The sequence below is a fragment of the Bacillus cereus group sp. MYBK220-1 genome (assembly GCF_051916445.1).
Lineage (GTDB): Bacteria > Bacillota > Bacilli > Bacillales > Bacillaceae_G > Bacillus_A > Bacillus_A cereus.
The window spans coordinates 1-113,940 of sequence record NZ_JBQAGQ010000010.1 but is presented as its reverse complement, the minus strand read 5'-3'; the positions used below and the strand labels follow the sequence as shown (position 1 = coordinate 113,940).

Sequence of the window (113,940 nt, the reverse complement as noted above, 5' to 3'; positions counted from 1 at the left end):
GATGATGATATCCACAATTCACACATACTTTTAAATTTTTTAGAAGTTCTTTCGTATACATGATTTTTTTACATTCCGGACATTTTGTCATAACGCCATCTGGTACATCTTTTCGTACTTGTTCTGAAGGTATTGCAGCGTACTTTTTCTTTTTCACGAATAAATCTCTTAGCACAATTTGACCCCCTTCGTTGAGAGCTAAGGTTAGCGTAAGAAGAAAATGGGGCTAACACCAAAGTTTGATGTTAGCCTTATCTTCTCAATCTGTCTAATAACCTCACTCTTTACGTTTAACTTTAACCGCTACGCGGTAGAATGTTTGTCATAACGTGTCATGGTCATTTCGACAAATTTTATACATTACGAGTGAAACTGTATATTCTCTACTAATTCATCGTAAATTTTTAGTGCATCATTTTCTTGTTTTTCTTCCAAAGTAGCATAAAGCTTTCTATACATATCGATAGAATCTCTTGAAACTTTACAAGAAAGAGTTGCTACGTAATCATTTACGATCATCCAAATGCGATATAGTAAATAATTATCGACTTGTTCAATAAGTGTTTTAAAGAACGTTTGATGAAGCGTTGGGACTGAGCTTTCATTTCCTTCAAGTACTTGGTGTAATCTACTTAGTACTTTAGAAAACGTTTCTTTCGGTAAATTACATACAATTCGAATCATATCTTTCTCAAGTAATCGTTTCGTTTGTAATAAATCACGAATTGTTTTCTCATCTTGCAATAAGAACGGAGCAATTAATTGTACAAGACCGTTATCATAAAAGTTTCGAATAAACGTCCCTTCACCACGTCTCGTTTCAATCAATCCTACCAGTTCTAAAGCACGCAATGCTTCTCTTACAGAGGAACGTCCTACGTTTAAGCGTGAACTTAACTCACGCTCAGACGGCAAACGATCCCCCGCCACCAAACCATCCTCTTCCATAATGGAACGGATTTTTTTTACAATTTCGAGATATACTTTTGTATTTGATGATGTCAATGGAAATTCCTCGCTTATTCTTTACCAATCAGCGCTAATTGTTTTGTTTTTTCAGCGATCTCATTTGGATCTACTTGACGGCGAGCTACTCCTGTCTCCATTGCTGCTTTTGCAACGTAAGCCGCTACTTGAGGCGCTACACGCGCGTCAAATGGTGCCGGAATGATATAGTCTGCATTTAACTCATCTTCTGCTACAAGCTCAGCAATAGCCTGTACAGCTGCCATCTTCATTTCTTCGTTAATTTGTGTCGCATGTACGTCAAGTGCACCGCGGAAAATACCAGGGAACGCCAGTACATTATTTACTTGGTTCGGGAAGTCAGAACGACCTGTTCCAACAACAGCTGCGCCCGCTGCTTTTGCCAATTCTGGCATAATTTCTGGAACTGGATTCGCCATTGCAAAAATAATCGCATCGTCATTCATTGTACGAACCATCTCTTCTGTTAATGCACCTTCTGCAGATACACCAATGAATACGTCCGCACCTTGTACAACATCAGCTAAAGAACCTTCTATACGATTCTTATTTGTATATTTTGCAACTTCATCCTTCACCGGATTCATACCTGTAGGACGACCATCATAGATTGCGCCTTTACGGTCACACATAATAATGTCGCGTACACCATAGCGATATAAAAGTTTAATAATTGCAATACCTGCTGCACCTGCGCCATTTGCGACAACTTTAATGTCAGACATTTTCTTTCCAACTAATTTCAGTGCATTTACAAGACCTGCTACTGTTACAATAGCTGTTCCGTGTTGATCATCATGGAAGATAGGAATATTTGTTTCTTTTTTCAAACGCTCTTCAATAATGAAGCAGTTTGGTGCTGCGATATCTTCTAAGTTAACGCCGCCAAAAGTTGGCTCCATTAATTTTACAGTTTCAACAATTTTATCTACATCGTTTGTATTTAAGGCAATTGGGAATGCATCTACACCAGCAAAGCTCTTGAATAATACAGCTTTACCTTCCATTACTGGAAGAGATGCTTCAGGTCCAATGTTACCAAGACCAAGTACAGCTGTTCCATCTGTCACAACTGCTACCATATTTCCCTTCATCGTATATTCATATACCTTACTTTTATCGTCATAAATTTCTTTACAAGGTTCTGCAACCCCTGGAGAATATGCAAGACTTAAATCTTTTGCATTTTCTACTTTTACTTTTGATACAGTTTCTAATTTTCCTTGATGCACTTTATGCATGTGAAGTGCTTCTTCACGAAGTGTTGACAAACTATCCACTCTCCTCAAATTATTCTTGCTGATATCAATTTCTCCAAGTGGTCTGACCACGAACACTACTACTATAATAATCGAAGTGTAGGGAAATTGTCCATTATATTTTCACAACTACATTTTCTTCCCCGACAATTTCACGAAGTGCTCCTAAACATTCTTCACTTGGATGAATCGATAAACTCCGAGATAATTGTACCATTTTATGTTCCTTTTCATAATAAATTAGTACTTTCGCAAAACCTGAATAGTCGAACAATATTTTCGTAACCTGATTTAAAAGCTTTTTCTCATACTGAGACGGCAATTTCACGTAAACAGATGCGTCTTTCTTTTCTTCATAAACATCCATTTCCTCTAGCGGATATAGTCCATTTACAATCCATTGCAGCTTATGATTTCTTAGCTCAATCGTACCGTCAACTAAAACAATTGCTCCTTCTTGCAACTTATCCGAGAAATGTATATACGTTTCCGGGAAGAGGACTGCTTCCATTTCATCATTTTGATCACAGAATGTAATAAATGCCATCTTTTGAAACTTTTTCGTACGAATCACTCTCACACTTGTTATATACACAATAGCTCTTTGTACTTTTTTCTTGTGTCGCATCGCCTGAGCGAGAGATGGAATTTCTAATTCTTTTGCTAACTTCACATATTGCGCTGTCGGATAACTTGATAAATAAAAGCCAAGCGCTTCCTTCTCTTTATTTAGTTGTTCAATAAAAGATAACTCTTCTCCTTGTACATATTTTGATTTTGGAACAGCATCTCCTAAATCACGTGCGAGATTCGCGTACTCTAACGCCCCTTTAATACTTTTCCATAAATTCGTTCTCGAAACACCAAAATCGTCAAAACATCCCGACCAGACGAAAGCTTCTAAATTACGCTCCGTTACGAACTTTGACGGCATACGAAGACAAAATTCAAATAAATCTTCGAACATTTTTTTCTCTCGTTCTTCTAATAATGCCGTCACTGTAGCCATTCCAATATTTCGGATCGAAAGTAAACTGTAACGTATCGCATTCCCTTCTATTTGGAAGTTGTAGCCACTCCTCTGAAGAGACGGTGGCAAAACGTGAAAACCTTTCCGCTTCGTTTCTCGTATATACTGTACAATCTTATCTTCATTTCCAATTGCGCTTGATAATAATGCCGTCATAAATTCCAGCGTATAATTCGCTTTCAAATAGGCAAGCTGATATCCGATCATACTGTAAGCTACAGCGTGACTTCGGTTAAAACCGTAATTCGCAAATCTTACAATTAAATCATAAATTTTCTCTGCGGATGTCTCATCATAACCATTTCGCAAACATCCTTGGACGAAATGCTTACGTTCCTGATCTAAAATATCACGATTTTTTTTACTCACCGCACGGCGCAGTAAATCTGCTTCTCCGAGCGAAAAACCAGCTAACTTCGATGCAATTTGCATAATTTGTTCTTGGTATACAATGACGCCGTATGTTCTTTCTAAAATTGGCTTTAAATCCGGATGTAAATATTCAATTTTTCTTTTTCCATGTTTCGATTCAATAAAAGTCGGTATCTGTTCCATCGGTCCTGGTCTGTATAACGAGTTAACAGCTACGATATCTTCAAACTCATTCGGTTTTAACCCGCGAAGTACATTTCGCATACCACCCGACTCAAGCTGGAATACACCTGTTGTATCCCCTCTCCCTAATAATTGGAACGTCTTTTCATCTTGAAGAGGTAAGTTTCTTATATCGATTTCTTTCCCTGTTTTGTTCGCGATAAATTTTATAATATTTTCAAGTAACGTTAAATTACGTAATCCTAAAAAGTCCATCTTAAGCAAACCAAGTTCTTCTAGCGCATCGGCTGGATATTGCGTAACATAAACATCGTTATGTCCTTCTTGAATTGCTACACTTCCTGTTAGCGGTTCTTGACTCATAATAACACCAGCCGCATGAATAGACGTATGACGTGGTAAACCTTCTACACGTTTTGCGATTTCAAATACACGCTCATGCAGAAGATTCCCTTGTATAAACTCACGAAGTGATTGTGATTCTTCATATGCATCTTTTAACGTTATACCAAGCTTTGATGGGATAAGTTTTGAAAATATATCAATATCTCGCGGCGGAAGCCCCATTACGCGGGCAATGTCTCTAATTGCCGCTTTTGCTGCAAGCGTACCAAACGTTACAATTTGCGCAACACGGAGCTGACCGTATTTATCTTTCACATAGCGAATCATCTCATCACGTCTTACGTCTGGAAAATCAATATCAATATCGGGAAGCGTCACACGTTCAGGATTTAAAAACCTTTCAAATAATAGATCGTATTCAATTGGATCAATATCTGTAATTTCTAATACGTATGAAACGAGTGAACCAGCTGCCGATCCACGACCTGGTCCTGTTAGAATATGATTTTCATGTGCATACTTCATAAAATCCCATACGATGAGGAAATAATCACTAAATCCCATACGAGAAATAACATTTAATTCATGATCCAAACGCTTTATATGCACTTCTTTCGGTTCACCATATCGTTTCCGCAAACCTTCTTCACAAACACGACGCAAATATATATCACTCGTTTCATTAGACGGAACAGGAAATTTCGGAAGTTGATTTACATGGAACGGTATTTCTACTTGGCAACGCTCTGCAATTTTTATTGTATTTTGGATTGCTTCCGGCGCGTGGGAAAATAGTGCTTCCATTTCATCCGATGACTTTAAATAATACTGATCTGTTTTCAGCCTCGGCCTATCTGGATCAGTCATTTTCGTTCCACTTTCAACAGATAGTAAACATTCGTGAACAAGCGCGTCACTTTGATTGATATAGCGCACATCGTTTGTTGCAACGACCGGAATATTAACCCTACTAATAAATTCAGGTAGTTTCTCTTGTAAAAGCAACTCATCTTGAATCGCATGATGCTGCAAACTCATATAAAAATGGCCAAACATATTTTGATACGTGCGAGCTACTTCTTCAGCCTGACTCTCATTGTCTTCTAGTAATAATTGCTCAATTTCGCCATCTTTACCTGGTGAAATTGCAATTAATCCTTTCGCATAATGCGCAAGCCACTTCTTAGGAATACCTTCTTTGGACTTTGTCATAATACTGCTAGAAATCTTTAATAAATTTTGGTAGCCTATTTCATTCTCAGCAAGTAATACAAGCGGATAAGACCTTTCTTCTTCTTCACTAAAAATAGAAGCGGTTAATCCAATAACAGGCTGTATACCATGTTTCTTACATGCTTTATAAAACGGAATAACGCCATACATAACATTTTCATCCGTAATAGCCAGCGATGAAAAACCGAGTTCTTTCGCCCTGACTACAAGCTCATCAATTTTACAAGCACTTTTTAATAAACTAAAAACGGTTTGACATTGTAAATGCACAAACTTCACTGTTGTACCCTCTCTTTACCTATTTGACTACTTTTATTATAGGTGATGAGGAAAGCGGAAATCAAAACATACTTCTTATACTTTGTCCATATATATGAAGAAGAAAGGGGAATGACGATGGATGTAAGAGAACATACTTTTTTCTCTCTGCTTATTATTAGTTATTTTATTGCCTTTGGGGTTATACTTGGCGGTTCATTAATTGGTGGATTTGGTGCGTTTCTTATCGGAAAACCAGCTCTAACTTACATTAATCAATTCGCCCAAAATTTAAGAATTTGGGCACTCGTTGCAGCAATCGGCGGAACATTCGATACCTTTTATAGCTTTGAAAGAAGTTTCTTTGGCGGAGATATGAAAGATATCGTAAAGCAAATTCTCCTTATTTTTTTCGCAACTGGTGGTATGCAAACAGGTCTCATTATTATTAAATGGCTAACGCAGGAACATGTATGAGAGTACCAAGTGCCAATACAGCAAAAAGATGGTACTTAGTATTAGCTGGGGCTGCTGTTGGAGGCGTGTTGAGCTGGTTTATTTTTTTGTACATATACGGTGTTTTTCAAGAAGAACAAGCTAGTAAAATAGCAGAACAAAGAGAAATTATAGAAAAACAAGAAGCAAAGCTCCACGTCCTTCTCGAAGATCAAGAAAAATTGAACACTGAAAATAAACGGCTCTTAACCATTCAAGAGATTAAAATAAAACTTATCAATCGAGAAAAATACGATTTAGACAATCTCACACTCGAAAATATGACTACATCTATCCATAATGACCTCCAACATCTTTTAACGAAAAACATTCAAAGTATCGCAAAAAATAAAGACCTACTTAAAAAGGTAATCGAAAATAAAACGTACAAACATTACGATCGGCTATACCGTTTTAAAGTCGATACAATATCTTTTGATACAGTGCTTGAAATTAGCATTACTATAGAGAAAGAAAAATAAAGAAGGAGGGCTTTAGCGCCGCTCCTTCTTTTCGTTCTAACATATAGTCTCTTATTTACAAATCTCACGTAAATCAGCAAAAAGACGATCCGCTTCTTCCCAAGAAGATGCCTTCGCACCAGAAGCCATCGGATGCCCCCCGCCGTTATATTGCATTGCTAATTTGTTTATAACTGGTCCTTTTGAACGAAGACGAACACGAATTACGTCGTCTTCCTCTAAAAATAGAACCCACGCCTTTAATCCATCAATATTGCCAAGCGCTCCAACAACACCAGATGCTTCAGAAGGAAGTACATCAAACTCTTCTAATACTTCTTTCGTTAATTTAATGTAAGCTGCTCCTTCTTCTACCATCGTAAAGTTTTGTAAAATATAACCGTTTAAACGAGCAATTTTTTCTTTTGTCTTATACATCTCATTGTATAAATCTGTGAATTTCACACCCATGTCAACAAGCTCACTTACGTAACGAAGTGTTTTTGCTGTCGTATTCGGGAATAAGAAACGACCTGTATCTCCAACAATTCCTGCTAAAATAAGGCGGGCTGCTTCTTTTGTTATTTTTAATCCTTTATCTTTTCCATAGTTATAAAACTCATAAATCATTTCACTTGTAGAACTCGCTGTCGTATCTACCCACGTAATATCTCCATATGGATCTTCATTTGGATGATGATCAATTTTAATTAACATCTTCCCTTTTGTATAGCGTTGATCGTCAACACGTTCTTGATTCGCAGTATCACAAACAATAACAAGCGCATTTTCGTATACACTATCTTCAATATCATCCATTACTCGTAAGTATGCTAGTGACGGTTCATTGTACCCAACCGTATAAATATTTTTCTCTGGAAACGATTCTTGTAGAATTGTACCAAGACCCCCCTGTGAACCTAACGCATCTGGATCCGGACGCACGTGGCGATGAATAATAATTGTATCAAACTCTTTAATTGCTCCTAAAATTTGCTCATGCATATGTATAATCTCCTTTTTAATCAACTTCTTCACTTTATCCTCCATTATAACGGAAAGTATTTCATACATGCGAACAATTGCTTTATAATAAAAGTTAGAAAGTTTAGATATTTCTTTTTCTTTTCTATTATTTTTCACAAAGCGATGGGGGTGTTCATTATGCCAGTATTAGTCTTCTGTATTATCGTCTCATTTATGTTGTACCTCTTTTACAAAACAAAATACTTTCGTACAAACCGCCCAATGGAGAAAGGTTGGCTCTCAGGAAAATCCGCAATGGCACTCGGTTCATTCGTTTTATTTTTCGGGATAAACCAATTCTTTTTAGAACTTTCAACCGCTCGTATTATCGTTGGTGTTTTATTCGTTCTATTTGGTAGTGCAAGTGTATTTAACGGGTTTCGCCAATACAAACATTTCTTGCCATTAGCAGTTAAAGAAGCTGAAGTCTATGAAGCAACGTAAAAAAGCATCAATATTGTGATGCTTTTTTACGTCCCTTAACTTTCAAAATCATATACGCAACAAACGCAGATGGTATATTAAATGGGTTCCCTTGTACGTGAAAATGTAATTGTTCTTCTCCAAAAGACATTTTTTCATATAGCTCTCGCTGAGATAATCCTGTCTTTTCCTTTTTTTCATGTAAACCTTGTAAATATAAATATTGAATCGGTATCATTACAAGAAAGTAAAATAGTGCGATACTACCAAAAAAGAGTACGGCTGACGACATAATGCATACCACCTCTCACGATTCCATTTTCTTACAATATAATCATAACACAATATACAACTGAATTGAATTATTATTCCGTCTTTTCTCACATTACTTTTCCACTCCATCCCATACATATTTCACTAAAACTCCCATCTAAAATCATGCCTTTCAAATTTAAAACAACAAAAAAAGATGGAACAAATCAAAACGATTTGTTCCATCTTTTTATTTATCGATTAACTGAACCATAAGTAATGCTTTTCCAACAACATTACCTTCATGATGCACCTCTACATCGACCTTACCAAATTTACGTCCAATTTCTAATACTTTCGGATGAACAGATACAACATTATCAATTTGAACCGGCTTTACGAAATAAATCGTTAAGTTTTCAACAATTAAATCGCTTTTCTTTTGCGCACGAATGACGCGATTTGTCGCTTCTGTCACAATTGTTGCAAATACACCGTACGATAACGTCCCGATTGAGTTCGTCATTTGCGGCGTCACCGAAAATTGATATAGATGCTCATTCTTCGCTTCTTTTGGTGTCATAAATTGATTCGTTACAATATCATCAATGGTTTCTCCAACTTGTGGCTGACGTTGAATCATTTGCAGTGCCTGAAGTACATCTTGACGGCTAATAATACCTTGCAGTTTGTTTCCTTCCTCAACGACAGGAAGTAATTCAATTCCTTCCCACACCATCATACGTGCCGCAGCTGCGACAGACATTTTACCGTTCACTGTAATTGGGTGTTTTGTCATTACTTTATCAATTGGTGTTTCTTTCGCTACTCCGATCATATCTTTTGAAGTTACGATTCCTAGTACTTTGTTACTTTCATCGACAATTGGATATCTTCCGTGCATTGTCTCTTCGTTATATGCATGCCATTGCTGTACTGTATCACTCGGCTTTAAATATAACGTTTCTTCAATTGGCGTTAAAATATCTTCAACGAGTACAATTTCTTTCTTAATAAGTTGGTCATAAATTGCACGATTAATTAACGTTGCGACCGTAAATGTATCGTAGCTACTTGAAATGATCGGCAGCTTTAATTCGTCTGCTAATTTCTTCACATGATCTTCCGTATCAAAGCCGCCCGTAATTAATACAGCGGCTCCAGTTTCTAGCGCTAATTCATGTGCATTGGTACGGTTACCAATAATGAGTAAATTCCCAGCTTCTGTATAGCGCATCATCGCTTCTAACTTCATAGCTCCGATTACGAATTTATTTAATGTTTTATGTAGTCCTTCTCTGCCCCCAAGTACTTGACCGTCGACAATGTTAACGACTTCTGCATATGTCAGTTTTTCGATATTCTCTTTCTTCTTTTGTTCAATTCGAATTGTTCCGACACGTTCAATTGTACTAACATATCCTTTATTTTCTGCATCTTTAATTGCACGGTAAGCGGTCCCTTCACTTACACTCAAATCTTTCGCAATTTGTCTTACAGAAATTTTATGGCCTACTGGCAGGCTATTAATATGTTCTAAAATTTGGTTATGCTTGGTAGCCAAATGGTTTCACCATACTTTCTTTTCCCTAAATTCTTCATGTGTTGTACTTTCAGTATACTATATTTTCAAAACTGTTACACTCTCTCTTTGCATACCTGTACTATTTTTTTTATAACAAAATGACTCTTACATTCCACCAGTCATTCTATTACAACAATGTAATGCTATTGTCATCTCATTCGATAGTTCGTCCACTTAATTGCCTATACAATTAAGACAAGAAATAAAACAAAGGAGCGAACACATGATGAAAAAATTTTTAGAGGTTGTAGGTGCTGTATTTTTAGCTTTCGTAGATGGGAAAAAAGTTGCAATGGAATTGAATGAAACACCTGAACAACCACGTACCAAAAGAAAAGAATCACCAAAACAAATACAAGCATTAAAAGCTGTCCTACACACGTAAAAAACCCTTCACTTTTCTTTTCAAATGAAGGGTTTCTTTTCTATAGTGTAATACTTTCTCCAGCTTCTAATACTTTCCCTGTACAATTTTGTAGCTTTTCTACAAATTGATATGGATCTTGTTCAATAACTGGGAACGTATTGTAATGCATCGGTACAACAGTTTTCGCATTAATCCATTTTGCCGCTAGTACAGCATCTTCTGGTCCCATTGTGAAATTATCACCAATTGGTAAAAATGCTAGATCAACTTTATTTAATTCCCCAATTAACTTCATATCAGAGAATAGTGCAGTATCTCCTGCGTGGTATACAGTTTTCTCTTCTGCTGTAAATAAAATACCTGCTGGCATACCTGTATATGTAATCGTCTTATTTTCTTCATCAATATAACTAGAGCCGTGGAATGCTTGTGTAAACTTCACTTTTCCGAAGTCAAATTCATGTGAACCACCAATATGCATCGGGTGTGTATTTACACCTTGCCAACTTAAAAATGTTGCTAGTTCAAATGGCGCTACAACAACTGCATTATTTTTCTTCGCAAGTTCTACTGTATCTCCAACATGATCACCGTGTCCATGCGATAAAAGAATTGCATCCACTTTTACATCTTCAGTTTTTAAATCTGTTTTCGGATTACCTGTTAAAAACGGGTCAATTAAAATAACTTTTCCATTCGCCTCAATTTTCACAACTGAATGTCCATGATAAGATACTTTCATTATTACATTCCTCCCCTGTTCACATTCTCACTTTGTATTCTACATGATTTTTCAATTCCCTGTCTTTTCTAACATCTATTTACTTGTCATAACGCTTTCTTCCGAGTTAAAGTTATATTTGTAATTAAATATCTCGGGGGTGCCAATCGATGAATGCTAGATTAGAAAATTTAATGCAATGGCTAAAAGAAAAAAACGTAGAAGCTGCGTTCTTAACTTCTACACCAAACGTCTTCTACATGACAAACTTCCACTGTGAACCACACGAAAGATTACTTGGTATGTTTGTATTCCAAGAAAAAGAACCTATTTTAATTTGCCCTAAAATGGAAGAAGGTCAAGCACGTAACGCTGGCTGGGCACATGAAATTATCGGATTTACTGATACTGACAGACCATGGGATATGATTGCAAAAGCAATTAAAGACCGCGGCATCAATGCAAATGCAGTTGCAATTGAAAAAGAACATTTAAACGTAGAGCGCTACGAAGAATTAACGAAATTATTCCCAAATGCAGCTTTCAAATCAGCTGAGGAGAAAGTTCGCGAACTTCGTTTAATTAAAGATGAAAAAGAACTTTCTATTTTACGCGAAGCAGCTAAAATGGCGGACTATGCTGTTGAAGTTGGTGTAAATGCAATTAAAGAAGATCGTAGTGAACTAGAAGTATTAGCAATTATTGAACACGAATTAAAAACAAAAGGCATACATAAAATGTCATTTGATACGATGGTATTAGCAGGTGCGAACTCAGCTCTTCCACACGGTATTCCTGGCGCAAACAAAATGAAACGCGGCGATTTCGTACTATTTGATTTAGGCGTAATCATTGATGGTTATTGCTCTGATATTACACGTACAGTAGCATTCGGTGAGATTTCTGAAGAGCAAACTCGTATTTACAACACTGTACTTGCTGGACAACTACAAGCAGTTGAAGCATGTAAACCAGGTGTTACACTTGGCGCAATCGATAATGCTGCTCGTTCTGTTATCACAGATGCAGGTTACGGAGACTTCTTCCCGCACCGACTTGGTCATGGACTTGGAATTAGCGTACACGAATATCCAGATGTAAAAGCTGGTAACGAGTCTCCATTAAAAGAAGGTATGGTCTTCACAATCGAACCTGGTATTTACGTACCAAACGTAGGTGGCGTTCGTATTGAAGATGATATTTACATCACAAAAGACGGATCAGAAATTTTAACGAAATTCCCGAAAGAGTTACAATTTGTAAAATAATAAAAAAGGCAGCGGGAGTGCTGCCTTTTTCTATTTCCCTACTATTTCAAATTTCTCTACAATCATTTTTGCTGGATAACTTTCAAGTATTTGAGAAAACCATACTTTTATTTTATCCCCTGTTTTTAACTGTTTATATGTGTCTTTGTCCTTAAAGCTCAAGACTATATGTGCTGGATGCTCTTTATTCATTTGTTGTTCTATATAATGTTGCAACTCTACTTTTGTTTCAAACGTTTTATCATCGGCAAAAAACACCGTGTCATTTCTTAATATGATATACCCTTCTTTAGGTACTTCTTTTACCGTTACTTGCTCTACTTGTTTTGTATCACACGCTGATAATACGACTAGAAATACACTTAAAAACATAACAATTTTCATATGCCTATTCATTTTTAACTCCTTACTCTAGGCTATTTCAAATTTAGCACCATCTTCTCCTCATACTTATCATCCCATTTAATCACAATCTCTATTGGTTCATCTTTAGAGATAGGCGCGCAACTTACACAAGAAGACTTCATTTCAACCTTTGCTCCTCTATGAACTTCTGACGTTTGTGTCATTGTACTAAAGGCTCCATTAATAGCAATCTCTAAGTTTTTAAATTCTGTCTTTCCATCCCCGCCCTTATATTGAAACGTAAACATCCCATCTTCACTGTCATCCTTAATATGCCCTTTATATTGTCCAGTCCAACTTTTGCTCTCGCTAGAAAAAGTAACATACGAAATGGAACAGCTTCCTAAAAAGAAAATACTAATGAAAAAGAATAATGCTCTCTTCATAATGCCCCCTCCATTCAAATGCACTTATTTATTGTCTATTTCTTCCTCTTATTATATTATAAAAATACAGAATTTTCTAAAACAGGAGGTTTATATGTTACAACAACAGTTAGAAGAAATTCGTAATAATAATTACATACTGGACAACACAATTAACATTGATTCTTTAAGTTCCAATATGCTTGAGCACATCGGTGTTACCGATAGCTATTTAAGAGACAAACTTATTTACTCTACTTTTTATCATCTCATCAAAAAAGACTACATTTCACATACACACTTACAGAAATTATTATTAGAAAGCATTAGTGAAAAATATTTATTGTATAAGATTCATTCGGATGACGAAGATGCCGTATTTACCCGAGCATTTACAACATTATTAATTGCCCTCATTATAGATGCAGATACAAATCATAATTTCTTATCACAGAATGATATTTTAACTGTAAAAGATCAATTAATTCTATATATGAACAACGAGCATGATTTCCGTGGATATGTCCAAGACCACGGCTGGGCACATAGTATCGCTCATGCTTCCGATACATTTGAGGCGCTTGTGAATAGTCCTAAACTAGAAACTTTATATTACGAAGAAATATTACAAACTTTATTAAACAAAGTTTGTGTTCATTCTATTTACTACAAATATGAAGAAGATGAACGTATCGTTTATCCGATTGTCGCAATGCTGCAAAATGACCTAAAGGAAGAAGTACTCATATTAGCCCTTCATGATTTAGTAGCTCAATTACAAGTAAAAAAATCCACGCTACATATTGAATCATACGAATTTTTATACGGAAATATAAAATCTTTCTTACGTAGCTTATTTTTCAGACTACGTACACTTTCCATATGTAAAGAAACCGAATGTGAAATTGAAAAATTGCTACCAGGGCTTCGCCAATATTACTAAAAAAGAAGGCCACTCAAAAAGTGCCTTCTTCTATTTCACTAATATTTAATTGAAATTTCACGATCCAAACCGAGAAAAGGTGGACAAGAAGCGCAAACGCCATACATGCTCCGCTTAAAAAAGTTAGTATAGGATGCGAATACACGTGCCCCAATCCATAGGATACCGCCACGAAAAACATTGTTATGTAAATATAAATTGCTCCATGTATTTGCCTCATATAAACCTCCTTTTCCCATATTATAACATAAATTTTCTGATTATTCACATTAATTACTTGTAATCAATATTTCTCAACTGTTACACCTCTTACAGCAGCCTTAATATACGGTGACCCTTGTAAACTTTGTAAATCCTCTGTTTTTCCTGTTACGAATACACCTTATATTGGTAAGTTTTTTGGTTTTGTGTTTTTTATTTCTTTATCCCGCATTAACGGGCAGTAAGACCCCACATCAAAACTCAGCGGAAGCAAAGAAGTTAGGTTGGGGTCGAACTGCCCGTAAAAGCCCGATTGGTGAGGGCTGATAATCAGTGGGGGATGCCCCCCACTGATTAAAGTTTCACTTTATAGTTTATCCTAAAATATTCTCGATATCCCTCCTTATTTTCACTTAAAGATATCCAAATATAGCTTTTATCAATTTTTTCATAATAAAAAGCACATCCATTTTGATGCGCTTTTCTCTGAAATACTATTCTATTATTTCATCGCTTCCTTCACAACATCTTGAATCATAACAACTTCTGTTTTCATATCAATAGACGGTGCTTCTTCATCGATACATTCATACCAAAACGCTAAGTGCTTTTTATCGATTTCATAATGAGAATTTTCGACAAGAGCCCCGCCTTCTCCTTGCACAGAATACCAATATAAGTACTCTTCTCCATCTCTTATTTCCCGGAAAATTGTCTCAACATACATCTTTTCGTCGTTTAATGTCAAAAGTACTTCTTTCATATTGTCATTAAGAAGTTGCATCCATTCATCTACTCGATGACTCTTACCAGGCTTAACTTTAAATCTCGTTAATTCTACATTCATTTTTCTTCCCACGTTTTCTTACGTACAAACAAACTATATTCTATTGGATGATAAAAACTTAATTTACTAGCTAATTTTCGCGAAGGAATATTGTCTACATAACAATCCCAGCTCGGTATAATATCATTTTGCATGCAATGTTCAATGAACCGTGTTGCAACAGCTTGAGCTAATCCTTTCCCTTGATACGCTTCATGTGTTGCAATATCTATTTCAGCATAACCATTCCCGCTAAATATCGAGACACATTCAGCTACAATTATCCCATCTTGTTCTATACAAAATCCAAAACCACTATTCAAAAACGTTTCTTTTGATCCCCAATATTCTTTGTAGTACTCCTCTTTAAATTCACTGCTTCGCTCTATATCTCTTCTATCAATACGCTTCACTTCATATGTATTTTTGTTAAAATCTCGTTTTCTCTCCTCAAAGGTTACCCTTTGAAATTTCATTCGCGGGATGTTCCGAAGTGTATTACTAAAACGCTCTTCTAACATCATTTCCCACTCTTCACTTGAAGTAAAGAGTGTAAATCTCTTCTCTGTTTTTTCAATAGCCGTTTTTAAATATGAAAATAACTCTTCGTTATAATTTTGATCATCAGTATCACCAAATAAATAATAGATACCGTTAGCTGTAATAATTAATCCTGCTGTTAATTGCCCGTTTACAAAAACCTCACCATCTACCACTTGATCACATACCGCATAAGCAAATGTCATCGTTCTTGTATTACCTTCTAAAACCGGAAGAACTTTTCTATACTCGGCTACAGATAATTTTTTCATAATTGCTCCACTATAATCGTATCAGCCTCTATATGTTCAAAACAAAGATTTACCGTTCTCTTTAATGCTCTCGTTCTATGAATCGTACATGCTGGAATTAAAATAGAATCATTTGGCTTTAAAACCGCCGTTTCTCCATCTTCAAAATCAATAAGTAACTCTCCCTCTAGCACAATAAATAATTCATCCGAATTAGAATGATAGTGCCAATCATATTCACCAGTAAATACAGCGATTCGTAAGCAATGACTGTTTATATTTGAAACGACGAAGTTTTTATGTTGATCTTTAATATCCTTTGTTAATTCTATTAAGTTCACAGTCTCCATCTTTCGTCCCATCCTTTCATTAGTCGTTCTTCTAAAAAACTAACTTAATCTCCACCACCTCCGCAATCTCCTCCACCATCACTTGAGCTACTACAGTCATTGCTACTGTAGTCACCGAATCCACTTGATGAGCTTGAAGCGTATGAAGATTTTTTGCTTCTTTTTCTATCTTTTTTACTTTCATGACTAGGCCATACTTTATCAAATAATATAAAGAATAAGATTCCTTCTACCATAACAAGTAGAACGCCTAAGGTACTTTCAATAACATTGGGGGTTATCCCCAAACTTTTAAATATCCCACATAAATACAAGCAAAAAATCACATACAAGAACATACAAATATACCGAAATGTTTTCTCTATCGTAATGACTACTTTTTGTGAAAAAGGTATGTTCTGTTCCTGTTTTTTCTTTATATACCTTTGTCTCTTTGCCTGTTTTTTCTTCCTCTTTTTGCTCCCCATCGAATCCCCTCTTTTTATTATATAATTCTAAATTATCATAATAAAAATCGTTTTACACCAATAAATAACAATTATTCACATGTTATTTCTCCATATAAAAAAGACCCTCCTCACGAAAAGGAAGGTCTCAAATGTATTTCTATTATGATAAAGCAGGAGCTTTTTCAAGAAGCTCTTTTGCATCAGCGTATTGTAAGCCGTGAGCTTCCGCAACTGCTTCGAATGTTACATAACCATCTAATGTGTTAATACCTTTTAATAATGCAGTGTTGCCTAAGCAAGCTTCTTTGTAGCCCTTGTTAGCAATTTGTACTGCATATGGTACTGTTACGTTTGTTAATGCAAGAGTTGACGTACGTGGAACTGCACCTGGCATATTAGCAACTGCATAATGAACAACGCCATGTTTTTCGTAAGTTGGGTTGTCATGAGTTGTAATACGATCAGTTGTTTCAAAAATACCACCTTGGTCAATCGCGATATCTACAACGACAGAACCTGGTTCCATTGATTGAATCATTTCTTCAGTTACAAGTTTTGGCGCTTTTGCACCCGGAATTAATACTGCTCCAATAACAAGGTCAGATTCTTTAACAGCTTCTGCAATGTTGTATGGATTAGACATTAATGTTTTTACTTGGTTACCGAAAATATCATCTAATTGACGAAGACGTTCTGCACTTAAGTCAATGATTGTTACATCTGCACCTAAACCTACTGCAATCTTAGCTGCGTTTGTACCAGCTTGACCACCGCCGATGATTGTTACTTTGCCGCGTTTTACCCCTGGAACGCCTGCAAGTAAAATACCTTTACCGCCTTTGTTTTTCTCAAGGAATTGTGCACCGATTTGTGCAGACATACGACCAGCCACTTCACTCATAGGTGCAAGTAATGGTAAAGAACGATTGTCTAATTGTACTGTTTCGTATGCGATTGATGCAACTTTGTTATCGATTAATGCTTTCGTTAATTCTGGTTCTGGAGCTAAGTGTAAGTATGTGAATAAGATTAAGCCTTCACGGAAATAGCCGTATTCACTTGCTACTGGCTCTTTTACCTTCATAACCATATCTTGATTCCATGCTTCTTCAGCAGTTTCTACAAGTTTCGCACCAGCTTGTACGTATTCTTCATCTGTAAAGCCAGATCCTAAACCTGCTCCTTTTTGAACAAAAACTTCGTGACCATTTTGTACTAAATGTACTGCTCCCGCTGGCGTCATTGCCACACGGTTTTCATTGTTTTTAATTTCTGTTGGAATACCGATACGCATGATTAGTTCCCCCTTGAGTTATGAAATGACCCCTGAATCATTTTTTAAAGCGCTTTCTACGCTCTTATATTTTAACATAATATCTCAATATTTGACAAAAAAATAACACGAGTTTTCCGATAGATTTAATTTTATATTAAAGGACAGTATTATCCGCACCTCTCAGCACAATGGATAAACTGTCCAATTATTCGAAACTTCATCTTATTTTATTCTATCGATGTCTATGAATAACATCCACTGCACCAGTCACTTCAATAATTGTACCGGTAATCATATCGGAATCGTCCTCACATAAAAACGAAATGGTTCTTGCAATATCTTCACCTGTTCCAGATCTACCAATCGGTGTGTTATGCTCTTTCAGCTGACGTGCTTCTTGAATAGTTGCCTCTTTCATATCGCCAATAATATCACCAGGACATACCATGTTCGCAGTGATACCATACTCCGCTTCTTCATAAGCAACTGTTTTCGTTAATGAAACAAGTCCTACTTTCGCTGCGGCAAAAGCTGAACGATAAATCCATCCCGGTGCACTATCCGCCCCTTGAAATCCGTAATTAATAATACGGCCAAAGTTCTGTTTTCTCATGACCGGAACGACAAGTTTTAATAAATGAAATACCGCTGTTAAATTTCCCTGAATCATTTCATTCCATTCATCTTCTTCATAATCAACTAACTTTTTTCGTTCAAATACATATGGACCAGCATTATTAATTAAAAAGTCAATTTTGCCAAAACGGCTCATCGCTTCTTCTACTATTTTATGTAAATCTTCCTTTTTCGTGACATCCGCTTGCACGAATTGTAGACGCTCTTCCACATCTTTATATGTTTCTTTCATCGTTTCCATAGCCGTGATATCGCTATGGTACGTTACTGTTACTGAATAGCCTTTAGCCAATAACTTTTCTGTTACTTGCTTTCCTAAACCTTTCGTACCGGCTGTAATGAGCGCATGTCTCACAAAACTGCCCCCTTTTAAATTGCTATACTTCATATGTAACAAGTTCTCGCTCCAATTACAACTAAAATGAATTGAAACAGAGTTTTCAAAATTCTGTAACGTTTCTGGCAAGCACGTTACCAAAATTTGTTTTATAATTAAGTTGTAAACAGTTATAAAACAGATTGGGAGGAATTTACTATGAATAATACATATACAAATATTTTAATCGCGGTGGATGGTTCTAAAGAAGCAGAAAAAGCCTTTAAAAAAGCAATTCAAGTCGCAAAGCGCAACAATGCAACATTAACAATTGCTCATATCGTTGATGTAAAAGCATACTCAGCAGTAGAAGCTTATAGCCGTGCAATTGCGGAACGTGCAAATCTATTTGCAGAAGACCTATTAGAAGACTACAAAAAAACTGCGCTTGAAGCTGGTCTTGAAAAAATTGAAACTGTATTAGAATTCGGTAATCCTAAATCAAAAATTTCAAAAGAAATCGCTCCAAACCATAAAGTAGATTTAATTATGTGTGGTGCGACTGGTTTAAATGCTGTTGAGCGTTTCCTAATTGGTAGCGTCTCTGAACATATTATTCGCTATGCGAAATGCGATGTCCTTGTTGTTCGTGGTGATGAAGAACAAGGTGAGCTTTAATTTATAGATAAAACACCAGGTCCACATAGGCTTGGTGTTTTTCATTTTATAAACTTCACTATAAACACAAGACACGCTACGACAACAACGGTAATTGCCAACACATAAGGCGGAAGAAACTTCAAAGACCATAATGCCATCATAATCGTCGCAACCGTTAAGTAAGTTCGCCTTGCACCTTCTGTCATTTTTTTACGAAATAAGAAAACGTACAAATAACCAATTGGCGGTGTAATAAAGCAAAGAACGTATATGATTTTTGATTTTAAATACCACTTTTGTTCTTCAAGTTTCTTTATATCCCCTTCTATTCTCTTATGCTCTTGTTCTTTCGCTTCTTCTACAAGCGAATTTTCCTCTTCTCCTCGCCTTTCTTTCATATAAGGAAGAAAGTGCATAAAAAAATAGTATGCGAATACGAATGCTCCAAATCCAATATTTACTCTTTCTAATGGAATATGTTCACTAAAAAAAGCAGCAGTAAGCACTAAAGACAAACAGTATGTCATCATCCAAAAGGAACGTTTTCTCTTTTTCCGTTCCATTTCTTTTTTGCCTTGTATATCTTTTCTTTTCGAAAGCCATATAGAAATAAAGCAATCTACTACAAATAGAGCAAAAGTAAATATCGCAACGTGTACTGTTTCTAAATTCTCAAATGAAAAGATATTTGGGAATGCAACATGTAATACAATGAATGTGTACAAAATTAGTCCTATAAAATAAATACGTCTCATTTTCCATCCCTTTCTTATTTCCTAACATTACGTTAACATACATTTTTTAGAAATAGACGGACAAAATATATATATGTGTAAAAAAGGAGGATGCTATATGGATGATTCTGAACGCATTATTTTAGATGTGAACGGCAAAGAAATTGAAATGCTAGATACGATTCGCACTCATTTTAAAGAGAAGCACGGCGTTGAACTAAGTAATGGTGCATTACTTCGTGATTTGATGGATATAGAGTATATTCGAATTACGGAAGATCGACATAAGTATAATTAAAAGAAAACGACTGCAGGCGAATGCCATCAGTCGTTTTCTTTCTTTATTTAAGCTCTTGATGCTTCCCGCCCATACCACCTGGCTCATTACTATCTTGGTGTACAGTTAGTTTATTTGTTTTCGCATCTTTTAAAACTCTATATGTATATGATTCATTTGGTTCATCTTTAAACTGTACATTCATACCATACGAATCCATTTTGCTATAAAAGGCCGGTTTTATATATAAAATATCACTTTCTTTATATCCTTTATCTTGCAAATGCCACATCGTTGCGATAACCGCTTCTTCTCGCTTTTCTTTTTCACCAACATACATATATTTGTCCAAAAGAAACACTTTAGCATTTGCAATTAAGCTAATTAACAGTACAATGATCAACACTATTTTTTTCATAGACTTCCCCTAAATTGTTATTTTTTACTACATTGTAACTTAAATGCTAGTAAAAAATAAAGTACGCCAGACTTTAATAGACTAGCGTACTTCCCAACTCAACTCTTAATAACTTCTTTCGTTAACCCCTTCGCCTTCTCCAAAGCGTTTTTGATTTGTTCAAACCCAGTCCCGCCAGCACTGTTACGACGCTTTACAGCTGCATATGGTGACAGCACTTCATACAAATCTTCTTCAAATAAGGAGCTCATTTCTTTATATGTTTCAAGAGAGACATCTAATAAATAAATTCCTTTTTGTGTGCAATATAGCACTAACTTTCCAACAATTTCATGAGCTTTACGGAATGGTAGTCCTTTGTTCGCTAAATAGTCAGCAATTTCTGTTGCGTTGGAGAAATCTTGCGTCACAGCTTGCCCCATTTTTTCTTTGTTTACAGTCATCGTTTCAAGCATGCCCGCCATAATATGAAGGCATCCTTCTACTGTTTTAACTGTATCAAACATTCCTTCTTTATCTTCTTGTAAGTCTTTATTGTAAGCGAGCGGTAATCCTTTCATTACTGTGAGTAAACTGAATAAATTACCGTATACTCTGCCTGTTTTACCACGGATTAGTTCCGCCATATCCGGATTTTTCTTTTGCGGCATAATGCTGCTTCCCGTTGCATATTGATCGCTCATTTCAATAAATTGAAACTCTTGGCTACTCCATAAAATAAGTTCTTCGCAAAAGCGTGATAAGTGCATCATAAGCATAGAGGAGTTACTTAGGAACTCCAGTATGAAATCACGATCGCTTACTGCATCTAAACTATTTTCATAGATTCCATTAAATCCAAGAAGCTCCGCACTATACTCTCGGTCGATCGGGAATGTCGTTCCAGCTAACGCTCCTGCTCCTAATGGGGAGATATTAATACGCTTTAACGAATCTTCATAACGATTTACATCACGCTCTAACATCCAAAAGTAAGCGAGAATATGATGAGCAAATGAAATCGGCTGAGCACGTTGCAAATGCGTATAGCCAGGCATAATTGTCTCAATGTTATTTTCTGCTTGATGAACAAGAACAGTTTGCAATTGTTTTATAGCTTTTATAATATGTTCTACCTTTTCTTTTAAATACAAATGCATATCTGTCGCTACTTGATCATTACGACTTCGGCCAGTGTGAAGTTTTCCTCCTACTTCGCCAATTTGTTCAATTAACATTTTTTCGATGTTTAAATGAATATCTTCTGCTTCTACTGAAAATTGTAGCTTATTCTCTTTTGCTTCTTTCAATAAATATTGAAGACCTATCTTTATTTTCTCTGCTTCTTCTTGCGTCACGATGCCTTGCTTTGCTAGCATCGTTACGTGTGCCATACTCCCATTTATATCTTGATTTACTAATTGTTGATCGAAGGAGATGGATGCTCCGAACTCTTCAACCCATGCTTCCGCTTCTTCTGTAAAACGTCCGCCCCAAAGTTTGCTCACGCTTCCACCTTCTTTTGATTCACTTGGCTGTATACTTTCGTCGGTAAACCGAATAATGAAATGAATCCAACTGCTGCATCATGATTAAATTCATCTTGAGCAGTATATGTTGCTAATTTTTCATCGTATAAAGAGTATTCAGATTTACGTCCTTCTACAATCGCATGACCTTTAAATAATTTCACACGCACTGTACCTGTTACATTCTTTTGCGTTTCTTGTAAAAATGCATGAAGCGCTTGTTTTAAAGGCGAGAACCATAAACCATTATAAATAAGTTCTGTTATTTTCTGTTCAATCACTGGTTTAAAATGTGCTACTTCTTTTACGTGTGTTAAATCTTCCAACTCTTTATGCGCAGTGATTAACGTCATTGCTGCTGGGCATTCGTATACTTCACGAGATTTAATACCGACAAGACGATTTTCTACGTGATCAATACGTCCAACGCCGTGTTTTCCAGCAAGCGCATTTAACGTTTTAATTAATTCTGCAAGTGAATATGCAGTGCCATTTAAAGTAGTCGGTACGCCTGCTTCAAATCCGATTTCTACAAACTCTGGTTTATTCGGTGTATCTTCTAATGCCAATGTCATCTCATATGCATCTTCTGGCGGCGCTGCCCATGGATCTTCTAAAATTCCACATTCGTTGCTGCGTCCCCATAAGTTTTGATCGATTGAAAACGGGCTATCTAAATTAATCGGAATTGGTACATCGTTTTCTTTTGCATAGGCAATTTCTTCTTCACGTGACCACTTCCATTCACGTACAGGTGCAATCACTTCTAAGTAAGGATTTAATGCTTGAATAGAAACTTCAAAACGAACTTGATCATTTCCTTTCCCTGTACATCCGTGTGCAACTGCAGTTGCGCCTTCTTGTTCTGCGATTTCTACTAATTTCTTCGCAATAAGCGGACGAGATAATGCAGAGACAAGAGGGTATTTCCCTTCGTATAATGTGTGTGCTTGCATCGCCATCAATGCATATTCGTTTGCAAATTCTTCTTGAACATCAATCATATATGATTTAATTGCACCTACTGAAAGTGCCTTTTCTTTTACAAATGCTAAGTCTTTACCTTCCCCTAAGTCTAAACAAAGCGCGATAATATCATAATTCTTCTCTTGTAACCATTTAATTGCAACGGAAGTATCAAGACCTCCGGAATATGCTAATACAACTTTTTTCTTCTCCATTTTGCATCCCCCTAAAGAATAAATATTCATTTCCTTTTATAATAATTCACACTTTACCACCTTTCACAAAATGTATCAAGAGTCATTTTCAAATTTTTTCAAACAATTTCGTCGAACTTCTTTCTGTTTTTATGTACAATATAAGCAGGAAAACGGGGGTGAACTTATGGAAAAGTATTTCTTATACGATGAACATCTAGGAATTGAAATTCCACATTTACAAGAAGACTGGGAAGAAATCCCCGAAAAAATGCAACATGCTATTTTACTAAAATGGGAACAAGTTCGCGGGAAAATTCCTGATCGTATAAAAGAACTTGAGCACTATATTAATACAAAACAACATTATTTAAATAACGAAGAAGACTTCGAAGTTTCTTGTAAACTAAATTCAGAAATTGCCAATCTTGCTTCCATCATTAATGACCTTTGGCTTTGGTATCGACTCACTCAAAATGTATCTGAGGGGAAAGCACACCAATGAAAAAAGCATGCCCCTCAATAACTTTGGGTCATGCTTTTTTTGTCATAACATGATTTACAATATATTTCTTGTGCTGTTTTCGCCAAACATACATCGAATGGACCAACTAATATACTTCTTTCTTTCGGCAACTTTACAAAAGCAACAAGCTCTTCTTCATATTGAATTTTTTTCTGACATGAAATGCATATTAATTCTTTTCTTTTGAACATGTCTTTTAGCATACCTTCACTCTCCCCTTCATCTATCTATATTAATATACTCTCATAATAGTTAAGACTTGTAAAAAAATGACACATTCTGAATCGAATGATTCATATACTATGTACAAAAGGAGGTTTAAAAATTATGCGTGCTTTCGTTATTATCACTTTAACTTTTTTAAGTGTAATTAGTTGGGATGCGTTTTTTAAAGATAAAAGTGATGAAAAGAACACAACGGAATAAAACCCTTTTTTCTTACTTATTGGACAAACCGTTATAAACTGTCCAATCCTCCGAAATAACTTAGGCTTTTCTACAAAAATATTTAAACATAACATTTTTTGTAGATTCCCTCCGTTTATTGTCGGTTTCCATCCGCATACATTTTTTAAAAGTATGATATAATAGTATAAATCTTGAAGGAAGGGATTTTGATATCATGATCGCTCGAAGGAGCATGTGGCATCGTATTGACGAATCATACACGTAGCGTATTTTTCAGCTCAGATACTTTAGTCTAGCGAAAAAAATACGAGAGTGGGGAAATTATGATTGCCCGAAGGATAATTTGGCAAAAAAAAGACTCTTCTTACACATAGCGTTTTGTTTAGGACTTAATTGTTACTAACTAAACAAAACAAAGAAGAGCAGGATTGCTAAATGACGAATCCTACTCCACGTTTTGTTTAGTCGTTTTAAGACTTAAACTAAAACGAAGGTAGGGAGAATTGATGGACGAGAGGATTATTCGTTATTTCTTCAGCGACATATAGCGTAGTTAGTTTTTTCGTAAACTAACTGAAAGCTACATGTGAGCTCGTAGTTAGTTTACAACACAAAAAGGACTACTAACTACGGAAAGAAGGAATAACGATGAGGAACATCCAAAGTCGGCAAATTATTAAAGAAATTTTTATGGTTTTAATCGGTTCATTTATTTTAGCAGCAGCGCTATATCACATTCACTTCCAAAACCACTTAACAGAAGGTGGATTTGTAGGAATTGCACTATTCATTCAAAACTTTTATGATATTTCACCATCTATTTCAACTGTATTAATGGATATCCCAATTATTTTACTGTGCGCTTCATTTTTAGGTAGAAAAATGGTTGGTTATTCATTCCTAGGTTCAATTTCATTCGGAGTATTTTATTCCTTTATGGAAAATTATTCTCCATTTACGGTAGATTTATCAAATAACTTATTTATAGCTGCAGTAGTTGGCGGTGCGTTAGCTGGTATTGGACTCGGTTTTATATTACGATTTGGCGGTGCAACCGGTGGAGACGATATTTTAACAATTGTATTAAGTAAACGAACTCGTTTTACAATTGGGCAAATTTTCTTCGTCTTTGACGCGATTGTTCTTGCGCTTTCATTATATTATTTAAATTGGACAGAAATTGCTTTTACTATTCTTTCGATTGCCGTACAGGCAAAAACATTGGATTTAATTTATTATCCAAAAACAGAAAAAACAGCAGAAAAGCAGCCAGTATCTGTTCCAATGTCCAAAAAACATGCAACAAATTAAAAAAGCGAAAGGCTTCGGCCTCTCGCTTTTTTTATGCTCTTTTTTCTTTCTCGACTATATGGCGCACTTGATAAAATCTATTTGCAAATTCAGTAACGTTTCTTGTTAAACGATAATTCACTGTAGATCCAATTGCCATTCCAATTACCGGTATACCTTGGAATAATTTACGACGAAGAGCATAAATCGAAAATGTCTTCAAAATTTGTTTTAACACAACCTCAGTAGAAGCTGTTTGTAGCACTGCTTCGTCTCCTTCGTAAAAGAACGAATCTTCTTGCTCCAGCTCTTGCAATAAATTGTACCATGCATATTGCTGAAGTCTTCCTGGTAGTAATGACGCATGAAACACCTTTAACGCAAGCATCATTTCATACGGCTTGTTCACATCATGTCCAAATGATGTTGCAATAAGTTGGACTGCCTTCACATTTAACGCGATCATAACCGGAAAATCCGCCGTTAATAATAATAAACCTCCAGCACCTGTTGCCCCACCTTGTACAAATGAATATAGACGATGACGTGCTGTTTGCTGCTCTGCTATGTATGTTAATTGATCAATAGATAATGCTTTCAAATCTTCAAGCTGTTCAATCGATTCATCAAATAACCTTGATGTTCCTAAAATCCGATTACGTGCATCTAACTGTGCTTGTGAACTTTGAATAAATGCATGCAAATGAAAGAGCCATCCATCTGCTTTCGTGAAGAATTCTTTTCGCTTTTTCTCAGGTAATTTCGCAACTGTAGCATGTAACCATTTATCAAACACTTTTTGAAAATCGGTCGCTTCTTGCTCAACTAATTGCGCTTCCCATTCTTTTATATTGTCTAAAATGGCTTGTTCTCGCTTCGATCGCATCGTAACAACCACCTCGTTCGATTTTTTTCTATTGTAACATATTTCTGCTTATTCTTTGCAAATATGCTTGTCTATCTTTATTCACATACCATTTTTGAATGGCATAAAATATTAACAAAAAGGATGAGATAAATCACATGAATCTATCCGATATAAAAAAAGAATATAATGCGGTATTCAGCTTAGGACAAAACTGCTGGCCCGCTTGGGCATTATATCAATTAGAATTATCACCATTTTTTGGCGTTATTGATTTTATGCTAAGTCCCTCATTAGAAAAAGTGAATGTATTATTACAAAATCGATTTGACCGCTTTTTAAATTTCGAAAATTTATCCTTCATCTCATTTTGGGATGATGATGCAAAATTAAGATTAAGGGACAACCTTTATGAAATTGACTCCTGTCATGACTTTAAAACAGATGTAAATACACCAACTTCTTGGCCTTCTTATACAGAAATTAAGTTAAACTATGAACATCGTATTAATCGTTTTCTAGCTACAATTGAAACGGCAGAATCCATATTATTTATTCGAACTGGAGGAACATATGAAGAAGCATGTTCCCTAGAACAAAGTTTATCTCAAATCGTTACACATACATTCTCTGTCCTGTTACTAATTCCTGCCGATATACCAACTATCACCCAAGAAGATTGGGGATTACAACGTATTTGCGTTATGAAATGTCCTATTATGGATGTATACCAATACAATGAAGCATTTTGGAAAGACTTATTTGATGGAATTACGATTAGACCACATTCTTAAATACATGACACCTTTACTACAAAAAATATTATAATCTTCCTTATACAAAAAAATAAGGAGTGATTCTATATGTATCCACGTGCAAAAGCTTTCGGTCTTGCTGTACATCAAGATCGCCTTCTCGTACAAGAATATTATACAGAAGGCGAAATATATTATCGTCCTCTTGGCGGTTCAATTGAACTTGGTGAAAAATCAGCACATACTGTTATTCGGGAGTTTAAAGAAGAGCTTCATACGGAGATAGAAATCACCAATTATTTAGGGTGTTTAGAAAATGTCTTTCATCTCGATGGAGACATTGGTCATGAAATCATTCAACTATATTCTTTGCGTTTATTAGACACGTCACTATATGAAATGAAAATATTAAATATACAAGATGAAGAAACAGTAGCGTATGCGAAATGGATTCCTATTACGGCATTCATTCAGAAAGAAAAAATATTATATCCAGATGGAGTTTTAAAATACATCCAAAAGAAAAAAGACGAAATCCTATAGGATCTCGTCTTTCTTTTCATATATTAACCAATATCTCCAAGACGTAGTACGTCACGAGCAATCATAACTTCTTCGTCAGTTGGAATTACGATAATTTTTACTGGAGAGTGTGGGAAGCTGATGAATGCTTCTTCACCGAATACGTTATTACGTTTTGCATCGAAGTATACGCCCATGTACTCAAGGCCTTCTAATACACGCTCACGAATAATCGCACTGTTTTCACCTACACCAGCTGTGAAGATGATTGCGTCTACACCTTTCATACGAGCAGTGTAAGAACCGATGTATTTGTGGATACGGCTTACGAATACATCAAGTGCTACTTTCGCACGGTGGTCGCCTTCTTCTTCTTTCGCAATGATGTCACGTAGGTCACTAGAGTAACCAGTAAGACCTAACATACCACTCTTCTTGTTTAATACGTTAACTACTTCTTCTACTGTTTGGCCTGTTTTTTCCATGATGTATGGAATTAACGCAGGGTCAAGGTTACCAGAACGTGTACCCATTGTTACACCAGCAAGTGGTGTGAAGCCCATAGAAGTATCGATAGATTTACCGCCTTCTACTGCTGCGATACTTGCACCGTTACCTAAGTGACAAGAAAGTAAGCTTAAGCTTTCAATTGGACGACCTAATAATTCAGCCGCACGCTCAGTTACATATTTATGAGAAGTTCCGTGGAAACCGTATTTACGGATGCCGAATTTTTCATAGTACTCATATGGTAAGCTGTATAGGAATGCAGATTCCGGCATTGTTTGGTGGAATGCTGTATCGAATACTGCTACTGCTGGTACGTTTGGTAATACTTCTTGGAATGCTTTAATACCAACAACGTTTGCTGGGTTATGAAGTGGTGCTAAATCGCTTAATTCTTCGATATCAGCTAATACTTCATCAGTAATTAAAACAGAGTCAGCAAATTTTTCGCCGCCGTGAACAACACGGTGACCGATACCGCCAATCTCATCTAGAGATTTAACGATTCCGTTTTCAGTTAACTTTTTAAGAAGCATATTAACTGCTACTGCGTGATCTGGAATGTTTGTAATTTCTTTTTGTTTTTCGCCATCTACAGTAATAGTGAAGATACTATCTTCTAAACCGATACGTTCTACTAAACCTTTTGTTAATACTGTTTCACTTGGCATTTCAAATAATTGGAATTTTAAGGAAGAGCTTCCTGCGTTAATCGCGATGATTTTTGACATCTAGTCTTTCGCCCCTTTTTCTCTTGGTAGTTGTGTGGATGTTTCCACAAACCGCTCGATTTTATCTGATCAAATTCACCAAATATGAAAACGTTTCATCATTAGCAAATTTTATACTCACGATTTTAATTTAAACATCGTCCGACATATATTTCAAGTGAAAAAATTGTAACACCAAGAAAAAATATATATTACAGATTTCAAAAAAATTCAGTTAAATCTTGTATATATTTAAAAATATGACATATTATATAAAACTGTACTACATGAATCACTAATGCTGTTACATATACCCAGCTTTATTTATGTGTTGCAAACCAAGTATTTAATTGATCCATAATGTCTTCCATCGCCTTCATGTTAGAGAATTTAGGCAACTCCACTAATAATGCCTGTTTTGGCATTGTTACATTAGCGCCTTTCTTTTGGAGAACAAATATACTTTTTGCATTTTTCTCGTTTTTAAACATGGAAACAGGAAGCTGTAATAACCCTTGAATAAAGCATGTTTCTTTAATAAATGCATGTAATTTTGGTGCCTGGTCACTTTCAAAAATGAAGTTTGGTACTAAGAAGAATAAGTAACCGCCCTCTTTCGTATGTTTCACACTTTGTTCAATAAATAAGTGATGGGCATACGACATTCCTTCATCTGCTTTTAATTTATATTCACTTGCACCGATTTCGTTTGGATAATAACCAACCGGTAAGTCTGAAACGACTGCATCAACTGGATCGATATAAAGTGGTGCTAGTCCATCTTGATGGAAGAATTCGATTGCATGCTTTTGTAAATTTGCATTTACTAAAGCAAGTTTAATTAGCACTTCATCCACTTCTACACCAAATCCACTCATTGTTAGTCCTTCTTTGGCGCTATTAAACACTGTAGTCATTAAATTACCTGTTCCAATTGCAGGATCTAAAACTGTGATCTCGTTTTGACCTTGCATAAATTTATGGAATAAGTAACTCATGAACATTCCAACTGCATCAGGCGTCATTTCATGATTCGCTTGTACGCCTTCTTTCATTCCTTTTAAGATGGCTAACTGAAATGCTTTACGAATTTCTTCACCTTTATATGTTTCTTCATTAAACGTACTATATTCACGATTCAGCCTTTCAATTGCTGATTCGGATAATTCCTCTTGTAAAATCGCTCCCTCAAACAAGTTATCACCTGTTTCTACAAGCGCCTCTAAATATGTTACATCTAATTCTTTACGTAAAACTACCGCAGAAGAATCAAAAATAGAAAATAATGTTTCTACTGTCTGACTCACGTACATTCCTCCTTCTCTCTTTTACACATAACTTATATCATACCACAAAGTGATTTTTTCCAAAAAGAAAAAGCGACCTCCTGTAAAGAGCTCCCCTTTAGTTATATATGATATAACGTTTTTTCTCATATATCGATGCTGTTACAGAGCAATATATGAGAAAAAACGACCTCTTTATAAGAGGTCATTCTCTTCACATTACTTCGCAGATTTAGCTGCTTCTAATGCTGCTTCATAGTTTGGATGGCTTGTACCTTCGCTTACGTATTCTGCGTAAACTACTTTGTCATTGCTATCTACTACGAATACTGCACGAGCAAGTAAACGAAGCTCTTTCATTACTAAGCCGTAAGCTTCACCGAATGAAAGGTCGCGGTGGTCAGAAAGTGTTACAACATTTTCTAAACCGTTTGCTGCACACCAGCGTTTTTGAGCGAATGGTAAATCAGCGCTAATTGTTAATACTTTCGCGTTTTCAATACCTGCTGCATCTTGGTTAAAACGACGAGTTTGTGCATCACACACACCCGTGTCGATTGAAGGTACAACACTAATTAATTTCACTTCACCTTTGTATGTTTCTAAACTTACTGGAGATAAGTCGTTTGCTAATACTTGGAAGTTTGGCGCTTGATCGCCAACTTTGACTTCTGTTCCAACTAAAGTCATTGGATTACCTTTAAAAGTTACGTTTGCCACTTGAAAATCCTCCCTTATTTAAACAAAATATGTACAATGTAAATGATAGTTTGTCCCTATCGATAATGCAAATAAAATCGCTTTATTTACAAAAAAATTAAAGAAGCTAACCTATTGATTAGCTTCTTTATTCGTTAAATTTGAAATTCAGGATCATCTTCTTTTCGTTTATCCATCATTTCTTTCACTTTATCAACAGCTTGTGGCGCTAATTCAATTATCTTATCGATGACGTGTGTTTGTTTATCTAAGTGCAATACTTTCACACCATCTCCATTTATAACAAGAAAGGCAACAGGATTAATAGAAACTCCTCCACCACTTCCCCCGCCAAATGGATGACGGCCTGAATGTTCTACTTTACCAAATTCACTTCCACCAGCAGCAAATCCGAAACTTACTTTCGAAACTGTAAGAATTACGCTTCCATCTGCCGCTTTAATTGGGTCACCAACAATTGTATTTACATCAGTCATTTGTTTTAAATGCTGCATTGCTGTTGTCATTAAACCTTGAATTGGATGGTCCATTCTATATCCCCCCTATGCTTGAACAGATTTTTCTGTCATACCAGATCTTTGTCTTCTCATAAATACGAGTAATTTGACGCCAGTTTTTATAGCGCGGAATATACGAAAAGATGCTGTTAACTCGCATCTTGATGCAAATCCTTTCCCTTGAAAAACTGGGGTAATTTCAAATTCTGGTACGTCGACAATATGCATATATTGTCCGACAACTCCAGCAGCCATACCTTTTGTCCCCCATGCATATCCAGTGACAATTCCAGTACTAGCTGCATCGCCTGCTCCAATTTGTGTATGCCATTTCCAACCATTGATTTTCACTCGTTTGAGAAAATCTTTAACAATAGTATGAACTTCTTGAAGCTTTTTTATCAGTTCACCAATGCTGTCAAGTTGCGCCATAATTTTATTATCGAGTCCGCCGTCCTCTTCAGCTTTTTCGATTTTCTGTCCTGTCTTTTTCTGCTGTTTTTCAATTCTTTCCAACACATCAAATGTATATCGAATCATCCATATTTTCACTTGAAGCAAACATTGCTTTTCCATTTCTGAATATAAAAATGTCACCTTAAGCTTTATTTTCGACAATAGTATAAACAAAATAAAAAGAAGAAGAATTATTATTCCAATTACGAGCCACTTCATACGTATCATCCTTTCACTCCGTACCCATTATCGACAAGTTTATTCATCGTTAAACAGAGTTTTATAAGATTGAATATAAAAATTTTTCTAAAAATAAAAAGGTATTTTGACAATTTATATCGAAATATATTATTTGAACATATCATCAGGGAACGGACTCTAATGATATGTAGCACGAAAAACAGAAAATTTAACTGCAGTGGAGGGATACATAATGGCAGATCGTCGCAATTTATTTTTCTTTTATGGTGATGACAAAGCAACGCTCGTTGAAAAAATGAAACCAATCTATCGTATTTTAGAAGAGAATGGATTTACCATATTAGATCATCCAAAAAATGCAAACGCTATCGTCAGTGTTGGAGATGATGCAACCTTCTTACAAGCCGTTCGTAAAACTGGTTTTAGAGAAGATTGCTTATACGCAGGGATTTCTACGAAAGATGAAATTTCTTTCTACTGCGATTTCCATATTGATCACGTTGATACAGCCCTTCAAGAAATTACAAAAAATGAAATTGAAGTGCGAAAATATCCAACAATTCAGGTAGATGTAGATGGCAGTACATCTTTCCATTGTTTAAATGAGTTCTCATTACGTTCTAGCATTATTAAAACATTCGTTGTAGATGTTCATGTTGATGATTTATATTTCGAAACATTTAGAGGGGACGGTTTAGTAGTTTCTACCCCAACAGGAAGTACTGCTTACAATAAATCATTGCATGGTGCAGTTGTTGACCCGCTTATCCCATGTTTCCAAGTAAGCGAACTAGCATCTTTAAACAACAACACTTACCGTACGCTCGGTTCACCTTTCATTTTAAATCACGAACGTACATTAACTTTAAAACTAAGACCAGACGGTAACGATTATCCTGTTATCGGCATGGATAACGAAGCGCTTAGCATTAAACAAGTGGAAAAAGCTGTTGTACGCTTAAGCGATAAACAAATTAAAACAGTTAAATTAAAAAACAACTCTTTCTGGGAAAAAGTACAGAGAACGTTTTTATAAGATTAAAATAACCGCAGAATTATGGAATTCCATAATTCTGCGGTTATTTATTTCCCCCGATTGGCGCGAACAATAATCTCTTACTATCCGGCCGTTATTCTTGTCAGTTTTTGTCGGTAAGTCGATATATTCCGAAAACCGCTCATATATTTTTACGCATCTTTTCTATAGACAACTTGGCCATCTATTACGGTCATTTCTGCTTGTACTTCTTTTATTTCTTCTGCCTCAATTTCAAAAATATTGCGGTCTAATATTGTAAAATCTGCTTCATATCCTTTTGCAATTTGCCCTCGCTTCGCTTCTTTTCCGATTGCATAGGCACTTCCTGTTGTAAATAAAGAAACAGCCTCATAAACCGTTAATCTTTCCTCAGGCATATAGCATATACCGTCAATAAAACTTCTACGTGTAACAGCGCTATATATGCCTAAAAACGGATTCACTTGTTCAATGGGAGCATCTGAGCCACCGTTGCAGTGTAATCCTGCTTCCAGTAACGTCTTCCAAGCGTACGCATAACGAAGACGGTGCTCGCCTAGTTTTTCAATGACTGACGGAAAATCTGATGAAAGAAAGACTGGCTGTATATCGATAATGGCTTGCAAGTTTTTCATTCTTTCTATCAACTCTTCACGAGCAAGCTGACAATGAATAATACGGTCACGTAACCCTTCTGCTGGTGGATATAATTCGAGTGCATCAATGACATATTCAAGCGATAAGTCACCGATAGTATGAATCGCAACTGGCATATGTAAATCTCGTGCTTTCTTTACTAATTCCGCAAGTTCTTCACGTGAGAAAATCGCAACTCCATTTGTTTCCTTCGCATCTTCATACGGTTCACTTAATAATGCTGTTCTTCCGCCAAAAGAACCGTCAGAGAAAATTTTCATTGCTCCAAATTCAATACAATGTTCATTTTCATATTCTCTTCGTTCATGTGCTACTTCATGGTGAACGAGCAAATGGGCTTTAAATGGCATTTCTTTTATAACGTGAGAAAACGCATTATATGTTTTTCTAAAACCACCATAATAATTTAAATCTTCCGTATGCCCGCCAACAAGTCCGTATTTCCAGCAATCTTTAATCGCTGTTTGCAGAGCTCTTTGTAAATAAGCTTCATCAATTTCTGGCTGAACATGTTTAATTAATTCTTGCCCTTGTTCATATAAAAGCCCTGTTAACTTATTTGATGAATCTCTACCAATTTTCCCGCCTTTTGGATCTTCTGCCTTTTCTGTTATATTCGCTTCTTGCAGTATGTATGAATTCACCCATGTAACGTGACGACAAACTCGCTTTAATAAAATGGGATGTTCTTTCGAAATTTCATCTAAATCACGCGCATGAACATCTTTCGTATCTGTAAAGTTATTTTCATTCCATCCTTCTCCAATAATCCAAGAGCCCTTTGGAGCTTCTTCCACTCGCTTCTGAACAAGAGTAAGCACTTCGCCATAAGATGTACAATTTGATAAATCTAGACGGAGTAATCTCTCTCCATGCCCAATAAGATGCATATGACTATCAACGAGACCTGGGATCATTGTTTTGCCTTTTAAATCGTACAATGTAACCGCGGCATATTGGTTTTCTAACTCTTCTTTACTTCCAACATCAACGATCGTACCGTTTTCAACGTAAACAGCGTCCACTTTTTCATTTTCTTCTCTCACTGTGTAAATGGTGCCGCCATACCAAATTTCTCCCATATATCCCATCTCCTTTATTTTTTATTGTATAAAAAAAAGCACCATTTCAAAACATGGTGCTTTTCTAAAAATTACTTTTGTTCGGTAGTAGATGTTGTAACTTGCCATTCAATATTAAATTTATCTTTTACTTGTCCGTATGCTGGGCTCCAGAATGTTTCTTGAAGTGGCATGATAACTTCTCCACCTTCTTGTAACTTATCGAATACTTCTTTTGCTTTTTCTGCATTACTAATTTGAATTGCGATTGTTACTTGAGATCCGATTGCATGCCCTTGACCTGGGAATGTATCAGAAATCATAAGATCCGTATTACCAACTTTTAAAGTAGCGTGTAAAACGCGCTCTTTCGCTTCAGCTGGAATCGGGTATTCTGGATTTTCAGGCATGTCACCAAAAGTTTGCATAACTTCTACTTTTGCATCTAAAGCCTCTTTATAAAACTGTACAGCTTCTTGCCCACTACCATCTAAAACTAAGTACGGATTAATACCTAAAATCATACGGACACCTCTTTTTTAAATTTATAAAATAGAACTTGTGTTCGTTTTTATTTTATCATTGATTTACATTTCATTCAACTATTTACTTCACTGTTTTCAAAATTATTTTGACGGAATCTCCATCTCTTGTTTTCTAAGTTCAATACGGCGAATTTTTCCAGAAATCGTTTTTGGTAGTTCATCTACAAATTCAATTTTGCGAGGGTATTTATATGGTGCAGTGAGTTCTTTGACGTGTTGTTGGAGTGTTGGAATTAATATTTCTTCGTTCTTTTCTATATTCTCTCTTAATACGATAAATGCCTTCACGACACTTCCACGAATTTCATCAGGACTTGCGACAACTGCACATTCTCTTACGTAAGGATGTTTTACAAGTGCATCCTCTACTTCAAACGGCCCGATTGTATAACCAGAGCTAATAATGATATCATCGCCGCGCCCTTCAAACCAGAAGTAGCCGTCTTCATCTTTCTTCGCTTTATCACCTGTAATATAATAATCACCGCGAAATTGCATCGCTGTACGCTCATCGTCTTTGTAATATTGTTTAAAGAGGGCCGGCGTTTCAATGTGAACTGCAATATCACCAACTTCGCCTACTTTAACTGGAGTACCTTCCTCATTTACGATATCGACATGGTTACCTGGCGTTGGTTTCCCCATTGATCCTGGTCTAATATCCATCCCTTTCATTACACCAACAAGTAATGTGTTTTCCGTTTGCCCATAGCCGTCTCTCACTGTAATATGAAAGTGCTTTTTGAACGTTTCAATGACTTCTCTATTTAACGGCTCACCTGCCGATACAGCGCTATGTAGTGCCTCTAAATTGTACTGGCTTAAATCTTCTACCTTTGCCATTAATCTATACTCAGTCGGTGTACAACAAAGTACATTCACCTTATTATCGTCTAATAAGTTTAGGTACGTTTTAGGTTCAAACTTACCGTGATATACAAACCCTGTTGCCCCTGATCCTAAAGTTGCTAAAAACGGGCTCCAAATCCACTTTTGCCAGCCTGGACTAGCTGTTGCCCATACAATATCATTCTCTTCAATTCCGAGCCAATTTGGAGCGCTCGTACGTAAATGAGCGTATGCCCACGCATGTGTATGAACGACACCTTTTGGATTTCCTGTCGTTCCTGACGTGTAAGATAAAAAGACCATATCTTCTTTATCTGTCTTCGCCATTTCTAACATGTCACTCTCTGTTTCTAACGCTGTTTTTAAATTAATCCATCCATCTACTGACTGTTCGCTCAGGACAAATTTTCGAAGAGATTCCATCGCTTCTATATCATCAAACTGCCTAATATACGGCTCATAGCTTACTATCGCTTTTACTTCTCCATGTCCAATTCGATATTCTATATCTTTTTTACGTAACATTTCCGAGCTTGGAATTACGACAAATCCTGCTTTAATAGCAGCAATATACGTCATGTACGCTTCAATTAAACGCGGCATCATAATGAGAAGCTTGTCCCCTTTTTGCAAACCACTTTTTATAAAAGCGTTTCCAATTTTATTCGCACCTTGCATTAATTCAGCGTATGTAACTTCCCTTCGATTCCCTTTATCATCTTGCCAAATTAAAGCTAACTTCCCTTTATCACCTGTATATTTCTCTATTTCAGAAACTAAATTATAAGACGGTGGCGCCAACAATTCTTCTCGCTTCATAAAATATCCTCCCTTTTCTTTATGCCTCCTTTATATAATAAAGAATTTTCAGTTAATTTTGAACCCTCTTCTTTTGACAAATTTTTCAGTTCTGTCGAATTAGTAAACGAAATTACATCGACTTACCGACAAATAGCGACACAACACAAAAAAGAAAGAGCGGGAGAACCCGCTCTTTCTAAGCCATCATATGGGATTATTTTTGGTAACCGCCTAATTGTTGCTCAGCTAGTGAAACTAGACGTTTAGTGATTTCACCACCAACAGAACCGTTAGCGCGAGCTGTTGCATCAGCTCCAAGTTGAACACCAAACTCTTGAGCGATTTCGTATTTCATTTGGTCTAATGCTGATTCAGCACCAGGAACCGCTAATTTATTTGTGCTACGTGACATGTTATATCACCTCCTTGTGAGTATAGAGTGTGATAAATAACATGACTTCATACACGTTTTAGATATGGTAATTTATGGTTTTAGAAAAGTTCTTCAAATTTTTCTTCTTCCGCCACTACTTCTACCGTTTGTAATACCATTGTTTCTTTGTTCGCTACAGCTTCATCGATTAATGGTGTGAAATCGTATTTCGCTTCAAAACGATTTGCTTTTTCACGTTTCGGCTTCGTCGCTGGGCTTGCTGGTGTGAATACAGTACAGCAATCTTCATATGGACGAATTGAAATATCATACGTGCCGATTTCTTCAGCGATTTTAATAATCTCTAATTTATCCATCGTAATAAGCGGACGAATAACTGGGTAGTTTGTTACTTCGTTAATCGTATGCATACTATCTAACGTTTGGCTTGCTACTTGTCCAAGACTTTCACCAGTCGTAATTGCAAGTGCGTTACGCTCCTCAGCAATGCGTTCTGTAATACGCATCATCATACGGCGCATAACCGTCATTGAATAGCTAGATGGGATTTCTTTATTAATCGTTTTTTGCACTTCTGTAAACGGAACAAGGTGAAGCGTTACTCGTTTACAATACTTCGTTAACTCTTGTGCTAAATCGATTACTTTTTGTTTTGCACGCTCACTTGTGAAAGGTGGACTATGGAAGTGAACTGCTTCCACAGATACGCCGCGTTTCATCGTTAAGTAAGCTGCTACTGGGCTATCAATACCACCAGAAAGAAGTACCATTACTTTTCCGCCAACGCCAACTGGTAAACCGCCAGCTCCCATACGCTCATCGCACATGATATAGCTATAGCCACTGCGGATCTCTACGCGTACATTTACATCTGGATTATGAACATCTACTGTAATATCTTCTGTATTTTCTAGAATGTGTCCGCCAATCTCAGGTAATAATTCCATCGTTCTCATTGGGAAATGCTTATAAGAACGGTGTACAGTAATTTTAAATGTTTTCACATCACCTTTTACTTGTAAGAAAGCTGCTAATGCACCTTCTTTAATGTCTTCTAATTCTGATGGTACTTTCATCGCTAAGTTAAACTTATGAATACCAAATACATCCTTCAATCTTTCAGAGACTGCTTCATGATCTTCACCATTTAACTGGATGTACATACGATCATGTGTTGCATCGATTTTAATATTTGGGAATTTTTTCAGTTTGAACTTCACGTTATCTTTTAATGTGCTTACAAACTTAGAACGGTTCTTACCTTTTGTCGTCATTTCTCCGTAACGCACTAAAATATATTCATATTTCAACATAATTTCTTTACCTCATCACTTCATATAATTTTGGCATCGTCTCTTTTACAATACCTTCAAATTGTTTTACTTCTTCCATTGTGTTTTCTGGTGCCAAACTAATACGAATAGCGCTTGCAGCTGCTGCATGCGGCACTCCCATTGACACTAACACTCTGCTCACTTCATTTGCTTTTGAAGAACAAGCAGATTTCGTTGACACATATACACCGTGTTCTTCTAAAGCATGAACGACTACTTCTGGTTTTAAACCAACAAATGATACATTTAAAATGTGCGGTGCTGCATATGCAAGCGACGTGTTAATCGTTACATCTTCCATCTCTTTAAAGAAACGAACAAGCTCTGCTTGTAAACTTTGCAAATGAGCTACCTTTTCTTTCACTTGTTCCATTGTCATACGAAGTGCTTTCACCATCGCTACAATGCCAGGTAAATTTTCTGTACCAGAACGATACTTAAGCTCTTGTTGACCACCTGATAAAATCGGATCTAATCTTACGCCATCGCGTACATAAAGAAGACCCGTTCCTTTTACACTGTGGAATTTATGTCCAGATATTGAGCAAAGATCAATATGAGACGCATATAAATCAAGCGGTACTTTCCCTATCCCTTGTACATGATCTACATGGAATCTTATTTTCGGATGATTCGATAATAACGTTCCAATTTCAGCAACGGGCTGAATTGCTCCAGTTTCGTTGTTCACATGAATAATTGACACAAGAATCGTATCTTCACGAAGTGCTCGTTTCACATCTTCTACCGACACAACACCATGCTCGTTAACCGGTAAATATGTTACATCAAACCCGAGTTCTTCTAATTGCTTATATGCCTCAAACACAGACGCGTGTTCAATATTTGTTGTAATGATATGTTTGCCACGCGAACGATTCCTCATCGCTATCCCTTTAATCGCAAGGTTATTCCCTTCCGTTCCACCTGATGTAAAAATAATTTCAGAAGGTTTAACACGAAGAAGCTGCGCTGCAATCGTTCTTGATTGTGTTAATAGACGCTCTGCCTCTCCTCCAAGCGAATGAATAGAAGAAGGATTACCAAAATATTTCCCAGCAACCGTCACGTACGATTGAAGAGCTTCTGGATATGGCTTCGTCGTCGCACTATTATCAAAATAGATCATCGTTCTTCCCCTTTCAGCGCTATCACATCGTATAATCATATCATAAATACGTGTCATTACGCTAAGACTACGCAAAGGTTCCATTTTATCTCGATTGGTGAAGGCTAATAATTGTCGAGGATGCCCTCCTATTACAGTTTCACTTTATCCCGCATGAACGGGCAATAAGACTCTCACCTCAAAATCCAGTTAGAGCAAAGAAGTTAGGTAGGAGTCGGGCTGTCCGTAAATGCCCGATTGGTGAAGGCTAGTAATCAATGGGGATGAATCCTCCTACTGATTACAGTTTCACTTTATTTTGAAACGAATAACCTTGCTGTATTCCGCTATTCATTATAGCAACATCGTCTGCAAAATTACACAAAAAAACAAACCCTTTTATGAAAGGGTTTGTTCATTGTCTACATATTCAGCTATTTTTTGAACAACGCCAGGTTCAAGTTGCTCTAATACTGAAGCCGCTTGTTCTAAAGCTGCATCGTATTGGTATTCACGGAATAATTTCTCAGCATAATTTAAACTTTCTGCTAGGTTTTCATCATGACTACGGTAACGGTTACCGTACTGAATTAATTTTTCCACTAAATATGCTTGTCCAATTAACTCTTCTGTCATTTCAGCCACACCGTTCACAGTTGTGTATGCTTCTTCTAAACTGCTATTTACAGCGTTCATATTTAACGGCTTCACTTCTAATTGTTCATATACAGCTTGCATTGCCATTTGCCCTCTTTTTAAATCTTCCATAATACTCTCTGGAAGACCTGGCAAATTCGACTTTTGCATAAAGCGTTTCGTTTCGAAAATAGTATTTCGCATTTCTTGTAACTTCTCACGTGCTTCAAATTCTTCTTTGCGCATCGCTTGCAGCATTTCTTTATATTCTGCATGAAGTACTTTTAACGTTTCACATTGCTCATAAACCTCTTCTAGTTCCTCACGAATAATAGAGAAGGCAATATCTTGTTCTGCAACGCGTAATTGTAGCATTTCAAAACGTTTCGTTAAAATGTGCATTTGCTTTTCAATTACTTTTTGAGACTCAATGTCTTTATCTTGTAACTGATAGCTTTGTTTCACAAGTTGTGTTTCTGTTTTCGTTTCAATCGTTTCGATACGCATTTCTTCTAAGTCATCGTAAACAGAAAGTGTTTTTTGCTCCACATAATGTCTCGCATGTACTTCTTGTTCCAATTGATCGTAGAAGCCATCTAAACGTGTTTTTAAGTTTTCTACTTTTTCAGCCGCTTCTGTTATATGAAGCTCCTGTATATCCATTAAACATGTTTGTAGTTGTTTCGTCATATCGCGAACTTCTTTAGGGACTTCCAAATAATCTAATACATAACCTTGTCTTACCATATCATTATGTCCGTGTAATAAATCTTCCAGCTGAACTGGTAACGTCGCTTGACACTCTACCAATAAATCTGGAATTTGGTGAATAATGATTTCTAAATCTGCTAAACCTTCTTCCAAACTAATAACAATTTCTCTCGCTTTTAAATAGTCGCCATTGTTTGTTGCTTCTTCAAAGGTTTTAAATTTCTCAGATTCAGCGTCTAGCATCTCTTCGATTTTCTGCTCTGCTGCTCCATACATATGTCTATGAGCAAGAACACTCTTTTTCATACTACGATATGTATCACGTAACCCTTCAATTTCCGAGCTATTTTTCTCATGGCTTTCTAACAATTGCTGTAATTCATTTAAAATGTCAGTAATACGATTATCAGCGTCATCTAAACCACTTATGGATTCGTTCATCGCATGCTTTGCTTTTCGGAAGGAGAATTGCGAGGCGAATTTTCGCGCTTGCGCTAAATCTTTGTCAGCTTTCGGAAGGGTTGTTGATACAATTTCATCCCATTCTTCACGCCATTTACCAAACAGTTCTTCTGTTTGACCCGTCATGTTTAAATCTTTTACCCGTTTTAGTTCATCTGCCACAGGTTTATCTTTTATCTCTTGTTTCCACTGCTCCAGTGCTTCAATATCTTTATATGAACGATTTCTTATCACAAGCTCTATCATGAGCAGCACTAGAATAGAGCTTACTACAATGATAACGATCGTCAGGATAGAATCCATGCAAAAAAGCCTCCTAGTTATATCTCTTTTTTTGTCCGTTCCGTTTATGAAATGGAAGGCATTATGTATAAAAAGGGAATTCCCCTATATTTAACAACTAACAATGTACTAATCATACCATGTAATGGTTTGTTTTTGACCTAGTTTTTTTTAAAATTTCATGTTTCTTTCAATGTGATTGTAATCTTTCTCAATATTCCGCCTACCTCACTCCCTATCCTCAAATGATTGTAATAACAAACAATCTTTCGTATGGGATACGAAATAAATTTTCCGCATGAGTGGTGGTTCAACAGAAATTACATGTACATTTCCTTGCCTTACAGACTGCTCTACTGCCCTTTCTGGAAGTAACGTGATACCAAGGCCAGCTTTTACCATTGCAAGCATCGGTTCTGCGTAAGATGTTTCCACAGCTATAGTTGGTTTTACACCTATTTCATGAAACATGTTCATAATCATTTTCCTTACATCACATATTTCTGGATATACAATTAATTTTTCATTGTGCAGCTCTTCTATTTGAATGACTATCTTCTCTTTGTACGGATGATTATTTGAAACGGCACAAACAATTTTCTCTTGTTGCACTTCTTTTATATACGTAGCACCTTCTACTACTGAATCGATGAACATCGCGTCAATCTCCCGCGCTTTAAATAAATCTCTTAATACTTCCGTATGCCCGATTTGCCATTCCACTTCGAACTCATCACCTAATATATCTTTACATTCTGATATGTAATGCTCCGCTAAACTCGGTAGTATACCAATTGAAAACTTCCGGTTCTCTTGATACCCCCTCATTTCTGTTTTCACTTCATTTATTTGCTCCAAAATCGGTAACATTCTTTTTATAAATAACTCTCCTGCCTCCGTTAACTCTACTCCTTGCGCAGAACGTTTAAGTAAAGTAACCTCTAAATCCGCTTCTAACTTTTGAATTTGTTTACTAAGCGCTGGTTGTGATATATGTAAAATCTTACTTGCCTTTGATAAACTTCGCGTATGCTTCACTTCAATAAACGATCGTACTGCCTCCAAATCCATCGTACACACCTCTAACAAAAAGTTATAACCGTTATAAGAAATCGATATTTCCTCCTATAAACAATTACTCTTTATACTTATTTCATCAACTTACTATAACGAAATGTAAAGGGGAAAGATACTCTTGAACAAAAAACAAATGCTACTCGGATCCTTTCTATGCTTACTCGCCGTCACTGCCTGGGGATTTATGTTTCCTGTAATGGCAAGTGCTCTGCAATTTATCGATCCATTCTTCTTCACAACGCTTCGCTATGGATCAGCAGCTATTATTTTTCTTATTTTGCTATTAATTACTGAAGGAAAGACTTCACTCCGCTTAGAAAAAAGAACACTTTCTCTATTCTTTTACGGGACAGTCGGTTTCGCGGGGTATGGTTTTCTCGTTTTCTACGGACAGCAACTTGCCGGACCTTCCGGAGCAATCCATGCAGCTATGATTCAATCCCTTATGCCACTGATTGCCTTATCACTGCAATGGATAACCCAAAATCGCCGCCCACAAAACTATACATTCCTTTGTATGTTCGTTGCATTACTTGGTGTTATGCTTGTCATTTCAAAAGGAAATATTGAATTACTATTTGGAGCTGCAAGCCACTTATCAACAAATATATTGATGCTATGCGGCGTTACTTGCTGGGTCATTTATACAAACGGGGCTGCTCGTTTTCAATCTTGGTCACCACTTAGGTACACGACATTAACTTGTTTATTTGGCTCCATTTCACTCATCGTTATTGTTACTTTCTTAACGTACACAAATATAGTTACTATGCCGTCACTGCGTACAGTTGTGAGCGTTCGTTTTGAGCTCTTTTATATGTCGATTATCGCAGGCGTTATCGCTGTATTTTGCTGGAATATGGGAAATCGCTATATTTCATCTATTAACGGCATATTATTTATGAATTTAGTTCCTATCCTTGCACTCATTGGTTCTATCTTTCGAGGTTATACAGTCGATAAAATTGAAATCGCTGGAGCTGCATTAACAATTATCGCGCTATTATGTAACAATTTATGGCAAAGAAAAGTAAACATAAAAATCCCCACCTCAGTTCGTTAGGTGGGGATTCTTCACATATGAACAGCTCTTGGCCATTCATGGTACATATTCGCTTTACATAATGCTTGTTCCATCCATTGCTCAATCTCTTTCGTATACATTTCTATGAAAAATGTCTCAGACGGGAAAGAATGGAGTACTTCTGATATATATTGTGGATATAAAAACGGCATACTTATCATACCTTTTAATTGCGTCATAAACATTGTAAATGATACTTTCTGAAATTCTTGTTTCATTTGTCCTTGTCTAATCATTTGTTCTATATAATATCTTTCTTTAGAAAAATAAACGGTCATCACTTCACGAATTAATGTCGTATCAAGCGAAAGCTCTCGGTAGAAGAAACGTGTTAGTTCTCTATTTTCAAATTGATATCGTAAAATCCCGCGCACCATTTGCACCATTACATCTTTAGCCGACAAATACTCTCTCTGTTCAAACGACATTTCAATCACATGAATATATCCTTCTAAAAAATCAGTAATAAGCTGTTCTAATAAACCTTGCTTCCCAGCAAAATAATATGAAATATTCGCTACATTCACATCCGCTCGCTTTGCAATGTCTCGCACCGACGTTCCATCATAACCTTTCGTATTAAACAACGATATTGCCGCATCAATTACTTTTTGTTTCGTCTGCTTCATGCGCTCACTTCCCCTCACTGAACAGCTATAGTTTAAATTTCTTGACTTTTAAGACAAATTCCTTTAATTTTCTATCGACAAAGTCATGTGAAATACATCGTATTTTGCTAATATTTTACACATCTCGATAAAAAAGGAGCTGTTTCCATGTTTACTAAAGAAAGTTATGCAGGATCTCGTGTGCAGCAATATGAGACAGTAATTAAACAACTGGATGCGTTATTAACTGGCGAATCAAACGTAGTCGCAAACTTATCAAATGCTTCCGCATTATTAAACCAATTTTTAGATCGCGTTAATTGGGTTGGCTTTTACGTAACAGAAGGAAATCAGCTTGTCCTTGGACCGTTCCAAGGAATGCCTGCTTGCGTACGCATTCCATTTGGACGAGGCGTTTGCGGCGTAGCAGCTGAAACGAAAACAACACAGCTTGTAGCAGACGTTCACCAATTCCCAGGTCACATCGCTTGCGATAGTGCTTCTAATTCAGAAATCGTTGTACCAATTGTGAAAGAAGGAGCTGTCATTGGTGTACTTGACATTGATAGTCCCGAAAAGAATCGTTTCGATGAAGTAGATCAGCGCTATTTAGAAAAGTTTGTGGAAACACTCCTAAAACATATGTAAAAAGAAAAGAGCGAGTTATCGATTTAGTACGTCCTGTACAAAACCGATAGCTCACTCTTTTTTTATTGATTAACAGTAGATATTTTCTTTAATGCCTGCTCTAAATCAGAAACGATATCCTCCCACGATTCTAAACCGACTGATAAGCGTATTAAATTATCGAAAATGCCCATTTCTTTTCTTAGTTCAGCTGGAATCGCAGCGTGCGTCATCGTTGCTGGATGCTGAATTAACGTTTCTGTATCTCCTAAACTCACCGCAATTGTAATAAAGTGAAGATCATTAATAAACGCTTGCGTCTCTTCTTTTCCGCCTTTTACTGAAAAAGAAATAACACCGCCCCCGCGTTTCATTTGACGAGATGCTAACTCTCCTTCTGGATACCAAACATCTTCTACCGCATCATGTTTTCTTAAGAACGATACAATTTTTTCTGCATTATCACAATGACGATCCATTCTTACTGCTAACGTCTTTAACCCGCGTAATAATAACCATGCATCAAACGGTGCCATAATACCGCCGATATCCTTTCGCATCGGGCGAATCTTTTCAGCTAATGCTTTCGTTTTACAAATCGTTACACCCGCCACAACGTCGCCATGACCACCAATATATTTTGTCGCACTATGCACAACAGCATCACAGCCAAGCTCAAGCGGTCTTTGTAAATAAGGTGAACAAAATGTATTATCAACAATAACAAGTAAACCTTTTCGCTTCGCAACCCGAATCACTTGTTTTAAATCAATTAATTTCATTGTCGGATTAATTGGTGTTTCAACGAAAATAAGCTTTGTATTTGGGCGAATTTTATTTTCAATATCAACCTCTGTCTCCATATCACAAAACGAATGCGTAATCATAAATTTTTCTTCTAACACTTCTAAAAAACCGTACGTGCATCCGTATAATCCATTTGAACAAATAATATGATCTCCAGCCTTTAAAAAACCGATTAAAGTCGCTGAAATAGCTGCCATACCAGATCCGAAGGCAAGTGCCTCTTCTCCTCCTTCTAACACCGCCATACGTTCTTCAAATAATTTCACAGTTGGATTTCCAAGCCGTGAGTAAATATAAGATGGATCCACTCCCGCAAAACTCGCCTCTCCTTGCTGCGCAGTCTCAAATGTAAATGTAGAAGTTTGAAATAAAGGTGGTGTTAAACTTCCTTTATGTTCCTCAGGTGTATAACCGTGATGAATTAACGCTGTCTCCATATGCTTCTTTTTCATAAAAACATCCCCCTTATGTTTTTATTGCCGCATATTCATCCATAAAAATTTGATGAACGTTTTCCTTCATTTTATGTAAGCGTTTTATTTGTGTTTCTATCTCTTCTTCTATATTGTTTTAAATTCCTTCTTATATTAACTTCCAAAATTTATATGCATAAAACAAAAACGTACTCGCTTGACGAAACTCTGGGTAAAAGATATAATAGCGTTTGTGTAAAATAAAAAGGTAGCCTTGTAATGTGAGTTTATCGTTTGTATTTTGTTCCTCTACGGAGGTGTATCTCGTAACTCCCTGCTGCTGGAGCGAAGGTACATGAAAACAAAATGCCCGTAAATATCGATTACGTCTGTTTTTATTTTACGTAAATAAAAACATTTTTAAAGGAGGAGTCAACTATGGCTCGTTATACAGGTCCAGCTTGGAAACTGTCTCGTCGTCTTGGAATCTCTCTAAGCGGCACAGGAAAAGAATTAGAAAAACGCCCTTACGCACCAGGTCCTCACGGTCCTAACCAACGTAAGAAACTTTCAGAATACGGTTTACAATTACAAGAGAAACAAAAACTTCGTCACATGTACGGCATGACTGAGCGTCAATTCCGTCGCACATTTGACCAAGCAGGTAAAATGCCTGGTAAGCACGGCGAAAACTTCATGATCCTTCTTGAAGCTCGTCTTGACAACTTAGTTTACCGTATGGGCTTAGCTCGCACTCGTCGTGCAGCTCGCCAATTAGTAAACCACGGTCACATCATGGTTGATGGCGCTCGCGTAGATATCCCATCTTACCGTGTAAAACCTGGTCAAACTATCAGCGTTCGCGAAAAATCTAACAGCCTTGTTGTTGTTAAAGAAGCGATCGAAGTTAACAACTTCGTACCAGAATACTTAACTTTCGATGCTGACAAATTAGAAGCTACTTACACTCGTCACGCTGAGCGTTCTGAGTTACCAGCTGAAATCAACGAAGCATTAATCGTAGAGTTCTACTCTCGTTAATCTCGGTACTCTGAAAAGAGTATTATTAAAAGCCTTAGGAACCTTGTTTATCAAGGGGCCTGGGCTTTTTTTATTGAATATAGCCGATTATATGTATAAAAACAAAACAATGTAACAAAATAAAACTTAACCCTCTCTCTAGAATTTCATCCATTTTTTATCCACATTAATAAAAAACTCCCCCCTTCTTCTAACACTAAAAAAACACTACATTCTACCCCACAACTCATTTTTCTTTGCTGTACTCTCCTTTTGTTAACATGATTTTTACAACGTATTTATTTGTACATAATCTATACCTTCCCTTTTTCTATTTACATTCAACTTAAAAACCTCTTCATCACCCGAGCATCTGAATAAGATTAAAAAAACTTAATGAACAAGTATCTCTTTAACCGCCGAATTATCAGAATATTACATTTACAACCCCCTTCCTTAAATTGGTATTATTTTCTTGTAAGAGGAGGGAAAGTTCATGTCTTTAAATATGTATCTCGGTGAAGTACAAGCTCAAACAGAAAGTATGAACTCTTTCTGTACCACTACTATTCAAGGTATGGAACAAATTATTCATTCTATTGATGCTTTTGCATTGGATACTGTTCTACAAGGACAAACATATAGCAGTGCAAAAGCATATTTCTTACAAACCTTTCGTCCGTTAGCACAAGGAATCATTTACTTATGCGAAGAATTAATCCGTCAAAATGATGCTTTTCCAAGAGACTTTCAATCACAGGTCGCTTCTACAGATGTTATCGAACAGGAGATATTAGAACAAATTCGAGAAATTGACCGAATGATAGCAAGTACGGAAGCAATCAATCAAGCTATGCCTATCTCGGGCATGGATGCTATAGTAAATCTATTTGCTGACATGAGGCGTAAACTTCAAGAAAAGCTAGAGCACCTATATGAATTTAATCAAACATCTAGTGATAACTATAATACAGCGATTCAATTAGCTGCTAGCATTGCGACGGGTCTCGCCGAATCCAAAGTGGAAAAGGTTTTAGTCCTGCAAGTGGTACATTTAGTACGCAAGGGTTGAATATGGAGTGGACGGGTCCTATTCAAGCAATTACAGAAGAAAAAAAACGAAAAGCTGATCATTTAATTAAAGATGGAGAAATGTGCGGTAGGCTAGAAGAAACATCTGCGATTAAAAAAGCTTGGGGCGATAAGGTAAACAGTGTAGTTAAAATGTTCGAAACAGTAAAAAAGATATGGAATGGTACTGTAATCGGAACAGGGAAATCTGTTGAAGATGCAATCAAGTCCATGGAAACTTTAAGTAATATGAATATAAGGAATATGGATATAGAAACTTTTATTAATGTTACATATGCGATTTTACATTTGGATGAAACGGCGAAAAATATGTGGCATACATTTTCAAGTACCGTGAAACGAGATATGATAAATGGAGATGCAGAGAGCCGTACGCAATGGATTACTTATGCATTAACCCAAATAGGTATTGGTCTAATCGCCGACAAGGGATTAGGTAGAGCAGGACTTGTTATAAAAGGAGTAAAAGCATCAAGTGGAGCAAGTACATTAACAAAAGGAGTAACACTAATAAAAGAAATGAAGCACGCATCTGAGATTTTACAATCTTTTAAGAAAGATGTTTCTTATGCTTTCTCTGGTGGAACTATCATAACCAAGATACCTCAAAGCGAATTGAATCAAGCCTACTATAATTTTGCAAAGACTACGATTTCAAGTGCACAAAAAAGAAATTCTCCAGGAACAGTAACTTCAAGTTTTAATCTTGAACGAAGTTTAGGGACTCAAAAGAAACTAATGTATAATAAAGGTTCAATTGGTGTTATTCCACAAGAAATTCGAAATAAGCTAATTGGAAAAAATTTCAACTCCTTTGATGATTTTAGAAAAGAGTTTTGGAAAACAGTTGCTGATTCAGACTATGCGACAGAATTTAACCAAAGAAATATAAACCTTATGAAAGAGGGTAAAGCTCCATTCGCTCCATTATCTGAGAAGTATGGTCAGCACAATCAATATATTTTGCACCATAAACAACCAATTCACCAGGGTGGAGATGTGTACAATCTCGATAACTTAATAATTGTTTCTCCTAAAATGCATCAAAATGTTTTAGATCGTTCATATCATTTCGGTAAAAAAGGTTAATGATTATGAAAGGATGGTTAGTATGACACTCAAAATGACAAAAGAAGAACTTATTGAACTTGTAACAAAGATTTGTAATCCTAAATTACCTGAAGAAGAACTTAATGAATACGTAAACCAATTTAATAATAGCGGTGTACCTCATCCCGCTCCAAGTGATATAATCTTTTGGGATTTTAGGGATTTAACACCGGAAGAAATAGTAGAGATTGCATTAAATTACAAAGAAGAAGAAAACTAAAACATGTAAAGAATAAGCCGCCCCGAAAAAACGAGCGGCTTTCTTCATTATCTAATTCATTTTATACTGTCCTATTTGTTCTAATGTTAGTATTTCTTTCAATGCTAATACAACATTAGAATTATCATTTCTGAATTTAGCCAGCTTACCTTCTTCTAACACTTAAAAACACTACATTCTACCCCATAACTCATTTTTCTTTGCTATACTTTCTTTTTTTTTAACATGATTTTTACAACGTATTTATGTGTACATAATCTATATCTTCCCTTTTTCTATTTACATTCAACCTTAAAAACCTCTTCATCACCCGAGCATCCGAATGAGATTAAAAAACTTAATGAACAAGTTTTTGTTTTCGGAATAATTAGAACATTATATTTACAACCTCTTCCTTAAATTGGTATTTTTTTGTAAGGGGGAGGGAAAGTTCATGTCTTTAAATATGTATCTCGGTGAAGTACAAGCTCAAACAGAAAGTATGAACTCTTTCTGTACCACTACTATTCAAGGTATGGAACAAATTATTCATTCTATTGATGCTTTTGCATTGGATACTGTTCTACAAGGACAAACATATAGCAGTGCAAAAGCATATTTCTTACAAACCTTTCGTCCTTTGGCACAAGGAATCATTTACTTATGTGAGGAATTAATTCGTCAGAACGATGCCTTTCCAAGTCAATTTCAATCACAGGTAGCTTCAACAGATGTTATTGAACAAGAAATATTAGAACAAATTCGAGAAATTGACCGAATGATAGCAAGTACAGAAGCACTCCATCAAACTATGCCAAATCCGGGCATGAACGATATGGTAAATCTTTTTGCTGTCATGAAACGAAAACTGCAAGAGAAACTAGAACATCTATATGAATTTAATCAAACATCTAGCGATAACTATAGTACAGCAATTCAATTAGCCGCTAACATTGCGACAGGTTTAGCCGAAGTCCAAAGTGGAAAAGGTTTTAGTCCTGCAAGTGGTACATTTAGTACACAAGGGTTGAATATGGAATGGGTAACTTCTATTCAATCGATTACAGAAGATAAGAATCGTCAGGCTGATAATTCAATTGAAGAAGGTGCAATGTGTGGAAAAATCCCACCACAATCAGAACAATCCTTTTGGGATAGAAATAAAAAGGATTTGAGCGATGCCTGGACTGGTATTTCCACTGGTGTAGTAGATGGCGTTGTAGACGCATGGGACGGATTTGTTGCTTTGGGAGATAAAGAGACCTGGTTAAACATGAAAGATGCAATCGTAAATTATAAAGAAACCCTACCTGCGGCATGGAATGCCCTGTCCGATTCATTCATGAACGAATTATGGAATGGGGATATGGAAAGTAGGGAACATTATGCAGCTTATGTAGTCACCTCGCTACTCACAGGGTTTATTGGTAGCAAAGGTCTAGATAAAATTGGACAAGTAGGTAAAGCATCTGCTATGACAAGTCTTATTAAAGGGAAATCCCTTATAACTAATCCCCCTGCATACAGAAATGCATTGCATATATTAAACAACTATGAATTAAAACCTGGAAATTCTTTCTCATATGCAGGAGTTGGAAGTATCCAACAGTATTTGCAGAAAGCAGCTCCATATACTTATGAAGGTCCAAATGGCCCTAAGACAATAAGATTAAGAAAAGGTGAGTTGGCAGGAGACAAACACCCTGTTACAGGTATTCCGTATGATGCAGATGGGTTCCCTATTTTTAAATCTAAGGGTGAGGTAATCCTAAAAGAGGCAGACTTAAAAAAATCTAGAACAACACATTTTAGAAAATGTAGTAAAGCATTATACGAACAAATAATAAAAGACCCTGATTTAGCTTCAAGATTTACGAAAGAAGAAATTCAAATGTTTAAACAAGGTGAAACACCAAAGCATTACACATGGCATCACCATCAAGATACTGGTAGAATGCAACTTGTAGATTATCAGATACATCACGATACTGGCCATACAGGTGGCTATAGAATTTGGGGAAAAGATAGCGATAAATAAGGAGTGGCAAAAATGAACAATATTACATGGTCCTTTATGAGTAAAACACCAGTTACAGACGAAGAAATCCAAAAGGCAGAACAATATTTTAATATTAAATTACCCAACGATTTTGTTGCGTGCGTGAAGAAATATGACGGGGGATACCCTAACCCAAAAGTATTTGATGTACCAGGACAAGATGAAAATGTATTCAGTGACCTCTTAACTCTTCATATAGAAGATAAATATTCGATTGTCCAAAACTATGAAGGTATAAAAGATAGATTAGTTGATAAAGTATACCCTTTTGCTAGAGACCCGTTTGGTAACCTTCTATGCTTTGATTACCGAAATAACCCCGAAGCCCCAACCGTTGTATTTTGGGATCATGAGGAAGAAGAGATGGAAGAAGCAATTTACCCTGTTTGTTCATCTTTTACAGAATTGCTAGATAGCTTACGCGATTTTGAAGACGACGAATAAAACAAAAAAAGAAGAACGCCTTGTAGTGAGAATAAACGTTCTTCTTTTTATTGATTTATGTAATTATTCATCAAAAACGTAATATTTAAGCGCGAGGATTGATATTAATGGCAGTAGGATTTAAAGTAGATATATTTTTCTATGAAACAGGACACCCTGATTTTTTACATAGCTTTTTTTCAACCATGTCTTATCATACAGAGTCTGAAGGTTGGGGCACTAAGTACCCACTATTAATGAAGAATTTATATTTCGACAAGTTACGTTGGGAGGACACAGAAGAAGCACTTCAAAATGTAGAAGAGATAAGAAAAATTTTAAGTGAATTACCTCCTACAGAAGTTATCTGGGATATTGAGCACATGGAAAAACAGCCACCTTGGGGAAATAAAATTCCTAATAAAACAACTAGTTTAGCCAATTATCACGCTACTCCAACAGGTACAACTTTTTTAGATTTACTAAGCAACGCTTTAAACACTGCAAAAAGAAACAAAATTGATATAACAATTTCAAATCTAGGAAAATAAATCCTGCTAGATATCTTATGGTTTCATTTGAGTTTTCATCACTTTACGCTTCGAGGCTGAATAAAAACATTTAAGTCACACTCATATGATTTGTGGCTTTTATTATGTAATAATTTATAGATTTTCGTAGACATTTCACCCCCTTTATTTTTAAAAATGTTGTCTAACGATAGAAATGCCCCTACGCTACCTATCCTCCCCAAAGGACAAATTTCATTAAAAGTAATACATGAATAACAAAAAAGATATCTCCAAAGGGTCATTTTAAAGACCTTCTGGGATACCCTCTTTTTTCGTATATATAAAATAAAGTTATTTATTTTCCTCTTTTTGAACATATACATAAGCATCTTTCTGCTCTTTATGTATATCAACTTTCGAATTCTCTGCAAGTTGACCCGCGTTTAGCAAAGAAAAAATAATCAACGCTTCTAGTGACATTTCGTTTTACCACTCCTTTCTAATTGTTATACGTTTATCATACCGCTTACATGTGATTTCCGTATGAACTCGAAAAGGAGATTAAAACAAAAAAGCTTTGAGGAAATTCCTCAAAGCTTTTTATTTATTAGTAACGAATTAAGAAATATTTCTTCTTACCGCGGCGAATGATTGTGAATTTACCTTCGATGCGGTCGTTTTCTGTTACAACGTAGTCTAATGCTTGTGTACGCTCACCGTTCACGTAGATTGCGCCGTTCGTTACATCTTCACGTGCTTGACGTTTTGATGGAGAGATTTTGCTTTCTACAAGTAAGTCGATTAATACTGTATCTTCTGCAGTACGTTCTACAGATGGTACGTCTTTGAATCCTTGCTCGATTTCGCTTGCAGTCAGTTCTGCTACAGAACCGCTGAATAATGCAGCTGAAATTTTAATCGCTTGCTCTAATGCTTCTTCGCCGTGAACAAGTTTTGTCATTTCAGAACCTAATGCTTTTTGTGCTGCACGTTTTTCTGGCGCTTCAGCTACTTGCTTTTCAAGCTCAAGAATTTCTTCATGAGATAAGAATGTGAAGTATTTTAAGTATTTAACAACGTCGCGGTCATCTGTGTTAATCCAGAATTGGTAGAACTCGTAAGGAGTTGTTTTCTCTGGGTCTAACCAAATTGCGCCGCCTTCGGTTTTACCAAACTTCGTACCGTCAGATTTAGTAACTAGTGGAATTGTTAAACCGAATGCTTTCGCATCTTCTTCTGATTTACGGATTAATTCAAGACCAGCTGTAATGTTACCCCATTGGTCACTACCACCGATTTGTAGACGGCAATTATGTTGCTGATATAAGTTTAAGAAGTCGTATGATTGTAAAATCATGTAACTAAACTCAGTGAATGAAATACCAGTTTCTAAACGAGATGCTACTGTATCTTTTGCTAACATATAGTTTAAACCGAAGTTTTTACCGATATCGCGTAAGAATGAAATTACATCTAAGCTACCAAGCCAGTCGTAGTTGTTAGCCATCGTTGCTGGGTTGTCCACGTTTTCAAACTCTAAGAAGTTTGAAAGTTGGTTTTTAATGCTTTCTGTGTAGTAAGCAACTGTATCTTTCGTATTTAATGTACGTTCTGCTTTTTTACCACTCGGGTCACCGATCATACCAGTACCACCACCAACAAGTGCGATTGGTTGGTGACCAGCTAATTGGAAACGACGTAACATTAATACTGGTAACATATGACCAATGTGTAAGCTATCCGCTGTCGGGTCGAAACCACAGTATAATTTAACGCTTTCTTTTTCTAATAATTGCTCAAGGCCCTCAGCATCTGTTTGCTGATTAATTAGACCGCGAAATTCAAGATCTTGTAAAATACCCATATCCTACATACTCTCCTTTAAGTTCATTACTGGCGTGAAGGTTGAAAACATAAAAAAATCGCCCCTTCAAATAAGGGACGATTTTGATTATCGCGTTACCACCCTAGTTGCAGGCAAAAAAGCCTACCACCTTATTTACATAACGGCTTAGCACCGTCTTTTCCCTTTTGAATAAAATTCAATCGAAAAAAGATGCTCTAGGGGCGTAATTCGCGATCATCTATGTGCTGATTTTCACCGGCCATCAGCTCTCTAAAACAGGGAAATGATCACTACTTCTCCCTTTCCACGCTCAATTATTCATATACTTTTCTTTATACCATCATTTATATAGGCATGTCAAATAGAGGTCAGGTTTCCCTTCTTGTCAATCCTTTACAACGTCGCAAGAAGTAATTTATTAGACATATAAAAGCCTCCCTCATCTATTCTTTCATAAATGTATACAGACGAGGAAGGCACTTCGTTCAAATATTATTTTAGTTTTTTTATAATCTTTGCAGGATTCCCGCCAACTACTACATTATTAGGCACATCTTTCGTTACGACAGCACCAGATGCGATCACCGCATTGTCTCCAATTGTTACACCTGGATTAATAATTGCTCTTCCGCCAATCCATACGTTATCGCCAATTGTAACTGGTTTTCCGTATTCTGATCCGCTTATACGCTCAATTGGATCAAGTGGGTGCGTTGCTGTATAAATGTGAACACCTGGAGCTAACATACAGTTCACTCCGATTGTTACCGGGCATACGTCTAGAATCGTACAGTCAAAGTTCGCGTAAAAATTTTCGCCAACGTGAATGTTATAGCCGTAATCACATCTAAAAGAAGATTCAAGATGAATATTATCTCCTGTCGTTCCGAATAATTCTTTTACGATTTCGCTACGCTCTTTCAATTGCTCTTCTGGCGTATCATTTAATTTTCTCGTTAATATACGTGCTTGCTCTCTTTCTTGTACTAAAACTGGATCAGCCGGTATGTACATTTCTCCTAGTATCATCTTTTCCTTTTCTGTTTTCATCATACTATCCCCTTTAACTTATATATATAAGTTCATGATATCATAAAAAAGAAAGGCCTGAACATTTTTCGTTCAGACCTTTCTCTCTTAATCTTCCATCGTTGATAAGTCACCTGTTGGTAAGTTTAACTCCCACGCTTTTAATACGCGGCGCATAATTTTACCACTTCTCGTTTTCGGTAATTTATCTCTAAATTCAATTTGTCGTGGCGCTGCATGAGCTGCTAGGCCTTTCTTTACAAATTGACGAATTTCTTCTTTTAATTCATCAGATGGTTCGTATCCTGCTCGAAGTGCGATAAATGCTTTAATAATTTCGCCGCGCACCGGATCAGGAATACCAATTACACCAGCTTCTGCAACAGCAGCATGCTCGATTAATTTACTTTCTACTTCAAACGGACCAACGCGCTCACCTGACGTCATAATTACATCGTCAATACGCCCTTGGAACCAGAAGTATCCATCTTCATCCATATAGGCAGAGTCACCTGATACGTACCAATCTCCCGGCATGAAATAAGATTCATATTTTTGCTGGTTATTCCAGATCCCGCGCATCATAGATGGCCAACCTTTCGCAATTGCTAAGTTACCCATTGTGTAAGGAGGCACTTCATTTCCTTCATTATCAACAATCGCTGCTTTCACACCTGGAATTGGTTTACCCATTGAACCTGGACGGATTTCCATACAAGGGTAGTTACAAATTACTTGTCCACCTGTTTCTGTCATCCACCACGTATCATGAATACGAAGTCCAAATGCATTCATACCCCAGCGAATTACTTCTGGATTTAACGGCTCACCAACGCTTAATACGTGACGAACTTGTGATAAGTCATATTTTTTAATTGCGTCTTGTCCAGCTCCCATTAACATACGGAATGCTGTTGGTGCGCTGTACCAAACCGTCACACCGTAATCTTGCAGTGCTTCATACCAAGCTTCTGGACTAAAGCGTCCACCTAAAATAACATTTGACGCTCCAACTAACCACGGTGCGAAAATACCGTAAGCTGTTCCAGTTACCCAGCCCGGGTCAGCAGTACACCAATATACATCGTCTTCTTTTAAATCTAATACCCACTTCGCCGTTTGATAGTGCTGAACCATTGCGTTTTGCGCATGAAGCACACCTTTTGGCTTACCAGTAGAACCAGACGTGTAATGTAGAATCAAACCGTCTTCACGGCCTAACCATTCAATATGTAATTCTTTTGAAGCTTGTTCAAATAACGGATTGAACGCTACCGTTTTACCGCCTTCTTCTACATTATCTCCAACAAGGAAAACTGTTTTTAAAGCCGGTAAATCATTTAATGGTACGCGCTCTAATAATTCAGGCGTTGTAATTAACACCTTTGCTTCGCTATCTTCTAAGCGATCGCGAACTGCGCCTTCCATAAATGCTTCAAATAGCGGTCCAACAATTGCTCCTAATTTCACTGCACCTAAAAGTGCGAAATATAACTCTGGAGAACGTGGCATAAAAATAAAAACGCGATCGCCTTTTTCTACATCGCCATAATTCTTAAGGACGTTTCCTGCTTTATTAGAAAAATCCTTCATTTCCTTAAATGTATATTTCTCTTTTCGCGATCCATCTTGATAATAAAGAGCTACTTTATTCTTTCGATCGGATTTCGCATGCTTATCAATTGCCTCATACGCCATATTTACTCGGCCTGTTTCATTCCAAGTAAAGTTTTTATTAACCTCTTCCCAGTTAAAATTCGCGTATGCCTCATCATAATTCGGCAAATTATTTTCTCCTTTAATGACAGGAAGCGTTTCTACTTTCATACTTTACATCCCCCTCCTATGTATTCTATTATCTATTATAATGACATCATTTAAAATTTTCAGTATATTTGTTGATTTTTAGACAAATTTTTAATGACAAATTTCGATTCACATCGCATATATTATAAAGTACGATATTAATAGATTCACAAACCCTCAAGGTGGTGAGCAATACATTGATTCATAAAAAAATATATAATGCTAGAAACTTAAAAACAGCGAAAGGCACTTTAATTATTGAAGGTCCTGTCTCTACACATAACTTAGAAATGTATGAGTTTCATCCAGACTTAATTGCGTTTCGTCCTGCCGAGCAACAATATAAAGCAATTGTCGAAATTTCTAAATTACCAGAAGCTCGTCTCATTATTGCTAGACATGACCAAACAATTGTTGGATATGTTACATACTTGTATCCTGATCCACTTGAACGATGGTCAGAAGGAAAAATGGAAAACTTAATTGAGCTTGGGGCAATTGAAGTAGTCCCAGCCTTCCGCGGGAGTTCTGTCGGAAAGAACTTACTAGAGGTTTCTATGATGGACGATTATATGGAAGATTACATTATATTGACGACTGAATATTATTGGCACTGGGATTTGAAACAAACAGGATTGAATGTGTGGGAATACCGAAAAGTAATGGAGAAGATGATGAATGCTGGCGGGTTACAATGGATGGCTACAGACGATCCTGAAATTTGTTCACATCCTGCCAACTGTTTGATGGTCCGCATCGGTAAACGCGTTGATACGGATTCTATTCAAGCTTTTGATCGTCTACGTTTTCACAATCGTTTTATGTATTAATAAAGGGGGCAACTGGAATGATTGTAGAAGAAATTATGAATCAAAATGTAGTTACATTACATCCAAACGATACAATCGAAACAGCAATCCGAACGATACGCACGAAAGGCATTCGGCACATTCCAATTGTCGATCAAAATAATCACGTCGTAGGCATTATTTCTGATCGGGATGTAAGAGATGCAAGTCCGTCTATTCTAGATGAACAAGTTTCACTCGATATGCTACAGCAACCGCTCGAACTTATTATGAAACATCCTGTTATGACTTGCCATCCTCTCGATTTCGTTGAGGAAATTGCTACTTTATTTTTTGAAAATAAAATTGGCTGTCTTCCTGTTACAAAGGCCGGGAAGTTAGTTGGAATCATTTCTGAATCTACAGTATTACACACGTTAGTAAAATTAACAGGAGCACATCAACCAAGTTCGCAAATTGAAATTCAAGTAAAAAACGAACCTGGTATTCTTGGAAAAGTCGTTGCTATTTTTAGTGATTTACAAATAAATATCGTGAGCGTTCTCGTCTATCCAGCAAAAGATGAGAATGATAAAGTACTCGTTTTCCGCATTCAAACGATGAATCCTCTAAAAGTGATTGATGCACTTGAAGCAGAAGGCTACCGCGTATTATGGCCAAACATCATGGGGATGCAGGCATGAGTAGCGCGTTTATTTATTCGGATGACTTCCGGGGCTATTCATTTAGCCCTGATCATCCTTTTAACCAACTGCGCGTCACACTTACGTATGATTTATTACAAAAGGGCGGTTTCATCTCTCCCTCTCAAATCATCTCACCACGGACGGCTACAGATGAAGAAATCGCCTACGTTCATACAGAGGAGTACATAAATGCGGTAAAACGTGCTGGAGAAGGAAAGTTAGAAAAATCAATTGCAATGACATATGGACTCGGAACAGAAGATACACCGATGTTCCCAAATATGCACGAAGCAAGCGCATTGCTCGTTGGTGGTACATTAACAGCTGTCGATGCTGTTCTTTCTGGGAAAGTAAAGCACGCTCTCAATTTAGGTGGCGGCTTACATCACGGCTTTCGCGGCAAAGCATCTGGCTTTTGTATTTATAACGACAGTTCTATCGCAATGAAGTATATTCAAAAGAAATACGGTTTACGCGTCTTATATATTGATACAGATGCTCATCACGGCGATGGCGTACAATGGTCGTTTTATGATGACCCTAACGTATGCACAATTTCATTACATGAAACTGGTCGCTATTTATTTCCTGGAACTGGCGCTGTAAATGAACGCGGACAAGGTAATGGCTATAGTTATTCTTTTAACGTTCCACTCGATGCTTTTACAGAAGATGAATCGTTCTTAGAATCATATCGAACTGTTGTAAAAGAAGTTGCAGCGTACTTTAAACCGGATATTATTTTAACGCAAAATGGTGCTGACGCACATTATTATGACCCACTTACGCATCTTTGTGCGACAATGAATATTTACCGCGAAATACCGAAGCTCGCTCGTGAAATTGCTAATGAATATTGCGACGGTCGCTGGATCGCTGTCGGTGGCGGTGGCTATGATCACTGGCGCGTCGTTCCAAGAGCTTGGGCACTCATTTGGCTCGAAATGAACAACATCCAAAACATCTCAGGTTATCTCCCTCCAGAATGGATTGAAGCTTGGAAAGGACAAGCAGAAACAGAACTTCCCCTCACATGGGAAGATCCAGACAACATGTATAAACCTATCCCCCGTAAACCAGAAATTGAAGAAAAAAACGCATTAACTGTAGCGAAATCCCTTGAAATTATTCGGAATAATATGACAAAATCTTTATACTAAACGAAAAGGAGGCTCGTTTTTGAATAGCCTCCTTTTATTTAAAGCTTGCTATTATTGTCGTTTTCTGTCGGTAAGTCGATATATTTTAATAATCGCTAATGTATTTCGAGATGCGCCGATATATTTTGATAATCGCTGATATATTCCGAGTTGCGCCGATATATTCTAATAATCGCTGATATATTTTTATGTACTAATGGATTTTATGAGGAAAGGTCGTGATATTATGTGGATACAACAAATGATCCACACGAAACGTGGCACATTTGAACTCTTTACAAAAGGAGATGGCGAATCGCTTTGTATTACACATCACTATTCACAATTTAATGAAACTGGTGATTACTTTGCGGATGTTTTTACTGCTACGCATCGTGTATTTCTCATTAATTTACGAGACGTTGGTAACTCGTTAAAAGCCAATTCAGAAAAAGAATTAAGCATGATTGAAACAATCCACGACTTGGAAGCCATACGAGAAGCATTACAACTTCCAACATGGCATTTCGCTGGCCATTCAACAGGTGGTATGCTTGGACTTTTATATGCAATTACATATCCACATTCCTTACAATCATTAGTCGTAGCAGGAGCTGCAGCAAGTAACTATACCGAAACACCATTCTGCATTTATCACCCAGCACATCCACAGTTTCATTATATGCAAAAACTCATCGAAAACTTAAAAAGCCCTCACCTTACAAATGAAGAACGGAAAGAACTATCTACTAAGAGAACAAAATTATCATTGTATAAACCAGAAAACTACAACTCTTATTTTTGTAAACCAATCAATAAAACAATGTCCATTAGCCGGATGAATGCTTTCGCCAATGAATATCCTTCATTTGATTTAAGAGAGAATTTACCTTCCATCCAAACAAAGACACTTATTATATGCGGAAGATATGATGTACAGTGCCCAATTCAATATTCTATCGAGATACATGATGGGATACGTAATTCTATCTTCATTCCATTCGAAAACAGCAACCATTATCCTTTTTTAGAAGAAGCTGCTCAGTTTACTTCTACTACTCAAACATTTTATAAATCGTTAGTACCATTATTATTAAGAAAACCTAAACACTGATAAAAAGCTCATAGCCTCTATACGACTATGAGCTTTTTTCAAAAGAAATATTTCACACTAAAAACAACTAAAAAAACAAAAGAAATAACCACTAAACCCACATCAAGTAATACCGACTTTTTATCTCTATCTTTTAAACTTACCTTAGAGCTAGAAATGCTTTTAATTACCCAAAAGATCGCAAAAAAGAACCAACCGAAATGATCATTCGTAGAATCTTCATCATAAAACATTTGTATTGCACCAATAATCAATAAGATAAGTACGATATTAGTTCCAATCTTTAAAGTCTTATTTGATTTATTATCTTTTAATATATCCCCCAACATATAGCTCGCTCCCTATGCTCTCCTCTGTTTTGTTTCTCTTTACATTTTAACACAAATTACCTATTTCTTCCTTTTCATTCGAATAACATACAAAAAACCTGCCAATTACTCGGCAGGTATATTACACGTTAAAACGATAACCAGCTCCCCATACTGTTTCAATATATTGCGGGTGAGCAGGATCTCTTTCAATTTTTTCACGTAGCTTTCTAATGTGGACGACAACAGTGGCTAAATCACCAGCGGAATCTAATCCCCAAATGCGTTCAAATAACTGTTCTTTATTTAATACTTGGTTTGGATGTGTGACAAAGAATGTTAATAAATCAAATTCCTTCGTTGTAAATGCCACTTCTTCATTGTTTATAAAAACTTTCCTCGCTCGTTGATCGATAGAAATTCCGTGAATATATAACGTATCGCGTTGCTTACTTACATTTCCTAATAATCTTTCATAACGAGAAATATGTGCTTTTACTCTTGCGACTAATTCACTCGGGCTAAACGGCTTCGTTATATAATCATCCGCTCCTAATCCGAGTCCGCGAATTTTATCTATATCTTCTTTTTTTGCTGAAACAAGTAGAATCGGAATATCTTTTACAGCACGTATTTGTTTACAAATTTCGAATCCGTTCATTTTCGGAAGCATAATATCTAAAATAATTAAATCATAGTCTTCTTGCAAGGCTGTTTGTAAACCTATTTCTCCTGAATGCTCTACATCAACTTGGAAATCATTAATTTCTAAATAATCTCGCTGTAATTCTGCAATACTTACTTCATCTTCTATTAATAAAATTCTTTTCAATTTACTCACCACATTCCTCTACTTTTTCCAATGAGAAGAAAATGCTTGTGCCTTTACCAAGCTCGCTTTCCGCCCAAATTTCCCCGCCATGTTCTTCAACAATTTGCTTCGCTATTGCTAAACCAAGTCCACTTCCACCTGTGCTAGAATTCCGCGATTGTTCTGCACGATAAAAACGTTCAAAGATATAAGGTAGCGTATCAGATTCTATACCTGATCCATTGTCCATCACTTTCACAATAACTTTATTATTATCACTCGATACTATTACAGTAATTTTCTTCTCTTCTTTATCCATGTATTTCACACTATTATGAATTAAATTTGATATAACTCTATTGATTTTTTCGCAATCAGCCGTTACATATAGTGGTGATGCATGTAATTGTAAGTTAACTTCTATACCTTCTTTACTTAAATCCATTTGCATCTCTTCGATTAACTCTTGCATAAACGTATTCAATTCAACCGTTTCAAACTGAAAGGGAACTCGATTCAAATCGAGCTTTGAGAATAAAAATAATTCATCAATAAGTGTATCCATATGTTTTGCTTTCGTATGGATAGTTGTTAAATACTTATCCATTTTTTCTGGCGTATTTGCTACCCCGTCCTTTATTCCTTCTACATATCCGATAATTGATGTAATCGGTGTTTTTAAGTCATGAGAGATGTTTGAAATAAGCTCTTTTCTATTTTCTTCATACTGTGTTTGCATCTCTATCGATTCTTTTAATCTCTTCCTCATTTCCTCAAATCCTTGATTTAATTGCCCTATTTCATCGTGTGATGTAACTGGTATTTGAAAATCTAAATTTCCTTCTTTAATTTTCTCCGTTGCGCCTTTCAATACAAAAATTGGTTTTATTACACTTCTTGAAACGAGGTAACTTAATAATCCAATGAGTAAAATGGCTAGTAGTAAGAGAGATACAAATAAGATTGGAAATAATTTTTGTGTAAGATCTACAAATGAACTTTGCTTTTTTAATACAAATATACTTCCCTCTTCTTCCTGAGGAAAATAAAAATCAAACTTTACATATCGATAAAATGTATCGCCTAGTTCCGTTGTACCACGACTATTAATATTTGCTGATTCAAATTTCGGAAGGGCTTCTTTTAAAGATACACTTTCAAATACGTTTGAAGCATATGAAAGTGTTTCTCCTTTTCTTACTACTATTTTCACACCCTCTTTTTCTATTGCTGAGACAAACGACTCATCTAACAATTGAGATTGATGCTGTTTGGCTGCTGACTTCAACTCAAGATAGGCATTCTCTTCTTCTGGTGTAAGCGGCTTTTGAATGTAAGAACTTTTATAGAAATTTTTCACTGCTTCCAAGTCACCTGTTATCGAAAAAACGATTAAAAATCCCGCGACTAATATAAGCGTAATAGAAACGAGGATAACAGCAATATAAGAAAATAAAAACCTTGTTTTAATAGACATATCTTAAATCCTCACTTTATCAAACCTTATTATTTATAAGCATAAAAATATATGTTCAATTACTCAAGCGATTTTATAGTAATTTTAGCGCCAGTTTATAAAAATTTAATGTTCCTATTTTACAGTTGAAATTAGGAGGTTGAAATTCCATGTTCAAAAAAACATTCAGTATGATATGTTGCGTAATTTTTTTACAAGGATGCTCGCAAGAACAAGAAGTAAAAAAGGAGATGACAAACATGGAGACTGCACTACTAGCAGCTACTGAAAAAAATGAAACGAATACTGTTATATCTTTACTAAAAAAAGGCGCAAATATAAATGCGACGGATAGTCAAGGACGCACTCCGCTTATGATTGCTACATACAAAAATGATGTAAAAACCGCAAAAGCGCTTATCGAAGCTGGTGCTGACGTAAATATCCAAGATGACATGAAAAACAATCCCTTTCTATACGCCGGTGCGGAAGGTTACTTAGACATTTTAAAGCTAACAATTGATGCTGTTGCAGATCCTACGATTACAAATCGTTACGGCGGAACAGCTCTTATCCCAGCCTCAGAACATGGCTATATTGACGTTATAAAAGAACTCCTCACTCGAACAAATATTGATGTAAATCATGTAAATAACCTGGGATGGACAGCTTTAATGGAAGCCATCGTACTAAGTAACGGAAACGAAACACAGCAACAAGTCATTCGCCTTCTTATTGAGCACGGTGCAGATGTAAATATTCCAGACAATGATGGTGTTACCCCGTTAGAGCATGCTCGCGCTCATCACTTTGAAGAGATAGAGAAGATTTTGTTAGAAGGCCGTAAGTAAAAAGCTAATTTTTGCCTTCCTCCCCCACCCTATGCTACATTTAAGCCGTTACATTAATATTAATAGGGTGGGAATAAAATGAACAAACCTAAAATTGGGATGATTGGACTTGGAAGTATTGCGCAAAAGGCCTATCTTCCAACACTTACAAAAGAAACTGATTGGAATTTTGTAGGGGCGTTTACACCTAACGCAGAGAAAAGAAAACAAGTTTGCCAGCAATACCGAATTCAAGACTTTCATTCTATTGAAATGTTAGCTTCGGAATGCGATGCAATCTTCGTTCATAGTTCAACTGCATCGCATTATGAAATCGTTTCTGAACTTCTAAAAAAAGGGATCGACGTTTATGTTGATAAACCGCTAGCAGCTACAGTGGAACAAGCTGAGCAACTAGTCGAGTTAAGCGAGAAGTATAACCGAAAATTAATGGTCGGATTTAATCGCAGATTCGTTCCTATGTATGTTGCTGCCAAAGAACAGGCTAATGATATTTCATGGATTCGAATTGAAAAGCATCGCACAAATAAAGTCGGGCCATATACGTACGACTTTACTATGTTAGATGATTATTTACACATTGTAGATACTGCTCGCTGGTTAGCTAATGATGACCTTAACGTCGTTCACAATATGATGCAAATCACTGAAAAGAATGAACTTCTTTACGGACATCATACATATACAACTCCAAGTGGACTGTTACTTTCTACTGCAATGCATCGCCATGCCGGTACAAATTTAGAACAAATTGAACTTGTAATGCCAGGGAAAATCATTCGCGTAAGAAATATGAATACATTTGAAATTGAACAGGAAAACTCAGTTTCACAAAGTGGTTCCCCATCATGGGATACGACGTTAAAACAACGTGGTTTTGAAGATGCTGTTCATCATTTTATTGAGTGTGTACAAGGCGATACAAAGCCTGTTGTAGATGGATTAGAAGGATTAAAAACGCAGCAAATGCTACAATCTTTACTAGATGATGTAAACAAAAATTAAAACGGATACATTTTTCAGAATTTACTTTCATTCCCATTCCCTCTTTATTTCTCTCGTAAATTTCTATAGAATATGTTGATAGGAATTATAAATTTCATAATGAATCGTGGAAAGGATGGGATTAACACATGTGGAACGAGTTTAAAAAATTCGCTTTCAAAGGGAATGTCGTTGATTTAGCTGTCGGGGTTGTAATCGGTGCTGCATTCGGTAAAATCGTTAGTTCTTTAGTAAAAGATATCATCACACCATTACTTGGTATGGTATTAGGTGGCGTTGACTTTACAAGTTTACACTTTGGATACGGTAAATCTGCTGTTATGTATGGTAACTTCATCCAAACAATTTTTGACTTCTTAATTATCGCAGCTTCTATCTTTATGTTTGTTAAAGTTTTCAACAAACTAACATCTAAAAAAGAAGAAGAAAAAGAGGAAGAAATTCCAGAGCCAACAAAAGAAGAAGAACTTCTTGGCGAAATTCGTGATTTACTAAAACAGCAAAACTCTTCTAAAGATAGAGCATAATTGAACGGATAAAAAGGCATGTCCCCTTGGGACATGCCTTTTCTATATGCTATAACGTTTCCGAATTCATATGAATAAATAAAATAATACCAGCAACCATAAGTACCATAATGCTACCTGCAAATAGTGTAATACCAATAAACATTAAACTTGTGCTCATATCTACTGATACACTTTCAATAAAAATAGAAATTACATACGTGATAAGGGCAATTCCTGCAAGAATACTTCCTGGAACAAATCGCTTTAAACCATTTTGTTTTAACGTCATATATGCAAAAATAGCAGTCATACAAAGCGTAATTATCCAAAGAACGATCATCTCTTTTCCCCCCTCACAAGCCTTTTCTTTCTATTATACATGACATTGCCCTATAATAGTTAAATTTGCACTTATGTGACATATAACAAGGAATAGTCCCAGCTATAGCGAAGGCATTATAACATACACTTATACAATAAGGAGGCTTTCATTTGGAATATACTACTACATGTAAATTAGAGCTATCCGAACGATTCGATTATGTTACGATTGACTTAGACAAACAGTTTTTTTACATCGAAGTTGTAAATTTACAAAGTAATATAACTGTATTAAAAATATCAATTAACTTGCAAAAAGACGAAACGATGGTAGAGGGAAATACAATTCATTATGATACTTTTCACGTAGATGCATTATTACAAGGATTGAAATATGTTGCTCGAACATGTATTGATCATAATTTAAAAAACCAAAAGGAACTGTTCGCATTTCTAGAAGAAAATTAGCTCCAATAAAAAAATGGTTATTTTTTCTTTTTATTGATATAATTGTTATATAGAAATATTCTTTGTAAGGGAGTGTTCATAATGATTTGGATTTCACTAATTGTATTAGCTTATTTCATCATTCTCGTCCCAATACAGTACAACTACATTAAAATGCTCAAAGAAAAACAGAAAAAAATGAGTGTCTCACAAAACGAACTATATGACAACATGTCTTATGAAGAATCCCAAGTACATTACCATTATCAAAGTAACGTATTTACAATACCTGCTTCGCTTGTCGCAAGTATTATTTATAAAGTGAAACATGCTGCATAATATGTACGCTGTAAAATTATTATTTGAGTCCGTTCATTCTGATGAGCCTGATTCTACGAAAATTGATGAGCATTATGAAGAGAATCACGATACACTTTTTGAAGAAAGTATTATTCTTGTTAAAGCAAACAGTTTGGAAGAAGCTCATGCACTAGGTGAACAAATCGCTATACAGTCTGAGCATACGTACGATAATAAGTACGGCCAGCAAATAACATGGACGTTTCGAAAACTATTGCATGTGTTTGAATTAGACGATACCCCATTTGAAACCGGAAAAGAATTGTATGCAAGATTTTTACACGTTAAGAAAGACGAAATGGTAAATGCAGTCGTACAAAAATACTATCCTGAATACGAATAAAAGCTCACAGCAATCGCTGTGAGCTTTTTTATACTTACTTCGTTGAATCTCTAAATTGGATACGGTGAGGTAAGATAACAGTGTGATCTTCCACTTTTTCTTTGTTCATATACTTTGTTAATAGACGCATTGCTACTGCACCGATATCATACATCGGTTGAACAACTGTTGAAAGCTGGGGACGAACCATTAATGCAAGGCGTGTATTATCGAAACCAAGTACTTCTACGTCAGTTGGTACGTTTAATCCAGCGTCTTGTGCTGCATGGATTACACCTAGTGCCATTTCATCAGAAGATACGAAGATTGCTGTTGGCTTTTCATCATTGCTCCAAAGCTTTTCGAATGCTTCGATACCTGAGTCATATGTGTAATCTCCATCGATTACAAGATTTTCATCATATGAAATACCTGCTTCTTCTAAAGCTTTTTTGTAACCTTGTAACTTCTTCGCGCTTCCCGCTTTATCAATGAAAGGACCAGAGACGAAACCGATACGTTTATGTCCTTGCTCGATAAAGTGCTTCATTGCATCATAAGCTGCTTGTGTATAATCAATATTTACTGATGGCGTTTCATTTTGCTCATCAAATGATGCTGCTAATACAATTGGTACTGGAGATTTTTTAAATTCTTCAATGTGAATGTCTGTAATATCTTCACCCATGAAAACAATTCCGTCCACTTGTTTTCCAAGCATCGTATTTAATAAATGGAACTCTTTCTCTTTATTTTGGTCAGAGTTACTTAAAATGATGTTATATTTGTACATTGTTGCGATATCTTCAATTCCACGAGCTAGTTCTGCATAAAACGTATTTGAGATATCAGGAATAATAACACCTACTGTAGTTGTCTTCTTACTTGCTAGTCCACGTGCTACCGCATTTGGGCGGTATCCTAAACGATCAATTGCTTCTAATACTTTCTTTCTTGTTGTAGGCTTTACATTTGGGTTACCGTTCACAACGCGTGATACGGTAGCCATTGAAACGTTCGCTTCACGCGCTACATCATATATTGTTACGTTCATCTCATCGCACACTCCTTCTATTTTTGTTATCTATTTTTATGTATCGGTTACTTGAATGAAAAAAAGACATCAACTCTATTTGCAGATGCCACCAATCGTCCCGAGTTCTTCCTTTTACTAATGATACGATAAAAACGCAGGCTCATACAATATTTTCCCGCAAAAGTTTCGAAAAAATTCGCTTCTTTTCTCGTATTTTCGTATTTTTTATGAAAAAAGGGCATTTTTTGTAAAAAAATAGATGTTTCCTTAGTAGAAATCTTATTTTAAGCAGTACGATAGTAAATGAAATTTATATCGGCGATTTTTCGAATATATCGACTGTAACTCGAAATATATCAGCGATTTTCCAAATATATCGACCGCAACTCTAATTATATCAGCGATTTTTTAAATATATCAACTTACCAACAAAAATCGACAATGACAGTCGCTATACAATAGGAGAAAGCTGTTCCAAAATGCCTTTTTGGAACAGCTCATTAAAAGTTTTTATAATTTACTTCCAAATGATTTTAATTCATTCATAAAATCATTGAACTGCGGTATATTCATTTGTTGCGCTGCATCAGATAAAGCTACAGCTGGATCTGGATGTACTTCAGCCATAATTGCGTCTGCACCAATTGCCATCGCTGCTTTTGCAGTTGGTAAGAGAAGGTCACGTCGCCCTGTAGAATGCGTTACATCGACAACGACAGGTAAATGTGTTTCTTTCTTTAAAATCGGCACAGCGGAAATATCAAGCGTATTACGCGTCGCTCTTTCATACGTGCGAATACCTCGTTCACATAAAATAATGTTCCCATTTCCCTTTGCCATAATATATTCTGCCGCATTAATGAATTCTTCAATCGTTGCTGATAGACCACGTTTTAATAATACTGGTTTATTTACAGCACCAGCTGCCCTTAGCAAATCAAAGTTTTGCATATTGCGAGCGCCAATTTGAATAACATCAACGTAATCTAATGACATCTCAATATCATTCGGATTTAAAATTTCACTAATAACAGCTAAATCATATTCATCTGCTACCTGGCGCAAAATTTGTAATCCCTCTAATCCAAGACCTTGAAAATCATACGGTGAAGTACGTGGTTTGAACGCACCACCACGCATTAATTTCAGACCTTGCCCTTTCATTGCTTCAGCAACTTGACGTACTTGTTCATAACTTTCCACTGCACACGGTCCCATAATAAAATGCTGATTTCCGTCACCAATTTTTTCACCATTAATTTCAACAATCGTATCTTCTGTTTTTTTCTTACGAGAAACAAGTAATGCTTTACGATGATCGTCTTCTTGTAATTCTAAACCAGCTTGAAAAATTTGTTTGAAAATATGTTGTAAAGTCGAAGTTTCAAATGGACCATTATTATTCTCTGCAATTAAATCCAGCATATTTCTTTCACGTACAGGATCAAAACGTTTCACACCTTGTACTTCTTTTAAATTACCAACTTCTTGTACGAGACGACCTCTTTTGTTTAGTAACTCTAATATTTGTAAATTAAGTTGATCAATTTCAGAACGTAAACGACCTAATTGTTGTGATGCCATAAGAAATCCACCTCTTTCAAATTCCTATATGTTACTTTTTTAAGATAATTTATTATAGCTGATACATATACGATTGTCACACGATATACAGCAAGGAATTACTATCAAAAAACATTATATATTTTCATTTAAAATAAAAAAAAGACAGTTTATATACTGTCTTTTTTTACAAGAAGGAAACAAACGGTTTATCACTGTTTTTCTCTTTTATAATAACGGCCTCAATTTTACTCTCGGACTTGATCTGTAATTGTACTTTCGCATCTTTAGGCAATTTGTCTAACATGCCTTGAGCAGCCAATTGGGTAAGAGCCATTAATTCTGTTTTACCGTTATATTTAATAACAATATTCATATTTAATGTATCCATTTGATTTTTCTTATAAGAAACTTTAGCGTTGACTGGAATAAAATCTCCATTAGAAAAACCTTTTATTTCCTTAGCAAAGTTATTTATTTTTGTATTATCTTCTCCATGTGCTTGTGTAAATTCATCAGAAGGATATGAATACGACTTTTCATCAATTGTACTCCAATTTCCAAGGTTCGTATCATTCTTTTGAACAGTAGCACTAGCAATATACGTACCATTTTTTAAAGAACTAGTACTTTCTTGCTTAAAGATAGCAAACGTAATTGGAGATTTGTTATACTTATCATTTTTGTTAATAGCTTCAATAAGTTGTTTAGCAACTTCAGTCCCTTTAGACATAGCCTCTTCATTCGATACACTTGAAGACATAGCTAAGCCAATCATAACACCAGATAAACTTAATTCATTTGAATTCTGTTTTCCGAAATAGTCTTGTTCTATAATATTCGTCAAAACTGGCGCTTCTACTTTCGCAACTAGTTCATCAATTAGTTTCTCTGGAATATACTGGTTTAATTGCAGTACGTGACTCTCTGTATCAAATTGCTGCGTTGCAATATTTATTAAACCATTTTCATACTCTGCTAAATCTAATTTAGAATTTGTTTTTATATTAGCTGTATTAATAACCTTTTGTTCTTTTAAAGGAATAACAGTTCTATAATAATCTTTAGAAACAGCAGTTCTCGGAATCATACTTTTTTCTTTTGTATCTTTTTGTATAACTTCATCCTTCTTACTAATCGTATTACTATTGTTACTACAAGCTCCCAGTAATAAACTTACGACTGCGAAGGATAATGCCATTTTCTTCATTACTTAAAACCTACTTTCAACAATCTAGTTATTTAGTTTGAACTATTAATAGTGTACCACTAAATATATTTCAACAAAAACAAAAAAAAGAAGCAAGCACCTTTAGCTTGCTTCTTTTTACTTTATATTCTCTTCTAAAGCATCTTTTTTAATATTCCAATGAGATGTATTCCATACTACCATCCCATCTTTTATGTATAACACTTGCGGTGATTCATGTCTAATACTGTATTGTTCTGCAACACGATTTGACACATCTCTCGCATCTTGTACGTATAAGTAATACGCTGGTACTTCTCTTTCTTCGCTGCAATACGCTTGAAATTCTGTGTATGCACCGTGACTAATTGGGCATGTCGTACTGTGTTTAAAAAGAACATACGGCTCGTTCTTTTCTACTAAGACTTCAAGCTCTTCAATTGTTTCAAGTTTTGTCATATTCATCACGATTCACCTCTCATACGAAATCTAGAGCGTTTCTCTTTCTTTTCAGCTTTTTTCTCAATTCTTTCTAATTTACGCTCTTCTTTTTCAACCTTCTTCTCTTGTCTCGACGCACGGTAATGATTGTATACTTCAATCGCCGCACTGCTCCACTGTACAACTTGCGCTACTTTATCAGCGTTATTTTCAATTTCGTCCGTTACAGAGTCTGATACATTACGAAGCTTCGTATTTAAAGATTGGATTGTCGTTCCAATCCCATCTACACCCGCTACCACTTTATTTAATGACTGTGACTTCTGTTGAATATCATCAGCTAACGCATTCGTTTTATGTAATAATTGCTCTGTCTCTACGCTAATTCCTTGCATTTGTTTTTCTAAACCTTCTAACGTGCTTGCAACGTTTTCTAACGTCTTCTGAACCGATAACAACGTTCTGCATACATACACTACTAATACTGCGAAAGCAACCGCGATAATAGCCGCACTTACATATAAAAGAACTTGCATTTCATCACTTCCTTTATCTTTTTCATACTTTCCCCTATTATACAATCATTTTCCGTTTCATTCTAATCCCTATCTCATCATTAGAATTTTCATACTTATTCGTTAACTGTAACATAAATCATTCAACAAATTCCACTAAGTAGGTTACAATAGGAGAGGATACATAATTAGTAGGGAGGCTTTACATATGAAAGATCCACGTATTGAAAAGTTAGCATACAATTTAATTAACTACTCTATCCGCTTACAAAAAGGTGAAAAAGTATTAATTGAAAACTTTGGCTTACAAAAAGAACTTGTAACTGCACTTGTAAAAGAAGCATATGCAGCTGGTGGTTTCCCATTCGTCTCTTTAAAAGATCATCAAGTAGATCGCTCTTTATTAATGGGTGCTACTGAAGAACATTTCGAACAAATCGCTGCATATGAAGCAAGCGTAATGAAAGACATGGACGCTTATATCGGCCTTCGCTCTGGCGATAATATTAATGAACAAGCTGACGTTCCAAGTGAGCGTATGAAAGTTCATGGCCAAACAGTTGGTAAAAAAGTTCATAGAGACATTCGCGTTCCAAAAACACGCTGGGTTGTTCTTCGCTACCCAAATGCTTCTATGGCACAGCTTGCTAAAATGAGTACAGAAGCTTTCGAAGACTTCTACTTTGAAGTATGTAACTTAGACTACGGTAAAATGGATAAGGCGATGGACAGCCTTGTTACATTAATGAATAAAACAGATAAAGTTCGTTTAACTGGTCCTGGAACTGACTTAACATTCTCTATTAAAGACATTCCAGCAATTAAATGCTCAGGTCATTTAAACATTCCAGACGGTGAAGTATACTCTGCACCAGTTCGTGATTCTGTTAACGGTACAGTTTCTTACAACACACCATCTCCTTACAACGGTTATACATTTGAAAATGTACAACTTAAGTTCGAGAACGGCCAAATCGTTGAAGCAACTGCAAACGATTCAGAACGCATTAACAAAATCTTCGATACAGACGAAGGCGCACGCTACGTTGGTGAGTTCGCAATCGGCGTAAACCCATACATCTTACATCCAATGGGAGACATCCTATTCGATGAAAAAATCGATGGCAGCTTCCACTTCACTCCTGGACAAGCTTACGACGATGCATGGAACGGTAACAACTCGAACATCCATTGGGACTTAGTATGTATCCAACGCCCTGAATACGGCGGCGGCGAAATTTACTTTGACGACGTACTAATCCGTAAAGACGGGCGCTTCGTTGTACCTGAATTAGAAGCTTTAAACCCAGAGAACTTAAAATAATGAAAAACGCTCGGAATTTTCGCCGAGCGTTTTTTTATTATCCTCACTCTATATCGAGCTACTGTTCTTACTTTTTGTTTGCTGAAAATGAAAATAATATAAAAGTGCCACTGCGATAGTACCTATTAATATGGGTACATATAAAGGCAGGTTCCATTTCATATTTACCCTAGTGCAGATAGCAAACACCAGCATAATTTCCAAGCAAAAAAAGGTTTTATATATTTCATTTCTTACCTGCCATTTCTATTTTCACATGTGGATTTTCTTTCTCTATAAGCGCCAAGAATTCATCCATATTTTGCGGCATCGCAACCATATGTACTTTATATGCATTCGTCGTAATTTCAAGAGACTTTCCGACCTGACGTATAATTCTCACATCTTTTAATACAATATCATCATTTAAAATACCGTACTTTAATACGCCATTTTCTACTTTATGTTTTTTAATAAATACTTCCCAAACGAGTGGTACATTTACAATGAAGCATAAACCCATCCCGATCAACGCTGACATCCAATGCGCTTTATTAGTGAAAAGCATGACAATTGGATATATAAACATAAAAACTAACGTAAGACAAAAGAAAATGACTACTGACTTACTTCTTTGAATTGGAAAGTTCATACCTACACCCCATAATCCAAATTATACCACTATTTCCATTTTGGTTCATAGAAAAAGGCCATTTCTAAATGACCTTTTACACAATGTACCTATAAAATTTCTTATCTACCTGTAGCACCGGAAAGTTTTTCGGCAACTCGTCTATACTCACACTTTGAAAACCATTCTTTTCATAAAAACGATGTGCCGCTAAAAATTTTACTGTTGTTCCTAAGTAAATATCTTTCAATTTTTTATCCTCAGCCCATGAAATTGCTGTTTGAAGCAACATATGTGATGCGCCCCATTCTTTTCCGCGAAACTCTTTTTGTACGAACATTTTTCTTAGCGCTACTTGATGATTCTCAATATCTAATAAAGCTACTGTTCCAACTACTTTACCATCATAAATTGCTACCCAAAAGTTTCCGTGACCCTTTTGATAGAATGTTTCTATTTCAAGTAAATCAGGTTGCTCTTCTTTCGTAATTGAAACATTATACTCTTTTTGCTGAATATGAACGATAAGATCTACTACTTCCTCTTGAAACGTACCTTCATATGGAACAATACGAATCTTCTCGTTCATCGAATCTCTTTCCATTCTGAAGCTAGTAAACTATATACAGCGATATCATGAAAATGATCATATAGCCATTCTTCATCTCGTAAAATACCATCTAACTTAAATCCTAAACGTTCTGGAATTGCTCGGCTTTTCGCATTTCCAACACCGCACCGAATTTCAATTTTATTCAGCTTTAAATTTTCAAATGCATAGTGAAGTACAGCCTTTACGCTACGCGTCATAATACCTTTCCCGCCAGCATCTTCTGCAAGATAATACCCAAGACTCGTCGCTTTCTTCCCCCAACTCACTGGATGAATGCCTACCATCCCAACGAGCTTTCCTTTGTAACGTATACCACTTTCAAAACCGTCTCCCTCTGCAAACTTCTTTAACCACATCGGAAAAATTTCATCATAAGCATCAGCAGATTTTGTCCCATCTACCCAAGGGAGCCATTTTCGTAAATGATTACGGTTTTGATCTAATAATTGATATAATTCCTCTTTATGATGTTTTTCTAGTAATTGTAGTTCGATTTCGTCATCTACTCGGAGTGTGAACATGTTTTTTAGTCCCCTTTTTAGTTTTCTTATTATTCTAACATTTATATTTCAAAACGCGTACCAATATATCAACGATTTTTGAAATATATCGAACACAACTCCATATATATCGACGTTTCAACATTAATGCACAACCACGACAACATAAAAAAGACGCACAGCCAAGCTATGCGTCTTTTCTATTATTTCTCTGCAACTTGAACTTCTTTTACGTAAGCCGCTTCGAATTTTTGGATGTCACCTGCGCCCATGAAAATTAGAACGCCGTTTTTATGTTTCTTTAATACATCCGTTGTTGTATCTGTAATTAATTCTGCACCGTCAATACGCTTTTGCAGATCTTCGATTGTTAATTCACCTTTGTTTTCACGTGCTGATCCGAAAATATCACATAAGTATACTTGGTCAGCCTTGCTTAGGCTTTCTGCGAACTCATCTAAGAACTTTTCTGTACGTGAGAATGTATGTGGCTGGAATACAGCGACAATTTCACGCTCTGGATGTTTTTGACGAGCAGCTTCAATCGTTGCATTAATCTCTGTCGGATGGTGTGCGTAGTCATCGATGATTACTTGCTCTCCCATCGGCTTTTCATTAAAGCGACGTTTTACGCCTTCAAAAGTTGTTAATTGATGTTTTACTGCTTCTACATCAACATTTTCATAATGGCAAAGCGCGATTACTGCTAACGCATTTAATACGCTGTGATTGCCGTATCCTGTAATTTTGAACGTATCATAGTACGTGTTACGAACGAATACATCAAATATTGTACCATCTGTTCTCTTTTGAATGTTGCGTGCTTGGAAATCATTATCTTCTCCAAATCCATAGAAAATAACAGGTACTTTCGCTTGAATTTTTTGAAGTTCTTCATCATCTCCACATGCAATAATGCCTTTTTTCACTTGCAATGCCATCTCTTGGAATGCACTGAATACATCATTGATGTCTGCAAAATAATCTGGATGATCAAAATCAATATTCGTCATAATTGCATAGTCTGGATTATAAGACAAGAAATGACGACGATACTCACAAGCTTCAAATACAAAATACTTACTATTTTCTACCCCATGCCCTGTTCCATCTCCAATAAGGTAAGATGTTGGGTGTGCACCTTGCATTACATGGGCTAACAAACCTGTTGTTGATGTTTTTCCGTGTGCACCAGTTACAGCAACACTTGTGTATTGGCTCATCAGGTCACCTAAGAAATGATGGTAACGATGGACTGGGATGTTTAATTCTTTTGCTGCTACGATTTCTTCATGCGTATCAGGAAATGCATTTCCTGCAATAATCACTTGTCCTTCTTCTACATTATTCTTATCAAAAGGAAGGATCGAGATACTACGCTTTTCCAACGCTGTTTGTGTAAAGAAACGCTTTTCATAATCAGACCCTTGAACAGTATGCTTCATATCATGAAGAATTTGCGCTAATGAACTCATTCCTGTTCCTTTAATTCCTACAAAATGGTAAACTGTCATCTTAAAGAACCTCCAACATTTCGAACTAATACAACGGCCTATCTATAAGACAGTATATGAATCTTTTCTTATTTTGGTAATCATCATACATTTTTGATGTAGTGAAGTTATTCTTTCCCTTCACTTATCAGGATAAACTCGTACGTACTTCTTTATATGTCCATAATAAGTCCATTATAGCAAAAAAGAAGCCGCTATACTATGATAACAGAAAAACTGATAGGGTCAATCACCTATCAGTTTTTCTCTCTTTTACATCTCTTCTCTTTTTTCTAATTGAACACGCTCTAAACGTGGGTTTGGACGATATTTACGACCAGCTTTTGCTTCTGGTTTCCCATTTAGTTCTACATTATCACCAGTAAAGCCAATATTCATTTTTAATAAGCTACTTCCTACCCCGTATATGTCAACAGGTACGTTTTGAGCTTCAAATTCACGAATACGCTTCTCATCAAATCCACCAGTTACAACGATGTCTACATGCTGGAATCCTTCTTCATCAAGTGCTTTACGAAGTGCGAATACAAGCGATGGGTTTACACCACGTGGATCGAATGTTCCAAGTACTTCTGGGTGGCGAATAAAGTATTGATCAATCATCGTGCGGGACGTATCTACACGTACACCCTTTAATGTTGATCCAAATTCACGCGCTACGCGAAGTGCATCTGTAATGACATCATTGTTGTAATCAATTAATACAACTAATTCATCTTCTGGGAATTTCTTATGATATGCTTTTGCCGCTTCCACAACATCACCATTAAACATTTGAATTAATGCGTGAGGCATCGTCCCCATACCACTTTTGCCCCACCATTCATTCATCGCATGCGTCGCTTGTGCGCTCATACCTCCGATGTATGCTGCATAACCGTCACCAGCTTGTTGTGTATAATGATCATCACGGTCTCCCATGAAAATAACTGGTTTTTCTTTATCTACGCTACGCGCAGCTTGGACAACGTTATATACGTTTGTCGCAACCGATGTACGACGAGCTAAAATTCCATCAATGACACCTTCTAAAAATCCGAAATTTTCATAAGGACCATGAATTGTTAACACTGTTTCAAATGGACTAATTTTATCGCCATCTTTTAAAGAGTTAATCTCAAGTTCCTCAGGATTTTTAGCGAATGTTTGTAGCAACGCAATCACTTCATCTGTTCCGCAAAGAACTGCATTTTCCTTTTGGAAAAATTGCATCGTTACAACACTTTTCGGGCGAAATTCTTCAATGATTTCTCTAGTCTTTAAAAAGTAAACGGCAGAGAACCAACCTTCTCCAACGCGTTCGTCAAATTTAAATGTTTTATTTGTTAGTCTATTTATTTCACCTTTTAATTTTAATTCAATTTCTTTCATGTCGCTTTACTCCCTACTTTACTATCCAACATTTTCTCTTAGTATACAGCATAACCGTTTACTATACATTTGTTTCCTGCATAGCAGCGAATTCATCCTCAGAAATAAGGACATCTCTTGGCTTCGTTCCTCTTGCTTCAGAAATAATTCCTTGCGATTGCATCTCTTCAATGAGACGTGCTGCGCGATTATAACCGATGCGGAATTTTCGCTGTACAGAAGATGTGGACGCTCCCCCTTGTTCTACAACAAATTGACATGCTTCGAAGAACAATTCGTCTTCCGACTCAGCTTGTTCTGTTTTCGCTAATAAATCCTCTTGCTTAAATAAGTAATTCGGCTTCATTTGCTTTTTCACATGATCAACTGTCTTTTCAATCTCATCATCCGATACATATACACCTTGTACACGAACAGGCTTAGATGTACCGTTCCCTAAGAATAACATATCACCACGGCCAAGTAATTTCTCCGCGCCACCAATATCGATAATCGTACGCGAATCAACTTGAGATGATACAGTAAACGCAATACGCGTTGGAATGTTTGACTTAATTAAACCTGTAATAACATCTACAGATGGACGCTGCGTCGCTACTAATAAATGAATACCACAAGCACGTGCTTTTTGTGCAATACGACAAATCGCTTCCTCAACATCACCAGGTGCTACCATCATTAAATCGGCTAACTCGTCAATGACAATAACGATATAAGGTAATGTTTCTCCCGGAATTTCTCGCTCACTTACAATCGTATTATAACGAGTTAAATCACGAGCACCTGCGTGCGCAAACAATTCATAACGACGTTCCATTTCCTCAACTGCCCATTTTAATGCAGCTGTTGCTGCTTTTACATCCGTAATAACAGGTGCTACAAGATGTGGAACAGAATTGTATGGTGCAAGCTCAACCATCTTCGGATCGATTAACATTAACTTCACTTCATGTGGTTTCGCTTTATATAAAATACTCGTTAAAATCGCGTTAATACACACACTTTTACCTGAACCTGTTGCACCCGCAATAAGTCCGTGCGGCATTTTTCGAATATCCGTTACAATTGGATCCCCTGAAATATCAAGCCCCAGCGCAACAGTAAGCGGTGATTCACTCTTTGTGAATACAGGACTTCTTAAAATTTCGCGAAGAAATACTGGCTTACTTTCTTTATTTGGAACTTCAATTCCAATCGCACTCTTCCCTGGAATTGGCGCTTCAATACGAATATCTTTCGCAGCTAAACTTAACTTAATATCATCACTTAAATTTGTAATTTTATTTACTTTCACACCTGGGTCTGGCTGCACCTCAAAACGAGTTACTGCTGGCCCTTGCGATACATTAATAACATGTGCTCCAACGTGAAAATTATTAAACGTTGTATCTAATAATTCTTTCTGCTCCTCTAACCATTCTGTATTATCTAACGCTGATTGCTGTGGAATCGACAACAGCGCTAATGGCGGAACAGTGTATGTCGGTGGTGTGTGCAATACATTTCGCATATCGTTCTCTCTTTGATTTACAACATATGCTTTCTCTTGTACTTCCGTACTTGAAATTGGCTTTTGTACTTGCTCTACCACTTGTGGTTCTACTACTTGCTGCACTGGGCGCTCTTCCACTTGTGGTTCTACTACCACCTGCTGCACTGGGCGTTCTTCCACTTGTGGTTCTGCTACTTGCTGCACTGGGCGCTCTTCCACTTGTGGTTCTACTACCACCTGCTGCACTGGGCGCTCTTCCACTTGTGGTTCTACTACTACCTGCTGCACTGGACGTTCTTCCACTTGTGGTTCTACTACCACCTGCTGCATTGGGTTTTCTTCCACTTGTGGTTCTGCTACTACTTGCTGCACTGGGCGTTCTTCCACTTGTGGTTCTGCTACTACTTGCTGCACTGGGCGTTCTTCCACTTGTGGTTCTGCTACCTCTTGTTGTACTGGCTTATTCTCTACTCGTACATTAGCAGAAGGCTGCATTGCATTTGCTCTAGCTGCATGTCTTTCCATTAATCGTGTTCTATCTTGTTTCAACATAACAACATTAAATGGTACATGGCGCTTTTTCTCACGTTTTGGTTCTTCTTTTTGTACAACTGGTTGCTCTTCTGCGATTGGTGTTTCTTCTATAACTCGTTGCTCTTCTACGACTGGTGTTTCTTCTACAACTCGTTGCTCTTCTGCGACCTGTGCTTCTTCTACAACTCGTCTATTTTCCTCTGTTTCTGCAATTAAAACATTCGCAAAGCTTTGAACATCTTTCTTCGTTTGTTCATCAGCCTCAGCAACATGTATGAATTCACTCTTTTGTTCAATTGCTTCATCTTCTTGCTGAATTTCCTCAAGTGCTACAAATGTCTCTACTACAGGCGCTTTTGTTTCTGCAATCACTTCTGTTTCTGCAATTACTTCCACTTCTTCTGCTTCCGCAATTACTTCCACTTCTTCTGACTCTTCCGTTTCTGCAATTACTTCAGCTTCTTCTGACTCTTCTGCTTCCGCAATTACTTCCACTTCTTCTAGCTCTTTTGCTTCCGCAATTACTTCCACTTCTCCTGACTCTTCCGTTTCTGCAATTACTTCCACTTCTTCTAGCTCTTTTGCTTCCGCAATTACTTCCACTTCTTCTGACTCTTCCGTTTCTGCAATTGCTTCCACTTCTTCTAGCTCTTTTGCTTCCGCAATTACTTCCACTTCTTCTAGCTCTTTTGCTTCCGCAATTACTTCCACTTCTTCTGACTCTTCCGTTTCTGCAATTACTTCCACTTCTTCTAGCTCTTTTGCTTCCGCAATTACTTCCACTTCTTCTGACTCTTCCGTTTCTGCAATTACTTCCACTTCTTCTGACTCTTCCGTTTCTGCAATTACTTCTACTTTTGACACTTCTTCTGGTATTTCCACAATGATTGTTTCTTCAAGTTTTTCTTCTGCTTTGACAATCACTGATTCTTCTGGAGCTTGCTTTTCTACTTCAATAGTAGGTTGTTTTATTTCTGTGTTACGTTTAATTTCTTCTGATAATATTGTATCCTCGTGCTCTACTTTAGAAGCTACTAATTCTTCTTGTAGATTGTTTTCGTTTAACACCACTACATCTTTTTCTAGCTTAGCACTTTCCATCTGCTCAGCTACTGTTTTATGAAGTAATTCATCCGCTGAAACTTCCTGCGGTGTACTCATTTCTTGAATCACTTCTTTTTCTTCTACTAAAGGCACTTGGCGTTCGATTTCATAACCGTTTTTCTCTAGCCATTGATCAACTACTGACTTTTCTTCCTTTTTATTCTCTTCATATTGTTGCTCTCCTTGCTGGTTAGCAGCTCTATGACTAGAAGAAGTTGGTGCTTGTCCTTCTGAGAAATCAGATAATTTATATCCTTTTTTCTCTAACCATGCATCAACGACTGATTTACCCTCTACAGATATTTCAAGGTCTTCTCTTTCCTTTACTTCCTCCTGCTTTTCTTCCTTTTTCTCTACTGAAGGACGATTATATCCATAAATTGGCGAAATCATTTCTGTTGGACGAAATGGTCTACGGTTACTCTCTTGCGAAGGTGCAGATGCCTTTTTAACGACAGACTCCCGCACCGGTTCATATTGCACTTCCGGCTCTTCATATGTAGAAACTACCTTTTCCACATACGATCGTCTGCTTCTTTCCACCTTTATTCCTCTTTGGGCAGTAGGTTCTTCATATGTTACTCCTTGAACAGGTTGTTCTTCGAAGCGATTTACTTCGCTTTCATCCTCTTCATCGAACCCATTATCCGGTACTAAAGGAAAACGGCATTTACCTGCATTCCTACTTGCCATTTGTGCTTCTCTTGCTTCAGTGTAGTGGTTTACACGAGGAATTTTCGGCTGACTTTCAATTTGCTTTGGTACTTCTTTATTCATCGCTGTTTGTTCTTCCTCTTTGTTAAACAGCTTTTTCATCCAATCTAACATGCTTACCACTCTTTCTACTAAATAGTAACATCCTTTATTGTATCAGCATTCGGCAAAAAGTGCAGGTAAAATTAAGCATGTCATATTTATCCACAATATTCTAATTTACGAGTGTTTCATATGAAAAAACGCAGCCTTTTATATAAGACTGCGCTTAAGCTTTACTCTTCTGATATGCATCTATACTATCCGTTACACTTTGCAATAAAGAATTTACATATTGCGGGTCAGATAATTTTTTATCTTCTTCATGGTTTGACATAAACCCAAGTTCTAATAACACACCAGGAACCTTTGCCCAATTAAATCCAGAAAGATCATCCCGAAATTTAATTCCATTTACTTTTACTTGTTGATTCTCCCTCATTTTATTTACAATCATTTGAGAGATTTGAAGACTTTCCGCATAAATCTCTTTCGTATACGGACTTCCTTCTGCCGGCGTCAATACAGCAAATCCACTTTCGTTTGGATTTTCAGAACCATCTGCATGAAGACGTAAAAATAAATTCGCCTTATGATTATTTGCGAATGTCGCCCGTTCTTTATTACTTATATCAACGTCTTGTGATGTTCTCGTCATTAATACTTGTATCCCTTTTGCTTCAAGCTTTTCTTTTAATAAAAAAGCCATTTCTAATACAAGTACAGCCTCTCTCTTTTTCGTCACAACACCTGTTGTACCGTCTGTCACTTTATATTTTTGCGTTGTTGCCCCTGGTCCAATTGGCTCTAAATTTAAATTCGCTTTTTGTTGATGCCCTGGATCAATAACGACGAGAAACTTCTCTTGTTTTTCATTACTCTCTACTTTTTGTTCATTATTTTGCACTGGTTGCTCAATTGGCTGCACTGGCGTAGTTTCTTCTTTCTTTTCCTCAGATGATACTTCCTCTCGCTTATGTTCTACTTGCTCATTCGTTTGAATTGCTTGCAATTCTTCGTTTTTTTCTTGTTCTTGCTGTTTTTCTACCGGTGCGTCTTCTTTGGTATCTTTGTTTTTCTCTTGTATAGAAGATGTAGTTTCTTTTTTCGGCTGCTCTTGTGAACAACCGGCCATATATATTCCAATGAATGCAATCATGCTCATTATTTTTATATACTTCATACTTCTCTCCCATCACTTTGCACCAGATTCAAAGTTTTTCTTATAATTGCCCTATAATCTCATCCATATTTCCAATATAAACTGGCTGCCATTTTTCTGTACCACGTTCTGCAGTATAAACCGGATAAGCGTCATCATCTATATTTACGAAAACTGGATCGCCCATATCCGTTTCATATCCAATTGTAATCCATCCTTCTTGCCACTTTCCGTTTTCTTCACTTATTAATGAATTTTTATGTTTATCGTATCGGTAACCGATTTGTCCTTTTTCTAATTCACTTTCACTAAACACATATATTTCATAAGTACCTAGCTCAATATCTTGCTGTTTTGAAGTTTCAATTCGTTTTAGAAGTTCTGCGATTTTTATTTGTTGTTTCATACGTCTATCCCCTTCTATTTTTCTAAATTTTAACTAGTTTGTTTATAAAATACAATATAGATTTTAAGAAAAAAGGTGACATCCTTATAATATGAATGATTTTTTGAATATATCTGTCAAAACTCTCAATATATCAACAATTTTTCAAATATATCTATCGTAACTCTACATATATCAACGATTTTTCAAATATATCTATCGTAACTCTACATATATCAACGATTTTTTAAATATATCTATCACAACTCTCAATATATCAACGATTCAACAAGAAATCTCGATTTACCGACAAAGAATGTAAAAAAAAGAGAGACTGTCCAAAAGGACAACCTCTCTCTTCTTATATCAATTAAAATTTAAACTCTTGTCCAACTTCAAAGCTATCTTCTAATACAAGAATACCTTTTTCTTGTGGAGCATCTGGAAGCTCTAATTCACGTGCAGAGCAGATCATTCCAGAAGAAGGAACACCGCGAAGTTCTGCTGGTTTAATTAACATACCACTTGGCATTACAGCACCAATTTTTGCAACGACAACTTTTTGTCCTGCATCAACGTTTGGTGCACCACATACGATTTGTAATGTTTCTGTACCGATTTCTACTTTACAGATGTTTAGCTTGTCAGCATTTGGATGCTTTTCTTTTTCAGCTACATAGCCTACAACAAATTTCGGAGAAAGATCTGCTTCTACTGTTTCTTCAAAGCCATTCTTCGCTAAAATTCCGTTGATTTTCTCTACAAGCTCTTTCGTTAATGTAAGGTTGCCTGTTTCTTTTACTTCTAAGTAAGAAGATGCATTAAAGATGTTGAATCCTGCTGTTACATTGCTTTCACGATCGTATACGCGTGCAACATCTCCTTTGCGATCAAAAGTACGGTTCTCTAAAGTAATATCTTGTAAGGCAACAATTAAAGTGTCACCAATTCCTTCAAGGTTGTAAAAAACGTTCACTTCGTTCATCCTTTCTCTTTTCCATCTGTCTTCTTCCGATTTTTCGCTAAAATAAAGATTGGTTCAAATTCTCCATCTTCATATACGAATGAAAGTGATGTAATCGGAACATGCCCTTCGGCAAAAAATTTCATTGTCATTTGTGCAATAATATCATAACCGATTTCGTTGACGATATCAGCAATAATTAATACATCTTGGTGAGGAACAGCAACAACCATGTCACCAGAAATCTTTTCACGCATCGATTGTAGTAACGATTCGTTTAAAATACGAGTCGCGTCATACCCATCATTTGTGTTTAAAAAGTAGAATGTATTACCCGCTACTGTGTCTTGTTTAAATTCATAACCTAATGAGCGTGCGTTGAATAATGCCATTTCACGCACTTGCTGTTCTGTAAGTTCTAATTTTTGTAATAGACGCTCATCAATTAGTCGATACGTTTTATTCGAATCTAGCGCGTAGTAAATACGTGTTTCCGCCGTATGATCCGTCATAATAAACGGATTTCCTTCTTCTGCTTGTTTCGGGAAAGAAGTAGAGCGAATAACAGGTAAAATTTTCGCTCCGCTATTTTCTTCTTTATGCATCGCAATTAGCGCTTCTTGTACGTAATAAGCAACTTCTTCAATTGCCTTTTCCTTGTTCACTTCCCATTTTGCCACAACTCCTGGAAGCGATACGTTAATACCTTTTTTGGAGTCTTTTTGTTCAATACGTAAAACTTCTTTCTCACTATCATACTGAAAGTCCCATTCTGGGCGAGATAATTTCTTTATTAACTCATCTTTCATCTTTTTACTTGTCATCTTCATCTCTTTTTTCCTCCCTTCCAAAAAAATAACCTCCCCCGCGAAGGTAGAGGTTGTTTTACAATTCAATTGGCAAATTGCCTTATTTTAAACCTTCAATGAACTCTTCGATTTGTTCTTGTGTTTTACGATCTTTGTTTACATAGCGACCAGTTTCTTCACCTTTATTGTACGCTACAAAGCTCGGAATGCCAAATACGTCTAATTTTACACATAGATCAATAAACTCATCACGATCTACATAGTAAAATGAGAAATCACTATATTTCTCTTCTACTTCTGGCATAAATGGATCTACAAAGCGGCAGTCTGGGCACCATTCTGCTGAGAACATAAAGACTACATTCTCTTCATTTTTTAACTGTTGGAATTGCTCCATGCTTTCTAATGACTTCATCTATATTTCCTCCTCTAACGGGTGCATTTTTCATGTTATAATCTTTCTTTTATACTACCATACATCGCGCACGGTGCAAGGTTTATGCTTGCTTTTTGTCATACTTATATTGCCCAACTAACAACTTAACAACGTGTACAAATAATTCCGTGCGGTCGACATAATCATCTGTAAAAATACCGATAGCACCTTCGTGACTACGAATATCTTTTCGCTGCACAAACTCTTCCATCACTTCGCTTAATTCCTTACCATCTTCAAGAGGTGCTAAAAAATCGTCTGGTAACGTAATACGCGCTCCTCCGGCCACAAATACTTTCCCATCCATTGTTGCTAGCGCGCCCCAGTTACACATAAATAAACCGTGCTCCGTTTTCATTACGCCGCCTTCTAGCCCAATACCAATTGGAGCTTCTCCTTCCTCTAGCGCTCGCTTCGCTCTATTAATCGCTCCTTGCATCGTCTCTTCATCTGAGAAAGGCTGAGCTGATACTCCTGACGGAACAGAAAGAGATGTAATTTCAGCATCTTTCCAAACCTTCTCCACAGCGCCAACCTTCGTTTTATTCTTTGATCCTACTACTACTTTCATTTCGTTCACCTCTATAAAAATTCATCATTCTATTCTAATATCCCTATCAGATACGAATTAAGCATCAACCACTACCACATATCACCAAGTCATCTATTCAGCCTAAAAAAGAAGGTTTTTTCTAGCAACATTACCGTCTTCAAAAACAAAAACAGCCTTCCTCTCACTTCCTACTTGGGGTCTTCATACATCATTCGAACACCAATTAAGCACTGACCACTCCCACTCATGGATGGGTCATCTATTCAATCTAAAAAAAGAAGGTTTTTTCTAACAACATTACCGTCTTCAAAAACAAAAACAGCCTTCCTCTCACTTCCTACTTGGAGTCTTCATACATCATTCGAACACCAATTAAGCACTGACCGCTCCCACTCATCGCTGGGTCATCTATTCAATCTAAAAAAGAAGGTTTTTTCTAACAACATTACCGTCTTCAAAAACAAAAACAAAAACAGCCTTCCTCTCACTTCCTACTTGGGGTCTTCATACATCATTCGAACACCAATTAAGCACTGACCATTCCCACTCATGGATGGGTCATCTATTCAAGCTAAAAAAAGAAAGGCTCTTCAGCCCTTCTTCCTCTCTACGCGTTATTCTTAATTGTCTCTAACGTCGTTTTATCTGTTGTTCTTACAAGCTTCGTAATTAATTCTTTCGCCGCTGCATAATCATCAACATGTAAAATTGAAGCATGTGTATGAACGTAGCGCGCACAAACACCAATTACTGCTGATGGGATACCAGAGTTACTTGTATGTACACGGCCCGCATCTGTACCACCTTGTGAAATAAAGTATTGGTACGGAATGTTGTTTGTTTCTGCTGTATCTAAAATGAATTCGCGTATTCCTCTATGTGTTACCATCGTGCGATCGTAAATACGAAGAAGAGCACCTTTTCCTAATTGACCGAACTGTGTTTTGTCACCAGATGCATCGTTTGCTGGACTTGCATCAAGCGCATAGAAAATGTCTGGTTGAATCATATTTGCAGCGGTTTGCGCTCCGCGAAGACCTACTTCTTCTTGTACAGTAGCACCAGAATATAATGTATTTGGTAATGTTTCGTCTTTTAATTCTTTTAACAATTCGATTGCAAGACCACATCCGTAACGGTTGTCCCAAGCTTTCGCCATAATTTTCTTCTCATTTGCCATCGGTGTAAACGGGCAGATCGGCACGATTTGTTGTCCTGGTTTTACACCAATTTCAATCGCATCTTCATAACTATCTGCACCTATATCAATTAACATATTTTTTATATCCATCGGTTTTGCACGTTGCGCGTCACTTAATAAATGAGGAGGAATAGAACCAACAACCCCAATAACAGGACCATTCTTCGTCATAACTTGTACACGCTGTGCTAATAAAACTTGGCTCCACCAGCCGCCTAACGTTTGAAAACGAAGCATTCCGTTTTTCGTAATTTGCGTAACCATGAAACCTACTTCATCCATATGACCTGCTACAAGAACACGTGGGCCAGTTTCGTCCCCTTTTTTCAGACCAAATACGCTACCTAAACCGTCTTGTACAATTTCATCCGCATATTTGCTTAATTCTTGTTTCATAAAACGGCGTACATCATGTTCAAAACCTGATGCACCTTGTAATTCTGTTAACGTACGAAATAATTGTAATGTCTCTTTATTCACGAAGTCCCCTTCTTTCAAACCTTAGTAGAATACCTCTTTTATTGTAACGAAATTTTCGAAATGTTTCTAGTTTCTTCTTTTTTAGCTGTATTTGCTTTATAATTATTATCGGTACACTATTTTTATTTTATAGAATTGAGGTGAATATATGAGCTGGAAAGGTTTAGTAGCAGGTCTTGGCGTTGGGTTCGCAGCTGGTTATCTCGTTGCAAACAAAGTACAAGAACAATCCCATATTTCTTCAGAAAAAGCATTGAAAATGGTGAAACAAGCATTAAGTCATAAAGGTGAAATTACTGGCTCTTGGGTACATATGGTTCCAGAGACATTTGAAAAATATGATGTCGCATATGAAGTTTATCGCGGCGGTCTTACAACAATGTTAGATGATATACAAGAACGATTTGAATTTTTAGTTGATGCTAAAACAGGTACTGTTTTAGAGGTTATAGTAGCATAAAACGGAGGGTTCCCATTAGGTGAACCTCTTATTTTTTTGAAATTGCGGGTATTGATTAAAATTATATCAGCGATTTTTTAAATATATCGACTTACCGACAAAACCCGACAATAAAAAAGAAGCTGCTCCAATAAATATGATGGAACAACCTCCTATTTTTATGCTTCTATACTCGTTTTCCGTTCTATTTTTTCTACGATATGACCTTCCTCATTCCACTTCACAGCTCGATAATATGCGTCATGGTAAAACGTAAACCATGCCTCTTTTTCAGCACCATACTTCATCCACTTTTGCTTATTTTCAATCGAGGTCATCGGATAATCATCGTATGACATTACCCATAATACATTTTGATGCGCGTGCGTCGGCAATAGGTCTGCTAAATGAAGCATCGTTTCTCCTTGGCTTTCTAAAGCAATAACTGCATGTCCATCACTATGCCCACCCGTATGTGCCATCTTGATTTCATCTGTAATTTCTATTTCTTGCTGGAACGTAACAACTTGATCTACAATTGGCTCCCAATTTTCCTTCCAATATGTATTACGTGATCTAATGTTTGGATTCCTCATTTCATTCCATTCTGTTTCACTTACGTAAACTTTCGCATTTGGAAATGCCGGTACAAGGTGATCATCTTCCCATTTTGTTAGACCAGATGCATGATCAAAATGAAGATGTGTCATCAAGACGTAGTCGATATCTTCAGGCTTTAATCCTAATTTTTCTAATGATTCATAAACCGATGATTCTTCTGTTACACCTTGATTGCGTTTCATCTTCTCATTCAACTTACCGTTTCCTATCCCGGAATCAATGAGCATATTTCCATCTTTTGTTTGCAAAAGTAACGGATCTGTTCGTAAATAAATATGATTTGTATCATTATGTTTATATTTACGTGACCAAAGTACTTTCGGCACGACTCCAAACATTGCTCCTCCATCTAAATGTGTATTCCCGCCTTTTAACCACGTTACTTTTATATCTCCAATTTGTAACTGTTCCATTACACATCCCCCTTTTTAATTAATCTTAACATAAAATTCTGATTATTTTAGGTGTAAAAAAACCTACGCATTACTGCATAGGCTCTGTACGATATTTTGCTTCAACTCGGTAAATACGATGACCTTTACTAGAGAATTTCTCTTCGTATTCAGTCATGATGTTACCTTCAAAGTCGCTGTTATGAAGATCTAAGCTTAAGTACGTTAGTAACATACCATACTCAGCCATACTCATAAGAGAATATTCAAATAAACCTTGGTTATCTGTTTTGAAATGAATTTCTCCGCCTTCTACTAACACTTCTTCGTAATTACGTAAAAATGTTTTATACGTTAAACGACGCTTCGTATGACGTTTCTTTGGCCATGGATCTGAGAAGTTTAAATAAACGCGATCAATTTCACCTTTCGCAAAGAAAACTGTTAAATCTTCAGCATCTTTATTAATTAACTTTAAGTTTGGTAATTCTTCTTCAATTAATTTATCAAGTGCATCTACAACAACACTTGTGAATTTTTCAATTCCAATATAATTAATATGTGGATTCGCTTTCGCCATATCATACATGAAGCGGCCACGACCTGTACCTACTTCAATGTGAATTGGTTGTTCGTTTCCAAATACTTCTTTCCAGCTACCAGCGCGCTCCTCTGGGTTTCCGATTACGATATGTGAATATTCATTAATTCGATCCATTGCATACGGTTTATGTCTTAAACGCATAGATGTTTCCCTCTCTTTACATAGCTATTTTAAAGGAATAATTCCTTCTTTCTTTTTTAATCAATCTACCAAACAAAAAACCAAGTACGTACGAGCACTCGGTCCGTTTCTTTCAAGTATAAGATGTACCATTTTGATAAAAACTACATACAGCATTAAACATTCCATGACGAAACAGCTTTTTCTCTTACATTTGAAGAGAAAAACAATCGAAAGGATGATCCGTTCATGCCAATTAATCAACAACATCAATTAGAAGTGCTGAAAGATATTTTAGTCAACCACCAAAGTGATTGCTGCGGGACAGTTTCAGAATGCGAGCAATTAGAGCGCCTCATTCAATCGTTACTCGCAAACGATAATATAAGTAGTGACGCTAAAACAATGCTAAACGATGTATATTCTTATAGTCAATCGGGTAAATCTTCCTCTAATTTGGACAACCATATTTCCAATAATCAAGAACAACTTACTCAGTGGATTGCTGGAATGGACAATTTTTCTTAAGTATCATTCTGAAGCAAGTAGTTGCTGTAAATATTGATGCCAATATTCAGCTTCTGCTTGCTGTTTTTTTGTTGTATGCCATTGAATAGACAAAATCGTTTGTGCTATCACATACCATCTCATACGCCTAAGCAGCGATTCATCCATTTCAATATCATAGTAACCGAGCCACTCACTCCATTCCTGGCGCGGAATGTACCAATATAATAACATACCGAGGTCTAGAGCTGGGTCAGCAATTACAGCTCCATCCCAATCAATTAAAAACAATTCATCTTCATCCGACAATAGCCAGTTGTTATGATTTACATCACAATGGCATACAACGAATTCATTGTATTCAATAGCTTTTAATGAATCCATTAAATATTGAAGGCCTTGCTGAATTGTTTCATCATCCCTTATATCTCCTCTTAAAACGAGTTGCAGTTGTTGTAATAACTCTTGTGCGTGAAGCGGCTGCTTCCCAAGTCTTTGAATCATCTGTACAAGCGCTTTAGAGGAGTGTATTTTCTTCAAAAGTTTCGCAACACGTTCTAGTTTCATATCCTCTGGCTCTAGCTTCTGTCCCGGAAGCCATTTTTGAGCAGAAATTACATCACCATTCGTTACCCTTCTTGTCCAAAGTAATTTTGGAACAATTCCTTCTGCTGACAATACCGCTAAAAAGGGCGATGTATTCCGCTTTAAAAATAACTTCTGTTGTCCGTTTTGCGCAATATATGCATCGCCCGTTACTCCACCAGCCGGTACAAGACTCCACTCTTTTCCTAATAATTGTTCCAACCATTCCATATTCATTACCCGTTAACAAATCCTTATCTTTTATAGTTATGAAAAGAAAAACCGCAACATTTCTACACATGTTGTGGATTCATATATTTTACTGTAAATGAAAAGAAAAATTAGCCTAAGCCAAAAATCCTCTATTTTATTTTACAAAACCTGTCATAGAATGACAACTTATCAAAATCGTCACCTTTGTCAATTCTACATTTATTACATTCTCATCGTCAAGTAGCGATTTGTCACATTATCGTCAATATATACGTGCTAATTGGAGCGAGCTTAAGTTCCTTTCCTCTAAATGAAGAAATTGGCTCTATTTTCGCTTCGTTTTCGTTTACTAACACATGCCACGTTGCTTCATTCGGAAGTTGCACAGTTTTAGCTTCTAAACCGCTATTAAATAAGACGATAATCTCTTTCCATGGCCCAAACGTTTCTGCATGCTCTAGGTGATATGCAAGTACTTCTGTAGATGTTTGTAAAAAAGTCATATGTTTTTTTATAAGATCTGCGCTTTGTAATCGGAATGCCCCATGCTCTTTACGAATCGCAATTAAACCTTTTATATAGTTAACGGTCTCTATCTCTTTCTCTTTTTGATCCCAATCTAATTGATTGATCCCATCATTTGCATTATAACTATTTTCATTTCCTTTCTTCGTACGATAAAACTCTTGCCCTGCGTGTAAGAAAGGGATGCCTTGTGAAAGAATAACCATTGCGCTCGCTAACAGGTGACGTTTTTTCAAAATCGTTTCTGATTCTTCATTACTGCGCACTAGTTTATCCCACATCGTCATATTATCATGACATTCTACATAGTTAATGCTTTGCGCTGGCTCTAGAAACAGCCCTGTTTCTTTCATACTTAAAAGACTTCCTGCTGCAATATACTGCAAATGATTACAGTCTACATGCCCACCAAATGCAAAACCACGCTTATTTATATGAAATGTACTCCCTTTTATCCCATCACGAAATTGATCATTAAACTGCGCGATATGTGGCATTTTCTTCGCATTATTTAACGTTGCTTTTTCCTCACGAGGAAGCGGTGTTTGCAAATCCCATCCTTCTCCTAATAACAAAGCATCTCGTTTTATGTTTCGCACTTCTTTTTCTATCATATTCATCGTATCAACATCTAAAATTCCCATTAAGTCGAATCGGAATCCATCGACATTGTATTCAGTAAGCCAATATAAAATAGACTCTACAATGAATTTCCTCATCATTTTCCGTTCAGACGCTATATCATTTCCGACTCCCGTCCCATTAGAAGGCATACCATCTTCACCATGACGAAAATAGTATCCTGGAACAAGCTTTTCAAATGATGATAGCTCTCTTTCATAAACATGATTATAGACAACATCTATAATCACCCTAATACCTTGTTCATGAAATGTTTCAATTAGTTGTTTGCACTCAACTATCCTGTTATACGGATCAGAGGGGTTTGTAGCATAATATCCTGTTGGTGCATTGTAATATAATGGATTATATCCCCAATTATAGGCGGACGAAGGATTCGCCTCATCTACACCACCGAAACAATATAAAGGTAATAGTTCAACATGTGTAACACCTAAATCTTTTATATGAGACAACCCTGTTAATGTCCCATTCCGTCCTGTTGTTCCCTCTTCCATCAATCCTTTATATGTTCCCTTTTGAATTACTCCACTATTTGGATGTATAGTCGCATCACGAATATGCAGTTCATACAATATGGCATCTGTCATTGATTGTAATGTTGGTAATCCCTCTCGTCTTGTTACATTCGTTTTTTCTAAATTGATAACAACACCATGTTTTCCATTTACCGTCACCGACTTTGCATAAGGATCCACAGCTTCGTTCCATATTAAATTAATACAAACAAGAAATGTATAGCGTGCTCCGTCTAAATCACCTTGTAATGTTTGAATCCAAACTCCGTTTTCTCCCCTGTACATTTCATGATCGGTATATTCTTTATCGCTCTTATAAATTCTTACTTTCGCAAGCCTTGCAGTTGGGGCCCATACTTTAAATGTCGTTTCTTCTTTTTGATAAACAGCACCTAAATCTGTACCTTCGTAATAATACTTTTCATCGAAACTTTTTGTTCGAATAACAGCACCTATTTGTAAATCAGTTTCTTCATTCCGTTCATCTCGTACTGTATAATACTTCCCCACATCTAGCGGCTCTTCTATAAAGCACTCATACTTCGTTGCATCTGGAAGCGCAATAGTATGAGCAATCGGTAAATCTTTCACATTACTTCCTTCTTGCAAACGAAATGTCCGACTTGTTCCATACGCATGTGGGAGCAAAATTGTAATTTTATTCATTTCATCTAAATAGGCATCAAATGGACGTTTTACTTTCAACATAAAAAAATCACCATCATTCTCAAAGTTAAAATAAAGTGAAACTTTAATGAGCGAGAAAATTTCTCCATCCTCACTTATTATTAGCCTTCACCAATTAGGCGAGATAAAATGAGCTGCAAATGATAAGGCTTTTCTTATCAACAAGACTCTATACAGTAACTCCATTCTTCTCTATAGTATATTCACCTGCATAAAAAACGTTTTCAACATTCTATTTTTGTAATTTTATTTCAGCAATCGATTTATACTTCGGGGTTTCTTTCACGTGGGATTCGTATAAAGTAATTGTATCTGCTTGAAATGATATTTCAGGCACTTCTTTTATACTTTCTAAACGAAACTTTTCTTCTCCTATCCATTTACGAGCAACGGTAATATGCGGGTGATATGGGCGTGTTTCTAGAGAAAATCCATTTTCTTCACAAATGGCATGTATTTGCTTTTGCAACTGAAACAAATCGTGATTCTCACTTACCTTCGCCCAAAAAATACGAGGCTGATCTTCCCTACCAAACGTTGAAAAACCTTGTAATGTGAACGATAGTTCTTTTGTTTCTGCAATTGTTTTTAATCCATTCTTTATTCCCTCTAATTGTTCCCCCGTTGCACTCCCTAAAAATGAAAGGGTAATATGATAGTCTTCTTTATGTACCCATGAACGAAATTGTAATTCCTCTTGCATATCCTCTTTATAGTTAGACAGCATTTCTTTTATATGATTCGGTAACGTAATTGCGACAAAATAATGCAGTTCCATGTACATCTTCTCCTTCTTTTCTATTGTTGCTTTTCTTTCTTATCTCATTCAGGTAAAAAGAAGCCGCTCTCCAAAATAGAGAGCGGACATTATTTATATATCCATTACTTCGCTAATTCATGAATTGCTTGCGCGTAAATTGCTGTTGCTTTCAATAAGTCTTCAATTTCGATATACTCATCTTTTTGATGCGCAAGTTCTTCTTTTCCAGGGAATAGCGGGCCAAATGCCACACCAGCTTTTAATGAACGAGCATAAGTACCGCCGCCGATTGCTAATAGTTCTGCTTTTTCACCTGTTTGTTCTTCATACACACGTTGTAACGTACGGATTAATACGTGATCTTTATCGACGTGATGTGGGCGAGAATTAGAATAGTCAGCCACTTCAAAACCATGCGTACCAACATATTCTTTCAACTTCACAATTGTTTCTTCAAAGTTAGTTGTAACTGGGTAACGTACGTTTAGCCCTAAGTTACCACCGTTTTCTTTCGTATAAGAAATGCGACCGACATTCACTGTTAACGGACCGCTAATTTCATCTTTGTAAGCAATAGTAGCTTTTTCACCAAAAATATCACCAGTAAATGTTTCTGTTGCAAATGTCGCAAATGCAGTTGCTTTTCCATCAAGTGAAACTGTAGTTAAGAAGTTTGCTAATAATAAACCTGCATTTTCTCCTTTTTCAGGAGTAGATCCGTGCGCTGAAATTCCTTCTATTTGCAACGTCACTGTATTTCCTTCTATAGTCGATTTCCCTATTTTTTTAGCAGTTTGTAAATACTCTTCATATGCTACTGTAAGTGCATTTACATCTTCTCCTGTGATAACTGCTTCTGCAAAATCAGGAACCATATTTAAACGGCGCCCTGAATCAAATGAAACAAGTTCATATGCACCTTTTTTCTCTTCACTACCATTTTGCACAACTTGTATATCAGAAATTCCTTTTTCTGCATTAATAATTGGAAAGTCTGCATCCGGTGCAAAACCAATTGTTGGCATTTCTTCATTTTTAAAGTAGTGATCTACACATTTCCAATTGCTTTCCTCATCTGTTCCTATAATCATACGAACACGTTTTGAAAGAGGTAAGCCTAATTCTTTCACAATTTTCATTGCATAATATGCTGCCATCGTTGGGCCTTTATCGTCAATTGCACCACGTGCAAAAATCTTTCCATCGCGAATATCCGCACTATATGCGGGAGTCGTCCAGCCATCTCCTTCTGGTACAACGTCAACGTGACAAAGAATACCTACTAATTCTTCTCCTTGTCCCATTTCAAGATGACCTGCATATCCTTCTAAATTTTTAGAAGCAAAACCTTCAGCTTCTCCTTTATGTAACATGAAAGATAGAGCTTTTTCTACACCTTCACCGAATGGTGCGCCCTCTTTCGCAGATTCTTCTTCCCATACACTTTTAATTTGTAAAAATTGTTGTGTATCACGAATTAAATCATCTTTTCGTTTTGCAACTTCTTCTGTCCAATTAATCGCTGACATCACGCATCCATCCTTCACTATATTGTTTCTTTCATCATAACAAACAGAAATCTCTTATGCCATACACGAAAACTAAATACCGAACAATTGTAATATTTCAGATATTTCTTATTAGTTTTTCTTTTGTTTTTCAAAAAAATTTGCAGGAATTTGGCGTTTTACGTAGAATTTTATGTGTTAGTTGACTGACCATATATACAATGTCAACTACCAATATTTTTCTATATGAATATTTGTTAAATTTCTGTAAAATTTAAGTAGATTAAAGCATGAATTTTATCATGTAGAGTACAATGGTAGTAACGACCTTCTTTCCTGAATGGGGTCAAAAAAACTAGTAGAGGAGTGGTTTTCTCTTGAAACCTACAACTACTCGTATGCTAACACGCATTAAATCAATTTATATGTACATCAATGAAAACGGAACGGTAACGACGAAAGACCTTGTAGATGAGTTCGGGATCACACCGCGAACGATACAACGTGATCTAAATGTGTTGCAGTTTAATGAACTCGTGTATAGCCCTTGCCGCGGTAAGTGGACAACAACAGGAAAGAAAGTGAGAATGACCTCATAACGAAAAATAATTGTATGGTAAATAAATACATACCCCTTTCTAATAATTAGAAAGGGGTCTTTTCTGCGCCTATAAAGGTACTACTTTTCAGTATCTACTTGATATGTTTTTAACATTTCTACTTCTTCATCTGTTAGCTCTCGGTATTGTCCAAGTTCTAGTTCTTCATCTAATACTAACGGACCCATCTCTGTTCTCTTTAGGTAGACTACTTTTTTTCCTACCGCTTCAAACATACGCTTCACTTGATGGAATTTCCCTTCCGTAATCACAAGCTCAATTTCAGAAATATCATCGCTTTTCAATATTGTAAGTGCACCTGGCTTTGTTTCATAGCCATCGTCTAAAATAACACCTTTAGCAAATTCTTTTACATCCTCTTCTGTTACTACTCCTGCAACGTGTGCATAATATTTTTTCGGCACATGCTTTTTCGGAGATAATAATTGATGTGATAACTTCCCATCATTTGTTATCAATAAGAAGCCTTCCGTATCGATATCAAGTCGTCCAACTGGGAACGGATCAAAGATTGCATCTTCTAATTCTAATAAATCTATTACTGTTTCATGATTATCATCTTCCGTCGCTGAAATAACACCTTGTGGTTTATGCATCATTAAGTAAACAAATTCTTTGTATTCCACAACTTCACCGTGAATCATAACTTCTTGCTCTTCTACATTTACATGAACTTTCGCATCTTTTACTGGCGTTCCATCAATTTTCACAACGCCATCTTTCAATAATTTCTTTACTTCTTTTCTACTTCCATATCCCATATTTGCTAATAATTTATCTAATCTCACGTTTTTCACCTTCTTTATTTATCATAGAAAAGGGGACGTAATTACGCCCCTCTTGATTTCAACTTTATTTTAAATCTACTACCAAGTTTACGTTGAATTTTATTTAATGCTTCTCCACCAAATACTCTTTCAAGTACTCCTGTGCGAATTGCTAACAATCCGTAAACAAGACCGCCAATACCTGCACAAATCGCAACTGTTATAAGAGCACCAATACGGCCATCAGGCGAAATCATGAAGGATAGAATCCATTGTGATAGTTTTACAGCAACGACCATTATAAGTGTCAGTACTGCAATTTGGAATGTTCTTTTATATACAACACCGAATGAATAGTGTGCGTATTTTTTAATTTGTTGATTTGTGTACCAAACAGAAGCTAAGAAACCAACTGCTGTCGCTAGAATTGCTCCTACTGTACCGAAATAACGAATAAAGATTACGTTACATACAAATTTCAAAATAACGCCCATTATAAGCGCAATAATCGCATGCTTCTGCTGGTTAATACCTTGCAGGATTGCTGCTGTTACTGTAAATAAAGCGAATAACAACGCAACTGGTGCATACCACATTAATACTTGTCCACCTAGTGGATCTGAATCGTAAAACGCAGTATAAATTGGATATGCAAGTGAAGAAATACCGACAACTGCTGGCAATGTTAAAAACATATTTGCCTGGAATGTTTGTGTAATTTGTAATTTCAAATAGCGGTATTGTTTTTCAGTAAATGATTTTGTGATTGCTGGTACAAGCGTTAAACTAAACGCTGTTGCAAGTGATACAGGAATCATAATTAACTTATGCGTCCACATTGTGAAAATACCGAGAGCTCGCTCTGCGATATCACCTTGACCAATCGCCTGCATAATTGAGTTAAATGTCAATGTATCAATTTGTTGATATAAAGGAATTGTTAACCCAATTACAACGTAAGGAATCGCATATGCAAATAACTCTTTAAACAATTGAACGGTGCTTACTGTTGATTCTGGTACAGTTTGTTCAATTAAATATTGATCCAAATATTTTTTACGTTTTAGCCAGTACCAAATTAACACACCGAGTGCTCCAACCGCTGAAACGAACGCAGCAAATGTCGCTACTCCAACTGCTGTTGCAACTGTACCGCCAAGTACTTTAATAACGATAAAACTACCTGCTAATAAAAAGACGATACGAATAATTTGTTCAATAATTTGTGAAACGGTAGTTGGTCCCATAGACTGGTGACCTTGAAAATAACCACGAATTAAACTCGCTGCTGGTACAACAATAAGCGCGAAGCTTACAAGACGAATGATCGTCGTAACTTCTCCTACATTATTGTGTATACTTTGTTTACCAAGCATCGCTTCTGCAAACAATGGCGCCGTCATGTACAGTACTAGGAACGAAAGAACTCCTGTTACTATCATCATAACCATTCCCGAGCGGAACATTCTCCGGCTCGTTTTATAATCGCCAAGCGCATTATATTTGGAAACAAATTTTGAAACAGCAAGTGGCACACCTGCCGTTGCGATACTTAAAAAGATCGTATATGGAATGTATCCATATGTATAGAGCGTTCCGCCTTCTGTTCCTACTAATGCATGAAACGGAAAGACGTAAATCATGCCTAAGAACTTTACTAAAAATGTCCCTAGCGTAACAATAAGCGTTCCGCGCAGAAATTTCGAATCGGACATACAAAAATCCTCCTACATCTACATAAAGTGAAACTATAATTAGTTGGAGACTTCTCTCCTACTCCTTATTAGTTGAACCATTCGAGCATTTACAGGCTAACAGACTCCCTATTTACTTCTCCTAAATCTTGAGGTTTTAGTCTTATCGCCTACAAATGGCAGGATAGTGCTGAACTCTAACTTTTGTATTGTACCACAATTCTCTCATTAAGCAGTACTTCACTCTATTTTTCTTTTAAGGGAAAACATGCTATTCTTTTAGGCAGGAAATGTAGAAAATGAGGTCGATATATTATGCATTATGATGTTATTGTCATCGGCGGCGGTCCTTCTGGGCTAATGGCTGCAATTGGTGCTGCAGAAGAAGGCGCAAATGTCTTACTTCTTGATAAAGGAAATAAACTTGGGCGTAAACTTGCAATTTCTGGTGGCGGACGCTGTAACGTAACGAACCGTCTACCACTTGATGAAATTGTTAAACATATACCAGGAAACGGTCGCTTCTTATACAGCGCTTTTTCTATTTTTAATAATGAAGATATTATTACATTCTTCGAAAATCTCGGTGTTAAATTGAAAGAAGAAGACCACGGTCGCATGTTCCCTGTGTCAAACAAAGCACAATCTGTTGTAGACGCACTTTTAACACGATTAAAAGACTTAGGTGTAAAAATTCGTACAAATACGCCTGTTGAAACGATTGAATATGAAAATGGTCAAACAAAAGCAGTTATACTGCAAACAGGCGAAGTGTTAGAAACAAATCACGTCGTTATCGCTGTTGGCGGAAAATCAGTTCCTCAAACTGGATCTACTGGAGACGGATATGCTTGGGCTGAAAAAGCGGGTCATACAATCACAGAATTATTCCCAACAGAAGTACCTATCCTTTCAAACGAGCCGTTTATACGTGACCGCTCATTACAAGGTCTTGCTTTACGTGATATAAACTTAAGTGTATTAAATCCGAAAGGAAAAGCTATCATTTCTCACAAAATGGACATGCTCTTCACTCATTTCGGCCTATCTGGACCTGCTGCTCTTCGCTGTAGCCAATTCGTCGTGAAAGCACTGAAAAAGTTTAAAACGAATACAATACAAATGAGTATTGATGCATTGCCAGAGGAAAATAGTGAACAACTATTTCAGCGCATGCTGAAACAAATGAAAGAAGATCCGAAAAAAGGAATTAAAAACGTTTTAAAAGGTTATGTTCCTGAACGTTACTTCCTATTCTTATTAGAAAAAAATGAAATTGACGGCAGCGAACAAGCTGGACAAGTTTCTCACGAAAAGATTCGTGCACTTGTGAAAGACTTTAAAGAGTTTACTGTGAATGTAAATGGTACGCAGTCAATTGAAAAAGCATTCGTTACTGGCGGAGGTGTATCCGTGAAAGAAATTAATCCGAAAGAAATGTCTTCTAAATTTACGAACGGCTTATATTTCTGCGGAGAAGTTCTTGATATTCATGGTTATACTGGTGGCTATAATATTACATCAGCCCTTGTTACTGGTAGAATTGCTGGAACGACTGCTGGAGAAAACGCGAAAATGCAATATTAAAAAAAGAAACAGGGATTCCTGTTTCTTTTTTAATATTGCCATGAAATCATTATCGGCGATTTCTCAAATATATCGACTTACCGACAAGAAGCGACAAACATCTGCTCCATGTAACTTTCCATTGCTTTTTTGTTGCTTTATATACCTTAGTACCTTTATATTTTATATTGTTGAATATTTAAAAAGGGTAAGGGGAAAACAAATGAGAAAAAAAGTCATGATGTCTTTAATGTTAATGACGTTTCTTTCTGCGGTAGAAGGAACGATTGTTAGTACAGCAATCCCTCGTATAACGAGTGATTTGTCAGGCGTCGAACTTGTTAGTTGGGTATATGCAATTTATATGCTTGCAACAGCTGTTTCGACTCCAATATACGGAAAGCTCGCTGATTTATTTGGCCGTAAAAAAGTTTTACTGATCGGAGCTACAATCTTTTTAGTCGGTTCTGCACTTTGCGGAGTCGTTACATCGATGGAACAATTAATCTTCTTCCGCGCGCTTCAAGGTATCGGTGCTGGTGCTGTTATGCCAATCACAATGACGATTATTGGAGACTTATATAGCGAAGCGAAAGACCGCGCGAAAGCACAAGGTTGGATGAGTGCCGTTTGGGGTGTATCCGGTGTTATCGGACCGTTAGTAGGTGGATTTTTAGTTGATTCCCTTTCTTGGCGTTATATTTTCTTCCTAAACGTTCCATTCGGAATTATCGCTTGCTTAATGATTGCAATTTACTACAAAGAATCTATTAAACCTGCTAAGCATCATATCGATTATCTTGGTGCAACAGTCTTCTCATTAAGTACAATCGCTCTACTATATGCATTATTAACAGGTAGCAGTAAGCAAAACTGGGGAGACATGACAATTATCGGCCTATTAATCTTTGCCGCTATTTCATTTATTATTTTCTTATTCATCGAGAAGAAATCTCCGGAACCATTAATTCCGCTAGCACTTTTCTCTAACCGTACATTATCTACGATAAATATATTAACTCTTATTGCTGGCGCAATGATTATTAGTATTACAATGTACCTTCCAATTTGGAGCCAAGGTGTATTAGGGAAAAACGCTACAGAAGCTGGACTTATTTTAATGCCAATTCCTGTTATGTGGACATTTGGCGCTATTTTCTCTGGTAACTTAGTAGGCAAATTAAAAACGAAACAAATCATTTTACTTGGAGCTAGCATTTTATCAGTCGCTACGTTCTTATTATTTACACTATCAACAAATTCACCATCGTTCCTTATTTATGTAGCAGTCGGATTATTCGGCTTAGGAATGGGGCTTGTGACACCGATTTACATGGTAACAATTCAAGCAGCCGTACCAGCTCATACACGCGGAACAGCTGTTGGTTTAAACACATTTATTAATACATTTAGTCAAACGTTAGGTGCTGCAATATTCGGTACAATCTTCAATACGATGATTCACGCACGTGGTATTAAAAATCTTGATCTTGTATCTGGTGGACATGGCGGTACTACAGCAAACGTAGTAACCGAATCGCAATCTGCATTAGCATCAAGCGTACACGTCATTTATATGAGCACTTTCGTATTAGCAGTATTTACATTAATTATCGCTTGGCTCTTATTAAAGCCAGCTACACAAACAAGTGAGCAACAATAAAAAGGATGACCATTTTGGTCATCCTTTTTATTCTTCATTCTCCACAATATGTTTCAGCATGGATAATTTATTATCCCAAAAACGTTCATAATACGAGAGCCATTGTTGTAATTCTTCTAATGGTTCTGGATGCAAACGATATATCTTCTCTCTTCCGCTTTTTCTTCCACTTACTAAATTCGCTTCCGAAAGAATATGAAGGTGCTTTACAACCGCAGTACGACTCATCGGAAAATGATCCGTTATTTTGGAAATCGGTAACTCTTTGTCACTTAATAACCGTATTACTTCTCGGCGGGTTGGATCAGCAATTGCTTGAAATACATCATATTTCGCTGCTGACGAGGACACTTAGCCTTCGACAACCTTTTTCAGTTTTTCATTTACAATCGCTACCCAACCACCGCTCATTCTATCGCGAATAATAGAGCTCTTCGCATTTGCTTTCGGAAGAATTTCATCAGGATGTTTCCAGCCGCCGTGAATTAACGTAAATTCTGTTTTGTTATCTCCTAAGTCTTTCAAATCAAATGAAACAACCCAGCCATCTGTATCCCATGAGAAAGATAAATGGTTTGGTTCATCAATTTCTAATACTTTACATGGTGATGGCCCAAATGGTGATTGCACATGAAATTCATGTCCTACCTCTAATACAAAATCATTTGGCATAAACCATGACGCAATCCCTTCTGCAGTTGATACTACACTCCATACCTTTTGAATAGACGCGTTAAAAACGATTGTTTGTTTAATATCATTTAATGTATTTTGTTGTTCCATTTTCATTCTCCTTTACTCGGCGTTACAACATAACACCTTTTGGTTGTACTTCGATAATATAACACCTTTTAGTTTCATGTCAACGCTAATTCTTTTACTGTTGAGAAATTCTCAACATTTTTTCAACAGGACAAACACCCTCTTAGCATTTCCTCATAATATACTCACAAAGGCAATACAAAATAAAAACTTCTTTCAACATGAAACTCCATCATTCATCTTGAAAGAAGCGCCTTACTTATATCATGCGTACTTCGTCTCTCCTCCTTCCCTCAAGGGACAATACGCGAGATATGACAAAGTCAGAAGGAATATGCCCACCATTTGAGTAGGTAGTTATTTCTCTTCTCCTCAACATTTCCTCAGGAGCGAAATGACTACCGACTCACTTTTTTCAAACAAAAATAAAAAGGGGATGAAAGCTATGTTCTATTGTATTAACTGCTCTGATATTCACCATGAAAAACATCCAAATGATAAAGTATTCAAAAACGGTTTTTATATTGATCCATTTTTAGGTGATCGTTATCACCTTGGTATGTGTAAAGATGCCCAAAACCATGAAACAGGGGAGCCTCTTTTAACGACAAAGAAATTAGGCACAACCCAATCTATTATGAACGTATTACCGACACATGTTGTCCCAACATAAAACATAAAAAAGAGCTGGGTGAGCCAGCTCTTTTTTATGCTTTATAAACGATCATTGCTGAAAAACAATAAATTTGGTTTTCATCGTCGTTAATAGAAACACCAACTTGATACTTAATATCTACAAAGTTGCTATCATCAATCTTTTTCAAAAACACATTCACAGCGTCTTCTAAGTCTTTTTCGTGACTTTCATCAAATACTTTCACACGAATCATGTTAACACCGTCCTAGATCGCAGCCCTCGGCCGCTTGATTATTGCCACGGTGCGTATCTATGATGCGATAAAACTTTCCATTCTCATATATATATCCGTCTTCTAACACATATTCTTTATCTTCAGTATAGACATAAAACTTACCTATCATAAATTTACTCGTATATAATTCCAAATAATTTTGTCTAAATTTAGCTACAACTTTATTTGTAATATCAATTTTTATTGTGCGCCCCACCTTCTCTCCCTCCTTTGCAAAGAACGGATTTAGGTATATTGTATTAGCGCTTTTACATTTTATGCTTAAAAATAAGTGGATATGCCTTCTTTCTTCACCTGTACTATTTTTCTAAAAAAATCACGATAAATAAGGTCCCAAAAAAAAAGCATAAAAAAGCACTTTATCTTATTGACTCGAATATAAACATTATGTTATTATATAAAATTTGACATTTTTACATACGTATGCTATCATTAAAAGTGGTTACCACATATGGAGGTGGATGATTTGTTTCAAATTGGTGATAAAATCGTTTATCCAATGCACGGTGCAGGAATCATCGAAGCAATTGAAGAGAAAGAAATATTAGGTACTTCACGTCAATATTGTGTGATACGCATCATTAGTAAAGATATGCAAGTAATGCTTCCGATGGATCAATTAAAAAAATCAGGTATTCGTTATATCGTTGATCGAGGTACGTTAGATGATATACTTCTTGAATTTCAAAACGGGGAGTCAGACACATCACTCTCATGGAAACAAAGATATACAATGAATATGGAAAAAATGAAAAACGGCAATTTACAAGATAGCGCAGAAGTTGTTCGGGATTTACTTCGCCGCAATAAAGAGAGAACTTTAAATGCGAGTGAAAAACAAATGCTAGATAACGCCCGAAAAATGATGATCAGTGAAGTTGCACTCGTACAAAATGTTTCTGAACATCAAGCAACAGAATTTCTTCAAGATACAATTAATCACTAAATTTAAAATAGCTGGCCGCTATTTTTTTTTGTAAAAAAAGGACGAAGAGTTTTATCTCTTCGTCCTTTTTTATTACCCACGCCCAGCTTGAAACGATGGATATAACGTCATTCCACCATCTGCAAATAGCGTAATGCCCGTTACATAACTCGCCTCTGAAGAAGCGAGCCAAGTTGCTACTGCTGCAATTTCTTCAGGGTTTCCAATATAGCCCATCGGTATCATACTTTCTACGTCAGCACGTTTTTTAGGATCAGCAAACTTTTCTGCATTAATCGGCGTATTAATTGCACCTGGTCCAATATTATTTACTCGAATACCTTTTGGCGCATATTCTAGCGCTAACGTTTCTGTCATCAGTTTAATACCACCCTTACTCGCTGCATAGTGCACAAATAGTGGCCACGGAATTTTCTCATGAACACTAGACATATTAATGACAGAACCTTTAATATCATGTTCTACAAAATATTTAATCGCTTCACGACTTCCTAAAAAAGCACCTGTTAAATTTGTATTAATTACCCTATTCCAATCTTCAAGCGGCATTTCATGCGACGGTACCGCGTTTTCTATCCCTGCATTATTAATCATAACGTCAAGCGTACCAAACTCTTTCACAGCAGATTGAATGAGATTCACAACATCTGATTCGACGGTTACATCACCTTTTACAGCAATCGCTTCGCCGCCTACCTTTTTAATTTCTTCTAACACATCATTCGCTTCTGATTCTCGTGAGCGATAATTAATAACCACTTTCGCTTTTTCCTTAGCAAACCTCACTCCCATCGCTCTTCCAAGACCAGTTGCTGATCCTGTAATAACGACAACTTTCCCTGCTAAATCACTATACATTTCCATACCTCCTTTAACTTTTGGCTATACCTAACATAATTCCGGCTGCGATAATAAAAACAATACCGACAACGATACCCGTTAATTGACGTTTCGTTTTCTTTTCACCTAATATAAGGATCCCACCAAGCGTGGAAATAATAATTCCCATTTGCGATAGCGAGAAACTTGTTGCGACTCCAACACGCGGCTGCGAAATGAATAAAAACATATTTCCAGCTGCCCAAATTAATCCTGGAATAATATTTCGGATTGCATATTTATTAAATGGATGATGTTTAAAGGTAAGCAAAATCCCACCTAACACCATACCAACTGCTTGTGGCAACAAAGCTGACCAACCATCTACGTTAAATAGTCTAATCACTACTACGTAAACTAAATAGCCGACTGTTGAAATTAATAAAATTACGATACCTCTTTTAAAGTTTGCTGCTTGCTCTGCATTCTTTTCTTCTTCACTTTGAAGCGATGTTAAAATAACACCGATAATAATACAAACGAGCGCTAAAATCCCAAGGACGACCGATATTGTCGTGGACCATTCATGAAATACGATAACGCCAAATAAAGTCGTCGCGACTAATTGAAGTCCTGTTGAAATTGGCATCGTCCTCGAAACACCCATTAAATCAATACTTTTCAATTGATTTGCCTGACCAAGCGCCCAAAATAAACCTGACACAACTCCAACTCCGATAACGGTAGGTGTTAATACTGGCTTCATAAAAATATAAACAACAATTGAGAAAATAAGTGCTCCAAACGTTGTTCCGAGCGTTTGACTATACGGTCCCCCGCCCAGTTTTACGTTAAATAGCACAATACTTCCCCAAAATATAGCTGGTAAAATCGCTAAAAATATATCCATCACTCATTACCTTTCTTTACTAAATGCATAGGTTATCACTCTAAGTCATTAGAGTGAGCTTTTATTTTTTCTTTTTCCCGTTCACAAACTTTTTCTGCAATAGCGTCAGAAACATTCTTTTCTCGCTCCACTTTCTTTATCTTTACGTGATCTAAATGGTCTTCCAAAGTAAGCGTAACTCTATCGTTCGGGGGATTATGCGCTCCTTGAAATGTAAGAAATTGTAGCTTCACTTCATACCTAGGAACAAATTCATCTTTCTTGCCGAGACGCTTTATATTTATAACTGAAGCACATTCATATTGATCTTCTGTCACTTGTCTAATAACTGAATAGTACCTATTTGATAATGCACTCTCTAAAAGCTGTTCTCTTGATTCTTTCGCGAAAGAATCACTTGGAGAAGAGAAAAAAGACGCACATAGCATTGTCATAACTACACATATTTTTTTCATAATTCCCTCCTTGTTCTATAGATTAGTGTTCTCAAAACTGCCATAAAAAAACGACTTTCCCTATATAGGAAAGTCGTTTTAATGAATCCAATATTAACCACCGCTCACTGGTGGGATTAGTGCAACAACATCACCAGATTGGACCCTGTCATCTTCATTTGCATATTCTTCATTAATCGCAACCATAATTGGCTCTGAAACTGGTACATTATATTCGTTCGCAACAACATCTTTTAACTGTGCAACCGTAATATTTTCTTTCTCTATTTGTAATTCACTTGTCCCTGCTTCTTCTTGCAAGTGCGCAAATAACAATACTCGAATCATACTTATAGCTCCTTCCCAGGCTCTCCCGCCGGATATGGTGTTTTTTCTAATTGATCACCAATCCATGAGTCACCATCTTCCCAAAACTCCTTTTTCCAAATCGGAACAATTTGTTTTATGCGTTCCATAATATATTCGTTCGCTTCATAAGCCGCTTTACGGTGTGGTGTTGAAACAGCAACAACAACCGCTATATCAGAAATTTGCAACGTACCGATGCGATGTGTAATCGCAACGTGTGTACCTGGCCATTTCTCTTTCACTTCTAATCCGATTTTCTCTAGCATCTTTTCTGCCATCGTTTTATAAGCGACATATTCTAAGTATAATGTACGACGCCCTTTCGTAAACTCTCTAACCGTTCCAATAAATGTTGTAACAGCACCGCATTCACGTCGAATTACTTTCTTCGTTACCTCTTCAATCGAGATTTCTGTATCAATTACTTCATAATATGTATTTGTCATTTCGCACTCCTAACCGTTTGTAAAAACCAGTCTATGTACAACTCTTCTTCTGTTATATGAAATACTTTATATTCTTCTCGTATATTTACTGGGACATCATACCACGTAATAACCGCCACTATATTTTCTACTTTATGTAAAAGCTCAGCATCTTCCGCAGAACGAAGTAACACTACTTTCGGGTAGTTCTCTTTTTTATAGCCCTCTATTAAAATTGTATCCACTTTAAAAAACTCATATAAGCGAATAATTTCTTGCAAGGACCATTTCTTTCTTAGTGAAGAAAGTGAAAGTAATCCAGCACCTTCTACACTACTTACGACAGCACCAGCTTTACGGTGTCTTTCGCTATCTTTTTGCGCTACTTCTGGAAAACCTCCGTGCCCGTGATGTTTAATTGTAGCAACTTTCATTTCGCTTTCGGCTAATGCATGCACAATTTTCTCTACAAGTGTCGTTTTTCCGCTATTTTGATACCCTACTATTTGTAAGATTGAAGGGGCTTCGCCCATGGCCACTCACATCCCTCAGAGTGCTCTAACAATAATACGGATACTTTCATTCCGGTCTCAAATCCTCTCGTTCCTCCGGGTAACACGATAAAAGCATTCGCATCTGCAAGTGAAGATACCGCACTCGATTTATCTAAACCAACCGGCATCGCTTGTAACGCCCCATCCACAATTGTTACGTTCGCTCTTACGAAACGAGTAAATGGATTTGGCTTCGGAAAATCTTTTTGTAAAATAGCATCCGCTCTATATACGTGAGGTTCCTTCGCATACAAATACGTTTTTATAATTGGATGCACAAATAATTCAAAGCCTACATAACAAGCAGACGGATTTCCTGATAAACCAAAGAGTAACTTTCCATCAACTTCAGCTACTGTCGTTACACTTCCGGGCCTCATGGCTATCTTATTAAAGAGTACATTTGCCTGTAATCTTTCATAAATAGCTGGTAAGTAGTCATAATCTCCTACTGATACACCGCCTGTTGTAATTAAAATGTCGACCTCATCCATCGCTGATTGAACAGCTGTAAAACATGCATCTAACTCATCCGCGAGTTGACCATAATAACGAACTTTCCCGCCAGCTTTCATAATTTGAGCTGCGATCATATACGAGTTACTATTTCTAATTTTCCCCGGTTCTAACGGCTCATGTACTTCTAATAATTCACTTCCTGTCGTTACAATACCGACAACAGGCTGTTTTACAACTTTCACCGTGCTATATCCAAACGTTGCTAGTAAGGCCGCAACACCTGGATTAATTGCAACACCTTTCTTAACGAGAACTTGATTTTGTTTTATATCTTCTCCTTTAAATGACACATTGTCACCGTTATTAAAAGGGCGTTTTAACTTCATATATGTTTTCCCGTTCTTCTCAAACCCTTCTGTCAGCTCTAGCATTACGACTGCATTGCAATCTTCTGGAATAGCTGCTCCTGTCATAATGCGAATTGCTTCAAAAGCTCCTACTTCCTCTAAAAAAACGGAACCCGCCCCGATTTCTCCTATTACTTCAAATTCAACTGGTTTCTCTTGAGTTGCTTCTTTCGTATCTTCTGCTCGAATGGCGAAACCATCGTAAGGGGAACGATCAAAATGAGGAACGTCATGATCTGAGACAACATCTTCCCCGAGAATTCTCCCGTAACTTTCCGTAATAGAAATTTCTTCTACTTCACCATGCTTCGCATATTTCATTACCCGTTCTACTGCCTCAGCAACTTGAATTGGAATTCGTTTTTCTACCATCGTTTCTCACCTCATATTTGCAATTTTTTTTATCTCGATTAAACTTTATATATTCAATAGAAATTACTTCAAGGAGGAATTCCATGTCTTCATTTACACATTTCAATGACCAAGGACGCGCAAAAATGGTTGATATAAGCGACAAAAAAGCAACCGTTCGAACAGCAATTGCGTGCTCTAGCATTGTCGTTACGAAAGAAATTTACGATAAAATCTCTCACAATGAAATTGGGAAAGGTGACGTATTAGCAGTTGCGCAAATCGCAGGCATTATGGCCGCGAAACGTACTTCTGATATTATCCCAATGTGCCACCCTTTATTATTAAAAGGTGTTGACGTTTCTTTCGATTGGAAACAATCAGAAGAACAATATCGTTTACTCATTGAAGTAAAAGTTAAAACAGAAGGTAGCACCGGTGTTGAAATGGAAGCTTTAACAGCTGCTTCCGCTACCGCTCTTACTGTGTATGATATGTGTAAAGCTGTCGATAAAGGTATGATTATCGGTGAAACGTACTTACTTGAAAAAACAGGTGGAAAAAGTGGAGATTATACGAGAAATTCATAATCCTCTCTCCGTTGAGCCTAAAGGGTTTCCTTTAGGTTCAACCTATATATCTTGCATATAAACTTTTCGCTACATTCATATCATTCGTCCCATGAATGAACGCCCTGCCATCTGTAAATAAAACAAAACGATATTCTTCTACCGGAAATGATAATAAATAAGGTGTCGCCTTTATCTCTACGCTTCTTTGTAAGCGTTTTTTAATTTCTTCTAAATTAAAATTCTTCCGCACACCCGGGCGAATTTGTACTGTATTCCGCCCACATAACACTTCTGTTTTCGTTTGTCCTTCAAATGTTAAACTCGGATATGTACGTAACCTTCCGCAAGATAAACAAGTATCTTTTTTCTGCCTATTCACTTTAAATGCCATCTGTTGATTATTCCAAAGATCAAACGATAACATCGTTTCACGAAGCGCACCAAAGTCTTCTACTAATATTTTCAGCGCTTCCGTAATTTGATGCGCAACTACTAATTGTACTGCCGGTTGTATAATACCAGCTGTGTCACATGTTGCACCGCTCGCTGGATGCTCCATTAAACAGCGAAAACACGGTGTTTTCCCTGGTAAAATTGTATACGTTACTCCGTAGCTTCCGACACACCCACCATATATCCACGGAATATTATACTTTTGTGAAATATCATTAATAAGAAGACGCGTTTCAAAATTATCTGTCGCATCTAATATTAAATCTACATCATTCACTAATTCTTCCATTTCTTGCACCGTTACATCCGTCACAACAGGAGTTATTTCCACCTCAGAATTAATTGCTCTTAAATGCTCTGCTGCCGCTACCGCCTTCGGTTTATACTGCTTTGCATCTTCTTCTGTATATAGTTGTTGTCTTTGTAAATTACTCCATTCTACATAATCACGATCAGCAATCGTTACTTTTCCAACACCCGCTCTAACAATCGCTTCTGCATTTGCCGCACCGAGAGCACCAGCACCAATAATAAGCACATGCTTCTCTCTTATTTTTCTCTGTCCTTCTTCTCCAACACCAGAAAATAATATTTGTCTTGAATATCGCTCCTGCATGCGATAGCCCCCTTTCTTATCCTCCTATATAAGACATTTCGATTTTCGGACGATTTTTTGCACTTTCTTCTGTTCGTTCATCCGAATACCTATCTTTTCTATTCATCCATACATCTTGTATAACACTTAATAACTCCTCATCCGAAAGATTTCCTCTAAGAAGTTCTCTTACATCCAAACCCTCTGTCGCAAATAAGCACGTATAAAACTTTCCATCTGCCGAAATTCTCGCCCTCGTACAAGAGACACAAAATGACTCAGAAACAGATGTAATAAAACCAACTTCAACATTTGTTCCAACGTACCGATATCGCTTCGCAACTTCACCAAAGTAATGCGCTTCGGCTGGCTCAAGTGGATACATCTTATGAATCATCTCAATCAATTCTCGTTTTGTAACGACTTGATCAAAATTCCACCCATTTGTACTACCAACATCCATAAACTCAATAAACCGAAGCGTGATTCCTTGCTCTTTAAAATACGCAGCCATCGGAAGTACTTGATGATCGTTCATCCCTTTTTTTACAACCATATTTACCTTTACTTCCAGCCCCGCCTCTTTAGCTGCTATAATTCCCTTAATTACCGGTTTTGTATTAATATTTCGACCATTAATATTCTTAAATATGTCATCATCTATCGCATCTAAACTAACATTCACTCTATGTAATCCAGCTTCTTTTAATGCCTTCGCTTGTTTCGTTAAATGTACAGCATTTGTCGTTAACCCTATATCTATTAACCCATCAATTTTCACAAGACGTGCAATAAGTTTTGTTAAATCTTTACGAAGTAGTGGCTCACCACCAGTAATTCTAATTTTTCGTACACCGATGTTAACAAATAATTTTGCCAAACGCTCAATTTCATCAAAAGTTAGTAAAAACTCATCTTTCAAAAAAGCATAATCTGGCCCAAATATTTCCGCTGGCATACAATATGTACATCTAAAATTGCAACGATCAATGACAGATATACGTAAATCTTGAAGTGGGCGTCCAAAAAAATCTTTAACCATCTCCTGCATCGCCACCCTCCCTTTCTGCCAAATTTCTTTCTTTTCATTCTATTATAATATATTTTCGAACTACGATGTTTTTGCTCAAGGGAATAAAGTGAAACTTTAAATAATTAGAGGGGATCCACTCCCCCTGGTTAACGAGGTTTACTTACAAATACAAAGATAAAAAAACCTTGAAACATAAAAGTTTCAAGGTTTTTTGCTTATTAACTTAATCTAATAATAGTTAGGGTAGCCCCTGGCGTTGCTGTAGATAATGTAGCTACTGCAACTACTCCAAATAACTGTAAGCTAACAGCAGCTCCAGCAGGCAAGTTAGCGATTATTGTTGCACTAAATGAACCAGTAGCCACTGTCGGAGCGTTTATCGTTCCCGCAAGCGGACTACCATTTACAGTTATACGAGAACTTACAACTAATCCTGCCGTTAAATTAATTGTATAAGCTATATAATAATTTCCTGCATTCGCAACTGTAAATACAGTATTTCCACCACTAACGGTTATTCCTGGACCAATATTTTGATTGTTCGGTAATGGTACATTCGTACCACCTAATAAAACGGAAATAGCGGTTCCTGATGTATTATTCGCAAATGCATACGTTGCAGTTGTACTAACTCCAGTTGCCCCGGTCGCTCCAGTGGCTCCAGCTCCGGTTGGACCTGTATCTCCAGTTGGACCTTGTGAACCGGTTGCTCCTGTTGCCCCCGTTACTCCTTGGATTCCTTGCGGGCCTTGAATTCCTTGTAGCCCTGTCGCTCCGGTTGCTCCTGTAGCTCCCGTTGGACCTTGAATTCCTTGCGGGCCTTGGATTCCTTGTGGCCCTGTCGCTCCGGTTGCTCCTGTAGCTCCCGTTGGACCTTGAATTCCTTGCGGGCCTTGGATTCCTTGTGG

General features: G+C 36.6%; 125 protein-coding genes, 2 pseudogenes and 1 other annotated feature (1 of these 128 only partly in view). Of the genes and pseudogenes, 40 read left to right on the top strand and 87 right to left on the bottom strand.

The genetic code is table 11. The annotated features are described in order from the left end of the window. From accD to dnaE, 4 genes are all read right to left on the bottom strand, one after another. A protein-coding gene (gene accD / locus ACTFRU_RS26605) for an acetyl-CoA carboxylase, carboxyltransferase subunit beta (protein WP_000942855.1) crosses the window boundary here: on the bottom strand, positions 1–175 show its start. Its footprint begins 695 nt before the window's first position; only the first 175 of its 870 coding nucleotides appear in the window; the start codon lies at positions 173–175; its stop codon lies off the left edge, out of view. 185 nt (positions 176–360) lie between these two features. After that, positions 361–1,005 (bottom strand): FadR/GntR family transcriptional regulator, encoded by a 645-nt coding sequence (locus tag ACTFRU_RS26600; RefSeq protein WP_000204448.1) that lies wholly within the window; start codon positions 1,003–1,005, stop codon positions 361–363. 14 nt (positions 1,006–1,019) lie between these two features. Continuing rightward, positions 1,020–2,228 carry an NAD(P)-dependent malic enzyme gene (locus ACTFRU_RS26595; protein ID WP_161508111.1) on the bottom strand — a complete coding sequence of 403 codons (1,209 nt, stop codon included), beginning with the start codon at positions 2,226–2,228 and terminating at the stop codon, positions 1,020–1,022. 133 nt (positions 2,229–2,361) lie between these two features. Then, positions 2,362–5,688 (bottom strand): DNA polymerase III subunit alpha, encoded by a 3,327-nt coding sequence (gene dnaE, locus ACTFRU_RS26590; RefSeq protein ID WP_000673728.1) that lies wholly within the window; start codon positions 5,686–5,688, stop codon positions 2,362–2,364. A 42-nt stretch (positions 5,689–5,730) separates the two neighbouring features. Between dnaE and ACTFRU_RS26585 the strand changes: the two genes are divergently transcribed. Together ACTFRU_RS26585 and ytrI are read left to right on the top strand one after the other, a co-directional pair. Continuing rightward, the gene (locus ACTFRU_RS26585) at positions 5,731–6,144 is read left to right on the top strand and encodes a YtrH family sporulation protein (protein ID WP_002005839.1); all 414 of its coding nucleotides are present in this window, start codon (positions 5,731–5,733) and stop codon (positions 6,142–6,144) included. Beyond that, complete coding sequence (ytrI, locus tag ACTFRU_RS26580) at positions 6,141–6,644, top strand: sporulation membrane protein YtrI (protein WP_001265736.1); 504 nt, start codon at positions 6,141–6,143, stop codon at positions 6,642–6,644. The genes ACTFRU_RS26585 and ytrI overlap by 4 nt, the downstream gene beginning before the upstream one ends. Positions 6,645–6,695: 51 nt before the next feature. On the opposite strand, the gene ACTFRU_RS26575 is transcribed toward ytrI, so the two are convergent. Then, the gene (locus ACTFRU_RS26575; RefSeq protein WP_000545136.1) at positions 6,696–7,628 is read right to left on the bottom strand and encodes a DHH family phosphoesterase; all 933 of its coding nucleotides are present in this window, start codon (positions 7,626–7,628) and stop codon (positions 6,696–6,698) included. Between the two features lie 159 nt (positions 7,629–7,787). On the opposite strand from ACTFRU_RS26575, the gene ACTFRU_RS26570 reads away from it, so the two are divergent. After that, positions 7,788–8,093 (top strand): YtpI family protein, encoded by a 306-nt coding sequence (locus ACTFRU_RS26570; protein ID WP_001144776.1) that lies wholly within the window; start codon positions 7,788–7,790, stop codon positions 8,091–8,093. A 7-nt stretch (positions 8,094–8,100) separates the two neighbouring features. Here the strand turns inward: ACTFRU_RS26570 and ACTFRU_RS26565 are convergent, their stop codons facing one another. After that, positions 8,101–8,364, bottom strand: coding sequence for a DUF3949 domain-containing protein (locus ACTFRU_RS26565; protein WP_000093045.1), 264 nt, complete (start codon positions 8,362–8,364; stop codon positions 8,101–8,103). Between the two features lie 210 nt (positions 8,365–8,574). Beyond that, positions 8,575–9,888, bottom strand: coding sequence for a CBS domain-containing protein (locus ACTFRU_RS26560; RefSeq protein WP_000201572.1), 1,314 nt, complete (start codon positions 9,886–9,888; stop codon positions 8,575–8,577). 244 nt (positions 9,889–10,132) lie between these two features. Here ACTFRU_RS26560 and ACTFRU_RS26555 point away from each other — a divergent pair, with 244 nt between their 5' ends. Continuing rightward, complete coding sequence (locus ACTFRU_RS26555) at positions 10,133–10,294, top strand: hypothetical protein (RefSeq protein ID WP_000976017.1); 162 nt, start codon at positions 10,133–10,135, stop codon at positions 10,292–10,294. Between the two features lie 40 nt (positions 10,295–10,334). On the opposite strand, the gene ACTFRU_RS26550 is transcribed toward ACTFRU_RS26555, so the two are convergent. Then, complete coding sequence (locus tag ACTFRU_RS26550; protein ID WP_000868927.1) at positions 10,335–11,018, bottom strand: metal-dependent hydrolase; 684 nt, start codon at positions 11,016–11,018, stop codon at positions 10,335–10,337. A gap of 149 nt (positions 11,019–11,167) precedes the next feature. Between ACTFRU_RS26550 and pepQ the strand changes: the two genes are divergently transcribed. Beyond that, positions 11,168–12,265, top strand: coding sequence for a Xaa-Pro dipeptidase (gene pepQ, locus ACTFRU_RS26545; RefSeq protein ID WP_000994027.1), 1,098 nt, complete (start codon positions 11,168–11,170; stop codon positions 12,263–12,265). Between the two features lie 30 nt (positions 12,266–12,295). Here pepQ and ACTFRU_RS26540 read toward each other — a convergent pair whose 3' ends face one another. Both ACTFRU_RS26540 and ACTFRU_RS26535 read right to left on the bottom strand, forming a co-directional pair. Beyond that, the gene (locus ACTFRU_RS26540; protein WP_001079378.1) at positions 12,296–12,661 is read right to left on the bottom strand and encodes a DUF3221 domain-containing protein; all 366 of its coding nucleotides are present in this window, start codon (positions 12,659–12,661) and stop codon (positions 12,296–12,298) included. A gap of 20 nt (positions 12,662–12,681) precedes the next feature. Further along, a complete protein-coding gene (locus tag ACTFRU_RS26535) occupies positions 12,682–13,056 on the bottom strand; it encodes a hypothetical protein (protein ID WP_000816709.1) in 375 nt (124 codons plus the stop codon). Between the two features lie 94 nt (positions 13,057–13,150). Here ACTFRU_RS26535 and ACTFRU_RS26530 point away from each other — a divergent pair, with 94 nt between their 5' ends. Then, positions 13,151–13,978 carry a DUF2785 domain-containing protein gene (locus tag ACTFRU_RS26530; protein WP_000941469.1) on the top strand — a complete coding sequence of 276 codons (828 nt, stop codon included), beginning with the start codon at positions 13,151–13,153 and terminating at the stop codon, positions 13,976–13,978. A gap of 13 nt (positions 13,979–13,991) precedes the next feature. On the opposite strand, the gene ACTFRU_RS26525 is transcribed toward ACTFRU_RS26530, so the two are convergent. From ACTFRU_RS26525 to ACTFRU_RS26495, 7 genes are all read right to left on the bottom strand, one after another. After that, on the bottom strand, positions 13,992–14,198 hold the full coding sequence (locus tag ACTFRU_RS26525) for a hypothetical protein (RefSeq protein WP_001248908.1): 207 nt from the start codon (positions 14,196–14,198) through the stop codon (positions 13,992–13,994). Between the two features lie 483 nt (positions 14,199–14,681). Continuing rightward, positions 14,682–15,026, bottom strand: coding sequence for a DUF6176 family protein (locus ACTFRU_RS26520; protein ID WP_001100209.1), 345 nt, complete (start codon positions 15,024–15,026; stop codon positions 14,682–14,684). Next, positions 15,023–15,817: a GNAT family N-acetyltransferase gene (locus ACTFRU_RS26515; RefSeq protein WP_086389539.1), complete on the bottom strand. Its 795-nt coding sequence runs from the start codon at positions 15,815–15,817 to the stop codon at positions 15,023–15,025. The genes ACTFRU_RS26520 and ACTFRU_RS26515 overlap by 4 nt, the downstream gene beginning before the upstream one ends. Beyond that, positions 15,814–16,146, bottom strand: a complete 333-nt coding sequence (locus tag ACTFRU_RS26510; RefSeq protein WP_000450926.1) for a cupin domain-containing protein — start codon at positions 16,144–16,146, stop codon at positions 15,814–15,816. Before ACTFRU_RS26510 ends, ACTFRU_RS26515 begins: the two co-directional genes overlap by 4 nt. A gap of 44 nt (positions 16,147–16,190) precedes the next feature. Continuing rightward, positions 16,191–16,613: a hypothetical protein gene (locus tag ACTFRU_RS26505; RefSeq protein WP_086389540.1), complete on the bottom strand. Its 423-nt coding sequence runs from the start codon at positions 16,611–16,613 to the stop codon at positions 16,191–16,193. A gap of 142 nt (positions 16,614–16,755) precedes the next feature. After that, a complete protein-coding gene (gene ald, locus ACTFRU_RS26500; RefSeq protein WP_001219403.1) occupies positions 16,756–17,889 on the bottom strand; it encodes an alanine dehydrogenase in 1,134 nt (377 codons plus the stop codon). A 214-nt stretch (positions 17,890–18,103) separates the two neighbouring features. Further along, a complete protein-coding gene (locus ACTFRU_RS26495) occupies positions 18,104–18,895 on the bottom strand; it encodes an SDR family oxidoreductase (RefSeq protein WP_002024902.1) in 792 nt (263 codons plus the stop codon). A gap of 147 nt (positions 18,896–19,042) precedes the next feature. On the opposite strand from ACTFRU_RS26495, the gene ACTFRU_RS26490 reads away from it, so the two are divergent. Beyond that, the gene (locus ACTFRU_RS26490; protein WP_001066673.1) at positions 19,043–19,501 is read left to right on the top strand and encodes a universal stress protein; all 459 of its coding nucleotides are present in this window, start codon (positions 19,043–19,045) and stop codon (positions 19,499–19,501) included. A gap of 41 nt (positions 19,502–19,542) precedes the next feature. Here the strand turns inward: ACTFRU_RS26490 and ACTFRU_RS26485 are convergent, their stop codons facing one another. Then, complete coding sequence (locus ACTFRU_RS26485) at positions 19,543–20,238, bottom strand: hypothetical protein (protein ID WP_440037967.1); 696 nt, start codon at positions 20,236–20,238, stop codon at positions 19,543–19,545. A 97-nt stretch (positions 20,239–20,335) separates the two neighbouring features. On the opposite strand from ACTFRU_RS26485, the gene ACTFRU_RS26480 reads away from it, so the two are divergent. Further along, complete coding sequence (locus tag ACTFRU_RS26480) at positions 20,336–20,515, top strand: hypothetical protein (RefSeq protein WP_000342761.1); 180 nt, start codon at positions 20,336–20,338, stop codon at positions 20,513–20,515. Between the two features lie 43 nt (positions 20,516–20,558). Here ACTFRU_RS26480 and ACTFRU_RS26475 read toward each other — a convergent pair whose 3' ends face one another. The 3 genes from ACTFRU_RS26475 to ACTFRU_RS26465 form a co-directional block, all read right to left on the bottom strand. Continuing rightward, positions 20,559–20,912 (bottom strand): DUF3139 domain-containing protein, encoded by a 354-nt coding sequence (locus tag ACTFRU_RS26475; protein WP_000725031.1) that lies wholly within the window; start codon positions 20,910–20,912, stop codon positions 20,559–20,561. A gap of 98 nt (positions 20,913–21,010) precedes the next feature. Then, entirely contained in the window at positions 21,011–22,399 is a 1,389-nt protein-coding gene (argH, locus tag ACTFRU_RS26470; protein WP_440037965.1) for an argininosuccinate lyase, read from the bottom strand. Continuing rightward, positions 22,396–23,601 (bottom strand): argininosuccinate synthase, encoded by a 1,206-nt coding sequence (locus ACTFRU_RS26465; RefSeq protein ID WP_000412315.1) that lies wholly within the window; start codon positions 23,599–23,601, stop codon positions 22,396–22,398. Before ACTFRU_RS26465 ends, argH begins: the two co-directional genes overlap by 4 nt. 166 nt (positions 23,602–23,767) lie before the next feature. Between ACTFRU_RS26465 and ACTFRU_RS26460 the strand changes: the two genes are divergently transcribed. Next, positions 23,768–24,085, top strand: coding sequence for a radical SAM protein (locus ACTFRU_RS26460; protein WP_090977624.1), 318 nt, complete (start codon positions 23,768–23,770; stop codon positions 24,083–24,085). 14 nt (positions 24,086–24,099) lie between these two features. Here ACTFRU_RS26460 and ACTFRU_RS26455 read toward each other — a convergent pair whose 3' ends face one another. Then, a complete protein-coding gene (locus ACTFRU_RS26455; RefSeq protein WP_000910274.1) occupies positions 24,100–24,309 on the bottom strand; it encodes a hypothetical protein in 210 nt (69 codons plus the stop codon). Positions 24,310–25,162: 853 nt separating this feature from the next. On the opposite strand from ACTFRU_RS26455, the gene ACTFRU_RS26450 reads away from it, so the two are divergent. Then, entirely contained in the window at positions 25,163–25,825 is a 663-nt protein-coding gene (locus tag ACTFRU_RS26450; protein ID WP_001244515.1) for a YitT family protein, read from the top strand. A gap of 31 nt (positions 25,826–25,856) precedes the next feature. On the opposite strand, the gene ACTFRU_RS26445 is transcribed toward ACTFRU_RS26450, so the two are convergent. Beyond that, the gene (locus tag ACTFRU_RS26445; RefSeq protein WP_001256850.1) at positions 25,857–26,690 is read right to left on the bottom strand and encodes an EcsC family protein; all 834 of its coding nucleotides are present in this window, start codon (positions 26,688–26,690) and stop codon (positions 25,857–25,859) included. 137 nt (positions 26,691–26,827) lie between these two features. On the opposite strand from ACTFRU_RS26445, the gene ACTFRU_RS26440 reads away from it, so the two are divergent. Both ACTFRU_RS26440 and ACTFRU_RS26435 read left to right on the top strand, forming a co-directional pair. Next, a complete protein-coding gene (locus ACTFRU_RS26440) occupies positions 26,828–27,463 on the top strand; it encodes a DUF1796 family putative cysteine peptidase (RefSeq protein ID WP_001053733.1) in 636 nt (211 codons plus the stop codon). A 69-nt stretch (positions 27,464–27,532) separates the two neighbouring features. Next, a complete protein-coding gene (locus tag ACTFRU_RS26435) occupies positions 27,533–27,967 on the top strand; it encodes an NUDIX hydrolase (protein WP_000283500.1) in 435 nt (144 codons plus the stop codon). A gap of 23 nt (positions 27,968–27,990) precedes the next feature. On the opposite strand, the gene ackA is transcribed toward ACTFRU_RS26435, so the two are convergent. The 5 genes from ackA to ACTFRU_RS26410 form a co-directional block, all read right to left on the bottom strand. Further along, positions 27,991–29,184 carry an acetate kinase gene (ackA, locus tag ACTFRU_RS26430; RefSeq protein ID WP_000034575.1) on the bottom strand — a complete coding sequence of 398 codons (1,194 nt, stop codon included), beginning with the start codon at positions 29,182–29,184 and terminating at the stop codon, positions 27,991–27,993. Between the two features lie 299 nt (positions 29,185–29,483). Continuing rightward, positions 29,484–30,470 carry a class I SAM-dependent methyltransferase gene (locus tag ACTFRU_RS26425; RefSeq protein WP_000084367.1) on the bottom strand — a complete coding sequence of 329 codons (987 nt, stop codon included), beginning with the start codon at positions 30,468–30,470 and terminating at the stop codon, positions 29,484–29,486. Positions 30,471–30,668: 198 nt separating this feature from the next. Then, positions 30,669–31,169, bottom strand: a complete 501-nt coding sequence (tpx, locus tag ACTFRU_RS26420; RefSeq protein ID WP_000024525.1) for a thiol peroxidase — start codon at positions 31,167–31,169, stop codon at positions 30,669–30,671. A gap of 134 nt (positions 31,170–31,303) precedes the next feature. Next, the gene (gene ytfJ, locus ACTFRU_RS26415; RefSeq protein WP_000350003.1) at positions 31,304–31,699 is read right to left on the bottom strand and encodes a GerW family sporulation protein; all 396 of its coding nucleotides are present in this window, start codon (positions 31,697–31,699) and stop codon (positions 31,304–31,306) included. A 12-nt stretch (positions 31,700–31,711) separates the two neighbouring features. After that, positions 31,712–32,350 (bottom strand): DUF2953 domain-containing protein, encoded by a 639-nt coding sequence (locus tag ACTFRU_RS26410; protein ID WP_002164419.1) that lies wholly within the window; start codon positions 32,348–32,350, stop codon positions 31,712–31,714. A 205-nt stretch (positions 32,351–32,555) separates the two neighbouring features. Here ACTFRU_RS26410 and ACTFRU_RS26405 point away from each other — a divergent pair, with 205 nt between their 5' ends. Further along, complete coding sequence (locus tag ACTFRU_RS26405) at positions 32,556–33,359, top strand: NAD kinase (protein ID WP_000785177.1); 804 nt, start codon at positions 32,556–32,558, stop codon at positions 33,357–33,359. 152 nt (positions 33,360–33,511) lie between these two features. Here the strand turns inward: ACTFRU_RS26405 and ACTFRU_RS26400 are convergent, their stop codons facing one another. From ACTFRU_RS26400 to ACTFRU_RS26365, 8 genes are all read right to left on the bottom strand, one after another. Next, positions 33,512–35,080 (bottom strand): amidohydrolase, encoded by a 1,569-nt coding sequence (locus tag ACTFRU_RS26400; protein WP_006926457.1) that lies wholly within the window; start codon positions 35,078–35,080, stop codon positions 33,512–33,514. Positions 35,081–35,151: 71 nt separating this feature from the next. Further along, entirely contained in the window at positions 35,152–35,583 is a 432-nt protein-coding gene (locus ACTFRU_RS26395) for a VOC family protein (protein WP_000600350.1), read from the bottom strand. A 102-nt stretch (positions 35,584–35,685) separates the two neighbouring features. Further along, positions 35,686–37,272, bottom strand: a complete 1,587-nt coding sequence (gene mbcS / locus ACTFRU_RS26390) for an acyl-CoA synthetase MbcS (RefSeq protein ID WP_000817766.1) — start codon at positions 37,270–37,272, stop codon at positions 35,686–35,688. 196 nt (positions 37,273–37,468) lie between these two features. Further along, the gene (locus tag ACTFRU_RS26385) at positions 37,469–37,666 is read right to left on the bottom strand and encodes an alpha/beta-type small acid-soluble spore protein (RefSeq protein WP_000091640.1); all 198 of its coding nucleotides are present in this window, start codon (positions 37,664–37,666) and stop codon (positions 37,469–37,471) included. Positions 37,667–37,746: 80 nt separating this feature from the next. After that, complete coding sequence (gene thiI / locus ACTFRU_RS26380) at positions 37,747–38,961, bottom strand: tRNA uracil 4-sulfurtransferase ThiI (RefSeq protein ID WP_000922337.1); 1,215 nt, start codon at positions 38,959–38,961, stop codon at positions 37,747–37,749. Between the two features lie 7 nt (positions 38,962–38,968). After that, positions 38,969–40,111 (bottom strand): cysteine desulfurase family protein, encoded by a 1,143-nt coding sequence (locus ACTFRU_RS26375; RefSeq protein WP_000638992.1) that lies wholly within the window; start codon positions 40,109–40,111, stop codon positions 38,969–38,971. A 378-nt stretch (positions 40,112–40,489) separates the two neighbouring features. Beyond that, positions 40,490–42,202 carry a septation ring formation regulator EzrA gene (ezrA, locus tag ACTFRU_RS26370; RefSeq protein ID WP_000377303.1) on the bottom strand — a complete coding sequence of 571 codons (1,713 nt, stop codon included), beginning with the start codon at positions 42,200–42,202 and terminating at the stop codon, positions 40,490–40,492. A 207-nt stretch (positions 42,203–42,409) separates the two neighbouring features. Beyond that, a complete protein-coding gene (locus ACTFRU_RS26365; RefSeq protein ID WP_000362529.1) occupies positions 42,410–43,252 on the bottom strand; it encodes a LysR family transcriptional regulator in 843 nt (280 codons plus the stop codon). A gap of 124 nt (positions 43,253–43,376) precedes the next feature. Here ACTFRU_RS26365 and ACTFRU_RS26360 point away from each other — a divergent pair, with 124 nt between their 5' ends. Next, positions 43,377–44,321, top strand: a complete 945-nt coding sequence (locus ACTFRU_RS26360) for a DMT family transporter (protein ID WP_016123448.1) — start codon at positions 43,377–43,379, stop codon at positions 44,319–44,321. An 11-nt stretch (positions 44,322–44,332) separates the two neighbouring features. Here ACTFRU_RS26360 and refZ read toward each other — a convergent pair whose 3' ends face one another. After that, positions 44,333–44,971 (bottom strand): forespore capture DNA-binding protein RefZ, encoded by a 639-nt coding sequence (gene refZ, locus ACTFRU_RS26355; protein WP_000814923.1) that lies wholly within the window; start codon positions 44,969–44,971, stop codon positions 44,333–44,335. A 147-nt stretch (positions 44,972–45,118) separates the two neighbouring features. Here refZ and ACTFRU_RS26350 point away from each other — a divergent pair, with 147 nt between their 5' ends. Next, on the top strand, positions 45,119–45,598 hold the full coding sequence (locus ACTFRU_RS26350; protein ID WP_000494340.1) for a GAF domain-containing protein: 480 nt from the start codon (positions 45,119–45,121) through the stop codon (positions 45,596–45,598). 62 nt (positions 45,599–45,660) lie between these two features. Here ACTFRU_RS26350 and megL read toward each other — a convergent pair whose 3' ends face one another. Next, a complete protein-coding gene (megL, locus tag ACTFRU_RS26345; RefSeq protein ID WP_000726570.1) occupies positions 45,661–46,836 on the bottom strand; it encodes a methionine gamma-lyase in 1,176 nt (391 codons plus the stop codon). A 399-nt stretch (positions 46,837–47,235) separates the two neighbouring features. Between megL and rpsD the strand changes: the two genes are divergently transcribed. From rpsD to ACTFRU_RS26315, 6 genes and pseudogenes are all read left to right on the top strand, one after another. Beyond that, positions 47,236–47,838 (top strand): 30S ribosomal protein S4, encoded by a 603-nt coding sequence (gene rpsD / locus ACTFRU_RS26340; RefSeq protein ID WP_000135317.1) that lies wholly within the window; start codon positions 47,236–47,238, stop codon positions 47,836–47,838. A gap of 475 nt (positions 47,839–48,313) precedes the next feature. After that, positions 48,314–49,998, top strand: a pseudogene (locus ACTFRU_RS26335) (T7SS effector LXG polymorphic toxin). 22 nt (positions 49,999–50,020) lie between these two features. Beyond that, entirely contained in the window at positions 50,021–50,239 is a 219-nt protein-coding gene (locus tag ACTFRU_RS26330; RefSeq protein ID WP_000172895.1) for a bacteriocin immunity protein, read from the top strand. Between the two features lie 433 nt (positions 50,240–50,672). Further along, a complete protein-coding gene (locus ACTFRU_RS26325; RefSeq protein WP_088867934.1) occupies positions 50,673–52,256 on the top strand; it encodes an HNH endonuclease in 1,584 nt (527 codons plus the stop codon). Between the two features lie 12 nt (positions 52,257–52,268). Then, complete coding sequence (locus tag ACTFRU_RS26320; protein ID WP_001060036.1) at positions 52,269–52,721, top strand: SMI1/KNR4 family protein; 453 nt, start codon at positions 52,269–52,271, stop codon at positions 52,719–52,721. Between the two features lie 107 nt (positions 52,722–52,828). Continuing rightward, positions 52,829–53,251 (top strand): immunity 70 family protein, encoded by a 423-nt coding sequence (locus ACTFRU_RS26315; protein ID WP_000268163.1) that lies wholly within the window; start codon positions 52,829–52,831, stop codon positions 53,249–53,251. Positions 53,252–53,563: 312 nt separating this feature from the next. Here the strand turns inward: ACTFRU_RS26315 and ACTFRU_RS26310 are convergent, their stop codons facing one another. From ACTFRU_RS26310 to acsA, 4 genes are all read right to left on the bottom strand, one after another. After that, entirely contained in the window at positions 53,564–53,692 is a 129-nt protein-coding gene (locus ACTFRU_RS26310) for a hypothetical protein (RefSeq protein WP_000050940.1), read from the bottom strand. A gap of 127 nt (positions 53,693–53,819) precedes the next feature. Continuing rightward, a complete protein-coding gene (gene tyrS, locus ACTFRU_RS26305) occupies positions 53,820–55,076 on the bottom strand; it encodes a tyrosine--tRNA ligase (protein ID WP_000512092.1) in 1,257 nt (418 codons plus the stop codon). Between the two features lie 70 nt (positions 55,077–55,146). Continuing rightward, positions 55,147–55,374 (bottom strand) — a binding site (T-box leader). 176 nt (positions 55,375–55,550) lie between these two features. Beyond that, positions 55,551–56,111, bottom strand: a complete 561-nt coding sequence (locus ACTFRU_RS26300) for a maltose acetyltransferase domain-containing protein (protein WP_016099034.1) — start codon at positions 56,109–56,111, stop codon at positions 55,551–55,553. Between the two features lie 84 nt (positions 56,112–56,195). Beyond that, complete coding sequence (gene acsA / locus ACTFRU_RS26295; protein ID WP_000862049.1) at positions 56,196–57,914, bottom strand: acetate--CoA ligase; 1,719 nt, start codon at positions 57,912–57,914, stop codon at positions 56,196–56,198. Between the two features lie 176 nt (positions 57,915–58,090). Here acsA and acuA point away from each other — a divergent pair, with 176 nt between their 5' ends. From acuA to ACTFRU_RS26275, 4 genes are all read left to right on the top strand, one after another. Then, a complete protein-coding gene (gene acuA / locus ACTFRU_RS26290) occupies positions 58,091–58,723 on the top strand; it encodes an acetoin utilization protein acetyltransferase AcuA (protein WP_000581388.1) in 633 nt (210 codons plus the stop codon). A 17-nt stretch (positions 58,724–58,740) separates the two neighbouring features. After that, positions 58,741–59,385, top strand: a complete 645-nt coding sequence (locus tag ACTFRU_RS26285; protein WP_000634583.1) for an acetoin utilization AcuB family protein — start codon at positions 58,741–58,743, stop codon at positions 59,383–59,385. Beyond that, positions 59,382–60,548: an acetoin utilization protein AcuC gene (gene acuC, locus ACTFRU_RS26280; RefSeq protein WP_017674370.1), complete on the top strand. Its 1,167-nt coding sequence runs from the start codon at positions 59,382–59,384 to the stop codon at positions 60,546–60,548. Before ACTFRU_RS26285 ends, acuC begins: the two co-directional genes overlap by 4 nt. Before the next feature lie 205 nt (positions 60,549–60,753). Further along, entirely contained in the window at positions 60,754–61,641 is an 888-nt protein-coding gene (locus ACTFRU_RS26275) for an alpha/beta fold hydrolase (RefSeq protein ID WP_440037964.1), read from the top strand. A gap of 38 nt (positions 61,642–61,679) precedes the next feature. On the opposite strand, the gene ACTFRU_RS26270 is transcribed toward ACTFRU_RS26275, so the two are convergent. The 3 genes from ACTFRU_RS26270 to ACTFRU_RS26260 all read right to left on the bottom strand — a co-directional run bounded on the left by ACTFRU_RS26270 (position 61,680) and on the right by ACTFRU_RS26260 (position 64,237). Then, positions 61,680–61,970 carry a hypothetical protein gene (locus tag ACTFRU_RS26270; RefSeq protein WP_000900161.1) on the bottom strand — a complete coding sequence of 97 codons (291 nt, stop codon included), beginning with the start codon at positions 61,968–61,970 and terminating at the stop codon, positions 61,680–61,682. Between the two features lie 121 nt (positions 61,971–62,091). Beyond that, complete coding sequence (locus ACTFRU_RS26265) at positions 62,092–62,781, bottom strand: response regulator transcription factor (RefSeq protein ID WP_002024886.1); 690 nt, start codon at positions 62,779–62,781, stop codon at positions 62,092–62,094. A gap of 1 nt (position 62,782) precedes the next feature. Further along, positions 62,783–64,237 (bottom strand): sensor histidine kinase, encoded by a 1,455-nt coding sequence (locus ACTFRU_RS26260; RefSeq protein WP_135811591.1) that lies wholly within the window; start codon positions 64,235–64,237, stop codon positions 62,783–62,785. A 149-nt stretch (positions 64,238–64,386) separates the two neighbouring features. Here ACTFRU_RS26260 and ACTFRU_RS26255 point away from each other — a divergent pair, with 149 nt between their 5' ends. The 3 genes from ACTFRU_RS26255 to mscL all read left to right on the top strand — a co-directional run bounded on the left by ACTFRU_RS26255 (position 64,387) and on the right by mscL (position 66,599). Continuing rightward, positions 64,387–65,067 carry an ankyrin repeat domain-containing protein gene (locus ACTFRU_RS26255; protein WP_440037963.1) on the top strand — a complete coding sequence of 227 codons (681 nt, stop codon included), beginning with the start codon at positions 64,387–64,389 and terminating at the stop codon, positions 65,065–65,067. Positions 65,068–65,145: 78 nt separating this feature from the next. Next, complete coding sequence (locus ACTFRU_RS26250) at positions 65,146–66,072, top strand: Gfo/Idh/MocA family protein (protein ID WP_135811592.1); 927 nt, start codon at positions 65,146–65,148, stop codon at positions 66,070–66,072. A gap of 128 nt (positions 66,073–66,200) precedes the next feature. Further along, a complete protein-coding gene (gene mscL, locus ACTFRU_RS26245) occupies positions 66,201–66,599 on the top strand; it encodes a large conductance mechanosensitive channel protein MscL (RefSeq protein ID WP_000267011.1) in 399 nt (132 codons plus the stop codon). Positions 66,600–66,648: 49 nt separating this feature from the next. Here mscL and ACTFRU_RS26240 read toward each other — a convergent pair whose 3' ends face one another. After that, a complete protein-coding gene (locus ACTFRU_RS26240; RefSeq protein WP_000636589.1) occupies positions 66,649–66,921 on the bottom strand; it encodes a DUF3917 domain-containing protein in 273 nt (90 codons plus the stop codon). A gap of 152 nt (positions 66,922–67,073) precedes the next feature. Here ACTFRU_RS26240 and dhp61 point away from each other — a divergent pair, with 152 nt between their 5' ends. From dhp61 to ACTFRU_RS26225, 3 genes are all read left to right on the top strand, one after another. Next, on the top strand, positions 67,074–67,370 hold the full coding sequence (gene dhp61 / locus ACTFRU_RS26235) for a protein Dhp61 (protein ID WP_000456863.1): 297 nt from the start codon (positions 67,074–67,076) through the stop codon (positions 67,368–67,370). Positions 67,371–67,451: 81 nt separating this feature from the next. Further along, positions 67,452–67,688 carry a DUF3949 domain-containing protein gene (locus tag ACTFRU_RS26230; protein WP_000637902.1) on the top strand — a complete coding sequence of 79 codons (237 nt, stop codon included), beginning with the start codon at positions 67,452–67,454 and terminating at the stop codon, positions 67,686–67,688. A gap of 1 nt (position 67,689) precedes the next feature. After that, the gene (locus ACTFRU_RS26225; protein ID WP_002024884.1) at positions 67,690–68,052 is read left to right on the top strand and encodes a DUF4288 domain-containing protein; all 363 of its coding nucleotides are present in this window, start codon (positions 67,690–67,692) and stop codon (positions 68,050–68,052) included. A 34-nt stretch (positions 68,053–68,086) separates the two neighbouring features. Here ACTFRU_RS26225 and ccpA read toward each other — a convergent pair whose 3' ends face one another. The 5 genes from ccpA to ACTFRU_RS26200 all read right to left on the bottom strand — a co-directional run bounded on the left by ccpA (position 68,087) and on the right by ACTFRU_RS26200 (position 72,796). Then, on the bottom strand, positions 68,087–69,085 hold the full coding sequence (gene ccpA, locus ACTFRU_RS26220; RefSeq protein ID WP_001103297.1) for a catabolite control protein A: 999 nt from the start codon (positions 69,083–69,085) through the stop codon (positions 68,087–68,089). Between the two features lie 492 nt (positions 69,086–69,577). Continuing rightward, positions 69,578–70,651 (bottom strand): bifunctional 3-deoxy-7-phosphoheptulonate synthase/chorismate mutase, encoded by a 1,074-nt coding sequence (locus ACTFRU_RS26215; protein WP_000168214.1) that lies wholly within the window; start codon positions 70,649–70,651, stop codon positions 69,578–69,580. 166 nt (positions 70,652–70,817) lie between these two features. Further along, on the bottom strand, positions 70,818–71,840 hold the full coding sequence (locus ACTFRU_RS26210; RefSeq protein WP_006926860.1) for a CamS family sex pheromone protein: 1,023 nt from the start codon (positions 71,838–71,840) through the stop codon (positions 70,818–70,820). Between the two features lie 117 nt (positions 71,841–71,957). Beyond that, positions 71,958–72,284 carry a bacillithiol system redox-active protein YtxJ gene (ytxJ, locus tag ACTFRU_RS26205; protein ID WP_001057469.1) on the bottom strand — a complete coding sequence of 109 codons (327 nt, stop codon included), beginning with the start codon at positions 72,282–72,284 and terminating at the stop codon, positions 71,958–71,960. After that, positions 72,284–72,796 (bottom strand): DUF948 domain-containing protein, encoded by a 513-nt coding sequence (locus ACTFRU_RS26200; RefSeq protein WP_001197720.1) that lies wholly within the window; start codon positions 72,794–72,796, stop codon positions 72,284–72,286. Before ACTFRU_RS26200 ends, ytxJ begins: the two co-directional genes overlap by 1 nt. A gap of 187 nt (positions 72,797–72,983) precedes the next feature. On the opposite strand from ACTFRU_RS26200, the gene ACTFRU_RS26195 reads away from it, so the two are divergent. Next, complete coding sequence (locus ACTFRU_RS26195; RefSeq protein ID WP_000654729.1) at positions 72,984–74,099, top strand: aminopeptidase; 1,116 nt, start codon at positions 72,984–72,986, stop codon at positions 74,097–74,099. Positions 74,100–74,147: 48 nt separating this feature from the next. Here the strand turns inward: ACTFRU_RS26195 and ACTFRU_RS26190 are convergent. From ACTFRU_RS26190 to ACTFRU_RS26125, 14 genes and pseudogenes are all read right to left on the bottom strand, one after another. After that, positions 74,148–74,329, bottom strand: a pseudogene (locus tag ACTFRU_RS26190) (hypothetical protein). Then, on the bottom strand, positions 74,326–74,730 hold the full coding sequence (locus tag ACTFRU_RS26185; RefSeq protein WP_006926864.1) for a PH domain-containing protein: 405 nt from the start codon (positions 74,728–74,730) through the stop codon (positions 74,326–74,328). Before ACTFRU_RS26185 ends, ACTFRU_RS26190 begins: the two are co-directional and overlap by 4 nt. Positions 74,731–74,806: 76 nt before the next feature. Then, complete coding sequence (locus ACTFRU_RS26180; protein WP_001003158.1) at positions 74,807–75,298, bottom strand: GNAT family N-acetyltransferase; 492 nt, start codon at positions 75,296–75,298, stop codon at positions 74,807–74,809. Further along, positions 75,295–75,843, bottom strand: coding sequence for a GNAT family N-acetyltransferase (locus ACTFRU_RS26175; RefSeq protein ID WP_000494681.1), 549 nt, complete (start codon positions 75,841–75,843; stop codon positions 75,295–75,297). Before ACTFRU_RS26175 ends, ACTFRU_RS26180 begins: the two co-directional genes overlap by 4 nt. A 182-nt stretch (positions 75,844–76,025) precedes the next feature. Beyond that, positions 76,026–77,336, bottom strand: coding sequence for a UDP-N-acetylmuramate--L-alanine ligase (gene murC / locus ACTFRU_RS26170; RefSeq protein ID WP_000219468.1), 1,311 nt, complete (start codon positions 77,334–77,336; stop codon positions 76,026–76,028). A gap of 252 nt (positions 77,337–77,588) precedes the next feature. After that, the gene (locus tag ACTFRU_RS26165) at positions 77,589–78,707 is read right to left on the bottom strand and encodes a nicotinate phosphoribosyltransferase (protein WP_000658370.1); all 1,119 of its coding nucleotides are present in this window, start codon (positions 78,705–78,707) and stop codon (positions 77,589–77,591) included. Positions 78,708–78,768: 61 nt separating this feature from the next. Further along, on the bottom strand, positions 78,769–82,665 hold the full coding sequence (locus ACTFRU_RS26160) for a DNA translocase FtsK (protein ID WP_440037962.1): 3,897 nt from the start codon (positions 82,663–82,665) through the stop codon (positions 78,769–78,771). A gap of 154 nt (positions 82,666–82,819) precedes the next feature. Beyond that, a complete protein-coding gene (locus tag ACTFRU_RS26155) occupies positions 82,820–83,773 on the bottom strand; it encodes an N-acetylmuramoyl-L-alanine amidase (RefSeq protein ID WP_000874042.1) in 954 nt (317 codons plus the stop codon). A gap of 40 nt (positions 83,774–83,813) precedes the next feature. Next, on the bottom strand, positions 83,814–84,158 hold the full coding sequence (locus ACTFRU_RS26150) for a hypothetical protein (RefSeq protein ID WP_000813166.1): 345 nt from the start codon (positions 84,156–84,158) through the stop codon (positions 83,814–83,816). A 349-nt stretch (positions 84,159–84,507) separates the two neighbouring features. Continuing rightward, entirely contained in the window at positions 84,508–85,122 is a 615-nt protein-coding gene (ytpR, locus tag ACTFRU_RS26145; RefSeq protein ID WP_001006771.1) for a YtpR family tRNA-binding protein, read from the bottom strand. Then, entirely contained in the window at positions 85,119–85,931 is an 813-nt protein-coding gene (locus ACTFRU_RS26140) for a DUF1444 domain-containing protein (RefSeq protein WP_000784588.1), read from the bottom strand. The genes ytpR and ACTFRU_RS26140 overlap by 4 nt, the downstream gene beginning before the upstream one ends. 79 nt (positions 85,932–86,010) lie before the next feature. Continuing rightward, the gene (locus tag ACTFRU_RS26135) at positions 86,011–86,325 is read right to left on the bottom strand and encodes a thioredoxin family protein (protein WP_000838193.1); all 315 of its coding nucleotides are present in this window, start codon (positions 86,323–86,325) and stop codon (positions 86,011–86,013) included. Between the two features lie 82 nt (positions 86,326–86,407). Beyond that, positions 86,408–86,917 carry a DUF84 family protein gene (locus ACTFRU_RS26130; RefSeq protein ID WP_000869940.1) on the bottom strand — a complete coding sequence of 170 codons (510 nt, stop codon included), beginning with the start codon at positions 86,915–86,917 and terminating at the stop codon, positions 86,408–86,410. 589 nt (positions 86,918–87,506) lie between these two features. Beyond that, positions 87,507–88,580 carry a M42 family metallopeptidase gene (locus ACTFRU_RS26125; RefSeq protein WP_001031514.1) on the bottom strand — a complete coding sequence of 358 codons (1,074 nt, stop codon included), beginning with the start codon at positions 88,578–88,580 and terminating at the stop codon, positions 87,507–87,509. Positions 88,581–88,728: 148 nt separating this feature from the next. Between ACTFRU_RS26125 and ACTFRU_RS26120 the strand changes: the two genes are divergently transcribed. Beyond that, positions 88,729–89,040 (top strand): PepSY domain-containing protein, encoded by a 312-nt coding sequence (locus ACTFRU_RS26120; protein ID WP_144514168.1) that lies wholly within the window; start codon positions 88,729–88,731, stop codon positions 89,038–89,040. Between the two features lie 158 nt (positions 89,041–89,198). Here ACTFRU_RS26120 and ACTFRU_RS26115 read toward each other — a convergent pair whose 3' ends face one another. Both ACTFRU_RS26115 and trmB read right to left on the bottom strand, forming a co-directional pair. Next, on the bottom strand, positions 89,199–90,053 hold the full coding sequence (locus ACTFRU_RS26115) for a YtnP family quorum-quenching lactonase (RefSeq protein ID WP_000436848.1): 855 nt from the start codon (positions 90,051–90,053) through the stop codon (positions 89,199–89,201). Between the two features lie 70 nt (positions 90,054–90,123). Continuing rightward, a complete protein-coding gene (gene trmB / locus ACTFRU_RS26110) occupies positions 90,124–90,777 on the bottom strand; it encodes a tRNA (guanosine(46)-N7)-methyltransferase TrmB (protein ID WP_001239385.1) in 654 nt (217 codons plus the stop codon). Between the two features lie 228 nt (positions 90,778–91,005). On the opposite strand from trmB, the gene ACTFRU_RS26105 reads away from it, so the two are divergent. After that, on the top strand, positions 91,006–91,284 hold the full coding sequence (locus ACTFRU_RS26105) for a YtzH-like family protein (protein ID WP_001122235.1): 279 nt from the start codon (positions 91,006–91,008) through the stop codon (positions 91,282–91,284). A 3-nt stretch (positions 91,285–91,287) separates the two neighbouring features. On the opposite strand, the gene ACTFRU_RS26100 is transcribed toward ACTFRU_RS26105, so the two are convergent. The 4 genes from ACTFRU_RS26100 to pepV all read right to left on the bottom strand — a co-directional run bounded on the left by ACTFRU_RS26100 (position 91,288) and on the right by pepV (position 96,722). Continuing rightward, entirely contained in the window at positions 91,288–92,085 is a 798-nt protein-coding gene (locus tag ACTFRU_RS26100; protein ID WP_001986674.1) for a phosphotransferase family protein, read from the bottom strand. Between the two features lie 227 nt (positions 92,086–92,312). Beyond that, positions 92,313–94,454 (bottom strand): type I pullulanase, encoded by a 2,142-nt coding sequence (pulA, locus tag ACTFRU_RS26095; protein WP_440037961.1) that lies wholly within the window; start codon positions 94,452–94,454, stop codon positions 92,313–92,315. Positions 94,455–94,665: 211 nt separating this feature from the next. After that, positions 94,666–95,211 carry an RNA 2',3'-cyclic phosphodiesterase gene (gene thpR / locus ACTFRU_RS26090; protein ID WP_000418986.1) on the bottom strand — a complete coding sequence of 182 codons (546 nt, stop codon included), beginning with the start codon at positions 95,209–95,211 and terminating at the stop codon, positions 94,666–94,668. Between the two features lie 104 nt (positions 95,212–95,315). Beyond that, positions 95,316–96,722, bottom strand: a complete 1,407-nt coding sequence (gene pepV / locus ACTFRU_RS26085) for a dipeptidase PepV (RefSeq protein ID WP_001274230.1) — start codon at positions 96,720–96,722, stop codon at positions 95,316–95,318. A 356-nt stretch (positions 96,723–97,078) separates the two neighbouring features. Between pepV and ACTFRU_RS26080 the strand changes: the two genes are divergently transcribed. Further along, positions 97,079–97,300 (top strand): DeoR family transcriptional regulator, encoded by a 222-nt coding sequence (locus ACTFRU_RS26080; RefSeq protein ID WP_000805512.1) that lies wholly within the window; start codon positions 97,079–97,081, stop codon positions 97,298–97,300. 80 nt (positions 97,301–97,380) lie between these two features. Here ACTFRU_RS26080 and ACTFRU_RS26075 read toward each other — a convergent pair whose 3' ends face one another. Next, positions 97,381–98,109 (bottom strand): pseudouridine synthase, encoded by a 729-nt coding sequence (locus ACTFRU_RS26075; RefSeq protein WP_001234947.1) that lies wholly within the window; start codon positions 98,107–98,109, stop codon positions 97,381–97,383. Between the two features lie 41 nt (positions 98,110–98,150). Next, a complete protein-coding gene (locus tag ACTFRU_RS26070; RefSeq protein ID WP_440037960.1) occupies positions 98,151–99,803 on the bottom strand; it encodes a putative polysaccharide biosynthesis protein in 1,653 nt (550 codons plus the stop codon). Positions 99,804–100,097: 294 nt separating this feature from the next. On the opposite strand from ACTFRU_RS26070, the gene ACTFRU_RS26065 reads away from it, so the two are divergent. Next, positions 100,098–101,369, top strand: coding sequence for an NAD(P)/FAD-dependent oxidoreductase (locus ACTFRU_RS26065; RefSeq protein ID WP_000558859.1), 1,272 nt, complete (start codon positions 100,098–100,100; stop codon positions 101,367–101,369). Between the two features lie 202 nt (positions 101,370–101,571). Next, positions 101,572–103,011 carry an MDR family MFS transporter gene (locus ACTFRU_RS26060; protein ID WP_001228021.1) on the top strand — a complete coding sequence of 480 codons (1,440 nt, stop codon included), beginning with the start codon at positions 101,572–101,574 and terminating at the stop codon, positions 103,009–103,011. 27 nt (positions 103,012–103,038) lie between these two features. On the opposite strand, the gene ACTFRU_RS26055 is transcribed toward ACTFRU_RS26060, so the two are convergent. Beyond that, entirely contained in the window at positions 103,039–103,362 is a 324-nt protein-coding gene (locus tag ACTFRU_RS26055; RefSeq protein ID WP_000098837.1) for an ArsR/SmtB family transcription factor, read from the bottom strand. Then, positions 103,363–103,794, bottom strand: coding sequence for an SRPBCC family protein (locus tag ACTFRU_RS26050; RefSeq protein WP_000437765.1), 432 nt, complete (start codon positions 103,792–103,794; stop codon positions 103,363–103,365). Between the two features lie 424 nt (positions 103,795–104,218). Between ACTFRU_RS26050 and ACTFRU_RS26045 the strand changes: the two genes are divergently transcribed. Next, complete coding sequence (locus ACTFRU_RS26045) at positions 104,219–104,446, top strand: DUF3973 domain-containing protein (protein ID WP_000498989.1); 228 nt, start codon at positions 104,219–104,221, stop codon at positions 104,444–104,446. Positions 104,447–104,480: 34 nt separating this feature from the next. Here ACTFRU_RS26045 and ACTFRU_RS26040 read toward each other — a convergent pair whose 3' ends face one another. Together ACTFRU_RS26040 and ACTFRU_RS26035 are read right to left on the bottom strand one after the other, a co-directional pair. Next, complete coding sequence (locus ACTFRU_RS26040) at positions 104,481–104,663, bottom strand: sporulation protein Cse60 (RefSeq protein WP_000621751.1); 183 nt, start codon at positions 104,661–104,663, stop codon at positions 104,481–104,483. A gap of 1 nt (position 104,664) precedes the next feature. Continuing rightward, positions 104,665–104,901: a DUF2553 family protein gene (locus ACTFRU_RS26035; RefSeq protein ID WP_000533806.1), complete on the bottom strand. Its 237-nt coding sequence runs from the start codon at positions 104,899–104,901 to the stop codon at positions 104,665–104,667. Positions 104,902–105,156: 255 nt separating this feature from the next. On the opposite strand from ACTFRU_RS26035, the gene ACTFRU_RS26030 reads away from it, so the two are divergent. Beyond that, positions 105,157–105,651, top strand: a complete 495-nt coding sequence (locus tag ACTFRU_RS26030) for a CarD family transcriptional regulator (RefSeq protein ID WP_000451445.1) — start codon at positions 105,157–105,159, stop codon at positions 105,649–105,651. A gap of 72 nt (positions 105,652–105,723) precedes the next feature. On the opposite strand, the gene ACTFRU_RS26025 is transcribed toward ACTFRU_RS26030, so the two are convergent. The 7 genes from ACTFRU_RS26025 to ACTFRU_RS25995 form a co-directional block, all read right to left on the bottom strand. After that, on the bottom strand, positions 105,724–106,509 hold the full coding sequence (locus ACTFRU_RS26025) for a glucose 1-dehydrogenase (RefSeq protein WP_000286674.1): 786 nt from the start codon (positions 106,507–106,509) through the stop codon (positions 105,724–105,726). A gap of 13 nt (positions 106,510–106,522) precedes the next feature. After that, complete coding sequence (glcU, locus tag ACTFRU_RS26020; RefSeq protein WP_000350861.1) at positions 106,523–107,380, bottom strand: glucose uptake protein GlcU; 858 nt, start codon at positions 107,378–107,380, stop codon at positions 106,523–106,525. A 35-nt stretch (positions 107,381–107,415) separates the two neighbouring features. Then, complete coding sequence (locus ACTFRU_RS26015; RefSeq protein WP_000717687.1) at positions 107,416–107,835, bottom strand: DUF3888 domain-containing protein; 420 nt, start codon at positions 107,833–107,835, stop codon at positions 107,416–107,418. A 93-nt stretch (positions 107,836–107,928) separates the two neighbouring features. Then, positions 107,929–108,162, bottom strand: coding sequence for a molybdopterin converting factor subunit 1 (gene moaD / locus ACTFRU_RS26010; protein WP_000621778.1), 234 nt, complete (start codon positions 108,160–108,162; stop codon positions 107,929–107,931). A 2-nt stretch (positions 108,163–108,164) separates the two neighbouring features. Then, the gene (gene moaE, locus ACTFRU_RS26005) at positions 108,165–108,629 is read right to left on the bottom strand and encodes a molybdopterin synthase catalytic subunit MoaE (RefSeq protein ID WP_000185942.1); all 465 of its coding nucleotides are present in this window, start codon (positions 108,627–108,629) and stop codon (positions 108,165–108,167) included. Next, positions 108,626–109,141 (bottom strand): molybdopterin-guanine dinucleotide biosynthesis protein B, encoded by a 516-nt coding sequence (gene mobB, locus ACTFRU_RS26000; protein WP_000503325.1) that lies wholly within the window; start codon positions 109,139–109,141, stop codon positions 108,626–108,628. Before mobB ends, moaE begins: the two co-directional genes overlap by 4 nt. Beyond that, positions 109,111–110,400 (bottom strand): molybdopterin molybdotransferase MoeA, encoded by a 1,290-nt coding sequence (locus ACTFRU_RS25995; RefSeq protein WP_440037959.1) that lies wholly within the window; start codon positions 110,398–110,400, stop codon positions 109,111–109,113. The genes mobB and ACTFRU_RS25995 overlap by 31 nt, the downstream gene beginning before the upstream one ends. Positions 110,401–110,483: 83 nt before the next feature. On the opposite strand from ACTFRU_RS25995, the gene moaC reads away from it, so the two are divergent. Further along, positions 110,484–110,969 (top strand): cyclic pyranopterin monophosphate synthase MoaC, encoded by a 486-nt coding sequence (moaC, locus tag ACTFRU_RS25990; RefSeq protein WP_000094146.1) that lies wholly within the window; start codon positions 110,484–110,486, stop codon positions 110,967–110,969. A gap of 37 nt (positions 110,970–111,006) precedes the next feature. On the opposite strand, the gene ACTFRU_RS25985 is transcribed toward moaC, so the two are convergent. From ACTFRU_RS25985 to ACTFRU_RS25975, 3 genes are all read right to left on the bottom strand, one after another. After that, positions 111,007–112,020, bottom strand: a complete 1,014-nt coding sequence (locus tag ACTFRU_RS25985; protein ID WP_001158105.1) for a molybdopterin-synthase adenylyltransferase MoeB — start codon at positions 112,018–112,020, stop codon at positions 111,007–111,009. Positions 112,021–112,036: 16 nt separating this feature from the next. Then, the gene (gene moaA / locus ACTFRU_RS25980) at positions 112,037–113,050 is read right to left on the bottom strand and encodes a GTP 3',8-cyclase MoaA (RefSeq protein ID WP_001157114.1); all 1,014 of its coding nucleotides are present in this window, start codon (positions 113,048–113,050) and stop codon (positions 112,037–112,039) included. Positions 113,051–113,250: 200 nt separating this feature from the next. Beyond that, the coding region (locus ACTFRU_RS25975) for a BclA C-terminal domain-containing protein (RefSeq protein WP_440037958.1) at positions 113,251–113,940 on the bottom strand (690 nt) is incomplete at its 5' end.

What these genes read in the sequence shown, in the direction of transcription:
- acuC (WP_017674370.1), top strand. Translation starts at nt 59,382, where the DNA reads ATGAGTAGCGCGTTTATTTATTCGGATGACTTCCGGGGCTATTCATTT.
- ACTFRU_RS26030 (WP_000451445.1), top strand. Translation starts at nt 105,157, where the DNA reads ATGGAGGTGGATGATTTGTTTCAAATTGGTGATAAAATCGTTTATCCA.
- ACTFRU_RS26515 (WP_086389539.1), bottom strand. Translation starts at nt 15,817, where the DNA reads ATGAAAAAATTATCTGTAGCCGAGTATAGAAAAGTTCTTCCGGTTTTA.
- ACTFRU_RS26395 (WP_000600350.1), bottom strand. Translation starts at nt 35,583, where the DNA reads ATGATTTTAGGTATTAATCCGTACTTAGTTTTAGATGGTAGTGGGCAA.
- ACTFRU_RS26165 (WP_000658370.1), bottom strand. Translation starts at nt 78,707, where the DNA reads ATGAAAGAAATTGAATTAAAATTAAAAGGTGAAATAAATAGACTAACA.
- ACTFRU_RS26445 (WP_001256850.1), bottom strand. Translation starts at nt 26,690, where the DNA reads ATGCGATCGAAGCGAGAACAAGCCATTTTAGACAATATAAAAGAATGG.
- ACTFRU_RS26175 (WP_000494681.1), bottom strand. Translation starts at nt 75,843, where the DNA reads ATGTTCACACTCCGAGTAGATGACGAAATCGAACTACAATTACTAGAA.
- ytfJ (WP_000350003.1), bottom strand. Translation starts at nt 31,699, where the DNA reads ATGGACCATCCAATTCAAGGTTTAATGACAACAGCAATGCAGCATTTA.
- moaD (WP_000621778.1), bottom strand. Translation starts at nt 108,162, where the DNA reads ATGATTCGAGTATTGTTATTTGCGCACTTGCAAGAAGAAGCAGGGACA.
- trmB (WP_001239385.1), bottom strand. Translation starts at nt 90,777, where the DNA reads ATGCGTTTAAGACATAAACCGTATGCAATGGATCGAATTAATGAATAT.
- ACTFRU_RS26185 (WP_006926864.1), bottom strand. Translation starts at nt 74,730, where the DNA reads ATGAACTTTCCAATTCAAAGAAGTAAGTCAGTAGTCATTTTCTTTTGT.
- ACTFRU_RS26070 (WP_440037960.1), bottom strand. Translation starts at nt 99,803, where the DNA reads ATGTCCGATTCGAAATTTCTGCGCGGAACGCTTATTGTTACGCTAGGG.
- ACTFRU_RS26490 (WP_001066673.1), top strand. Translation starts at nt 19,043, where the DNA reads ATGAATAATACATATACAAATATTTTAATCGCGGTGGATGGTTCTAAA.
- ACTFRU_RS26200 (WP_001197720.1), bottom strand. Translation starts at nt 72,796, where the DNA reads ATGCAAGTTCTTTTATATGTAAGTGCGGCTATTATCGCGGTTGCTTTC.
- ezrA (WP_000377303.1), bottom strand. Translation starts at nt 42,202, where the DNA reads ATGGATTCTATCCTGACGATCGTTATCATTGTAGTAAGCTCTATTCTA.
- ACTFRU_RS26015 (WP_000717687.1), bottom strand. Translation starts at nt 107,835, where the DNA reads ATGAAAAAAATATGTGTAGTTATGACAATGCTATGTGCGTCTTTTTTC.
- ACTFRU_RS26555 (WP_000976017.1), top strand. Translation starts at nt 10,133, where the DNA reads ATGATGAAAAAATTTTTAGAGGTTGTAGGTGCTGTATTTTTAGCTTTC.
- ACTFRU_RS26505 (WP_086389540.1), bottom strand. Translation starts at nt 16,613, where the DNA reads ATGGGGAGCAAAAAGAGGAAGAAAAAACAGGCAAAGAGACAAAGGTAT.
- ACTFRU_RS26025 (WP_000286674.1), bottom strand. Translation starts at nt 106,509, where the DNA reads ATGTATAGTGATTTAGCAGGGAAAGTTGTCGTTATTACAGGATCAGCA.
- ACTFRU_RS26320 (WP_001060036.1), top strand. Translation starts at nt 52,269, where the DNA reads ATGAACAATATTACATGGTCCTTTATGAGTAAAACACCAGTTACAGAC.
- pepV (WP_001274230.1), bottom strand. Translation starts at nt 96,722, where the DNA reads ATGTCAGCGATTAATTGGACAGAAGAAGTTGCAAAACGAAAAGATGAT.
- thiI (WP_000922337.1), bottom strand. Translation starts at nt 38,961, where the DNA reads ATGTTGAAATATGAATATATTTTAGTGCGTTACGGAGAAATGACGACA.
- ACTFRU_RS26140 (WP_000784588.1), bottom strand. Translation starts at nt 85,931, where the DNA reads ATGAAGATGACAAGTAAAAAGATGAAAGATGAGTTAATAAAGAAATTA.
- pulA (WP_440037961.1), bottom strand. Translation starts at nt 94,454, where the DNA reads ATGTTGAAAGTAAAACGTCCATTTGATGCCTATTTAGATGAAATGAAT.
- ACTFRU_RS26120 (WP_144514168.1), top strand. Translation starts at nt 88,729, where the DNA reads ATGAGCTGGAAAGGTTTAGTAGCAGGTCTTGGCGTTGGGTTCGCAGCT.
- ACTFRU_RS26450 (WP_001244515.1), top strand. Translation starts at nt 25,163, where the DNA reads ATGAGGAACATCCAAAGTCGGCAAATTATTAAAGAAATTTTTATGGTT.
- ytxJ (WP_001057469.1), bottom strand. Translation starts at nt 72,284, where the DNA reads ATGAATATGACAAAACTTGAAACAATTGAAGAGCTTGAAGTCTTAGTA.
- ACTFRU_RS26480 (WP_000342761.1), top strand. Translation starts at nt 20,336, where the DNA reads ATGGATGATTCTGAACGCATTATTTTAGATGTGAACGGCAAAGAAATT.
- ACTFRU_RS26375 (WP_000638992.1), bottom strand. Translation starts at nt 40,111, where the DNA reads ATGATCTATTTTGATAATAGTGCGACGACGAAGCCATATCCAGAAGCT.
- ACTFRU_RS26570 (WP_001144776.1), top strand. Translation starts at nt 7,788, where the DNA reads ATGCCAGTATTAGTCTTCTGTATTATCGTCTCATTTATGTTGTACCTC.
- ACTFRU_RS26460 (WP_090977624.1), top strand. Translation starts at nt 23,768, where the DNA reads ATGGAAAAGTATTTCTTATACGATGAACATCTAGGAATTGAAATTCCA.
- ACTFRU_RS26210 (WP_006926860.1), bottom strand. Translation starts at nt 71,840, where the DNA reads ATGAAGAAAATGGCATTATCCTTCGCAGTCGTAAGTTTATTACTGGGA.
- ACTFRU_RS26435 (WP_000283500.1), top strand. Translation starts at nt 27,533, where the DNA reads ATGTATCCACGTGCAAAAGCTTTCGGTCTTGCTGTACATCAAGATCGC.
- ACTFRU_RS26115 (WP_000436848.1), bottom strand. Translation starts at nt 90,053, where the DNA reads ATGGAACAGTTACAAATTGGAGATATAAAAGTAACGTGGTTAAAAGGC.
- moaC (WP_000094146.1), top strand. Translation starts at nt 110,484, where the DNA reads ATGTCTTCATTTACACATTTCAATGACCAAGGACGCGCAAAAATGGTT.
- ACTFRU_RS26155 (WP_000874042.1), bottom strand. Translation starts at nt 83,773, where the DNA reads ATGAAGTATATAAAAATAATGAGCATGATTGCATTCATTGGAATATAT.
- ACTFRU_RS26255 (WP_440037963.1), top strand. Translation starts at nt 64,387, where the DNA reads ATGTTCAAAAAAACATTCAGTATGATATGTTGCGTAATTTTTTTACAA.
- ACTFRU_RS26300 (WP_016099034.1), bottom strand. Translation starts at nt 56,111, where the DNA reads ATGATGAAAACAGAAAAGGAAAAGATGATACTAGGAGAAATGTACATA.
- ACTFRU_RS26385 (WP_000091640.1), bottom strand. Translation starts at nt 37,666, where the DNA reads ATGTCACGTAGCACAAATAAATTAGCGGTTCCTGGTGCTGAATCAGCA.
- ACTFRU_RS26130 (WP_000869940.1), bottom strand. Translation starts at nt 86,917, where the DNA reads ATGAAAGTAGTAGTAGGATCAAAGAATAAAACGAAGGTTGGCGCTGTG.
- ytrI (WP_001265736.1), top strand. Translation starts at nt 6,141, where the DNA reads ATGAGAGTACCAAGTGCCAATACAGCAAAAAGATGGTACTTAGTATTA.
- ACTFRU_RS26045 (WP_000498989.1), top strand. Translation starts at nt 104,219, where the DNA reads ATGTTCTATTGTATTAACTGCTCTGATATTCACCATGAAAAACATCCA.
- ACTFRU_RS26440 (WP_001053733.1), top strand. Translation starts at nt 26,828, where the DNA reads ATGAATCTATCCGATATAAAAAAAGAATATAATGCGGTATTCAGCTTA.
- ACTFRU_RS26195 (WP_000654729.1), top strand. Translation starts at nt 72,984, where the DNA reads ATGAAAGATCCACGTATTGAAAAGTTAGCATACAATTTAATTAACTAC.
- ACTFRU_RS26180 (WP_001003158.1), bottom strand. Translation starts at nt 75,298, where the DNA reads ATGAACGAGAAGATTCGTATTGTTCCATATGAAGGTACGTTTCAAGAG.
- ACTFRU_RS26065 (WP_000558859.1), top strand. Translation starts at nt 100,098, where the DNA reads ATGCATTATGATGTTATTGTCATCGGCGGCGGTCCTTCTGGGCTAATG.
- tyrS (WP_000512092.1), bottom strand. Translation starts at nt 55,076, where the DNA reads ATGGGTATTTTACAAGATCTTGAATTTCGCGGTCTAATTAATCAGCAA.
- ACTFRU_RS26330 (WP_000172895.1), top strand. Translation starts at nt 50,021, where the DNA reads ATGACACTCAAAATGACAAAAGAAGAACTTATTGAACTTGTAACAAAG.
- ACTFRU_RS26315 (WP_000268163.1), top strand. Translation starts at nt 52,829, where the DNA reads ATGGCAGTAGGATTTAAAGTAGATATATTTTTCTATGAAACAGGACAC.
- murC (WP_000219468.1), bottom strand. Translation starts at nt 77,336, where the DNA reads ATGACAGTTTACCATTTTGTAGGAATTAAAGGAACAGGAATGAGTTCA.
- ACTFRU_RS26530 (WP_000941469.1), top strand. Translation starts at nt 13,151, where the DNA reads ATGTTACAACAACAGTTAGAAGAAATTCGTAATAATAATTACATACTG.
- ACTFRU_RS26040 (WP_000621751.1), bottom strand. Translation starts at nt 104,663, where the DNA reads ATGATTCGTGTGAAAGTATTTGATGAAAGTCACGAAAAAGACTTAGAA.
- ACTFRU_RS26105 (WP_001122235.1), top strand. Translation starts at nt 91,006, where the DNA reads ATGCCAATTAATCAACAACATCAATTAGAAGTGCTGAAAGATATTTTA.
- ACTFRU_RS26350 (WP_000494340.1), top strand. Translation starts at nt 45,119, where the DNA reads ATGTTTACTAAAGAAAGTTATGCAGGATCTCGTGTGCAGCAATATGAG.
- ACTFRU_RS26495 (WP_002024902.1), bottom strand. Translation starts at nt 18,895, where the DNA reads ATGAAGTATAGCAATTTAAAAGGGGGCAGTTTTGTGAGACATGCGCTC.
- ytpR (WP_001006771.1), bottom strand. Translation starts at nt 85,122, where the DNA reads ATGAACGAAGTGAACGTTTTTTACAACCTTGAAGGAATTGGTGACACT.
- ACTFRU_RS26575 (WP_000545136.1), bottom strand. Translation starts at nt 7,628, where the DNA reads ATGCATGAGCAAATTTTAGGAGCAATTAAAGAGTTTGATACAATTATT.
- ccpA (WP_001103297.1), bottom strand. Translation starts at nt 69,085, where the DNA reads ATGAACGTAACAATATATGATGTAGCGCGTGAAGCGAACGTTTCAATG.
- ACTFRU_RS26565 (WP_000093045.1), bottom strand. Translation starts at nt 8,364, where the DNA reads ATGTCGTCAGCCGTACTCTTTTTTGGTAGTATCGCACTATTTTACTTT.
- ACTFRU_RS26215 (WP_000168214.1), bottom strand. Translation starts at nt 70,651, where the DNA reads ATGGCATCACAACAATTAGGTCGTTTACGTTCTGAAATTGATCAACTT.
- ACTFRU_RS26485 (WP_440037967.1), bottom strand. Translation starts at nt 20,238, where the DNA reads ATGAGACGTATTTATTTTATAGGACTAATTTTGTACACATTCATTGTA.
- ACTFRU_RS26325 (WP_088867934.1), top strand. Translation starts at nt 50,673, where the DNA reads ATGTCTTTAAATATGTATCTCGGTGAAGTACAAGCTCAAACAGAAAGT.
- mscL (WP_000267011.1), top strand. Translation starts at nt 66,201, where the DNA reads ATGTGGAACGAGTTTAAAAAATTCGCTTTCAAAGGGAATGTCGTTGAT.
- ACTFRU_RS26405 (WP_000785177.1), top strand. Translation starts at nt 32,556, where the DNA reads ATGGCAGATCGTCGCAATTTATTTTTCTTTTATGGTGATGACAAAGCA.
- ACTFRU_RS26525 (WP_001248908.1), bottom strand. Translation starts at nt 14,198, where the DNA reads ATGAGGCAAATACATGGAGCAATTTATATTTACATAACAATGTTTTTC.
- ACTFRU_RS26550 (WP_000868927.1), bottom strand. Translation starts at nt 11,018, where the DNA reads ATGAAAGTATCTTATCATGGACATTCAGTTGTGAAAATTGAGGCGAAT.
- ACTFRU_RS26270 (WP_000900161.1), bottom strand. Translation starts at nt 61,970, where the DNA reads ATGTTGGGGGATATATTAAAAGATAATAAATCAAATAAGACTTTAAAG.
- mobB (WP_000503325.1), bottom strand. Translation starts at nt 109,141, where the DNA reads ATGGGCGAAGCCCCTTCAATCTTACAAATAGTAGGGTATCAAAATAGC.
- megL (WP_000726570.1), bottom strand. Translation starts at nt 46,836, where the DNA reads ATGAAAAAGAAGCATATGGAGACAGCGTTAATTCATCACGGTTATACA.
- ACTFRU_RS26150 (WP_000813166.1), bottom strand. Translation starts at nt 84,158, where the DNA reads ATGAAACAACAAATAAAAATCGCAGAACTTCTAAAACGAATTGAAACT.
- moaA (WP_001157114.1), bottom strand. Translation starts at nt 113,050, where the DNA reads ATGCAGGAGATGGTTAAAGATTTTTTTGGACGCCCACTTCAAGATTTA.
- ACTFRU_RS25995 (WP_440037959.1), bottom strand. Translation starts at nt 110,400, where the DNA reads ATGGTAGAAAAACGAATTCCAATTCAAGTTGCTGAGGCAGTAGAACGG.
- ACTFRU_RS26310 (WP_000050940.1), bottom strand. Translation starts at nt 53,692, where the DNA reads ATGTCACTAGAAGCGTTGATTATTTTTTCTTTGCTAAACGCGGGTCAA.
- ACTFRU_RS26050 (WP_000437765.1), bottom strand. Translation starts at nt 103,794, where the DNA reads ATGGAACAACAAAATACATTAAATGATATTAAACAAACAATCGTTTTT.
- ACTFRU_RS26535 (WP_000816709.1), bottom strand. Translation starts at nt 13,056, where the DNA reads ATGAAGAGAGCATTATTCTTTTTCATTAGTATTTTCTTTTTAGGAAGC.
- ackA (WP_000034575.1), bottom strand. Translation starts at nt 29,184, where the DNA reads ATGTCAAAAATCATCGCGATTAACGCAGGAAGCTCTTCCTTAAAATTC.
- ACTFRU_RS26410 (WP_002164419.1), bottom strand. Translation starts at nt 32,350, where the DNA reads ATGATACGTATGAAGTGGCTCGTAATTGGAATAATAATTCTTCTTCTT.
- acsA (WP_000862049.1), bottom strand. Translation starts at nt 57,914, where the DNA reads ATGAAAGTAGAAACGCTTCCTGTCATTAAAGGAGAAAATAATTTGCCG.
- mbcS (WP_000817766.1), bottom strand. Translation starts at nt 37,272, where the DNA reads ATGAAGCGAGAAGAATTGTTGGCGCCACCGTCTTATAATTTAGTTTCT.
- ACTFRU_RS26475 (WP_000725031.1), bottom strand. Translation starts at nt 20,912, where the DNA reads ATGAAAAAAATAGTGTTGATCATTGTACTGTTAATTAGCTTAATTGCA.
- moaE (WP_000185942.1), bottom strand. Translation starts at nt 108,629, where the DNA reads ATGACAAATACATATTATGAAGTAATTGATACAGAAATCTCGATTGAA.
- ACTFRU_RS26250 (WP_135811592.1), top strand. Translation starts at nt 65,146, where the DNA reads ATGAACAAACCTAAAATTGGGATGATTGGACTTGGAAGTATTGCGCAA.
- ACTFRU_RS26520 (WP_001100209.1), bottom strand. Translation starts at nt 15,026, where the DNA reads ATGAATGTAGAATTAACGAGATTTAAAGTTAAGCCTGGTAAGAGTCAT.
- pepQ (WP_000994027.1), top strand. Translation starts at nt 11,168, where the DNA reads ATGAATGCTAGATTAGAAAATTTAATGCAATGGCTAAAAGAAAAAAAC.
- ACTFRU_RS26455 (WP_000910274.1), bottom strand. Translation starts at nt 24,309, where the DNA reads ATGCTAAAAGACATGTTCAAAAGAAAAGAATTAATATGCATTTCATGT.
- rpsD (WP_000135317.1), top strand. Translation starts at nt 47,236, where the DNA reads ATGGCTCGTTATACAGGTCCAGCTTGGAAACTGTCTCGTCGTCTTGGA.
- ACTFRU_RS26540 (WP_001079378.1), bottom strand. Translation starts at nt 12,661, where the DNA reads ATGAATAGGCATATGAAAATTGTTATGTTTTTAAGTGTATTTCTAGTC.
- thpR (WP_000418986.1), bottom strand. Translation starts at nt 95,211, where the DNA reads ATGGAACTGCATTATTTTGTCGCAATTACGTTACCGAATCATATAAAA.
- ald (WP_001219403.1), bottom strand. Translation starts at nt 17,889, where the DNA reads ATGCGTATCGGTATTCCAACAGAAATTAAAAACAATGAAAACCGTGTG.
- ACTFRU_RS25985 (WP_001158105.1), bottom strand. Translation starts at nt 112,020, where the DNA reads ATGCAGGAGCGATATTCAAGACAAATATTATTTTCTGGTGTTGGAGAA.
- ACTFRU_RS26365 (WP_000362529.1), bottom strand. Translation starts at nt 43,252, where the DNA reads ATGGATTTGGAGGCAGTACGATCGTTTATTGAAGTGAAGCATACGCGA.
- ACTFRU_RS26225 (WP_002024884.1), top strand. Translation starts at nt 67,690, where the DNA reads ATGTACGCTGTAAAATTATTATTTGAGTCCGTTCATTCTGATGAGCCT.
- ACTFRU_RS26400 (WP_006926457.1), bottom strand. Translation starts at nt 35,080, where the DNA reads ATGGGAGAAATTTGGTATGGCGGCACCATTTACACAGTGAGAGAAGAA.
- ACTFRU_RS26275 (WP_440037964.1), top strand. Translation starts at nt 60,754, where the DNA reads ATGAGGAAAGGTCGTGATATTATGTGGATACAACAAATGATCCACACG.
- ACTFRU_RS26240 (WP_000636589.1), bottom strand. Translation starts at nt 66,921, where the DNA reads ATGATCGTTCTTTGGATAATTACGCTTTGTATGACTGCTATTTTTGCA.
- ACTFRU_RS26135 (WP_000838193.1), bottom strand. Translation starts at nt 86,325, where the DNA reads ATGAAGTCATTAGAAAGCATGGAGCAATTCCAACAGTTAAAAAATGAA.
- ACTFRU_RS26285 (WP_000634583.1), top strand. Translation starts at nt 58,741, where the DNA reads ATGATTGTAGAAGAAATTATGAATCAAAATGTAGTTACATTACATCCA.
- ACTFRU_RS26100 (WP_001986674.1), bottom strand. Translation starts at nt 92,085, where the DNA reads ATGAATATGGAATGGTTGGAACAATTATTAGGAAAAGAGTGGAGTCTT.
- ACTFRU_RS26510 (WP_000450926.1), bottom strand. Translation starts at nt 16,146, where the DNA reads ATGGAGACTGTGAACTTAATAGAATTAACAAAGGATATTAAAGATCAA.
- ACTFRU_RS26465 (WP_000412315.1), bottom strand. Translation starts at nt 23,601, where the DNA reads ATGGAGAAGAAAAAAGTTGTATTAGCATATTCCGGAGGTCTTGATACT.
- glcU (WP_000350861.1), bottom strand. Translation starts at nt 107,380, where the DNA reads ATGGATATATTTTTAGCGATTTTACCAGCTATATTTTGGGGAAGTATT.
- ACTFRU_RS26060 (WP_001228021.1), top strand. Translation starts at nt 101,572, where the DNA reads ATGAGAAAAAAAGTCATGATGTCTTTAATGTTAATGACGTTTCTTTCT.
- ACTFRU_RS26230 (WP_000637902.1), top strand. Translation starts at nt 67,452, where the DNA reads ATGATTTGGATTTCACTAATTGTATTAGCTTATTTCATCATTCTCGTC.
- ACTFRU_RS26595 (WP_161508111.1), bottom strand. Translation starts at nt 2,228, where the DNA reads ATGCATAAAGTGCATCAAGGAAAATTAGAAACTGTATCAAAAGTAAAA.
- refZ (WP_000814923.1), bottom strand. Translation starts at nt 44,971, where the DNA reads ATGAAGCAGACGAAACAAAAAGTAATTGATGCGGCAATATCGTTGTTT.
- ACTFRU_RS26260 (WP_135811591.1), bottom strand. Translation starts at nt 64,237, where the DNA reads ATGTCTATTAAAACAAGGTTTTTATTTTCTTATATTGCTGTTATCCTC.
- ACTFRU_RS26160 (WP_440037962.1), bottom strand. Translation starts at nt 82,665, where the DNA reads ATGTTAGATTGGATGAAAAAGCTGTTTAACAAAGAGGAAGAACAAACA.